Source organism: Bacillus sp. M6-12 (assembly GCF_002860285.1).
GTDB lineage: Bacteria > Bacillota > Bacilli > Bacillales > DSM-1321 > Peribacillus.
The window spans coordinates 1-80926 of sequence record NZ_PGVF01000025.1 but is presented as its reverse complement, the minus strand read 5'-3'; the positions used below and the strand labels follow the sequence as shown (position 1 = coordinate 80926).

67 protein-coding genes and 6 pseudogenes are annotated in these 80926 nt (G+C 41.5%); 52 read left to right on the top strand and 21 right to left on the bottom strand.

The features are described 5' to 3' along the window. Nucleotides 1–386: 386 nt before the first annotated feature. From CVD28_RS22590 to CVD28_RS22575, 4 genes and pseudogenes are all read left to right on the top strand, one after another. The gene (locus CVD28_RS22590) at nucleotides 387–1322 is read left to right on the top strand and encodes a manganese-dependent inorganic pyrophosphatase (protein WP_101596942.1); all 936 of its coding nucleotides are present in this window, start codon (nucleotides 387–389) and stop codon (nucleotides 1320–1322) included. Between the two features lie 414 nt (nucleotides 1323–1736). After that, nucleotides 1737–2650, top strand: a pseudogene (locus CVD28_RS22585) (fumarylacetoacetate hydrolase family protein). A gap of 71 nt (nucleotides 2651–2721) precedes the next feature. Next, on the top strand, nucleotides 2722–3072 hold the full coding sequence (locus CVD28_RS22580; RefSeq protein ID WP_101596939.1) for a YisL family protein: 351 nt from the start codon (nucleotides 2722–2724) through the stop codon (nucleotides 3070–3072). A gap of 178 nt (nucleotides 3073–3250) precedes the next feature. Beyond that, entirely contained in the window at nucleotides 3251–6169 is a 2919-nt protein-coding gene (locus CVD28_RS22575) for a bifunctional diguanylate cyclase/phosphodiesterase (protein WP_101596934.1), read from the top strand. A gap of 520 nt (nucleotides 6170–6689) precedes the next feature. Here the strand turns inward: CVD28_RS22575 and CVD28_RS22570 are convergent. Then, entirely contained in the window at nucleotides 6690–7259 is a 570-nt protein-coding gene (locus tag CVD28_RS22570; protein ID WP_101596932.1) for a DUF2777 domain-containing protein, read from the bottom strand. A gap of 447 nt (nucleotides 7260–7706) precedes the next feature. On the opposite strand from CVD28_RS22570, the gene asnB reads away from it, so the two are divergent. The 4 genes from asnB to CVD28_RS22550 all read left to right on the top strand — a co-directional run bounded on the left by asnB (nucleotide 7707) and on the right by CVD28_RS22550 (nucleotide 15391). Further along, nucleotides 7707–9554: an asparagine synthase (glutamine-hydrolyzing) gene (asnB, locus tag CVD28_RS22565; protein WP_101596929.1), complete on the top strand. Its 1848-nt coding sequence runs from the start codon at nucleotides 7707–7709 to the stop codon at nucleotides 9552–9554. A 331-nt stretch (nucleotides 9555–9885) separates the two neighbouring features. Continuing rightward, nucleotides 9886–11526, top strand: coding sequence for a sensor domain-containing diguanylate cyclase (locus tag CVD28_RS22560; RefSeq protein WP_101596927.1), 1641 nt, complete (start codon nucleotides 9886–9888; stop codon nucleotides 11524–11526). 611 nt (nucleotides 11527–12137) lie between these two features. Next, entirely contained in the window at nucleotides 12138–13700 is a 1563-nt protein-coding gene (locus CVD28_RS22555; protein WP_101596925.1) for an alpha-amylase family glycosyl hydrolase, read from the top strand. Between the two features lie 26 nt (nucleotides 13701–13726). Beyond that, nucleotides 13727–15391: a glycoside hydrolase family 13 protein gene (locus tag CVD28_RS22550; RefSeq protein ID WP_101596922.1), complete on the top strand. Its 1665-nt coding sequence runs from the start codon at nucleotides 13727–13729 to the stop codon at nucleotides 15389–15391. A gap of 214 nt (nucleotides 15392–15605) precedes the next feature. On the opposite strand, the gene CVD28_RS22545 is transcribed toward CVD28_RS22550, so the two are convergent. The 3 genes and pseudogenes from CVD28_RS22545 to CVD28_RS22535 all read right to left on the bottom strand — a co-directional run bounded on the left by CVD28_RS22545 (nucleotide 15606) and on the right by CVD28_RS22535 (nucleotide 18265). Next, nucleotides 15606–16475 (bottom strand): SDR family oxidoreductase, encoded by an 870-nt coding sequence (locus tag CVD28_RS22545; protein WP_101596919.1) that lies wholly within the window; start codon nucleotides 16473–16475, stop codon nucleotides 15606–15608. Nucleotides 16476–16810: 335 nt separating this feature from the next. After that, nucleotides 16811–17302 carry a YajQ family cyclic di-GMP-binding protein gene (locus CVD28_RS22540; RefSeq protein WP_101596916.1) on the bottom strand — a complete coding sequence of 164 codons (492 nt, stop codon included), beginning with the start codon at nucleotides 17300–17302 and terminating at the stop codon, nucleotides 16811–16813. Between the two features lie 149 nt (nucleotides 17303–17451). Then, a pseudogene (locus tag CVD28_RS22535) lies at nucleotides 17452–18265 on the bottom strand (DegV family protein). Nucleotides 18266–18419: 154 nt separating this feature from the next. Between CVD28_RS22535 and CVD28_RS22530 the strand changes: the two are divergent. Beyond that, nucleotides 18420–19265: a YitT family protein gene (locus tag CVD28_RS22530; RefSeq protein ID WP_101596914.1), complete on the top strand. Its 846-nt coding sequence runs from the start codon at nucleotides 18420–18422 to the stop codon at nucleotides 19263–19265. 149 nt (nucleotides 19266–19414) lie between these two features. Continuing rightward, nucleotides 19415–19651 (top strand): annotated as a pseudogene (locus CVD28_RS22525) (KGG domain-containing protein); the annotation flags it as partial. A 267-nt stretch (nucleotides 19652–19918) separates the two neighbouring features. Here CVD28_RS22525 and CVD28_RS28310 read toward each other — a convergent pair. Both CVD28_RS28310 and CVD28_RS22520 read right to left on the bottom strand, forming a co-directional pair. After that, entirely contained in the window at nucleotides 19919–20071 is a 153-nt protein-coding gene (locus CVD28_RS28310) for a hypothetical protein (protein WP_180954278.1), read from the bottom strand. A 106-nt stretch (nucleotides 20072–20177) separates the two neighbouring features. After that, the gene (locus tag CVD28_RS22520; protein WP_101596909.1) at nucleotides 20178–20996 is read right to left on the bottom strand and encodes a Cof-type HAD-IIB family hydrolase; all 819 of its coding nucleotides are present in this window, start codon (nucleotides 20994–20996) and stop codon (nucleotides 20178–20180) included. 158 nt (nucleotides 20997–21154) lie between these two features. Here CVD28_RS22520 and CVD28_RS22515 point away from each other — a divergent pair, with 158 nt between their 5' ends. From CVD28_RS22515 to CVD28_RS29395, 3 genes and pseudogenes are all read left to right on the top strand, one after another. Next, a complete protein-coding gene (locus CVD28_RS22515) occupies nucleotides 21155–21943 on the top strand; it encodes a prolyl oligopeptidase family serine peptidase (protein WP_101596907.1) in 789 nt (262 codons plus the stop codon). A 48-nt stretch (nucleotides 21944–21991) separates the two neighbouring features. Then, nucleotides 21992–22300, top strand: a complete 309-nt coding sequence (locus CVD28_RS22510) for a metal-sulfur cluster assembly factor (RefSeq protein WP_101596906.1) — start codon at nucleotides 21992–21994, stop codon at nucleotides 22298–22300. 427 nt (nucleotides 22301–22727) lie between these two features. Next, a pseudogene (locus CVD28_RS29395) lies at nucleotides 22728–22996 on the top strand (radical SAM/SPASM domain-containing protein); the annotation flags it as partial. A gap of 162 nt (nucleotides 22997–23158) precedes the next feature. Here CVD28_RS29395 and CVD28_RS22500 read toward each other — a convergent pair. Further along, nucleotides 23159–23851, bottom strand: a pseudogene (locus CVD28_RS22500) (Crp/Fnr family transcriptional regulator). A 450-nt stretch (nucleotides 23852–24301) separates the two neighbouring features. Here CVD28_RS22500 and moaA point away from each other — a divergent pair. Further along, nucleotides 24302–25318, top strand: coding sequence for a GTP 3',8-cyclase MoaA (gene moaA, locus CVD28_RS22495; protein ID WP_101596903.1), 1017 nt, complete (start codon nucleotides 24302–24304; stop codon nucleotides 25316–25318). 158 nt (nucleotides 25319–25476) lie between these two features. Then, nucleotides 25477–25710, top strand: coding sequence for a hypothetical protein (locus CVD28_RS22490; RefSeq protein WP_101596901.1), 234 nt, complete (start codon nucleotides 25477–25479; stop codon nucleotides 25708–25710). Between the two features lie 68 nt (nucleotides 25711–25778). Here the strand turns inward: CVD28_RS22490 and CVD28_RS22485 are convergent, their stop codons facing one another. After that, nucleotides 25779–26474 carry a Crp/Fnr family transcriptional regulator gene (locus CVD28_RS22485; RefSeq protein WP_101596898.1) on the bottom strand — a complete coding sequence of 232 codons (696 nt, stop codon included), beginning with the start codon at nucleotides 26472–26474 and terminating at the stop codon, nucleotides 25779–25781. Nucleotides 26475–26804: 330 nt separating this feature from the next. Here CVD28_RS22485 and argC point away from each other — a divergent pair, with 330 nt between their 5' ends. From argC to clpB, 9 genes are all read left to right on the top strand, one after another. After that, a complete protein-coding gene (argC, locus tag CVD28_RS22480) occupies nucleotides 26805–27839 on the top strand; it encodes an N-acetyl-gamma-glutamyl-phosphate reductase (RefSeq protein WP_101596895.1) in 1035 nt (344 codons plus the stop codon). A gap of 16 nt (nucleotides 27840–27855) precedes the next feature. Beyond that, nucleotides 27856–29088 (top strand): bifunctional ornithine acetyltransferase/N-acetylglutamate synthase, encoded by a 1233-nt coding sequence (argJ, locus tag CVD28_RS22475; RefSeq protein WP_101596893.1) that lies wholly within the window; start codon nucleotides 27856–27858, stop codon nucleotides 29086–29088. A gap of 10 nt (nucleotides 29089–29098) precedes the next feature. Then, entirely contained in the window at nucleotides 29099–29875 is a 777-nt protein-coding gene (gene argB / locus CVD28_RS22470) for an acetylglutamate kinase (protein ID WP_101596891.1), read from the top strand. Further along, nucleotides 29872–31029, top strand: a complete 1158-nt coding sequence (locus CVD28_RS22465; RefSeq protein ID WP_101596889.1) for an acetylornithine transaminase — start codon at nucleotides 29872–29874, stop codon at nucleotides 31027–31029. Before argB ends, CVD28_RS22465 begins: the two co-directional genes overlap by 4 nt. A gap of 73 nt (nucleotides 31030–31102) precedes the next feature. After that, nucleotides 31103–32188: a carbamoyl phosphate synthase small subunit gene (locus CVD28_RS22460; protein WP_101596887.1), complete on the top strand. Its 1086-nt coding sequence runs from the start codon at nucleotides 31103–31105 to the stop codon at nucleotides 32186–32188. Continuing rightward, nucleotides 32181–35309 carry a carbamoyl phosphate synthase large subunit gene (locus CVD28_RS22455; protein WP_101596885.1) on the top strand — a complete coding sequence of 1043 codons (3129 nt, stop codon included), beginning with the start codon at nucleotides 32181–32183 and terminating at the stop codon, nucleotides 35307–35309. Before CVD28_RS22460 ends, CVD28_RS22455 begins: the two co-directional genes overlap by 8 nt. Then, complete coding sequence (argF, locus tag CVD28_RS22450) at nucleotides 35306–36262, top strand: ornithine carbamoyltransferase (protein ID WP_101596883.1); 957 nt, start codon at nucleotides 35306–35308, stop codon at nucleotides 36260–36262. Before CVD28_RS22455 ends, argF begins: the two co-directional genes overlap by 4 nt. Nucleotides 36263–36396: 134 nt before the next feature. Beyond that, the gene (locus CVD28_RS22445) at nucleotides 36397–36588 is read left to right on the top strand and encodes a YjzC family protein (protein WP_101596881.1); all 192 of its coding nucleotides are present in this window, start codon (nucleotides 36397–36399) and stop codon (nucleotides 36586–36588) included. Between the two features lie 228 nt (nucleotides 36589–36816). After that, nucleotides 36817–39423, top strand: a complete 2607-nt coding sequence (gene clpB / locus CVD28_RS22440) for an ATP-dependent chaperone ClpB (RefSeq protein ID WP_101596879.1) — start codon at nucleotides 36817–36819, stop codon at nucleotides 39421–39423. A gap of 59 nt (nucleotides 39424–39482) precedes the next feature. Here the strand turns inward: clpB and CVD28_RS22435 are convergent, their stop codons facing one another. Next, the gene (locus CVD28_RS22435; RefSeq protein WP_101596877.1) at nucleotides 39483–39671 is read right to left on the bottom strand and encodes a YjzD family protein; all 189 of its coding nucleotides are present in this window, start codon (nucleotides 39669–39671) and stop codon (nucleotides 39483–39485) included. A gap of 230 nt (nucleotides 39672–39901) precedes the next feature. Between CVD28_RS22435 and CVD28_RS22430 the strand changes: the two genes are divergently transcribed. The 4 genes from CVD28_RS22430 to CVD28_RS22415 all read left to right on the top strand — a co-directional run bounded on the left by CVD28_RS22430 (nucleotide 39902) and on the right by CVD28_RS22415 (nucleotide 42845). Then, complete coding sequence (locus tag CVD28_RS22430) at nucleotides 39902–40630, top strand: hydrolase (RefSeq protein WP_101596875.1); 729 nt, start codon at nucleotides 39902–39904, stop codon at nucleotides 40628–40630. A 106-nt stretch (nucleotides 40631–40736) separates the two neighbouring features. After that, nucleotides 40737–41546 (top strand): hypothetical protein, encoded by an 810-nt coding sequence (locus tag CVD28_RS22425; RefSeq protein WP_101596872.1) that lies wholly within the window; start codon nucleotides 40737–40739, stop codon nucleotides 41544–41546. Between the two features lie 143 nt (nucleotides 41547–41689). After that, nucleotides 41690–42643, top strand: a complete 954-nt coding sequence (locus CVD28_RS22420) for a BMP family ABC transporter substrate-binding protein (RefSeq protein WP_101596870.1) — start codon at nucleotides 41690–41692, stop codon at nucleotides 42641–42643. A 13-nt stretch (nucleotides 42644–42656) separates the two neighbouring features. Then, on the top strand, nucleotides 42657–42845 hold the full coding sequence (locus tag CVD28_RS22415) for a ComZ family protein (RefSeq protein ID WP_101596868.1): 189 nt from the start codon (nucleotides 42657–42659) through the stop codon (nucleotides 42843–42845). A 77-nt stretch (nucleotides 42846–42922) separates the two neighbouring features. Here the strand turns inward: CVD28_RS22415 and CVD28_RS22410 are convergent, their stop codons facing one another. Next, a complete protein-coding gene (locus CVD28_RS22410) occupies nucleotides 42923–43153 on the bottom strand; it encodes a hypothetical protein (RefSeq protein ID WP_101596865.1) in 231 nt (76 codons plus the stop codon). Nucleotides 43154–43346: 193 nt separating this feature from the next. Between CVD28_RS22410 and CVD28_RS22405 the strand changes: the two genes are divergently transcribed. The 4 genes from CVD28_RS22405 (at nucleotide 43347) to CVD28_RS22390 (ending at nucleotide 47650) form a co-directional block, all read left to right on the top strand. Further along, nucleotides 43347–44279 carry a beta-ketoacyl-ACP synthase III gene (locus CVD28_RS22405; protein WP_101596863.1) on the top strand — a complete coding sequence of 311 codons (933 nt, stop codon included), beginning with the start codon at nucleotides 43347–43349 and terminating at the stop codon, nucleotides 44277–44279. A 42-nt stretch (nucleotides 44280–44321) separates the two neighbouring features. Continuing rightward, nucleotides 44322–45560, top strand: coding sequence for a beta-ketoacyl-ACP synthase II (gene fabF, locus CVD28_RS22400; protein WP_101596860.1), 1239 nt, complete (start codon nucleotides 44322–44324; stop codon nucleotides 45558–45560). A 286-nt stretch (nucleotides 45561–45846) separates the two neighbouring features. Continuing rightward, nucleotides 45847–46635: a DUF2268 domain-containing protein gene (locus CVD28_RS22395; protein ID WP_101596858.1), complete on the top strand. Its 789-nt coding sequence runs from the start codon at nucleotides 45847–45849 to the stop codon at nucleotides 46633–46635. Between the two features lie 259 nt (nucleotides 46636–46894). Continuing rightward, on the top strand, nucleotides 46895–47650 hold the full coding sequence (locus CVD28_RS22390; RefSeq protein ID WP_101596856.1) for a YjbA family protein: 756 nt from the start codon (nucleotides 46895–46897) through the stop codon (nucleotides 47648–47650). Nucleotides 47651–48008: 358 nt separating this feature from the next. Here the strand turns inward: CVD28_RS22390 and trpS are convergent, their stop codons facing one another. Continuing rightward, the gene (gene trpS, locus CVD28_RS22385) at nucleotides 48009–48995 is read right to left on the bottom strand and encodes a tryptophan--tRNA ligase (RefSeq protein ID WP_101596853.1); all 987 of its coding nucleotides are present in this window, start codon (nucleotides 48993–48995) and stop codon (nucleotides 48009–48011) included. A 128-nt stretch (nucleotides 48996–49123) separates the two neighbouring features. Continuing rightward, nucleotides 49124–49474 (bottom strand): DUF3899 domain-containing protein, encoded by a 351-nt coding sequence (locus CVD28_RS22380; protein ID WP_101596851.1) that lies wholly within the window; start codon nucleotides 49472–49474, stop codon nucleotides 49124–49126. A gap of 389 nt (nucleotides 49475–49863) precedes the next feature. Here CVD28_RS22380 and CVD28_RS22375 point away from each other — a divergent pair, with 389 nt between their 5' ends. The 6 genes from CVD28_RS22375 (at nucleotide 49864) to CVD28_RS22350 (ending at nucleotide 57323) form a co-directional block, all read left to right on the top strand. Continuing rightward, nucleotides 49864–51606, top strand: a complete 1743-nt coding sequence (locus tag CVD28_RS22375; RefSeq protein ID WP_101596848.1) for a peptide ABC transporter substrate-binding protein — start codon at nucleotides 49864–49866, stop codon at nucleotides 51604–51606. A 133-nt stretch (nucleotides 51607–51739) separates the two neighbouring features. Further along, nucleotides 51740–52669 carry an oligopeptide ABC transporter permease gene (gene opp3b / locus CVD28_RS22370; RefSeq protein WP_101596845.1) on the top strand — a complete coding sequence of 310 codons (930 nt, stop codon included), beginning with the start codon at nucleotides 51740–51742 and terminating at the stop codon, nucleotides 52667–52669. Beyond that, nucleotides 52669–53697, top strand: coding sequence for an oligopeptide ABC transporter permease (gene opp3C / locus CVD28_RS22365; protein WP_101596843.1), 1029 nt, complete (start codon nucleotides 52669–52671; stop codon nucleotides 53695–53697). The genes opp3b and opp3C overlap by 1 nt, the downstream gene beginning before the upstream one ends. Before the next feature lie 17 nt (nucleotides 53698–53714). Continuing rightward, nucleotides 53715–54758, top strand: a complete 1044-nt coding sequence (locus CVD28_RS22360) for an ABC transporter ATP-binding protein (RefSeq protein WP_101596841.1) — start codon at nucleotides 53715–53717, stop codon at nucleotides 54756–54758. 1 nt (nucleotide 54759) lies between these two features. Further along, on the top strand, nucleotides 54760–55701 hold the full coding sequence (locus tag CVD28_RS22355) for an ABC transporter ATP-binding protein (protein WP_101596838.1): 942 nt from the start codon (nucleotides 54760–54762) through the stop codon (nucleotides 55699–55701). Nucleotides 55702–56117: 416 nt separating this feature from the next. Further along, nucleotides 56118–57323 carry a putative glycoside hydrolase gene (locus tag CVD28_RS22350; RefSeq protein WP_101596836.1) on the top strand — a complete coding sequence of 402 codons (1206 nt, stop codon included), beginning with the start codon at nucleotides 56118–56120 and terminating at the stop codon, nucleotides 57321–57323. Between the two features lie 67 nt (nucleotides 57324–57390). On the opposite strand, the gene CVD28_RS22345 is transcribed toward CVD28_RS22350, so the two are convergent. Beyond that, nucleotides 57391–57579, bottom strand: a complete 189-nt coding sequence (locus CVD28_RS22345; RefSeq protein ID WP_374702562.1) for a hypothetical protein — start codon at nucleotides 57577–57579, stop codon at nucleotides 57391–57393. A gap of 509 nt (nucleotides 57580–58088) precedes the next feature. Between CVD28_RS22345 and spxA the strand changes: the two genes are divergently transcribed. The 5 genes from spxA to pepF (CVD28_RS22320) all read left to right on the top strand — a co-directional run bounded on the left by spxA (nucleotide 58089) and on the right by pepF (CVD28_RS22320) (nucleotide 64630). Next, on the top strand, nucleotides 58089–58484 hold the full coding sequence (spxA, locus tag CVD28_RS22340) for a transcriptional regulator SpxA (RefSeq protein WP_101596831.1): 396 nt from the start codon (nucleotides 58089–58091) through the stop codon (nucleotides 58482–58484). Between the two features lie 330 nt (nucleotides 58485–58814). Next, nucleotides 58815–59486, top strand: a complete 672-nt coding sequence (gene mecA / locus CVD28_RS22335; protein ID WP_101596828.1) for an adaptor protein MecA — start codon at nucleotides 58815–58817, stop codon at nucleotides 59484–59486. Between the two features lie 237 nt (nucleotides 59487–59723). Beyond that, nucleotides 59724–61235, top strand: a complete 1512-nt coding sequence (gene cls, locus CVD28_RS22330) for a cardiolipin synthase (protein ID WP_101596826.1) — start codon at nucleotides 59724–59726, stop codon at nucleotides 61233–61235. Between the two features lie 309 nt (nucleotides 61236–61544). Then, complete coding sequence (locus CVD28_RS22325; RefSeq protein WP_180954277.1) at nucleotides 61545–62762, top strand: competence protein CoiA; 1218 nt, start codon at nucleotides 61545–61547, stop codon at nucleotides 62760–62762. Between the two features lie 50 nt (nucleotides 62763–62812). Continuing rightward, nucleotides 62813–64630, top strand: coding sequence for an oligoendopeptidase F (gene pepF / locus CVD28_RS22320; protein ID WP_101596822.1), 1818 nt, complete (start codon nucleotides 62813–62815; stop codon nucleotides 64628–64630). Nucleotides 64631–64763: 133 nt separating this feature from the next. Here the strand turns inward: pepF (CVD28_RS22320) and CVD28_RS28305 are convergent, their stop codons facing one another. The 5 genes from CVD28_RS28305 to CVD28_RS22300 form a co-directional block, all read right to left on the bottom strand. Then, on the bottom strand, nucleotides 64764–64937 hold the full coding sequence (locus CVD28_RS28305; protein WP_180954276.1) for a hypothetical protein: 174 nt from the start codon (nucleotides 64935–64937) through the stop codon (nucleotides 64764–64766). A 319-nt stretch (nucleotides 64938–65256) separates the two neighbouring features. Next, nucleotides 65257–66144, bottom strand: a complete 888-nt coding sequence (locus CVD28_RS22315; RefSeq protein ID WP_101596819.1) for a ClpXP adapter SpxH family protein — start codon at nucleotides 66142–66144, stop codon at nucleotides 65257–65259. Continuing rightward, nucleotides 66141–66545, bottom strand: a complete 405-nt coding sequence (locus CVD28_RS22310) for a globin domain-containing protein (protein ID WP_101596814.1) — start codon at nucleotides 66543–66545, stop codon at nucleotides 66141–66143. Before CVD28_RS22310 ends, CVD28_RS22315 begins: the two co-directional genes overlap by 4 nt. Nucleotides 66546–66779: 234 nt before the next feature. Further along, nucleotides 66780–67436 carry a lytic transglycosylase domain-containing protein gene (locus tag CVD28_RS22305; RefSeq protein WP_257985954.1) on the bottom strand — a complete coding sequence of 219 codons (657 nt, stop codon included), beginning with the start codon at nucleotides 67434–67436 and terminating at the stop codon, nucleotides 66780–66782. 93 nt (nucleotides 67437–67529) lie between these two features. After that, nucleotides 67530–68111 (bottom strand): CYTH domain-containing protein, encoded by a 582-nt coding sequence (locus tag CVD28_RS22300; protein ID WP_101596811.1) that lies wholly within the window; start codon nucleotides 68109–68111, stop codon nucleotides 67530–67532. Nucleotides 68112–68216: 105 nt separating this feature from the next. Here CVD28_RS22300 and CVD28_RS22295 point away from each other — a divergent pair, with 105 nt between their 5' ends. The 4 genes from CVD28_RS22295 (at nucleotide 68217) to CVD28_RS22280 (ending at nucleotide 71213) form a co-directional block, all read left to right on the top strand. Then, entirely contained in the window at nucleotides 68217–68600 is a 384-nt protein-coding gene (locus CVD28_RS22295) for a hypothetical protein (protein WP_101596809.1), read from the top strand. 236 nt (nucleotides 68601–68836) lie between these two features. Then, nucleotides 68837–69466 (top strand): GTP pyrophosphokinase, encoded by a 630-nt coding sequence (locus tag CVD28_RS22290; protein ID WP_101596807.1) that lies wholly within the window; start codon nucleotides 68837–68839, stop codon nucleotides 69464–69466. Nucleotides 69467–69490: 24 nt separating this feature from the next. After that, nucleotides 69491–70288, top strand: a complete 798-nt coding sequence (locus CVD28_RS22285) for an NAD kinase (RefSeq protein ID WP_101596804.1) — start codon at nucleotides 69491–69493, stop codon at nucleotides 70286–70288. Between the two features lie 16 nt (nucleotides 70289–70304). After that, nucleotides 70305–71213, top strand: a complete 909-nt coding sequence (locus tag CVD28_RS22280; RefSeq protein WP_101596947.1) for an RluA family pseudouridine synthase — start codon at nucleotides 70305–70307, stop codon at nucleotides 71211–71213. 303 nt (nucleotides 71214–71516) lie between these two features. Here CVD28_RS22280 and prpE read toward each other — a convergent pair whose 3' ends face one another. Continuing rightward, nucleotides 71517–72263: a bis(5'-nucleosyl)-tetraphosphatase PrpE gene (gene prpE / locus CVD28_RS22275; protein WP_101596801.1), complete on the bottom strand. Its 747-nt coding sequence runs from the start codon at nucleotides 72261–72263 to the stop codon at nucleotides 71517–71519. 281 nt (nucleotides 72264–72544) lie between these two features. Here prpE and mgtE point away from each other — a divergent pair, with 281 nt between their 5' ends. Further along, on the top strand, nucleotides 72545–73918 hold the full coding sequence (gene mgtE / locus CVD28_RS22270) for a magnesium transporter (RefSeq protein ID WP_101596799.1): 1374 nt from the start codon (nucleotides 72545–72547) through the stop codon (nucleotides 73916–73918). A gap of 386 nt (nucleotides 73919–74304) precedes the next feature. Here the strand turns inward: mgtE and CVD28_RS22260 are convergent, their stop codons facing one another. Further along, on the bottom strand, nucleotides 74305–74847 hold the full coding sequence (locus CVD28_RS22260; RefSeq protein ID WP_101596795.1) for a GNAT family N-acetyltransferase: 543 nt from the start codon (nucleotides 74845–74847) through the stop codon (nucleotides 74305–74307). Between the two features lie 339 nt (nucleotides 74848–75186). Here CVD28_RS22260 and fabI point away from each other — a divergent pair, with 339 nt between their 5' ends. Then, nucleotides 75187–75960, top strand: a complete 774-nt coding sequence (fabI, locus tag CVD28_RS22255; protein WP_101596792.1) for an enoyl-ACP reductase FabI — start codon at nucleotides 75187–75189, stop codon at nucleotides 75958–75960. A 134-nt stretch (nucleotides 75961–76094) separates the two neighbouring features. Continuing rightward, complete coding sequence (locus CVD28_RS28300; protein WP_180954275.1) at nucleotides 76095–76247, top strand: hypothetical protein; 153 nt, start codon at nucleotides 76095–76097, stop codon at nucleotides 76245–76247. 158 nt (nucleotides 76248–76405) lie between these two features. On the opposite strand, the gene CVD28_RS22250 is transcribed toward CVD28_RS28300, so the two are convergent. Beyond that, complete coding sequence (locus tag CVD28_RS22250) at nucleotides 76406–77176, bottom strand: MBL fold metallo-hydrolase (RefSeq protein ID WP_101596790.1); 771 nt, start codon at nucleotides 77174–77176, stop codon at nucleotides 76406–76408. 321 nt (nucleotides 77177–77497) lie between these two features. Between CVD28_RS22250 and pepF (CVD28_RS22240) the strand changes: the two genes are divergently transcribed. Continuing rightward, nucleotides 77498–79288 carry an oligoendopeptidase F gene (gene pepF, locus CVD28_RS22240; RefSeq protein WP_101596786.1) on the top strand — a complete coding sequence of 597 codons (1791 nt, stop codon included), beginning with the start codon at nucleotides 77498–77500 and terminating at the stop codon, nucleotides 79286–79288. A 206-nt stretch (nucleotides 79289–79494) separates the two neighbouring features. Beyond that, a pseudogene (locus tag CVD28_RS27590) lies at nucleotides 79495–80926 on the top strand (hypothetical protein); the annotation flags it as partial.

The following is an 80926-nucleotide window of genomic DNA, read 5'->3' as shown; positions in this document are numbered from 1 at the left end:
ATCGTACATCCACTCCTTTGGATAGATTGTTAAGGCTGCTATCAGGAATCACTTTCCAAATGTAATTTAAAAAGAATCTAGCTTAAATCACCTGGACTGTATACCGCAGCATCATTCTCTTTATTCCATTGGCTGTTGTTCATAAACATCTGAACCATCTCCTTTGGTTGAGAATGGGTGTTACATTACTCATTTTACCCACCACAAGAATCACGAAACATAATAATTGGGATTTTTTCAAATATTCTTCAAAATGTCCATCTTGTGAATTTGATTGAGTGAAAAAAGATAGAATGTGTTAAAATGTTTTTTGTATAGGTACACTTTACTTCTCTAGGCAAGTGAAGGATGCTATAAGAATCTATAAATATCAAGGAGTTCTGAAAATGGAAAAAGTATTGGTATTCGGACATAAAAACCCAGACACAGATACGATTTGTTCTGCAATCGCTTATGCGGATCTGAAAAACAAACTTGGCTGGAAAGCTGAGCCAGTAAGGCTTGGCCAGGTTAATGGAGAAACTCAATTTGCGCTGGATTATTTTAAGGCAGAGGCTCCGCGTCTGGTTGAAGAGGTAGCAGCGGAAGTGAAAAGTGTTATCCTGGTCGATCATAATGAGCGCCAGCAAAGTGCATCTGACATTGAAAAGGTGCAAATCCTTGAGGTTATTGACCACCACCGTATCGCTAACTTTGAAACAAGCGATCCGTTATATTACCGGGCTGAACCAGTTGGATGTACGGCTACAATCCTTAACAAAATTTATAAGGAAAATGGCATTGATATCCCAAAAGAAATTGCTGGATTAATGCTGTCTGCGATTATTTCCGATTCACTTTTGTTTAAATCGCCAACATGCACAGAGCAGGATGTTGCTGCTGCACGTGAATTAGCGGAAATTGCTGGTGTGGATGCTGATAGCTACGGATTGGAGATGCTGAAGGCCGGTGCAGACTTAAGTGATAAAACAGTTGAAGAACTGATTTCACTAGACGCAAAGGAATTTCAGATGGGTAACAGCAAGGTGGAGATAGCACAGGTAAATGCTGTTGACACAGCAGAAGTAATGAAGCGCCAAAAGGAACTGGAAGCAGCTTTGGCCGTTATTATTACCGAAAAAGACTTGGATTTGTTTTTGTTCGTTGTGACTGATATCTTAACGAATGATTCTGTCGGGCTGGCATTGGGACGGAAAGCAGAGGCTGTTGAGCAGGCATATAATGTGAAGCTTGACAATAACTCGGCAGTGCTTAAGGGTGTAGTTTCCCGCAAAAAGCAAATTGTTCCAGTATTAACTGATATTTTTAACGCAATGTCTTAGCTAGTTGTTTTAAAAAGATAAAACACCGTTCATATTGTATGAGCGGTGTTCCTTTTATCCATTTTCTTCGGAAAAAGGGCGGAACGGCATAAGAAAAACTAATTAAATTTAAACTTAAGATCAATCAGGAAGTTGTTTAGCTTCGTCACACCGCCTTCATTGTGTTAGCAGGTGCTAACTGATTATTCTTATTTCTTGAATGGATCGGGAGTATAAACTCGTGATTATTTTCTGTTGGTAATACGGCCATTTCTGTACCAGGTTTAGTGCAGATTGTTTTAAAGGCCGCGCTTTGGATTAACCTATAAAAATTCAAATTGGACAGCCCGGACACTTACATACTGATTTGAAAAAATGACGGGAGTATTCTTTGCATAGAGTATTTTCCTGTTTCCTTGGAAGAGAATGGGAGGAATAAAGTTTATGAAATTAGCAACAGTAACTTACAAAGGGGAAAGAAACATAGCCTTGGCAGATACAGAGAATAATAAAGTACTATTGCTTAAGGCAGCTGCTGATGCAGCCGGACACAAAGGCAATGTCCCGGCTACAGTTATAGATGCCATCGAAATGGGCCCTGACTTTCTTGACTTGGCACGGGAAATGCAGGAGTGGGCCGGAAGTCAGGAAAATAATGGAGCATTTTATATCAATCTTAATGAAGTGACATTTGAATCACCTATACCCAGACCTCGCAAAAATATTTTCTGTGTTGGCAAAAATTATGCAGATCATGCCATTGAAATGGGGAGTGCTGCCGATATTCCGGAGCATATCATGCTTTTTACAAAAGCTCCGACAACCGTCATTGGCAATTCCGCCGCTATTCCGAGTCATGCCGGGGTTACTACTGAGCTGGACTATGAAGGGGAGCTGGCAGTGGTTATCGGTAAAATCGGCCGGGATATCCAAAAAGAAAAGGCACTCGATTATGTTTTTGGCTATACAATCCTAAATGATGTGACGGCTAGGGACTTGCAGGCCAGGCACAAGCAGTTTTTCCTTGGAAAAAGCCTTGACGGGACCTGCCCGATAGGCCCTTTTATTGTTGAAAAATCTTTGATAGCTAATCCGAATGCTCTGGACATCAAAACAACGGTTAATGGGGAAGTCAGACAGGTTTCGAATACAGAGAACTTTATTTTTCCTATGAAGAGATCATCTCAACGATTTCAAAAGGAATGACCCTGGAACCGGGCGATATTATTGCTACTGGGACCCCTGCGGGTGTAGGAAAAGGTTTTAAGCCTCCGAAATTTTTAAAATCCGGGGATGTAATTGAAATTGCTATAGAGGGCCTCGGTACACTGGTGAACGAAGTACAATAACGTATTTTTGGTTTTACGTTATTGCGTATGTTATGATAGAAAGGAAAATTTGTTAGGAGGATACTTTCTATATGACTCATGCACATATTACTACCTGGCTGATTGCTCTGATCCTCTTTTTTGTCGCGTTTTCCATGCAAAAAAGCGGCAAACAAAAAGCAGCCAAAATAAACCACATGATTTTGCGAGTTTTCTATCTGCTTATTATTGCTACAGGCGGAATGATGATCAAATCGATGTATGGACCTTATATTGTTAAAGCCCTGATCGGGATAATTGTTATTGGATTGATGGAAATGGTGTTGGTCCGTTCTGCAAAAGGCAAGGACACGAAAGTTCTTTGGATTGTCTTTGCGGTAGCCTTTATTGTTGTCGTTTACATGGGCTTGTCATTGCCTCTAGGATTTAAACCATTTGCATAATAGGAATCAAGCACTGCCTTTTGGCGGTGTTTTTTTGTGTTTTGTCATTAGACCATCCAAAGGGGAGTATGCGTGTGAGTGTTAAAAAATTATACATATTCATTACAATCTATTTATGGTATTTTAGAAGTACAAGAAAAGACAAAATTTCCATTTATGGTTAAGTGTGGTGAAATAATTGTCGCGGACATTCAGCTGTACATATGAAAATGGGGAACAATTAGAGACTTATATATTAGAAAATGAACTTATGGATTATCCTGATATTCTAATTCAGTTGTTTTCTGGACGACAGGAAGTGAATGCAGCAGCTGAGGTGAAGAAAGAGCTGTTGGATCTTCTGCCAAATGCTGTTCTGATTGGCTGTACAACAGATGGAGAGATTATCAATGGTACTTCTTCAACAGGAACTATAGCCATTCATTTTACAGTATTTGAGAAAACGAGAGTAAAGAGCATTCTTCTTGAAACAAGTGATTTCCCAAGCGGAAGGTCGCTTGGGAAAAAGCTGGTCAAAGAATTATGCAAAGCAGATACGAAAGTGATTCTATTGTTTTCGACTGCTTTTGGCCTCGATGCTCTCGCTTTATTGGCAGCTATACATGAAGAGAATAAAGACGTTACGGTCATTGGTGCCTTAGCAGGAGATGGCGGTTTATTTAAGGATACTTACGTCTGGAGCAGCCAGGGTCTCACTTCAAGCGGCATTGCAGCAGTTTCATTAAATAACGAACATTTACAGATTCACAGTTTCATAAATAATAATTGGCGGGAAATTGGCCAGCCCCTTAAAATAACCAAAGCAAGCGGAAACGTTGTATACTCAATAGACAACAAGAAGCCAATGCAGGTTTTCAGGCATTATCTCGGTGATCAATTCATTAAGGATCTTCCGAGATCAGGAGTTGAATTTCCCTTTCTTTTACAAAAAGGCGGGGAAAAAAGGACTCTGTTTGTGAACAAGATACATAAAAATGGTGCTATTGAACTCAGCGGGAATGTGGAGCATGGAGAGCTGCTGATATTTTTATATATTAACTTTCCGGATATGGTGGATTCATCGCTTCAAAATATGAAGAAAATGGCTAAAAAACCTGTAGAGTCTATTTTTATGTACAACTGTACAGTCCGAAAAAGTTCTCTCTTTCACTTTGCTGCTGAGGAGGCAAAGATGCTGGCCGAAATTGCTCCGGTAAATGGGTTCTACTCCTACGGCCAATTTTGCAGCCAGGCGGACAACTCCCTTCAGCTTTACGGATGTTCTGCAGTCATGATCGGGATTAGTGAATCAAAGGAAGTTCACACTCCTGAAGGAATCAGATTTTTCTATGAGATGCCGCAGGACATGAAATCGATTTTGACCCTGACAAACTTAATCGAGGCATCTTCGAAGGACATCCAAGAACTGAACGAATATGTAACAACGTCAAAGCAGTACTATAAGTCCCTCTTCGACAATAATAATGATATTGTTTATTCGACAGATCTGCAGGGCCGTTTTTCAAGTGTAAACCAAGCATGTATTGAAACTCTTGGCTATCCAGAGGAAGAGATTTTGGGGACTTCGGCTTTGAAGTTTCTTAAGGACGAAGATGTAGCCCGAGTACGAATGTATTTTTACCGCGCTTTAAAAGGAAAGGTTCAATCATATGATGTAGATATCACTACCCGGACTAAGGACAGACTTTCTTTTCAGATTAAAAATATCCCGATAAATGTAAATGGGGAAACGGTCGGAATCTACTGCATCGGGAAAAATATCACTGACCAAAAAGAGATTGAAGAAAAAATGGTGCAGCTGGCCTATTACGATAGCAATACAGGGCTGCCAAACCGGGTAAAATTTACTGAACAGCTGAAGGAGCTTATTAACCGGGCCACAAAAAAGAAACGGAAGCTTGCAGTTATGTTCATTGATATGGACCGGTTCAAAATTATCAATGACAGCCTAGGCCATTATCCCGGGGACCAGGTCCTGAAGGAAATGGCAGAAAGAATCAGGAAGGCATGTCCTGCAGGGACGTATCTTGGCCGATTTGCAGGTGATAAGTTCACACTTATTTTAACGAAAAATGTTGAAGCTGAAGAAGTGATAAAAATTGCAAACGCTATCATGGTTACGATAACCCGGCCGATTATTTATAATAGACAGGAGTTCTTCATTACTGCCAGCATTGGAATATGTATGCACCCAGAAGACGGAATAGATGCGCATGAACTTCTGAAAAACGCTGACACAGCGATGAACCGCTCAAAAAATCAAGGTGGAAACCGGATAACTCTATATAGTAATGAAATGAACGAGCAGGCAATAAAACGCCTGGAAATGGAAAGTTTGTTAAGAAAAGCTGTAAGAAATAAGGAATTTTTCCTGTGTTATCAGCCGTTAATTGATTTGGAAACCGGCAAAATTTACGGCAGTGAAGCTTTGATTCGCTGGAATCATCCGCATCTGGGACTGGTTTCTCCTGCAAACTTTATCCCGATTGCTGAAGAGACCGGTTTAATCGATGAAATAGGTACATGGGTTTTATATACGGCCTGCCGACAAAATAAGCAGTGGCAGGAAATGGGACTGGGAGAGCTGACAATTTCCGTTAATGTTTCTGCATACCAATTTCAGCAGCAAAGGTTTTTGGAGCATGTCAAGCAGGCCTTAAGGGAGTCCGGTTTGCATCCATCCCATTTACATCTTGAGCTGACCGAATCTCTTATGCTCAGAAATATTACCTACAGCGTGTCTGTAATGGAAGAATTGCAGCGGCTGGGAATTAAGGTTTCAATAGATGACTTCGGAACTGGCTATTCATCGCTTAGTTACTTAAAAAGCCTTCCAATCGACACATTAAAGATTGACAGATCGTTTATCAGCAATTTGCGGGATACCACTGATATTGCCATAGTCAAGGCAATTATCACCATGGGGCAGGGCCTTGATGTAAAGATCGTTGCCGAAGGGGTCGAAACAAAGGAACAAATCGAACTGCTTCGAGAACTGAAATGTCACTATGCCCAAGGCTTTTATATCCACCATCCTCTTACGGCATCTGAATTCGAATCAGGATTAGCACAAAAAAGGCCTGTGCCTATTTTATAGAGCGCGGTTGTTTTGGCAAATAGAACCCCTGTCATGGCGACAGGGGTTTTACGCTAGCGCTTTTCTATGATATCTAGCTCCAGCGCCCAGCCCCGACGCACAGGACAAGGAAAGCTTCGACAGCATCCCATCGCACGAAACAAAGCGGCAGCTTTGTGAGGAGGTGCTAGTGTCGCCGTTGCCACAGGACGTGGCGGTCCTAGGCGGCCTCGAGTGTTGTAACCAACTGCCGTTACAACCTTGGTCATATGCCAATCGCTTCGGAAGGCAAAAAGTGCCTTCTGTCAGCGCTTGTCTTATGTTTAGGCCCACAAGATGCGGGTCAGAACGGCGTTGCCCCAAGACGGGGCGAACTTAGCCGTTCTTCCTTTTCACAGGGCGCTTCCGCTTTTCTTTTATGTCTAGCTCCAGCGCCCAGCCCCTCGAGGTCATAAGCCAATCGCTTCTGAAGGCAAAAAGCGCCTTCTGTCAGCGCTTGTCTTATGCTTGTCGGGGCTGATCAGGGTGCTTCCGCTTTTCTTTAAGGATGGGAATTAAGCTTTTCGATAACAATCCTCTTGCCGGTATTAATGGTAAATTCAAATCTATTTTGTTCATTTTTAGAATAGCAAAAATGGTGCTGGACGCTGCAAATCTGGGTTCCATTATCAAAGGTCAGAAAATTTACTCCGGATTGGGCTGTTAAGTCCCGTAAAAACGTAAGCTGATTATAGCAATAAATACTATCATAAACTGAAAAATCTAATGAATTCAGTGTTGTTACAAATTGAAAGAAAGAATCGTCATTTAGCTCCTCTAGCAGCCTTTCAAAAGAATAAAGCAGCTGCTTTCTGATCCGGATTTGCTCCTTCTCCATTAAGTATGCGTGTGTCTTTCCTAAAGTCACAAGGCCATTTTCCCCTAAAATACCCTTTCTCCATCTGTTTCCCCGAAAAATTTCGATATCATGCTTCAAATAATCCTCCAGAGAATAAGCTTCATCAGTTTCTTCATCAAAAAAGATCCATTGCTCGTTAATATATTCAACGATACCTTCCGTATAAGCCCGGGATTGATGATTCAATAGTGTTGTACGCTGCTGCTTGTTCATAATAACCCTCCAAAAACGGAATGTGTCACTTACTTTTTTTAGGCGGATAGGAAAGTATAATTCGTTTATAAAAGAGTCCTTCTTCCATCCGCATAAAGCAGAACACTGACTAAGTACGCCACGTTCTGTGGCAATGTCTGTGGACCCACAACATGTGGGCTCAACTACGCCTCTGTCTTCGCCTTTACAAGGCTCACCAATCGGCGAGTTTTCTAAACAAATCCTGTGAAAAATATAACCGTATATTTTTTTAAAGGCTGGACAAATAACCAACCTGAATTTTCTGCATAGGCTATGTTAAATCGTTCTAATGGGCAGTGAGTTATTATTTTTCCCATTTATTCAGAACTGACTGTTTTCAAGCATATGAGGAGTATGAGTTCCTCGTCTCAAATCAGCCGGCGGCAGTCCTTCTCGATTAGTATCCGGTAAGAAAGGAAGATGTCTATGTGTGGAATAACGGGTTGGGTACATTTTCAACAAGACCTGAAAAGTAAAAGAGGAACAGTCGAAAAGATGACAGAAACGCTGTCGAAGAGAGGGCCGGATGATACGAATATATGGACTGATACGCATGCCAGCTTTGGCCATAAGCGCCTTACTGTAGTAGATCCTGAAGGCGGCAAGCAGCCGATGACTAGGGAGCACCTGGGAAACCGGTATACTCTTTGCTATAACGGTGAGCTCTATAACACAGAAGACATACGGAAAGAACTACTATTAAAAGGATATTCATTCAGAGGCCATTCTGATACAGAAGTTTTGCTCATTTCTTATATTGAATGGAAAGAAAAATGCGTGGAATTTTTCAATGGAATATATGCTTTTGCCGTTTGGGATGCCAAAGAAGAAAAGCTGTTTTTAGGCAGAGACCGGCTAGGTGTAAAACCGCTATTTTATACAGAAAAAGGCGGGGGACTGATATTTGGTTCAGAGTTAAAGGCAATTCTGGTCCATGAAAATATGGATGCAGAAATAAACCGGGAGGGCTTGGCAGAGGTGCTTGGTTTAGGCCCATCACGCTCGCCGGGATCCGGTGTATTTAATGGCATTCAGGAACTTAGGCCTGGCCATGCAATGACAATGTCCCGGCATGGAAAGCGGCTTTGGCGATATTGGAATGTTGTAAGCAAGGCGCATCAGGATTCCATTGAGGAAACTGCTGAAAAGGTAAGATATCTGGTTGAAGATGCAATTACCCGCCAGCTGGTCTCAGATGTACCATTAAGTGTATTTTTGTCGGGCGGCCTGGATTCGAGCGCAATAACGGCAATAGCAGCCCGGGCATTTGAGAAAGAAGGAAAAGGGCCGCTCCATACTTATTCAATTGATTACGAAGATAATGATTTATTTTTTCAGGCAAATGAATTTCAGCCAAATTCGGATGGCTATTGGATTAACCGCATGACAGAGGCTTTTGGCACCATTCATCATCGAAGAATAATATCCCAGAAGCGATTAGCAGAACATCTTACAGAAGCGGTTCATGTTAGGGATTTGCCCGGTATGGCTGACATTGATTCCTCCCTGCTTTGGTTCTGCAGAGAAATTAAACAGGATTTTACTGTCAGCTTGTCAGGAGAATGTGCGGATGAAATATTTGGGGGATATCCGTGGTTCCATCGAAGCGATGATTTGAACCGTCCTGGTTTTCCTTGGATGAGATCTGTGCAGGAACGATCTGGCTTAATTAGTGATCAATGGCGGAGGAGACTAAAACTAGAAGAGTATGTTCAGGAACAATACAGGCGTACGGTTGCCGAGACACCTCTGCTGGCTGGAGAAAATCCTGAAGAAGTTAAACGCAGAGAGCTGTTTTACTTGAATATGGTGTGGTTTATGACGACCCTGCTGGACAGAAAGGACCGGATGAGCATGGGAGCGAGCCTGGAAGTGCGTGTACCGTTTGCCGACCACCGGCTGGTTGAATACGCATGGAATATTCCGTGGCAAATTAAAATGGCCGGAAACCGGGAGAAAGGCATCCTCCGAAAATCTCTTGAAGGACTGCTTCCGGATGAAGTGTTATACCGCAAAAAGAGTCCATATCCGAAAACCCATAATCCAGAATATACGAGGCTTGTTCAAGCTTGGCTGAGGGAATTACTAAGTAAGGATTCGATTCTGTATGAATTATTTGACAAGAAGAAACTGACTGATATTGTGGAATCCAATGGTTCAGCATTCAAGGTTCCATGGTTTGGTCAATTAATGTCTGGCCCTCAGCTCCTTGCATACTTGGCCCAGCTGCATGTTTGGTTTGAGGACTATAATATTAAGCTGATAGAATCATAGAATCATTGCCTTAATAGAGGTCAATTATTACTGTTACTGGCGATCCATTACCGATAATTTTTGTGGTTCGGATCGTCTTTTTTATGCCAGCATTATAGAATGTTAGATTAAGATTGATAATCCCAAATTTATAGACAGCAAAGGTTGACTTCTCCTAGCTTTTTTACTGGAACCAAAGGGATTCTAAAATTTTTTTATTATACCAGGAGAAATAATACAAATTTCTGACAGGAATATAGGTAAAAAGAACTATCAAAAATGATCTTTATCCTTTACAATATAAATATTCCCTCAATGGAGGGAAGAACATATAGAGGAGAATAAATGACCGGTGTCAATAAAATTAAGAACATTTTTTGCTATTTTTTTTGCTTTTGGCATTATAGTACTAACAGCTTTTCTAAGCACTATAATCGGTAATAAAACATTACAGCAGGTAGAACTAGAGTCAGGACAAGCATTGTCGGGAATCACCTGGCAAATGGCTGATAAATTGGATTACTTTATGTGGTCGCGCTATGGGGAAATAGAAGTATTAAGTGAGCTGGAAGCACTTAGAAGCATGCAGAACAAAGAAGAGGTAAGAAAAATTCTCGATCAATTGAGCGAAAGTATTCCATCTTTTTCCTGGGCAGGAGTGATCGACAGGGAAGGGAAGGTTTTTGCTTCCACAGGGGGACTCCTTGAAGAAGCTGATATTTCAGAGCGTCCAGTATTCCAGAAGGCAAAGAGTGATACATATATTGGCGATGTGCATGACGCCGTACTTCTTTCCAAATTGTTGCCCAATCCAAGCGGTGCTCCCCTGCAGTTCGTTGACATAAGTACGCCGATTTACGGGAAAACAGGTGAAGCAAAGGGAGTACTGGCTGCCCACTTCAGCTGGGAATGGTCCAAGGAGATGTCCGAAAAGGTGCTTCATTCCTATGATGATCACATAAAGAATATGGACATCCTGGTCGTCAGTTCGCGGAATAACACGGTCTTATTGGGACCGAAGGAATTAGTAGGCAAACCTCTTAATATTAAGAGTGTAAAAGAGGCGCAGAAGCAAAAGAGCGGATGGCTGCTTGAAAAATGGCCGGATGGAAAGAAATATGTTACTGGATATGCTTACGGAAAAGGCTATTTAAATTACCCGGGGCTTGGCTGGTCGGTCCTTGCAAGACAGCATGAAACAGAAGCTTTTTCCTCTGCTAAAGAGCTGCAAAGCTATATCTTCTACATTGGAACAATCTCAGCTGTCATATGCGCGGCTCTTGGCTGGATTATTGCGGGCGTTATTTCTAGTCCTTTAAGCAATATTTCCCAGGCGGCAAAACGGCTTCAGCAAGGCGAAAAAACCGAAATACCATCCTTTCGCGGAATAAAAGATATCGAGATCCTGACTTCTTCGCTAAAGCAATTAATTGCCACTCTTATTAACACGGAATCAAAGCTTGGAAAAATGGAAGATCTTGCTTACCTGGATGGGTTAACAGGACTCGCAAACAGAATGTCGCTATATTTATTTTTAAATAACAAAATAAAGAATATGGACCCTAAAGAAAAATTAATTTTTCTGTTTATGGACCTTGATGGCTTTAAAGGAGTAAATGATCAATGGGGTCATCGGATTGGCGATTTGCTGCTGGTGGAAACAGGCAGGCGGCTGGGTGCGATCCAGAATAGAAACGCATTCATTTCCCGGCTGGGCGGTGATGAATTTATCATTATACTGTCAGTTCATTCGGATTCTCCGGACCGGGAGGCTAGAAAAACCGGAGAACTGATTATTGATGACATTAATATGCCGTACGAGATAGAAGGCATCTCGCTTCAGATTGGCTGCAGTATCGGAGCGGCTATTCGGGATTCGCATGGAGAAGATGTGGATACGATGCTTCGCCTTGCGGACGAGGCCCTTTATGTGTCAAAACGCGATGGCAAGAACCGTATTACCATTTACGAAAATTCCAAGAATGCCGGATAACTTTCCTGCAGTATAAAAAAGCAAAAACCTTGTCTGTCCATTTAAAGACAAGGTTTTTCATATGCATTTTAAAGCGTTTTTGAACAGGTTTTAAAGCACGAGCCTGAATTTTTTTCTATTCTGAAGCTGCAAGCGGCTTTATGAACCCTTTTGATGCTTTGGACCTCCAGCGCCAAAGCATCAAAAGGCCGCGAAGTCATTCCTCTGCGGCAAAGCAATCCAGTTTCCCAGCATGAGTTTTAACTTTCAGCCTATGCATGAAATAAGCATAAATAGTTAGCACACGCTAACAAATTAAAGGCGTGTGAGCGAAGCATACCATACGACTTCAAAAGAGAATTTTATATTTAAATCAATAATTAATCTCTTTACCAGAACAATGGGCACAGCTCATCCCCTTTTCCGCTGAGAAAAAGGTTGTCAATCCTCAAAAACAATATATAATTATTTTTAAAGTTGTGCAACCGTTTTCACAGCCTGAATATCCCATTTATAAAGTGTATACCTATTGGCAAAGATGGTTTTTCCCCCAAATTGTATATTTCGGTTTGACGCCAACATTGCAAAAGGCTACGCTTATAACCGTAATAAAAATGTAAGGGGGAGCGAATGTGCGCAAAAAATTGAGTGCACTTATTTTAGTTCCGTTTCTTCTTTTGTATGCTTTTCCCGCTGGAGCTGCTGAAAAAGAAGAACGAAAATGGCAGGATGAAGTTATTTATTCAATTATGGTGGATCGTTTCCTTAATGGTGATACCAATAATGACTTTAAAGTTAACGTGGATGACCCAATGGCCTATAATGGCGGAGATTTTATAGGGATTCAAGATAAACTGGAGTATTTGCAGAACATGGGATTTACTGCCATTATGCTGTCTCCTGTTTTTGATAATGAAGCAAACGGATATCACGGCTATTGGATTAACGATTTCTATAAAACCGAAGAACACTTTGGAACTTTGAAGGAATTTAAGGCATTAGTAAACGAAGCACATAAACGAAAAATGAAGGTAATCCTTGATTTTCCAGTAAACCATGTCGGGCCGAAACATCCTTGGCTTGCTGATCCTAAAAAGAAGGATTGGTTTCATGAAAGAAAAGCCATCACAGGCAAGCTTGCTGGTTCATCAAATGTTAAAAAAGATGAAATGGAAAAAGCCTGGATTGATGATCTGCCGGATTTAGCCCAGGAAAATCCTGAAACCGGCAATTATTTGATTGAGGCAGGCAAGTGGTGGATTAATGAAACGGACGTTGATGGCTACAGGCTGGATGCTGTAAACCATGTCCCAATGGATTTTTGGACTGATTTTGCAAAGGCAGTAAAATCGGAGAAAGAAGATTTTTATTTGCTGGGCGAAACATCGGGGCTTGATGCACCGGATATAGCAGCATATCAGAACACGGGAATTGACGGATTTTTGGATTTTCAATTAAATGAGGAGCTTCGATCTTTCTTTGGAAAGCCGTCACAACAAGAGCTGGAAGGGCTGGTTGTCTCAGGTGAAACCAATCGAAAAACATATCAGCATCCTGAATTAATGGGCACCTTCCTTGATGATCAGGATATGCCCAGATTTACAAGGGAAGCAGCTTTAAACAATCAGCATCCAGGGACACGCTGGAAATTGGCGTTATCTTATCTGTACACTACTCCGGGAATTCCAATTGTTTATTATGGTACAGAGATTGCAATGAACGGGAACGAGGTACCTGAGAACCGTGCGCTGATGGCATTTAAAACAGAAAAAGAACTAATTGATTATATAACCAAGCTGGGCGAACTAAGGCAGCAGCTGCCCGCGCTCACACGCGGTGACATCGAATGGCTGCACGATCAAGAAGGGATGGCTGTTTACAAGCGATCATATAAGGATGAAACCATCATTGTTGTTATTAATAACAGCACAAAGACACAGTCAGTTAGCTTAGGCAAAAACATAGTCAGCAGCAACCAAGAGCTAAGAGGATTGTTAGCCGGTGACCTGGTTCGTGCGAATGACGATAAGTTTTCAATCATAACCGACAGGGACGAAGTGGAAATTTACGCCGTTGCTGAAAAATCAGGACTCAATATTCCATATTTGATTGTAATGGGACTGGTCTATACTCTATTTGTCATTTACATCGTCTTTCTCTGGAAAAGATCAAAGCGCAGAAAACAGAAGAATTGAACAATTAGATTGCGAGGGAAATGGCTATGAAGAGAGTTTGGTGGAAAGAAGCTGTTTGTTATCAAATTTACCCCCGAAGCTTCATGGACAGTAATGGGGACGGAATTGGTGATCTTCAGGGTGTCATCTCAAAGCTGGATTATCTGAAAGAGCTGGGCATCGAAGTCATTTGGATTTGTCCGTTTTTTGAATCTCCTAATGCTGACAATGGCTACGATATTAGTGATTACCAGGGGATTATGAAAGAATTCGGGACAATGGATGATTTTAATCAGCTTCTTGAGGAGATCCATTCACGCGGCATGAAGCTGATCCTTGATTTGGTAATCAACCATACAAGCGATGAACATCCATGGTTTATCGAATCACGCTCTTCAAGAGTTAATGAAAAGCGGGATTGGTATATCTGGCAGGATGGGAAAGACGGCAAGGAGCCAAATAACTGGGAAAGTATTTTTTCCGGCAGCGCGTGGGAATTTGACGAAGTGACCGAACAGTATTACCTGCATCTCTTTGCCGTAAAGCAGCCCGACCTTAACTGGGAGAACCCTGTTGTCCGCAGCGCGCTATACAGCATGGTAAACTGGTGGCTGGATAAAGGTATCGATGGCTTCCGTGTTGACGCAATCAGCCATATAAAAAAGCGTGAGGGATTCCCGGACATGCCAAACCCTGAAGGTCTTGATTATGTCCCATCGTTCGAAATGCATATGAATCAGGAAGGGATCGAAACCTTCCTTAAGGAGTTGAAGGGTGAGACCTTCAGCAAATATGATATCATGACTGTCGGCGAAGCAAATGGTGTGAAGCTGGAGCAGGCTGATGAATGGGTTGGCGAAGAGAATGGAAAATTCAATATGATTTTCCAGTTCGAGCATCTTGGTTTATGGGATAAGGGAGAAGATCACGGAGTAGATTTAGCTGCATTAAAAAAGACGCTGACAAAATGGCAAAAAGGTCTTCATAATAAAGGGTGGAACGCTTTATTCCTCGAAAACCATGATCAGCCCCGAAGCGTATCAACCTGGGGAAATGATCGTGAGTACTGGAAAGAAAGTTCAAAAATGCTGGCTGCCTTTTATTTTTTAATGCAGGGAACTCCGTTCATCTACCAGGGCCAGGAAATTGGAATGACCAATGTCCAGTTCCAATCGATTGAGGATTATGATGATGTGGCGATGGTGAACTTCTACCAAATTGAAACCGAGAAGGGAAGGCCGCATCAGGAAATCATGGATATTATTTGGAAAAGCGGACGAGATAACTCCCGGACACCTATGCAATGGAACCGCAGGAAAAATGGCGGATTCTCGGAAGCAACTCCATGGCTGCAAGCCAATCCTAATTTCGGAGAAAAGGTTAATGTGGAAGACCAAATAAATGATCCTAACTCTATATACCATTTCTACAAGAATATGATTCAAGTCCGGAAGAGCAATGATGTGTTTATTTACGGGGAATATGATTTATTGCTGAAAAACCATCCTGCTGTCTATGCTTATACACGCACCCTCAAGGATAAATCCGCATTAATCGTTTGTAATTTTGGAGACCAGGAAGCTTCAGTTGCGTTTCCTGCCATCGACCGTAAAACAACGAAACTTGTTCTGGCAAATTATCAGGAGACGGAAGAAAAGCTGCCTAAACAGCTGGCCTTGCGTGCGTATGAAACAAGGGTATACGTATATTAGCAGTGAAAAAACCAGCGGAGCCCCAATGGCCCGCTGGTTTTTTTACAACGCAAAGCTGGTGCGCTTAAATCTGCATCTCTTTTGCTCGATTGTCTTGGAGTGTTGCTTAATTCATTACGTTTTCCGCTTAATGGAATGTACTTCGCTTAATTCACAGAATTTTCTCTTAAAACGAAAAAGAGTACATTTGCTGCAGTAAATCAGCTGGCTCAGCTTATCCGTTTACAACCTTGCCGCCGTTAATATGAATCATCTGGCCGCTGATATAGGAAGAGTCATCGCTGGCAAGAAATACATAGGCAGGTGCCAGCTCTTCTGGCTGTCCCGCTCTGCCCATCGGCGTATCCGTACCGAACTTCGCCACTTTATCCTCAGGGAATGTCGACGGGATTAATGGAGTCCAGATTGGTCCAGGCGCAACGCCATTTACCCGGATACCGTCTTTGGATATTGAGTTGGAAAGGGCTCTCGTAAACGAAACGATAGCTCCTTTCGTTGATGAATAATCAATTAGCTGCGGATTGCCTTCATATGCGGTAATGGATGCTGTATTGATAATACTGCTGCCTTTTTTCAAGTGGGGAAGTACAGCACGAGTTAAATAGAATATAGAAAATATATTTGTTCTAAATGTTCGTTCCATTTGCTCGCCAGTAATATCCAGGAAATTTTCCTGCGGATGCTGCTCGGCAGCGTTATTAACTAGAATATCAATGGAGCCAAATTCATTTATCGTTTTTTCAACTATTTCCCGGCTAAAGGCTTCCTGGCCAATATCACCGGCAATAAGGAGGCATTTTTGCCCTTCCTGCTCAATGAGGCTTTTTGTTTTGCCTGCATCATCGTGTTCATCCAAATACACAATAACAACATTGGCACCTTCTTTTGCAAAATAGATGGCGACTGATTTACCGATACCGCTGTCACCACCTGTTATAATTGCTGTTTTTCCTTTTAGTTTTCCGCTGCCTTTATAATCAGGCTTTACTGATTCCGGTTTTGGATTCATTTCTGATTCCAACCCAGGCTGCCGGTTCTGATGCTGTGCCGGGAACCCTTGGTTATTTTTATCTTGACTGCTCATCTAATCCCTCCCTAATTATAATCTCTCCCTTCTTATTCCATTGATTCAAAGCTGAAAAACATGGAAAAATAATGTAATCAATAGAAAGCGATCTTAAATGAGCCTTACCTTAAGTATAAAAGGTGAAGTTTTTTGCCGAAAGAGCGGATACACCCTGGCAAAAGGAACGTCGACTGGGGTGTGGCAGGGTTGTAAGCAAATGTGCCATTACACTTTCCAGCCTGTCCCCAACAGACGCCCCAAAAAAGAGGAACTCCTTGAATGAGTTCCTCTTTCAAACCAATTACGGAATTCCCCGCCTGATTTTATGGTTATGGTGTTTCTAACGGATCATGTTATCGGTAATTCATATACTGAACATCAATGGAAAGATCTGCATCTCTAATGGCAGCTATGACTGCCTGCAGGTCATCCCGGCTTTTTCCAGTTACCCGGATTTGGTCGTCCTGCACCTGGGTCTTTACTTTCAGTCCGCTATTCTTAATGATCGTGTTAATCTTTTTGGCGTTTTCTTTGTCAATTCCCTGAATCAGCTTGGCCCTTTGCCTAACTGTACCGCCTGAAGCACCCTCAATTTTTGCATAATCGAGGTTTTTTACCGGCACTCCGCGCTTAATGAGCTTGCTGATCAGCACATCCTTTAGCTGATCAAGCTTGAATTCATCATCAGAAAGCAGAACAAGTTCTTCTTTATCAAGCGTAATATCACTTTTGCTGCCTTTAAAGTCATAACGGGTCTTAATCTCTTTAAGAGCCTGTGATACCGCATTAGTTACTTCTGCAAAATCTACCTTAGATACAATGTCAAATGAACTTTCCTTAGCCATTCGTTACCTCCAAATTCCGTGTATTTTCTTCCATTATAGTCAAAACAAATGTTGATAACAACCGGGCAGCCTATACCGTAAATTCGTGCTGAATGCAGGTTTTCATAGGAAAAGAAGCCATCCTGAGGACAGCTCCTAAAAGCTTGTTTCTATTCTTGAGGAGGAATTTTGTTAAGGAAGAAAAGGGCAAGAGTTCCCGGCCCCACATGTGCACCGATAGCCGAACCAATTTCATTGATAAAAATTTCCTTTACGCCGAATTCCTCCTGAATGGCCTGTTTCCATTCCAATGCGGTTGCTTCATCAGCGGCATGACTAATGGCAAGCTGCTGCAGCTCCAGCATTACTCCCCGTTCATGCATTATTTCCAGCACTCTTTTAAGAAGCTTCTTTTTGCCACGGATTTTTTCGAGAGGAATGAGCTTACCTTCTTCTACATGCAGCAGCGGCTTAATGTTGAGTAATCCGCCGATAAAGGCAGATGCTTTGGAAATTCTGCCGCCTCTGGCGAGATATTCAAGTTCATCGACCGTGAACAGATGCTCCATCAGCAGCCATTCTTGCAGCATTCATGACGACCAGACCATATCCTAGCGAAGCACATTTTGAGTCAACCACATCAAGGTCAAGCTTAGGGTATTCCTCTTTAACCTGGTTACGAATCATTACGGCAGTCTGATAAGTCCCTGAAAGCTCTGAGGAAAACGCGATATAAATGCCGCTTTTTCCGGATTGGGCAACCTCAGTGAACACTTGCTGCATCGTTTCAGGTGAGACCTGCGACGTCTTTGGCACCTTTCCGGCTCGCATCGAATGATAAACTTCATTTGGGTTAATGGTACGCAAATCTTCGTACTGCTTGTCGTCCAGAAGCACCTGCAATGGCAGAAAGGCCACATTATTCTGTTCATAAAAAGATAATGGCAAATCACTGGCACTGTCGGCAATTATATGTACATTCATATATCCACCCGCTTTAAGATTTTATAAGATATAAATTGCTTACTCCATAGTGTAGCATGTTGAGAGGAAAATTACATATAAATCATGTCTAGTATAGAAGTTATAGGGTATTTAAATACTAAAACAGAGTTTTAAGGAAAGAGGGGGAAATAAAATGTATTTGGCTGAAGCCAAAAAAGTTACAATTGTGATACTAGGAGCATTCTTGAATGCTATTTCTATTAATCTGTTCTTAATCCCTGCAAACGTATATGCAAGCGGATTTACCGGAACTGCCCAGCTAATTTCAAGGATTATGGAATCTTATGCTCCTTTTTCGATATCAACTGGTATTTTATTGCTAATTTTAAATGTGCCGGTCACGATAATCGCCTGGCTGAAGGTAGGGAAATCATTTACGTTTTATAGTTTTTTAAGCGTACTGCTGTCATCGGTATTTCTTGAAATAATACCAGTCACCCGTGTGTCTCCTGATATCCTGTTAAACAGTGTTTTTGGCGGCGTTATTGGAGCAATCGGAGTGGGCATGACATTAAAATATGGAGCGTCAACAGGCGGGATGGACATAATTGCCATGTTATTGTCCCGAATGAAAGACCGTCCGATAGGAACGTATTTCTTTTTGCTTAACTCTGTAATCATTCTGACGGCTGGCTTTGTTTTTGGATGGGAAAAAGCTCTTTACACTCTGGTTACTTTATATGTTTCAACCCGGGTTGTAGATGCCATCCATACACGTCACGAAAAGCTTACGGCGATGATTATTACCAGTAAAGGCGAAGAAATGAAAAAAGCCATCCATTCAAGGCTGGTTAGAGGAATAACTAGGATTACGGCAAAAGGCGGTTATTCCAATGAAACAAGGGATATGATGATGATTGTCATTACAAGATACGAATTATATGACCTAGAAAGGATCATAAAGGATGTAGACCCGAAGGCGTTTACAAATGTGATTGAAACAACTGCCGTTTTCGGGTTTTTTAGAAGAGATAATTGAAAGCAAGAATTAATATATACCTTAAACAAAAACCTGTAAAAGGCCATCGGGAAATTTTTATCTCCAAAATTTCCACATTTTTGTTTAACTACTAGCTAAATTGGTAATTTAAAAGGCTGTATACCTTAAACTGACTGAAGGAGGATAATATGGCTGAACAAAATAAAATGTCTAGGCAAGAAGCTGGAAGAAGAGGAGGTAAGGCTACATCGAAAAAACACGATCGAGAATTCTACCAGGAAATAGGGCGAAAGGGCGGCAAAGCTACCGCTAAGAATCACGATAAGGATTTTTACCAGGAAATTGGCAAAAAGGGTGGCGAGGCTACCTCTGAGAACCATGACCGGGAGTTTTATCAGGAAATTGGGAAAAAGGGCGGAAAATCAAGGACATATAGCAATTAAGAAAAGCGCAGCGCACTGACAAATTGTAGAATGGATAACATCGCTAGTATTGTGACTTAACCGTGTTACAACCTTCTTCTGTGGCCGCCTAAAGAAAAACCAAGAGGCTGACCGTTTTTTGTGGTCGGCCTCTTGGTTTTTCCTGAAAAGTAAGCAAACTCGCCAATGATTTAAGTTAGCCAATGGCGAGTTCCGGGAAAAAGGGGAACTGCATATTCCCCATTTCCACAAGGTGTTGATTAAGAACTGTTAAAATCCGCCTAAACTCGAGTTTTCTGCAGATTGCATTTTTTTGGCCTCTGCCTCAGCGTACGTTGTATGGAATGGGAATCGTTCATCATGCTTTGCTACAGTGTCTTTGCCCTGCTGTACAAAACGCTTTGATTTATTGCTTTTTCCCATGGTTAATCCCCCGCATTCTGAGAAAATTAAGAGACTGAGGTGCATCCCTCTATACTATTTTGGCTTCGTTTTTCCTTTTCATAAAGGTAAAAATTCACAAAAGTCTTTAAGCGATCTTAATATTGAATTTTTCCTCAAGGAATATGGCAATGCCATCCTCTTCATTGGACAATGTCGTTGTATTAGCAACACTTTTTAGCTGTTCAATCGCATTGCCCATTGCGACACCTGTGCCGGCATAATCAAGCATTTCCAGATCATTATCCTCGTCCCCGAATGCAATGATCCTGCTCTGCGGGATGCCAAAATGCTTTGCGGCCCTGTCGATGCCCACGGCTTTATTTAATCCGGCTTTTACAATTTCGATTACGTGCCATGGATCGGCCCATCGGCGGTGATCTATTAACTCAGCATGCACATCGGAAAGATGCTTCCGAATTTCAGAAACATGCTCTTCATCCGTGTGAATCAGCATAGCGGTAGGGCTGACTTCAAGAAAATTACGCAAATCACCTGTAGTGACAAGCGGATTTCCCATCTTGAATATTTCAATCAGCTTTTCATCATGATAGTGGAAATACACATCATCCTGAACTTCCGCGATAATATTATGATATTGGAAATTATCACATGCCTCTACGATATCTTTAGCAACTCTGATATCAAGCGGGGAGTGGTGAATGCCCCACCCGTTGTCAAGAGGATGGTGAACGAAAGCGCCATTAAAGTTTACAATCGGGGATGTCAGCCCAAGCTCACGGTAATAAATGCTGCTTGACCTGTATGGCCGGCCTGTGGCGATCATCACTTCATGGCCGTCGTTTCGCAGGGTATTCAGAACTTTTTTTGAGCGTTCAGAAATTTTTTTAGTATCGGTTAAAAGTGTACCGTCCAGATCCAAAACGATTAGATGCTTATCTCTCATTAAAAGTCTCCTCTGTTTACACATTATTTTTTTATATAATTTTAACCTTAAACTGTAAAAATAATTTTAAGCTAAAGTTAAATCTTTTTCATTAATTCTATATTAAGGTATAGTAAAAATAACGAAAATACGATTTGTGAATAAGGCAGGGGATAAATGTGATTTGTGTTAACAAAGAGTTTATAGATACTATTCCCGCTTTGCATATAGCAAAACAAGATATTTGGAATGAACAATTGCCGCTCATCATCTTTTTCCATGGCTTTACCAGTGCCAAGGAACATAATCTTCATTATGCATATCTACTGGCGGAAAAAGGCTTTCGCGTCATCCTTCCTGATGCTTATTTGCATGGTGAAAGAGATCAGGGTATTAATGAGTCCAAGCTAGCGATGTCATTTTGGGAAGTAGTAATCAGAACCATTCAGGAACTTGGCTGGATTAAACAGGTATTCGAAGATCGAGGTATGATTGAAAAAGGCAAAATAGGGGTGGCAGGAACCTCGATGGGCGGTATCGTGACGCTTGGGGCATTAGCTGTGTATGACTGGGTTACAGCGGCAGTCAGCTTAATGGGAAACCCGGCTTATGTAAAGCTAGCCAAATTGCAGATTGAAGAATTCGCAAAGATGCGGTACGGATTTACGTTAACGGAAGAAGAAATCCAGAGGCAGCTGAGCCAATTAGGAGAGTACGATCTCAGCCTGCAGCCGGAAAAAATTGCAGGCAGGCCAATCATGTTCTGGCATGGTGAAAACGACAATGTTGTACCGATTCAGCATGCTTTTGAATTATATGAATCATTGCTGCCTGTTTATGAGCAATCTAAAGATAAACTTTCATTTATAAGTGATAAAAGGGCTGGACACAAAGTGAGCAGGGAAGGTGTTCTTCAGACTGCAGAATGGTTTGGCAAGCATATGTCTCCGAATGTGCAAAACACTTAACCAGTTTACATTTGTCTGTTACTATAAGAAATAAAAGGAGTGAGGTTGATGGATCAGGATTTAAAGGACAATATAATGGGTGCTCTAGAGCAAGTAATCGACCCTGAACTTGGGATTGATATCGTGAATCTTGGTCTTGTCTATGATGTTGATATGGACGAACAGGGTCTTACCACTGTTAAAATGACCTTGACCGCGATGGGCTGCCCGCTTGCAGGCACGATTGTGGATCAAGTGAAAACAGTTCTTGAGGATATACCTGAAGTAAAGGAAACAGAGGTTGATATCGTCTGGAATCCGCCATGGACAAAGGATAAGATGTCACGGTACGCTAAAATTGCTTTAGGAATCAGATAGAAAATCCGGGGGAAGCATAAAGTATTAACGATAAAATGAGGTCAAGAGGGTGTCCCAAAGCGCGGGCACCCTCTTTTTTAGGGTATTAAAATTTTTGAAGCTGATGTTAAATAAATGCTGTCTCTGGCATCCTTCCACAATTCAGACAATAATTTACAATATGTGTGATGTAATTCACATTTCCTTCTTTTTGGCCTGTTTATAATAGGAGGTGGATAAGCGGGATAAACTGAATGGAGTGGTTTCATGTTTGAACGTGATTTTAATCGAGATCCATTTATTGTGATATGGGATAACAAGAGCCTGCCAGCTAAAGTGCCTTCATTGCCTTGCAGAGGCGCAAACCAGGCACAGCCCGTTTGAACTGACATTTGAAGAAGGAAAGAAACTAATAAATGATATACAGGATATGAATAGCCCAATGCTTGTTTTTACAGGCGGCCTGCTCCCTATAAAGGAAGGAAATTTAAAGGAAACATCACTCCAGAAAATTTATAGGGATTCCCCAATTTTTAAAAACTTAAGGAACCCTGATAAATACAAGGAAAATGCGGACAATGTGAATATCGGTTTGTCTGCGGCGGCTCAAGATCCAGGGCATACGCTGTAACAGGCGATTATCTTGAAAGTGAGCCATTTTGTGTGTACATTCCCAAAACATTAAGGAAAAAGGCATCTGAACAAAAAACGATGTAACTAAAGCCGATCAGTGTTATGTAGGGCAAAGCATATACTTCGTGCAATAGTTATCAGCAAAAAAACCTGTCATCAGGCGATGATAACAAGGTTTATCATATATGGAGCAGTAAAATAATATATTAATCATACGAATAAAGTTATGCTGCAATTGCTATTCTTTTATTCAATACTGCAATATACTAATGAGCAATTCTCGCAGCCGATTTCATCTTTTAATGCCTGCAAATTATGGATAGTGATTTTTCCTCTTTTAAATGAGAGAGTTTTATCACTTTTCAGATTGTTAAGCATCCTGTTAATGCTTTCCCTAGATGTGGCACAAAAGTTGGCGAGTTCCTGATTGGTTAGAGGAATATCAATTAAGACACCCTCCGGAATTTGGATGCCGTAGCTGTTAGTCATTCGAATTAAAGATGAGTAAAGTGCCCCTTTTTTGCCATTTAATACTAGATCACGGAACTTTGTTTGTGTTTTGCGAAAACGGTCGCTCATCCACTTCATGAATTCAAAAGCAAGTGAGGGATTTGTAAATAGTTCCTTCTCTAATACATCCCGGCTGACGATAGCCACTTCTCCTTCTTCAATAACCTTCCCGCTCAATTGATATCTTGGGTTTTCGGTAAATAAGGTTAACTCGCCGCAAATATCATTTTCGCCGCATATTCTAAGTGAAAGCTCTTGTCCTTCAACTGTTATTTTACTGATTTGAACATTTTCCTAGAGGACTACATATAGCTCATTGGCATCTGTTCCTTCGCGGAATAAAAAAGATCCCTTATCTGTATTGATACTACGATCAGAGAACTTCAAAAGCTCTTTTATCTGAATAGAATGAGTTGGTTTTAAAAGCATAAATGATACCTTCTTTACTGAGAAAGATTTTCTTCAGAAACGCCAAGATACTGGATGATAAAAAACGTAGCCTTTTTAGAATATAGCTAAAGGCCTCTAATAAGCTGATGTGATTATTATAAGGAATTTCAAATGGTGATTGTGTGCTTATTAGAAGGTAATTATGTATTCTTTATGAACATAGTGAAAACCGAGAAAAAATTTCACACGGTAAACAGGCTCTTTCTGATAAGATAGATATATACGATAGACAGAAATAGTCATCCTTTGACAGTTTTTAGTTGTTCATGTATTGAACTATGCATATATCGGGTAATGATCTATTATTGATCATCAGACATTTGGGGGTAATGCCCTGAGTCCTTACTTTTGGAGTTAAGTTCATAATGTCAATAATGGAACGTTACTATACAAAACAAACCACTCACAACATCTTGGGAGGGACTAGATATGGAAATAATTAAAGTCACCGATGCCCTGGATCGGCCGCTTAGGGATTTACGGATTTCTGTTATTGACCGCTGTAATTTCAGATGCCAGTATTGCATGCCGGCGGAGATTTTTAACGAAAGTTTTAAATTCCTCCCGAGAGAAGAGCTCTTATCATATGAAGAAATCGAAAGACTGGCCAAAATCTTCGCGAGCCTTGGTGTGAAAAAAATCAGACTTACCGGCGGTGAACCGCTATTGCGCAAGAACCTGCCTTATCTTGTTTCGCAAATATCAAAGATTGACGGAATCGAAGATATTGGTTTGACGACCAATGGCATCTTTTTAAAAAAGTATTCAGAAGAACTTAAAGATGCTGGATTGGATCGGGTCAATGTGAGCCTGGACAGCATGGATGATGAATTATTTAAAGAAATCAATGGACGAAATGTTGGAACAAAGCCAGTACTTGAAGGAATCTTTGCTGCAAGAGAGGCCGGGCTTGGAGTCAAAGTCAATATGGTGGCCAAAAAGGGGCTTAATGAATCCCAAATCCTGCCGATGGCTAAGTTCTGTAAAGAAGAGGGCCTTCAACTGCGTTATATTGAATTCATGGATGTCGGCAGCACAAATGGCTGGAAGCTGGATAACGTTATAACCAAAAAAGATATTCTTCAGCTCCTGCAGCAGGAATTCAAGCTTGAACCAATGGAACAGCACTATTTTGGTGAGGTTGCCCAGCGATACCGCTATGCTGGCACAAATACTGAGGTCGGGTTTATTACATCTGTATCGGAATCGTTCTGTGGAAGCTGCACCCGTGCCCGCCTTTCCGCGAAGGGTGATCTGTATACCTGCTTGTTCAACGGAACTGGGCACGACATAAAATCGCTTGTCCGTTCAGACCTCAGTGATGAGGCAGTCAGAAACCATATAATAGAAATCTGGAACCATCGCCGTGACCGTTATTCGGATGAAAGGACGGAAGGCAAAATTAAGCATGACGGAAAAATTGAAATGTCTTATATTGGCGGATAAAAAGAAATGGCCTCTGCAAGCTTATGCAGAGGCCTTTCCCATGCACTGGCAGCTTCCTTGAGCCAGCACACCTTTAGAATAAGAGAGAAAATTAAAGTCAAACGGCATTATTAGTCGCTGCCATTCCTTTTCTATTTTTCTTTGGAAGCATTCTATATGTGAAAACAATGATTCGGGAAAAAAAGAATCTCTCTTTTAAATATATATCTTGGGGTTATCATTCCGGAATTATCGGACTTTGGACGCTCACAGGCCACTGGATTGTCATGCTAGCCTTTTTGCCAAGCCTGATAAGGGCTGTCTGCCTATACGGGAAGAAAATCTCGGTTATGAAGGTAGGCATTTATGTGTTATTTTTTGTGATAATGGCTGTCTCCATCATGGTGCAGTGAACAAGCAAAAAAATACTCCGGCCAAGTGGCCGGAGTGCTTTTTTATCAGCTAGTAAATCAAAATTAACTTATTCAATATTACATAATTCAATCGGACAGTTTTCACAATCAATCTCAGTTTTGAGAAAGTCCAGATCGAAAATGGTGATCAATCCTTTATCAATCGAGAGAATATTGTTTTTTCTTAAATCACTCAGGAGCCTGTTCACGACTTCTCTTGAGGTCCCGCAGAAGTTTGCAAGTTCCTGATTGGTCAGAGGGAGGTCGATCATGATTCCTGAGGGGGTGCTGACACCATAGCTGTTGGATAAGCGGATCAGTGTTGAATACAGGGCTCCCTTTTTTCCATGGAGCACCAAATCCCGGAATTTTGTCTGGGACTTTCTGTATTGGACTGACATCCACTTCATAAACTCGAGAGCCAGACCGTTGTTTACCGTTAATTTCTCTTCCAGGACATTTTTAAAGATAACCCCGACTTCTGCCTCCTCGACCACTTTTGCATTCATTAAATATTTTGGAGCTTCCGTAAACAGGATGAGCTCACCTACAAGGTCCCCTTCTTTGCATATCCGCAGTGTCAGTTCTCTGCCGTCAGGAATAATTTTACTCACCTGAACCTTGCCGCTGAGCAAAAAATAGAGCTCATTTGTGACAGAGCCTTCCTGGAATAGATAGGCACCTTTTTCTGCTTTTCTAATATGCTGAAGAGAATGAAGCAGGTCTTGAAGTGGTGCTGATAAAGAATTTTCTGATTGCAGCATATAATAACCACCTTTAAAAGGTACATTGGCATCGAATGGAAGTTAAATAGTTCAATAAGCCTGGATATCGTCTTGGACTAGTGACTAAAAAATGACTACTTTATAGATTAAAAATCAAAATCCATTTTCAGTCAACAGGCATGATAATATTTTACCATATTTATAGTGTAAATACTTATCGGGACGAACTTAAATTCTGAATGATAAAAAATTTATAAAAATACATTTGCATTTATTTTTATTCAATTTTATAATGGTTAACAATAGATCTACTAGAAGCAGCATTAAAAAAATTTTTCGATTAATTAGACAAAAAGGAGTGGGTTCCGTTTGCGAGTGTCAATTATTGGTGCGTCAGGTTATGGAGGGCTGGAATTAATACGGCTGTTAACACATCACCCGCATTTTCATTTAGAATCGCTCCATACATCCTCCAAGGCAGGGGTCCCAATATGGGCAGAAGGCAATCATTTGGCCCACCTTCCATACATACTAGAAGAAATTAATCCTGAAAAAATCGCAAAAACATCAGATATCGTCTTTCTTGCAACTCCAACGGGAATATCAAAGACACTGGCGCCAAGCTTCCGTGAACTCGGAGTTAAGCTCATAGACCTATCAGGCGATCTGAGGTTAAAGAAATCAGGCGAATACGAAAAATGGTATAAAGGCACATCTGCACCAGCGGAAATCATAAATGAGGCGGTTTATGGATTGTCGGAGTGGAATCAGAAGGCGATTGAGAAAGCCAGTGTTATTGCGAACCCAGGCTGTTATCCCACCGCAACTCTGCTGGGCTTAGCGCCATTATTCACCGAAGGGCTTGCTGAAACAAACGATATCATCGTAGACGCGAAATCTGGTGTTTCAGGAGCGGGGAAATCACCTAGCGCCGTTACCCATTTCAGTGAAATGAATGACAATTTCAGAATTTATAAAGTACACCAGCACCAGCATATTCCGGAAATCGAACAGCAGCTTCATGAGTGGGCAGGAGAAATTGAGCCAGTTTCATTTAATACCCACCTTGTGCCGATGACTCGGGGAATCATGGCGACGATGTATGTAAAATTAAAGCGGAAAACTACTACAAGTGAACTGCTAGAGTTATATAAAACTGCCTATGAAAGCCACCCATTTGTCAGAATTCAGCCAGAAGCCCATTTTCCTTGTACCAAACAGGTATATGGTTCCAACTTTTGTGATATCGGCGTAGCCTTTGATGGGCGGACTAATAAGGCAACAATCGTATCGGTTATTGACAATTTAATGAAGGGAGCAGCCGGCCAGGCTGTTCAAAATGCAAATATTCTTATCGGTGCAGATCCATCTGCAGGGCTGATGCAAGCACCGCTATATCCATAATTTCGGGAGGAAGAAGATGAAAACATTAAATCCGGTTGAAAGTATCCAACATATACAGGCAGGAAATATCTTATCTCCGGAGGGATATAGTGCAGCCGGAGTGCATGCAGGCTTACGATATTCCAAAAAGGATATGGGAGCAGTTTTATCTGAAGTGCCGGCATCCTGTGCAGCTGTTTATACACTGAACACGTTCCAGGCGGCTCCGCTCGCTGTCACGCGGGAAAGTATATCTCAAGAAGGGAAAATTCAGGCTGTAATCGTAAATAGCGCCTGTGCTAACGCATGTACCGGTGAGCAGGGCTTGGCAGATGCCTATGAAATGAGAGAGGCGGCAGCCCAAAAGTTTACCATCCCCAACCACTATGTTGCGGTGGCTTCGACCGGAGTAATTGGTGAATATATGCAAATGGATAAAATAAAACAGGGAATCCAGGCGATGGTTCCAAATAATGATGTTTCAAGCGCCAATGATTTTGAGGTAGCCATCCTGACAACAGATACGGTTACTAAAAATTGCGGATATGAAGCAGAGATCGATAATAAAAAAATAAAAATGGGCGGTGCAGCAAAGGGTTCGGGTATGATCCATCCAAATATGGCTACAATGCTTGGATTTATCACAACAGATGCTTCCATTGAGACGGCTGATTTGCAGGCAGCGTTATCATCAGTTACGGATGAAACCTTTAATCAAATTACGGTGGATGGAGATACTTCCACAAATGATATGGTGCTTGTAATGGCAAATGGAAAAGCTGGAAATAAGCCGCTGAATGCAGAACACCCGGATTGGGCAGTCTTTCTGACATTGCTTAGAACTACATGCGAGGACTTGGCAAAGCAAATAGCCAAAGACGGTGAAGGGGCGACAAAGCTGATCGAAGTGAAAGTCCAGGGCATGGGAACACAAAAGGAAGCACGCCAAATCGCGAAGACGATTATTGGTTCCAACCTTGTAAAAACAGCTGTTTACGGATCAGATGCTAACTGGGGAAGAATCATTGGGGCAATGGGCAGAAGCGAAGTCGCATTTAATCCTGACAAAGTAAGCATTTCATTCGGTAATATTTGCCTTCTGGATCATGGTCGCCCGATTGCGTTCTCTGAAAAGGATGCCAAGGCTTATCTGGACCAGGACAATATCGTCATCAATGTGTTCCTTGAAGAGGGAAAAGAGGAAGGCATAGCATGGGGCTGCGACCTGACTTACGATTATGTTAAAATCAATGCCAGCTATCGGACTTAGGAGAGAGCAAATGAATAAAATTCTGACGGTAAAATGCGGAGGAAGCATCATTCATGAACTATCTGACACTTTTTTTGAGAGTTTAAAAGAATTGAAGGATTTGGGCTATTGTCTTGTTTTTGTGCATGGCGGCGGTCCGGATATTAATGAGATGCTTTCAAAGGAAGGCATTGAGCCGGTGTTTATAAATGGTCTTAGGAAAACGACAAAAGAGGTTTTAGGTATTGCGGAACTTATCTTGTCGGGTAAGACAAACCGGTGCCTGGTGGAAAAGCTCGAAAGCCATGGAATACCTGCTATAGGATTGAACGGGTCGGACTGCGGAATATTTCAGGCCAAATTGATTGACGAAACCGCGCTCGGGGCAGTTGGTCAGATCACAAACGTCCATACAGAAGTCCTTGGTGCTTTGCTTGAAAAAGGAGTAACACCTGTACTGACACCTATTTCCTCAACAGGATTAGGAAAGAAGGCAAATGTAAATGCCGACATGGCCGCAGGAGCAGCAGCAAAGGCATTGAACTCTGAAATGTGCCTGTTTGTTACGGACGTTAAAGGGGTGCTGATTGAGAGAGAAATTCAGAAACGTTTAACAAAAACCGAAACAGATTCGTATATTAACGACGGAAAAATATATGGCGGCATGATTCCAAAGGTAAATACCGCACTTGCTGTCCTGGATCAGGGTGTAAGGGATGTCATGATTGTGAGCGGCAAGGAACGATTTTTCCAAAATGGTGAATTTATCGGAACGAAATTTGTAAAAGAAGAGAGGGTAATGAATTGAGCGCACTTTTTCCAACCTACCAAAGATGGACTATAGAGCCGGAATCAGCCGAAGGATGCTGGCTGACCAGCACCGAAGGAAAAAAGTATCTGGACTTTACATCCGGTATAGGGGTTCTGAATTTAGGGCACCGGCACCCGGCAGTACAGCAGGCGGTTCAAAAGCAGCTCGATCAGTACTGGCATACATCGAATCTTTTTAAAAATTCACTGCAGGAGGATACCGCATCCCTTTTGGCAGAACTGTCAGGTCTGGATCAAGTGTTCTTCTGCAATAGCGGTGCAGAAGCAAATGAAGCTGCTATGAAGCTGGCAAGGAAGGCAACGGGCCGTTCGAAAATTGTTACCTGCCAGCAATCTTTTCATGGAAGAACGTTTGCGACCATGGCGGCCACCGGCCAGGAAAAAGTAAGAAATGGTTATGGAACCATGCTGGAAAGCTTTGAATACATTCAGTTTAACAATCCGGAAGCAGTGAAAAATGCTGTTGATAAAGATACTGCTGCAATCATGCTGGAAATTATCCAGGGTGAAGGCGGAATTCATATAGCTTCAAGTGAATTTCTCCAAGCGATTCAAACTATTTGTAAACAGACAGGTGCCTTGATCATCATTGACGAGATACAAACAGGCATAGGCAGAACTGGTAAAGCATTTGCCTTCCAGCACTATGAAATCGAGCCTGATATCATCACAGCAGCAAAGGGGCTTGGAAATGGGCTGCCTGTTGGTGCAATGATCGGCAAGCAAGAACTGCAGGAGTTTTTCGGACCTGGCAGCCATGGTTCCACTTTTGGCGGCAACCCTGTCAGCATGTCGGCTGCAAAAGCTACATTAAATGAATTAAAAAAAGCCGGTTTTATTGAAAAAATTAATGAAAATTGCGAATATCTAATCCGGCAATTAGAAGACAAATTGCAAGAGTTCCCATTTATATCTGAAATTAGAAGCAAAGGGCTAATGATTGGAATTCAGTTAACATTAGAAGTTGCGCCTTTCTTGGTTTCCCTTCAGGAAGAAGGAATGCTGGCATTGCCGGCCGGACAGAATGTTCTTCGGTTATTGCCGCCGCTGACTGTGGAAAAGCATGAAATTGACGCTGCAGTTAATATGATTGCCCTTGCTGCTATGAAACAAGTATCTATCAGCCATTAAGGCTGAAATTTATGAGTTAAAATGAATAAAAATCATTTTTTATAAATAATTATACATTGTTAGAGGTGGAAAAATGAAAGGCTATATACACTTGGCAAATGGTGCTTCCTTTGAAGGAGAATATATTACCAAACCCAAAGAAAAGGATATCTGTGGAGAAGTCGTCTTTTTTACCGGGATGACGGGTTACCAGGAAGTATTGACAGACCCATCCTACAAAGGGCAAATAGTTGTCTTTACTTACCCCCTTATCGGAAACTACGGAATTAATCGCGAAGACTTTGAAAGCAAAAAACCGCATGTTGCTGGTGTTATAGTCTACCAGGGAAATATGCATTATTCACACTTCCAGGCACAATCCTCCTTAAAGGAGTACTTGGACTCATGGGGAATCCCATTGCTTGGCGGTATAGATACAAGGGCCTTGGTGAAGCAGATCAGAAAAGAAGGCTCGATGACGTCCGTCCTTTCATTTTCTGAAACACCAAATGCATATCTTCTAAACACCAAGGGTTTAAACGAAACAGTGCCAAAGGTGTCCTCAAAAGAGATTGTTTCATATGGCAAAGGAAAATACCATATTGTTTTAATGGATTTTGGATATAAAAAATCGATTTTGGATTCACTTCTTTTGAAAGGCTGCAAAGTTACAGTTGTTCCTTACGATATCTCATTTGAAAAGGTCAAATCGTTATCCCCGGATGGTGTACTGCTATCTAACGGCCCTGGGGACCCGAAACAGCTGACCCATTTGATCGGGAATATCAGGGCTATTCTAAGCACCTTCCCGTCCATGGCTATTTGCCTTGGCCACCAGCTGACTGCCTTAGCCTTTGGGGGCGATACAAAAAAAATGCTATTTGGGCATAGGGGTGCGAATCAGCCTGTTGTTGATATCCAAACGAAGCGCGTATTTATGAGCTCACAGAACCATAGCTATGAAATTGAAGAAGAAAGTCTTAAAGGTACACCGCTGGCTGTCCGTTTCCGCAATGTTAATGACGGTTCGGTTGAAGGTCTGTCCCATAAAAGCCTTCCTATATTAACTGCTCAGTATCATCCTGAGGCTAACCCGGGCCCGGCAGAGAGCCTGAATTTATTCGAAGAATTTCTGCAAACAGTAAAAGACACAAGCTGGAGAGATAAAGTCTATGCCTAAAGATCAATCAATCAAAACAATCCTTGTCATCGGATCTGGCCCAATTGTCATCGGGCAGGCCGCAGAATTTGATTATGCAGGTACACAGGCGTGTGTGGCCTTAAAAGAAGAAGGTTATAAGGTTGTTCTGGTTAACAATAACCCTGCAACTATCATGACTGACGATCTAAACGCGGATGTCGTGTATTTCGAACCGCTTACCCACGATGTCCTGGCAAAAATTATTGAAAAGGAAAGGCCTGACGGCTTATTAGCAACATTGGGAGGGCAGACCGGGTTAAATCTGGCCTATCAGCTCCATGAGGCAGGTACTCTCGATAAATTTGGAGTGAAACTGCTGGGCACACCGATTGATTCTATTAAAAAAGGGGAGGACAGGGAGCTGTTCCGGAAACTGATGATGGAAATAAATGAACCAATCCCGGAAAGCATGATTGTCCATACACTTTCAGATGCTGTACAATTCGCTGGAAAAATCGGTTTTCCAATCATTGTTCGCCCCGCTTATACACTTGGCGGAACTGGCGGCGGCATTGCACAGACAATGGATTCTTTTAAGGAACTTGTCAGGGGAGGACTCCAGGAAAGTCCAATAACACAATGTCTAATCGAACGAAGCATTGCCGGTTATAAGGAGATTGAGTATGAAGTAATGCGCGACAGCAATGGTACCTGTATCACTATTTGCAATATGGAAAACATTGATCCGGTAGGGATTCATACAGGGGACTCGATTGTTGTGGCACCTTCCCAGACGCTGACTGACGATGAATATCATATGCTGCGTTCAGCATCGATCAAAATCATTTCCGAACTTGGGATCATTGGAGGCTGCAATATTCAATTTGCTCTTGATCCGCACAGCAAGCAATATTACTTAATTGAAGTGAACCCGCGTGTCAGCCGTTCTTCAGCGCTCGCTTCAAAGGCAACAGGGTATCCAATTGCTCGTATTGCTGCAAAGCTTGCAGTAGGTTATCACTTGTCTGAATTGAAAAATCCGGTAACCCAGAGTACGTATTCAAGCTTTGAGCCAGCCCTTGATTATGTAGCGGTTAAATTTCCGCGCTGGCCGTTTGATAAGTTCACTGGAGCGAATAGAAGACTTGGCACGCAAATGAAGGCAACAGGTGAAGTAATGGCCCTCCACCGCAATCTGGAAGGAGCCCTTCAAAAAGCTGTCGATTCATTGGAATTAAAAACAGCGGGGCTGCAGCTTCCTTCCCTATTCAAAAAAACAGTCCAAGAGCTTTGGAAGCTTGTGACAGAAAGTACCGATGAAAGATTTTTTGCGGTAATGGAGCTTCTTAGAAGAGGCGTTACACCGGAGAAAATCCATGATGCAACTACAATTGACTATTTTTACCTTCATTGCTTCGCAGGGCTTGTGTCACTGGAAAAAGAGATAGCCGCAACAAGCTTAAATAAGGTTACCAAAGCGGAAATGCAGCTTTATAAAGAAAAGGGATTTTCGGATCGTTATTTAGGAACCGTTTGGGATGTGACGGAAGAGCTTGTCCGCCATAGCAGGATTAACCTCGGAGTAAGGGCAGTATATAAAACAGTTGATACGTGTGCAGCAGAATTCAATTCATTTACCAATTATTTTTATTCGACCTATTTTGGAGAAAATGAGCAAATTGCCTCGGATAAACAAAAGGTTCTGATCATAGGAAGCGGTCCAATACGGATTGGTCAGGGCATAGAATTTGATTATTGCTCTGTTCATAGTGTCTATACACTAAAACAGGAAGGCATTGAAACCATACTGATCAATAACAATCCTGAAACAGTAAGTACTGATTATGCAACGGCAGACCGCCTGTACTTTGAGCCTCTTACCCTGGAGTATGTCATGAATGTGATAGAAGCTGAGGGGATTACAGATGTTATCGTGCAGTTTGGCGGACAGACGGCGCTTAATCTTGCTGACAGTTTGGAAGCGCTGGGCGTGAATTTGATTGGTACCTCCTGTGATATTGTTGATCAGCTTGAAGATCGCAAACGTTTTTATCAGCTTCTGGAGGGGCTTGATATCCCGCATATTCCTGGCACGATGGCAGACAGCGAGAGTCAGCTGCTAGAGAAGGCTAAAGCAATCGGATATCCTGTCCTGCTGCGCCCTTCTTATGTAATTGGCGGACAGGGAATGGAAGTATTTATTGATGAAACCAGTCTGGAGACCAGATTGAAAACCGGAAATGAGCTGGCATTTCCCGTATTGATTGATTCTTATCTTCCTGCTAAAGAGGCTGAAATTGATTTAGTGGCAGATGGAGAATGTGTTTATATTCCACTGATAGCCGAACACGTTGAGCGTGCTGGTGTACACTCCGGCGACAGCATGGCAATTCTCCCGGCCCAATCACTATCAGCAGAGGTAAAAGAAAAAATGGTTCACTATTCAGAAAAAATCGTCCGTGAAATAGATTATAAAGGATTAATGAACATTCAGTTCGTTATTGATGGGGATACAGTCAATGTTCTTGAAGTAAATCCAAGAGCCAGCAGAACGGTTCCGATAATCAGCAAAGTAACCGGTGTACCGCTTGTCCAAATTGCGACAAAAATATTGCTTGGGAAATATACTGTGTCGAATATCTTCTCCCATACAGGGCTTATGGAGGAAATTCCATATACAGTCGTTAAGTATCCAGTGTTTTCAACCTTTGCCCTAAGCGGGATGGATTCAAAAATCGGTCCGGAAATGAAATCAACAGGTGAAGGAATCGCCATTGGCGTAGGCAGAAAAGAGACAATGGCTAAGGTATTCCATAATCATCGCAGGCAGTGGCATGGTAAAAACGGTATTTATATTTCAGCCTCCTCGGTTAAAAAATCCCGTTCAATGCATGATGAAATAAATAATGCAGGCCTTAACATAAATAATCAGGACTTTGAAGGCTGGCTGAAGGAAGGCAACGGTTCTATCGTCCTTGCCTTCGGGAATACAGAGGAAGATAAGCAGCTCCGCCTTATTTCTGCAAAGTACCGCTTGCTTGCTTTTTCGGAGCCAGAAACCTTTGAAGCTTATCTGGAGACTGCTCAAACAGGGGAACTTAACGTCTTCCCTCTTCAAGAGTGGCAGCGAAAACAACCAAAGGGAGTGATGTACCTATGACAATTGCATCAATTCCAGCAGCCAAAATACTTCAGCAGAAAGATTTTCTTTCTATAGCCGATATCTCAGGTGAAAAAATAACCCAGCTGTTAAAGCTGGCAAAACTAATTAAAGCTAAACATACACTAGGTGAGAAATATTTGCCGCTTCAAGGCAAAACACTCGGCATGATCTTTGAAAAGTCGTCTACCCGTACAAGAGTATCCTTTGAAGTTGGAATGTTGCAGCTCGGAGGCCATGCACTTTTCTTGAGCAGCAATGATATCCAGCTTGGCAGGGGGGAAACAGTTTCTGATACGGCTAAAGTCCTTTCCCAATATGTGGATGGGATTATGATCCGTACATTTGAGCATGAAAAGGTAACAGAGCTGGCAGCGGAAGCGAGCATCCCAGTCATTAACGGATTAACAGATCTTTCTCATCCATGTCAGGCGATGGCAGATTTACTGACTATCCAGGAAATTAAGGGAACACTTAAAGGATTGAAGATGGCCTATGTTGGGGATGGGAATAATATGGCCCATTCATTAATGATGGCCTGTGGGAAAACAGGTATAGATTTTGCAATTGGCTGTCCAGAAGGTTATGAACCAAATAGCCAAATTGTTGAACTTGCAAAGGAGGCGGCGGCAAAATCAGGCTGTAAATCTGAAATATGCCGTGACCCTAAGGATGCCGTAAAGGATGCTGATATCATCTATTCCGATGTCTGGACCTCAATGGGCCAGGAGGATGAAAATGAAATTCGCCTTAAGGCATTTAAGGAGTACCAAATTAACAGTGAACTTGTAAAACACGCAAAGGAAGATTATATTTTCCTTCACTGCCTTCCTGCCCACAGGGAGGAAGAGGTAACTGGAGATATTATTGATGGACCAAATTCAGCTGTATTCCACCAGGCAGGCAACAGGCTTCATGCCCAAAAAGCAATCTTAGCTGATTTGCTCGGATAATATTATAGAGAAACCGATCCGTATGGCTCCATGCCATACGGATTTTGTATTATTCGGCTCCATTTTGCTTTTCTTACATGAACATTCATTCTTCAGGAAAAAATAATTGTGCAGCAAACCAAGGGGGTGTTGACATGGGACAAAATCATCAATTTAAAGCCGGCCAGAAGGCTCCGAATAATGGTGTATATATTGAAATTGGCGAAACGGGGAGCAGTGTATCAAGCCCGAAAATGGTGAAATTAAGCGCCGGTGACAGATTTCCGGAGAATACGAATCACAATCGGATCTGGACTTATCATCATCAGCAGCGAAATTTAGATTAAAACAAAAGTAGTTCACTTTTTTCAAAATTCTTTTAAAAAACCTTCTGTTATGTTCTGATAAAAAATCAGAATGTACAGCCAGGTTTTTTTGTATTTGGGTAAAATTTTAAGAGCAAGGAGACTTTATTATTTTATTTGCTAATTAAAATTTGTATAATAAAGCTAAAGTCAAAAAAGGTCAAATTAATATATAAATTCATAACTCTCAATTTAATGGAGGCTATGAAAATGAATATGGAAAACATGACGGAGAGAGTACAGGAAGCATTTATCCTGGCTCAGAAGAATGCTCTTGATCGTCGACATCAACTGTTAACAGAAGCACATTTGATACTGGCGCTCGCTTCGCAAAATGAAGGATTATTAAAAAGGCTGCTGTCAGAAGTTAATATGCCCGCAGAAGAGCTTCAGAATTTCTTAAAGAAAGAATTAAACAAGCTGCCTCAAGTAACTATCTCTAATGAAAGCGAGCCAAATCTATATATATCACAATCTTTGCAGAGGCTGCTCGAAGTAGCAGAGGAAGAAAAGAGCGGTTTGGATGATGAATACTTATCGGTAGAGCATATTTTACTTGCAGTATTAAAGGAAGCACATCCTATATCCGCAAAACTTACGGAAAGAAAGCTGACGTACCAGGCTGCCATCAATATTCTTAAAGAAATAAGGGGGAATCAAAGAGTGACTAGCCAAAATCCTGAAGGTACCTATGAAGCATTAAAGAAGTATGGGAGAGACCTGGTTGAGGAAGTAAAAGCAGGGAAGCTGGATCCCGTTATTGGCCGCGATGCCGAAATAAGAAATGTTATCAGGATATTATCCAGAAAAACTAAAAACAATCCAGTTCTGATAGGGGAGCCAGGAGTTGGGAAAACGGCAATTGTCGAAGGCTTGGCAATCCGGATAGTGAGAAGGGATGTACCAGAAGGGCTAAAGGATAAAACTATTTTTTCACTCGATATGAGTGCCCTGGTGGCTGGTGCGAAATTTCGAGGAGAATTTGAAGAGCGCCTTAAGGCAGTTTTAACTGAAGTCCGAAAAAGTGAAGGAAAAATAATTCTTTTTATTGACGAGCTTCATACGATAGTAGGAGCCGGCAGGACGGATGGCGCGCTGGATGCCGGCAATATGCTGAAGCCAATGCTCGCCAGGGGAGAGCTTCATTGCATCGGAGCTACTACCCTTGATGAATTCCGCCAGTATATTGAAAAAGACGCTGCTCTTGAACGGCGTTTTCAGCAGGTGCTTGTGCAGGAACCGGATATTGAGGATACAGTGTCAATTCTCAGAGGGTTAAAGGAGCGGTTTGAGATCCACCATGGAGTACGTATCCATGACCGGGCGCTTGTAGCCGCATCTGTTTTATCAAACCGTTATATTACAGAACGGTTTCTGCCGGATAAAGCAATTGATCTTGTCGACGAAGCCTGCGCGATGATTCGGACCGAAATAGATTCGATGCCAACAGAACTGGATGAAATCACTAGGAAGGTCATGCAGCTTGAGATAGAGGAAGCAGCACTGAAGAAAGAATCTGATGAACGAAGCATGGAACGGCTGGACACATTACAGAAGGAGCTTGCAGAAATGCGTGATAGCGCAAACAGTATGAAGGCGCAATGGCAAATGGAAAAAGCTGCGCTTCAAACTGTCCAGGATAAACGTGAAAATCTGGAACGTCTGCGCCGGGAACTGGAGAAGGCGGAGAATGAATACGATTTGAACCGTGCCGCCGAGCTTCGCCATGGTAAAATACCATCGTTGGAACGGGAACTCCAGGAAATGGAAGAAGAGATAGAAAAAACGAGATCAGAATCTGTTCTGCTCCGGGAGGAAGTAACAGAGGACGAGATCGCTTCCATTGTTGCAAGATGGACGGGGATCCCCGTAGTAAAGCTTGTGGAAGGCGAGCGGGAAAAGCTTCTTCGGCTGGCAGGTACGCTCCGAAAGCGAGTCGTCGGACAGGATGAAGCTGTGGAGCTTGTAGCTGATGCCGTTTTGCGGGCCCGTGCTGGAATTAAAGATCCCAATAAGCCGATTGGCTCGTTCATCTTTCTAGGCCCGACCGGAGTCGGTAAGACAGAATTAGTTAAGGCGCTGGCCGAGTCCCTTTTTGACAGTGAAGAACATATTATTCGGATTGATATGTCGGAATATATGGAGAAGCATTCGGTTTCCCGCCTGATTGGAGCTCCTCCTGGATATGTTGGATACGAAGAGGGAGGCCAGCTTACGGAAGCAGTCAGAAGACAGCCGTACTCAGTCATTTTATTGGATGAGATTGAAAAGGCACATCCCGAGGTGTTCAACCTACTGCTGCAAATGCTGGACGAGGGAAGGATTACCGACTCTCATGGGAGGACTGTGAATTGTAAAAACACTGTCATTATCATGACTTCCAATATCGGTTCCCAGCACCTGCTTGAGGGAAGGAATTCCGAAGGGGAAATCAGTGAGGAAGCTGCGGATCGGGTGTTTTCTGAGCTAAGGCATCATTTCCGTCCTGAATTTTTAAACCGGATTGATGATATTGTGCTTTTTAAGCCTTTATCACAAACGGAAATTAGCCGTATTGTCGATAAAATGGTCCTTGAATTGCAAAAAAGGCTAGAAGAAAAAAGTATAACGCTTGTTATGAATGAAAATGCCCGTGATTTTATTGTAAGGGAAGGGTATGATCCTGTGTATGGAGCCCGGCCGCTAAAACGATTCCTCCAAAAGCATGTCGAGACTAAGTTGGCCAGGGAGCTTATTTCTGGGAACATCAAGGATAACGGAACAGTAGAAATCGGGTTGAAAAATGGAGAAATAATGATTAGCCAGAATCCTGAATAATGCCTAAAAAAACAGCAAAAAACCTTGTCTTTTTGGACAAGGTTTTTACTTACCATTAATTAATGGCTTCCTTTATGAACAGGGTCATTTGGAATAATAGCAGGAATGATGAAAATTAAAATAGTTGTAACAACAGATAAAATTGTGCCGGTTTTAAAATTGAAGTCTACTCCAATCATCGAGCCTACAACATATGTAAGCATTTGCACTAATAAAAAGGTCCAGAAAGCGGTCCAAAAATACTTCACCGATAATCACCTCGTTCCCTTACAATCAATATTATATTACCACATATAAAAATAGTAGAAAATAATATTTCCATGTATTTTTTGCAGATCAGATAATTCTTCCCTTCAATGTAATTTTCAAAAGTCCTTCTCAGGTACGAAAATAATAGAAAATGGGCAATATCCCTCTCTCATATAAAGAACATACATACATTAATATGAGTATTTCCCAAAAAGGAGTTCAACTACTGATGGAACGCATATTTGAAATGGATGGACAATGGAATATCATCTATTACCCAAGCAAGCCAAGCGGATTTTCTGTGCTTGTTATTGGCGATCGAACCCATTATGTCAACAGCAGCGGAGCGTTTTGGTCCACACATCCTGGAAGGCTGCAAATTGTTCACCATTTAAAGACGCAAGGATATACACTGTATTCGTCCAACCTGTATGGAGCTAATTGGGGAAGTCCCAAGGCTTCCTATTTGGCTCTGCGCTTATATCACATAATAATGAAAAACGAAATTTTAAACGAAAAGATTCATATCCTGGCAGAGGGGATGGGAGCATTAACAGCTTTAAAACTAATTGAACTTTTGGAGGAGCGCGTACGATCAGCCGTTTTTTTAAATCCTCTTCTTTCCTTAAGAGATTGCCTGAGGAAAGAACAGCAAAACAAGGTTTTTTATAAAAAATGGATACAAGAAGCGGCTTTTGCATACGGGATGAAAGCCAAGGAAATGGAAGAGATGATACTTGATACGAATAGTATCGAATGGCGGGGAACCGTCCCATTAAGAATTATTCATATTATAGGAGGAGGGGAAACTGCATCCTCCCTGATCTATAAAATGATGGAACAGACTTCTTTAAAAAATGGCGTGAATTTTGAAATCCAATATTTAATGCCTGAAAAACGGTATAAGATAGCTTCGGAAGCATGCGGGTTTTTCAGAAAATACGAAAACACTCTATAAATTACGGATAAAAGCATTACTTGACGCATACCATACTGCAAAGCATAAGACAGGAAGGTAAGATTCATTAAAAATATACAGGGGGAACGGCGAGGAGGTTTTTACAATGGCCGATGCGATTGTAATTGGTGCTTATGAGTTTCTCGGCTTTCATGTCAGTAAACATCTGCTGGAGGATGGACTGGAAGTAATCGGTACAACCCTGGATGGAAGCATGGGAGAAGAGTATGAAGGAAAAATGCTGGAAATAGGCCGCAATGCAAATTTTTGTTATCAGAAGCAAGCGGAGATGCTTGATTCAATATCTGAGAATACTGTCATTTACTTTTTTGTGTATGATTATCTAAAGAAAGGCAATAATCCAACTGATGTTTATGCGGAAATACAAAAACTTGCACAGAAATGGAAGGCTTTACAGGTAAAGCAGCCTCGGATTCTATTTTTCTGGCCTCTAAATAAGGATGAATCAGGAGAACAGGGTTCCTCCATGCTGGAGATATACAGTAACTTTGAGATAATGCTGGATAAATGGATATTTTTGCCAACTATATATGGACCTTGGCAGCCTGAGAGTATGTCATTTGAAGCAGGAATAAGAGGGAAGTCTGAACATGAAGTGGCTCAAGCATTAAATAAAGAATATACTGAGGATGCCGTCTATATAACTGATTTCCTTAACGAATTAAAGGAAATCTTAGATTCCCCGGAAAAGAGAATAATAGTGAAAAGTCTTAAAAAGGACCAATGGATTAACTGCGCCAAACAGCTGTTCAATGAAAAGCAGCTTTCCAGTGTAAGCACAACCTGTAAGAATCAGATAAAAAGGGAGGATATAAGCTATATACTTAGAAATAAAACCTCGCCAAAAGAAGGAATATGGATCCAGAGGGAACACCGTAGGCTTCAGGATACCTAACGCAGAAAGCAAGTTTCAATAAAATACCTTTTTAATCTGCGAAGGAGTTTAGGGGGGGTCTTTTTGCCTATTTTTTGAAAGGTAAACGATTTCCTGTTATCCTATTTCAAGGACGGGTTCATTTATTGAAGGAGTTGCGAAAAATGTTTAAGAATACGGTCTCGGTTCTCATTGTGTTTATTATGATGCTTACCGGCTGTGCAAAACCGCTAAACAGCGGGAAACTTGAAAAAGTGGGACTTCTAGTGCCTGAAACGATCCATGATCAAGTATGGGGAACAAAAGGCTATAAAGGCTTGCTGAAAATTCAAGAAGAATTTGGAATTGATGTTTTTTATAAGGAAGGAATGGTTTCTAATATAATCGTAGAACAGGCTGTGAAAGACTTTGATGAAAAAGGCGTCAACTTGATTATTGGGCATGGGAATGATTATACAGAAATTTTTAATGAGCTGGCAAGTGAATATAAGAATATCCATTTTGTCACCTTTAACGGAGATGCAAGGGAACGGAATACCACTAGCCTTAGCTTTGAATCGAACGCGATGGGCTTTTTCGGCGGAATGGTCGCAGCGAAAATGTCTAAATCAAAGAAAGTCGGTGTAATTGCAGCATTTGAGTGGCAGCCGGAGGTTGAAGGCTTTTACGAAGGGGCAAAGTTCCAGGATGATGATGTTGAAGTTGATATCCAATATGTGAACAACTGGGACCATTCTGAAAAGGCGCTCCTGCTTCTCGAGAAGATGCTGGAAAACGGGGCGGATGTAGTTTATCCGGCCGGCGATGGTTTTAACGTGCCTGTCATTGAAAAAATAAAGGAAAAAGGCTTGTATGCAATCGGCTTTGTTTCAGATCAGAAGGATCTTGGAGAAACAACTGTTTTAACAAGTACTGTGCAGCATGTGGACATTCTTTACGAATTGGCCGCCCAAAAGTTTAATGACGGAGAATTAAAATCAGGAAATTTGTATTTTGATTTTCAGGATGGTGTAATATCTATGGGGGATTATAGCCCTGTTGTAGATAAAGCCTTTCAAAAGCAAATGGACAACCATATCAAAAGGTATATAAAAACGGGCAAACTGCCAAATGAATGAAGGAGCGATACTAATGAACCAGGATAAAACGATGGAGTTTATGACGATTGCAATGAAATACTTTCCTGAGGCAAAAGCAAAAATGGACGAAGCTGGCATTGAATTTTCTATGGAAATGATGCAGCCATTCCTCGAGCTGTTCCAAAAGGTAATGACTGAAGCTTATGAGCTTGGTAAACAGGATGCATTAAAAGAAGAATAGTTATCTTATAAAAAACCTTGCCAGCTGGAACGGGCAAGGTTTTTTGATTGATTTACAAAGCCTGGATGAAGTTCTACTTACTTTTTTAGAAAACGGTTAATCATCGGGTTGAACTTTTTAATTACAGGTTTAAATTCCGAATAAGTATTCATAATTGTATCTACATGCTCCATTAGCTCCATATAATTAATATTTGAAATCAAGCTTTGGATATCCGATTCTTTCTTACCTGCCCTTCTGCTGCCGAACATCATTTGGCTGAGCCGGTCTTGGTGTCTATTGTCATTCTTGCCGCTAAAAAAAACCACTCTGCAACACTCCCAAATCTATTTTTTACTAGAATATGACAGCATGGATGAAGTTGAGCAGGCACTTGTCCTTCTTCGATAGTTGAGATTAAAGTATTGCATGAAAGTGTAAATTTAGGTAAAATTAGTACCAAGTCATAATAATTGATAATAATTCGGTTTGTTTATTTTAATTATAAAGGGGTTGCCTAAAATGAATGCTGGAGTTTGGGGCATGGGCCGGTATTTGCCTGAGAAAGTTGTAACCAACGCAGATCTTGAAAAAGTAATGGATACTTCCGACGAATGGATAAGAACAAGGACTGGAATTGAAGAACGCCGAATTGCCGGCGACGAAATGGATACTTCTGATTTGGCATACCAAGCTGCGTTAAAGGCGATTGAGAATGCAAAAATAGACGCGGAAGATATCGATATGATTCTCGTCGCTACTGTAACACCAGATCAGCCATTTCCATCAATGGCCTGCGTTCTCCAGGAAAAACTGGGTGCGAAAAAAGCAGCCGCCATGGACATCAGCGCCGCATGCGCCGGTTTTATGTATGGTATGGTAACCGGAGGACAATTTATCCAGTCTGGTGCGTATAAAACCGTCCTGGTTATTGGTGTAGAAAAGCTATCTAAAATCACTGATTGGAATGACCGCAACACAGCCGTTCTGTTTGGTGACGGTGCCGGTGCAGCCATAATGGGGCCAGTTTCGGATGGAAAAGGAATCCTGTCTTTTGAGCTGGGTTCAGATGGTTCAGGCGGAAACCATTTATACCACAAGGATCACTTGAAGATGAATGGCAGAGAAGTTTATAAATTTGCTGTCCGTCAAATGGGTGAATCCTGCATAAATGTCCTGAAAAAGGCAGACTTAAAGAAAGAAGACGTAGATCTCCTTGTTCCCCATCAGGCCAATATTAGGATCATGGAAGCATCTCGGGAACGTCTGGAGCTGCCTGCTGAAAAAATGTCAAAGACTATCCACAAATATGGAAACACATCTGCAGCCTCTATTCCGATTGCCTTAGTAGAGGAATTGGAAGCGGGCAAGATTAAAGATAATGATTTAATCGTTATGGTCGGCTTCGGGGCAGGCCTGACTTGGGGTGCAATTGCACTAAGATGGGGTAAATAATTATTTCGTACATTAAAAGCGAACGAAAGGAAGAAGGGAATAATGAATAACCGTCGAGTAGTAGTTACAGGAATTGGATCAGTTACTCCTTTAGGAAATGATGCGGAAACAACCTGGGCCGCCATTATTGAAGGAAAATCGGGTGTCGGGCCGCTTACAAGGCTAAATAAGGATGAATATCCTGCAAAAGTGGCAGCAGAGCTAAAAGACTTTGATATAGAAAAGTATATTGACCGTAAGGATGCCCGTAAGATGGATCGGTTCACGCATTATGCGGTAGCCGCTTCCATGATGGCTGTTAAGGATGCAAATCTGGAGATTAGCGATGAGAATTCTGATCGGGTTGGAGTATGGATCGGTTCAGGGATTGGCGGCATGGAAACATTTGAAAATCAATATGAGATCTTCCTCAATCGCGGCTACAAGCGTGTAAGCCCCTTCTTTGTTCCGATGATCATACCTGATATGGCAACGGGACAGGTATCGATCATGCTTGGTGCTCGCGGAGTCAACTCTTGTACGGTTACGGCATGTGCCACTGGAACAAATTCAATTGGTGATGCATTTAAGGTTATTCAGCGCGGAGATGCAGATGTAATGGTTAGCGGCGGTGCTGAAGCCCCTATCACAAAAATGTCTGTAGCAGGTTTCTGTGCAAATACGGCCCTTTCAACCAATCCGGATCCAGAAACAGCAAGCCGCCCATTTGACAAGAACCGCGATGGTTTTGTTATCGGGGAAGGTGCGGGTATTGTTGTGCTTGAGGAATTGGAGCATGCATTAAACCGCGGTGCAAAAATTTATGCTGAAATCGTGGGCTACGGTGCTACCGGGGACGCGTATCACATCACCGCCCCAGCCCCTGAAGGCGAAGGCGGAGCAAGAGCAATGCAGATGGCTTTAAATGATGCAGGGATGAAGCCAGAAGATATTCAATATGTCAATGCTCACGGAACCAGCACGCCTTACAACGATAAATTTGAAACACTTGCAGTCAAGAAAGTGTTCGGCGATCATGCTTACAATATGGGCATGAGCTCAACCAAGTCAATGACAGGACACCTGCTTGGGGCTGCTGGCGGTGTGGAAGCTATTTTTACTCTTCAGGCAATGCGGGACGGTATTATGCCCCCAACTATTAACCTAGTGGAAGCAGATCCTGATTGCGACCTGGATTATGTTCCTAATGAAGCCCGCAAAGGCAAGATTACTGGAGCCATGAGTAATTCCCTTGGTTTTGGAGGACACAATGCCACGATAGTATTTAAAAAGTTTGAATAAACAATTCCACAAAAAGCCTTTTCACTTCCAAGCTGGGAGCGATAAGGCTTTTTTTCTGTGGTAAAGGGGTGACATCTGCACCGATTGTTCGGAATAAGAAAACCTAATTAAATAAAATGTAAAATCACCTAAAACTCCGCTCACCCTGACTCTAGTATGTAAGCAGTGCTAACTGCTTACATGCATGGGTTGGCAGTGTAGCCTTTATAACAATCATTGCTCATTTCAGGAGCTCTTTTTTCCAAATGTGCATATAATAGACCACTTATAAAAATGGGGTGTGTAAATGGCTGTAATTAACACTTTTGAGTGGCTGGAAAGAAAAGAAGTAAGCCAAAAGGATATCTGCAGCTATTTTCAGGAGCTGCTTAATGAGGAAAATCCAAGAAGGCTATATTCCCATTTAAGAAATCATGGGATGTATATTGAACAACAGGGCATGAAAAGACAGCTGGAAGGGTTGATGAAACGGAATGTTTGGGAGTTGGCAGCCAAATTTCTTCATTCATACCAGTCAACATGGAAGGGACCTGATATTCCGGTTCTAATTTTTCCTTTACAGCCAAAAGGAATTTTTAGCAGAAGAATGGAAAATAAATCAGGATTAGCCTTTCGCGATAAACTATTCCTCTTTCTAAATCCGTCCATTTCAGATAAAGAGCTGGAAGCTCTGTTCGTCCATGAATATCACCATGTTTGCCGGTTAAACACATTCAAAAAGAATGAAGAAGATTATACTTTACTTGATGCAATGGTGATGGAAGGGCTGGCAGAGCAAGCTGTGAAAGAACATGTGGGTCCGGAATATCTGGCAAAATGGACTTCCTTATACAATGAAAAAACAATCCGGAAACTTTATGAACCTTATTTGAAAAATAATCTTCATGTTAAAAATAATGATCCATTACATGACGAACTGCTTTATGGTACAAACGGCAAACCTATCATGCTGGGATACTGCACAGGCTATACGATTGTAAATTGCAACAAGGAGATCAAGAATCTAGATTCTTTCCGTTCGATGTCAAAGGTTTATCTAAATGAATTTTTAAAGCATGCTCAGCCTGATAAATGACTGGGAATAAGGTCGGCCATTTAGAAGCGTAAAACTGCCAAGTCACATAATTAAGGTTCTCTTTCATATAGTATATGTGAGCAGAAAGCATACTTTGGAAAGCAATATTGAAGTTTTTGGCCATTTAGCTGTTTTTTACTGATTCAATTGAAGAAATCGCATTATTAAATGTGCCATGGTTAGTAAATATAGGAATAAAATTAGCCTGTCCTGCCTATACTGATGGACAAACAGTTATATGTTAGTGAGGGGTTAAATGATGCTATATCTCCATGATGTCTGGGTTAATTGGTTTGAAGGAGAAGAAAATGGTTATAATGTATGCCACTTTCATGAATGGAGAAAGGAAGACGGCATTGAACTGCTTGACCAGGTTCCGCTTGTATACGTTTCGTCTCCTTTATTTAACTACATTGAAAATGATTTGCTTGAATTGCCGGAAAAGCTACTGAATGATGTTTACCAAAAGGCATATTCCAGAAAAAATCATGAACGGACACAGTTAGATTATTGCTTTGTTGTAACAGATGGCGTCGGTATATTAGCAGTGGATACTATTGGCTATCATATCCCTATCCGTAAAAGCAGGCTTATTCCGCGTCAGGAACAGCTGGTTTATGAAATGGTCGAAAACCATCCGCTGGCGGACTACGAATTCTCTGAAGACTCGACAGCTGGAAAAGAATATCACATTTTATCGCCATCACCTGAATTTATGAACGGCCTTACACGTAAGGAACGACAGCTGAAGCAGCTCCTGTTTATGGCGCTCGATGGGTTGTTGACTTCAAAAAATGCAGCAGAAATCCGCTATTGGTATACGGAATGGTCACCTGAAAAATATGCTTATATTCAGGATCTTGATTTCGAACAGGCTTGGAAAGAACTTTACGATAAGGCTAAAGAGGGCTGGTCAGGGAAACATATCCAGCTTTGTGAAAACCTTGTAAAAGGGCAGCCATTTTTTGAAAAGCTGTGGGAAATGGAAGTCGGAGACAGTACTTCTACGTTATAACTGACATGAACGGTGCTTGATTGGATAAAAATTAAAGGCAGAGTATAAATAGAGAGGTGCCCCGCAATCGGGCATCTCTTTTCCTTTGCGGCTAAATAAAAAAACGGCGGAATGAACTGGATTTCGTCGGATAAAATTAAGATTTGGAAAGATATTGAGGATTTCGGATAAAAAACATGATGGAACGGTGAACACCATATTGGGGAAGCACAGTAATTTAGTGAGGTATATTTTTGGATAGATTATCGGCCCTTACGGCAAGATTAACTTGAGGGCACATCTGACTTTATTGCTCAGGCAAATTATACGCAAGAAAAAAAGGAATGGGTGTAAGCCTCATTCCTTTTCATCGGGCATATTATCTTTTTCTTCCTAAACCGACCGCATTCATCATTTTTCGGACCATTTTATTAGCCTCTGCGTTCGCTCTGTCAGCACCGCGGTCAAGGATTTCGTCAAGCTCAGCTGAATCAAGAAACCTGTAATACCGTTCCTGGATTGGAGTAATTTCGTCCAGTACCACCTGGGCTAACCCAGCCTTAAAATCACCATATCCTTTTCCTTCGTATTCCGTTTCAAGCTCTTCTATTGTCTTGCCGCTAAAAATTGAATAAATCGAGAGCAGGTTGGATACACCAGGCTTATTTTCTTTATCATACTTTACAATGCCCTCTGAATCGGTTACCGCACTTTTTATTTTCTTTTCGATCTGCTTTGGATCATCCAAAAGTGTAATGAAGGATTTTAGGTTTGGATCGCTTTTGCTCATTTTTTTTGTCGGTTCCTGCAGCGACATAACCCTTGCACCATATTTAGGCAGGCGAATATCGGGAATTGTAAAGATATCGTTGTATTTTTTATTGAATCTTTCTGCCAGGTCCCTTGTGAGCTCCATATGCTGCTTTTGGTCTTCGCCGACAGGGACAACATCAGTCTGATATAGAAGAATGTCCGCTGCCATTAAAGGAGGATAGGTCAGCAAACCGGAGGATACTCCATCCTTGCCCGCTGATTTATCTTTAAACTGAGTCATTCGTTCGAGTTCGCCGATATAGGAATTGCATTGCATTATCCAGCCTGCCTGAGCATGGGCTGGCACCTCTGATTGAATAAAGATCGTTGCTTTTTCAGGATCAATTCCAATTGCAAGATACAAAGCTGCAAGGCTGCGGATATTTCTCCTAAGCTCTAGCCTGTCTTGTGGAACAGTGATGGCATGCTGGTCTACGATGCAGAAAAAGCAATCATATTCATGCTGAAGGTCAATAAATTGTTTCATAGCTCCTATGTAATTACCTAAAGTTACAGAGCCTGTAGGCTGAATGCCTGAAAAAGTCCGTTTCAACTGTAAGTCACTCTCCAATGCGTTCATATGAATTTGATTATTGCCTGCCATATCATTTTAAAACATTAATGAAGGAAGGCTCCACTGCTAATAATTTTTCACTTTTTTCCATTATGCTTGGCGCCTGATCATAAATAATAGATAAACAGGGCGACCAGCATGATGGCCAGAAGTGACAAACCAACTAAAAATGTCCCTGCGTACTCGAATCCTATAAGGCTGGAAAGAAGAGGGATGTCTTCTTCATCAAGATCACCGCCAATTTTTTGCGGGCCAAAAACCTTCCTGAAGCTATAGAACATTGCATCAAAGAATCCTTTTCGGACAACTAAGGTCAACAGAGAGAATAACAGTAAGGCCCCTGAAATGTAAAAAAGAATATCGATGAAGTAAAGCAATGAAATACTTTTGTACAGAAGTAATGAAGCAGCTAATGCTAAGGCAATCATAATCCCTGTCCACTTGGCGATTTTTATCAATATGGATAACCTCTCTTATTGATAATTTTTGACATCTTTTGCTATTATGAAAAGTAGTATACAGAAAAAAAGAGAGAAAATACAGTCCCTGTCTCTATTTGCTATATAAGAATAGGATTTTATGGAATTTAGTGGTATGTGGATTAGTGAAAACATGAACATTCAATATTTCGGAATGGTAAATATTTGATTGGGACTGTAACGCCCTAAAGCGTGAAATTACTGAGTAAAAAGGGTTTTTGTAAAAAAAACAGACAGCTTTTTTGCAGAAATTACAGGAATTCGTTACAATTTCGTAAACTTTTTTAAAAAAGTTTATGTACAAATTTCTGAAAACTTGTATAATAGTCCTTGTAGTTATTTTTTTAAAAAAGAAGGGGTGTCTGAATTTGAAAAAGTCAAAATTTTCTTTGCTTTTGATTCTCACACTTGTTTTCAGCTTATTCCTTGCTGCATGTAGCGGAGATAAGACTAGTAAAACGAATGAGAGTAAAGGCGAAGGCGGAAATGCTGGCGAAACTGCTAGTGATGTACCTCAGGAAATTAAAGTATTTGATTCTTCTGAAATTCCAACAATGGATACTTCACTTGCTGAAGGATCTACAAGTTTCACTTACATAAACAACGTAGGTGAGGGTCTGTACCGTCTAGACCAGGATAACAAGCCGGTTCCTGCTCTTTCTGATGGAGAACCTACTATCAGCGAAGACCAAACTGTATTTACTTTTAAATTAAGAGATTCTAAGTGGTCTAATGGTGAGCCAGTTACTGCTCATGATTTCGTTTATGCATGGCAGCGTGCGATCGATCCGAAAACTGCTTCTCCTTATGGCCCATATATGATGGGTGGAAAAATTAAAGGTGCGCAGGCAATCACTGATGCAGCTTCTGCTGAGCCGCCAAAGCCTTACGATGTTAAATCTTTAGCTGTAGTAGCAAAAGACGATAAAACACTTGAAGTAACTTTTGAACAGCCAATCCCATACTGGGCCGACTTGTTCGCATTCCCTACTTTCTATCCGATCAACGAAAAGTTCGTGAAAGAAAAAGGCGATGCATACGCGACTAATAAAGACAACCTTCTTTACAACGGACCATTTGTTATGACTGACTGGGATGGCCCATCAGATACTGAGTGGGTTCTTGAGAAGAACGAAAACTATTGGGATAAAGACACAGTTAAACTAGCTAAGATGACTTTTAACTCAGTAAAAGATCCTGCTTCTGCTGTAAACGCATTTGAAGCTGGTGAAGTTGATATTACAGGTAAGCTTTCTTCTGACCTTGTACAGCAATACCAAGGCGACGACCGTTTGGTTAACGAATTGGAAAAAACAGTTTTCTGGTTGAAAATGAACCAAACTGGCGGTAAAAAATCTGGAGACAGCGAAGGAAATAAAGCATTCAAAAACGTTAATATCCGTAAAGCAATCGCACAAGGCTTTGACAAAGAAGCATTTGTTGCAAGCGTATTGAACAATGGTTCCCTGCCTGCTAACTACCAAATGCCAAAAGAATTCGTTACTGATCCTGCAAGCGGAAAAGACTGGCGCGAAGTGAACGGCGAATTCCTTAAGTATGATGTGGAAGCTGCTAAAGCTTCATGGGAAAAAGGTTTGAAAGAGCTTGGGCTTAAAGAACTTACAGTTCGTTTCCTTGGAGATGACACAGAAAACGCTAAGAAAACAGCTGAATACTTCAAGAACCAATTGGAAAAGAACCTTCCTGGTTTGACACTAAAGGTTGAAAGTGTTCCTTTCGCAGTACGCCTAGAGCGTGACAATGCACAAGATTATGATATTCAAGTTGCTGGATGGGGTCCTGACTTCCGCGATCCAATGACATTCTCTGACTTGTTTATTACTGGCGGCGGAAGCAACAGAATGGGCTACTCTAACCCAGAATATGATAAGCTAATCAAAACTGCACTTACTCAACTTGGCGGAAAGCCTGAAGAGTACTACAAATCATTAATGCAAGCTGAAAAGATCCTTCTTGAGCAAGATGCAGCAATCGCACCAATTTACCAGCGTAATAGCGCTATCCTTCAAGCTCCAAAAGTTAAGGATGTAGCTTCTTACGACTACGGTCCAGACTATTGCTACAAGTGGACTACAGTTGCTGGTGAGTAATAAAAAGACAGTTTTCTTTTCTAAATAGTTAATAGTTTAGAAGATGAAAAGAGAGTATATATCTTGATATACTCTCTTTTTCCCTGTAAAAGAAACTGTCAAACTTTTTAAAAATTTTTAGGAGGTGGGCAGTATGATAAGATATTTGCTAAAACGGCTTCTCTATATGATCGTTACCTTATTTGTCATTGCTTCTTTAACGTTCTTCCTCATGAAGCTAATCCCCGGAACGCCGTTTGCCAGTGCAAATAAACTTAGCCCTGCGCAGCTGGCAATTATGAAAGCAAAGTACGGCCTGGATGAACCTGTTGCCGTTCAATATGTAAAATATTTGGGGAACCTTGTCCAGGGTGACCTAGGTATTGCCTTTCAATTTGGAAATACACCTGTAAGTGATTTGCTTGCCAATCGTATAGGACCATCAATCCATCTGGGCCTTCAGGCGATGATCATTGGTTCGATTATCGGTATGGTCCTTGGGGTTCTTGCCGCTTTAAAGCAGAATACATGGGTGGATTACGGTTCGACATTCCTTGCTGTAATCGGGAAGGCCATCCCTAACTTTGTATTTGCTGGTTTGCTGCAATTCTTCGTGGCCGTTAAATTAGGATGGTTCCCTGTTCTCTTTTGGAAGGGACCAGAGTACACTGTTCTGCCAACGATTGCATTAATGATGTTCCCAATAGCGATTGCGGCCCGTTTTATGAGGACTGAGATGATTGAAATCTTAGGTTCCGACTATATCACGCTGGCCAGAGCAAAGGGTGCGAGCTATTTTGATATTGCATTTAAACATGCATTGAGAAATGCTCTTATCCCTCTCGTAACAGTACTGGGCCCATTAACGGCTTCCATGATGACCGGTTCACTCGTTGTTGAGAGAATTTTTGCCATACCCGGAATCGGGGAACAATTCGTTAAATCCATTGCGGTTAACGATTATAATGTCATTATGGGGACAAACCTGTTTTTTGCTGCATTATTTGTCATTATCATTTTGATCGTCGATATTTTATATGGAGTCATTGATCCGCGTATCAGGCTTGCAGGAGGTAAAAAGTAATGGCAACGAATCTGGAAAAACTACCAAAAGAAAAATTCGCACCCGCCATTATTGACTCTTCCAAAAGCGAAGAGATCAACAAGCCCAGCCTGAACTTCTGGCAGGATGCCTGGATGCGCGTGCGCAAAAATAAAGCAGCCGTAGTCAGCCTTGTGGTTATGGTCCTGTTAATCATTATGGCCTTTGTCGGTCCGCTTATCAGCGGCAAGGAATATGACACGCAGAATGTAACCCATGCCAACCTTCCGCCAAAGATTCCGGGACTGGAAAATGTTAGCTGGCTGCCATTTGACGGAGAAAAGACGATGCCAAACGGCAATGTTGTCCATCCATATGAAGATAGAAAAGTAAAAGAATATTATTGGTTTGGTACAGATCCTCTGGGCCGCGACCTATTTACCCGTCTTTGGAAGGGTACTCAGGTTTCCTTATATATTGCTTTTTTGGCAGCAACCATCGATATGATCATCGGTGTAGCCTATGGTGCGATTTCCGGGTATTTCGGAGGCCGTCTGGATAATGTGATGCAGCGGATTACCGAAGTTCTGATCGGGATTCCGACACTGGTAGTCGTAATACTTATGATCCTTGTACTCGAACCGGGGATTATTTCTATAACAATTGCTATGTCAATTACCGGCTGGGTGGGGATGTCCCGTGTTGTTCGTGCCCAGACACTTAAACTGAGAGAACAAGAATTTGTTCTCGCTTCCAAGACGCTAGGGAACTCAGACTCGAGAATTATCTTTAAGCATCTTTTGCCCAACCTAGCAGGTGTAATCATCATCAATACGATGTTTACGATTCCAAACGCCATTTTCTTCGAGGCCTTTTTGAGCTTTATCGGTTTAGGACTTCAGCCTCCTAATGCATCACTCGGAACACTCATTGAGGAAGGATACAAAGTATTGCGTTTGCATCCGCATGAAATGATCATTCCAGCCATTGTTATCAGTATTATCATGGTAGCATTCAATATGCTTGCGGACGGATTACGGGATGCTCTGGATCCGAAAATGCGAGATTAAGAGGGTAGGTGGATTTTGTGGAAAAGATTTTAGAAGTGAAAGATTTAAATATCTCCTTTCATACATTTGCAGGAGAAGTACAAGCTATCCGAGGTGTGGACTTTGATTTATTCAAAGGGGAAACACTTGCGATTGTAGGAGAATCCGGTTCAGGAAAATCCGTTACAACTAAGTCCATCATGAGGCTTTTGCCACCGGGGAACTCAGAGATAAAAAAAGGTCAAATGATGTTTGACGGAAAAGATTTAGCCAAGTTAAGCGATAAGCAGATGCAAAAAATCCGAGGGAAAGATATTTCCATGATTTTTCAGGATCCAATGACATCTCTTAACCCTACTATTAAAATCGGTAAACAAATAATGGAACCAATTGTAAGGCATCAAAACATGAGTAAATCAGGTGCTAAAGAAAGAGCAATTGAATTGCTTCGACTCGTTGGGATTCCCCAGCCAGAAAAGCGCTTTGAGCAGTACCCGCATCAATTTTCCGGCGGTATGAGACAAAGGGTTGTTATTGCCATTGCTCTTGCCTGTAATCCAAAAATATTGATTGCAGATGAACCGACAACGGCACTTGATGTTACCATTCAAGCCCAAATTCTTGAATTGATGAAGGATTTGCAGAAGAAAATTGATACATCCATTATTTTTATTACACATGATCTAGGGGTAGTAGCGAATGTGGCAGACAGGGTTGCGGTAATGTATGGCGGTAAAATCGTTGAAATCGGAACTGTTGATGAAATCTTCTATAACCCGCAGCATCCATATACTTGGGGATTGATCAGCTCAATGCCAAGTCTTGATGCGAAAGACGAGGAGCTGTATGCGATTCCGGGTACACCGCCAAATCTGCTGCATCCACCAAAAGGCGATGCGTTTGCACCGAGAAATCAATATGCAATGCAAATCGACCTTGAAGAACAGCCGCCAATGTTTAAAGTGTCGGATACACACTATGCTGCAACATGGCTGCTGCATCCGGATGCTCCAAAGGTAGAGCCGCCTGAAGCTGTCAGAAGAAGACAGAGACAGTTCCCTGTGGGCAAGGAGGTTAAATAATATGGTACAAAAAGAAAAGCTGCTGGAAATCAAAAATCTGAAGCAATATTTTAATGTAGGAAAGCCTTCTATGGTTAAGGCTGTTGATGATATATCATTTGATATTTATAAAGGGGAAACCCTTGGTCTGGTTGGAGAATCTGGCTGCGGTAAATCAACGACTGGCCGCACGATTATCCGTCTTTACAACGCAACAGACGGAGAAGTTAATTTTAATGGTGAAAATGTACATGGCAAGAAATCAAAAAGCCAGCTAAAAGAATTTAACCGAAAAATGCAAATGATTTTCCAGGATCCATATGCATCATTGAACCCTCGGATGAAAGTATCCGATGTCATTGCAGAAGGGATTGATATACACGGCCTTGCCAAATCCCCTCAAGACCGAATGGAACGCGTATACAACCTGCTGGAAACAGTAGGATTAAATAGAGAACATGCGAACCGCTATCCACATGAATTCTCTGGAGGACAGCGCCAGCGTATCGGTATTGCACGTGCCCTTGCGGTACAGCCTGAATTTATCATTGCCGATGAACCCATTTCTGCCTTGGACGTTTCCATTCAGGCACAGGTAGTTAACCTGATGAAGCAGCTTCAAAAGGAAAAAGGGCTGACTTATTTATTTATCGCCCATGACCTTTCCATGGTTAAGTACATTAGTGACCGAATTGGCGTTATGTATTTCGGTAAATTGGTTGAATTGACAACAAGTGATGAATTATATGAGAGACCTATGCATCCATATACTCAATCACTCCTTTCAGCAATTCCTCTTCCGGATCCGGAAAGTGAACGGACAAGAAAAAGAGTTTCCTATAATCCTAGCGTACACAACTATACTGAAAGTGATAACGTGGAAATGCGCGAAATTACGCCAGGGCACTTTGTGCTTTGTTCAGAAAAAGAAGCCCAGCAGCTTAAGAAGCAATACGCGAAATAATAAAAAACGACCTCTGATATAGGAGGTCGTTTTTCTTTGAAAAGTGACGGAGCTGCGCCGATAGTTCGGCATCGAAAAATCTGATTAAAAATGTAAACTCACTTTGGAAGCTTATCGTTTGACTACCTCCCAGACAGCCCTTATTGAGGGCTAACTGCCTTATTATTACCCTATTTGAGTTGGAGTATTAAACACAGGATTGCAACCTGAAAGTAAAAAAATTTTTAATTCATTAAAATTTTTAGCTGTTTTTTTAAAAGTATTTCTATAGTCCGATCTTTAAATATATTGTTTGCGGCGGGTATATTCATTTATCATTAAGGGTAGATACATAGCAGTGTATTGGCTGGTTGTCAGGCGGCAGGACAAGCCAGTAGTATAGAAGAATATGAGAAACATAATGGGAGGACACCGGAATGCACTGTGTAAAAAAGTGGGCTGCTTTTGGACTGGCAGCATCCAGTTTGCTGTTGGGGACTGCATTGCCTGTTCAGGCAGAGGAAATGCTTAAGAATTCAAAACACGGGCAAAAACAAATGGCTTTAGCAGCGAAAACTTTACCCGAAATCATCCCGCGGTTTAAATATGATTCAGGCTTTACCTTTAAGTACCCTGATGCGGTAAGAGGGATTTATGTTACGGGGCATTCTGCGGGAGGCAGCAAATTTGCCAAGCTTGTCGATTATATAGGGAAGAACGATTTGAATGCAATGGTTATAGACGTTAAAGATGATTGGGGAAATATTACATATAAGCCGGAGGATCCAAAGTCTCCTTATGCTGGAATTGGCAAGAATTATATTAAAAAGCCGAGTGAGATGCTTAAAACGCTTGAGCAAAAGCAAATATACCCTATAGCAAGGGTAGTTGTGTTTAAAGACACTTACCTTGCGAATGCCAAGCCGGAATGGTCTTATAAAGAGGGGAGCAAGGTATGGGTTAATGGCAGGGGAGAATCCTTTGTTAACCCATTTCTGAAAGAGGTTTGGGATTACAATGTAGGGATAGCAATAGAGGCAGCTAAAATGGGCTTCCAGGAGATACAATTTGACTATGTCCGTTTCCCAGAGGGGTTTGAAAAACGGGATAAAACTTTGGGATACAGCATGGGTAATTATGCCAGCATAAAAATGGATAACACCCAAAAACGCGTAAAAGCTGTAACTGATTTCGTAGGATATGCCCGTGAAAAACTAAAGCCATATGGAGTAAAATTGTCTGTAGACATATTTGGCTATACAGCCACATTGCCAGAAGCGCCAGGGATCGGACAAAATTTCTCAAAGATTTCTGAAAATGTTGATATTATTTCTTCGATGATCTATCCAAGCCACTGGACATCCTACTTTGGTATTGCCAAGCCTGATTTAGAGCCGTATAAACTCGTACAGGCTTATGCTAAGCTGGAAAAGCAAAAGCTTTCTAAGCTAAAGACACCCCCAATTTCCCGCCCATGGCTTCAGGATTTTACTGCAAGCTATCTGGGCAGCGGCAATTATAAGAAGTATGGAAAAGCGGAAGTGGAGGCGCAAATTAAGGCCTTGAATGAAAACGGTATAAAGGAATATCTTCTGTGGAATGCTTCAAATAAGTACACCGAAAATGTTGATTACACTCCATAATCTTTATAAGAAAAGAAACCCTCGATGAAGGGTTTCTTTTCCTGTAGGTTCTATTATGTATATACGGCTATTTTTTCTTTCCTCCAACGTTTTTCCATCCAGTTTGGACACGCTCGGACGGCTCAGTAAATTCCGTGTATTTTTTGCCGCCAAACAGCTTTTCGCCAATTCCGTTCGTTACAACTCCCATAACAGCAGTTATACCGATAATAAGCAGGGCTACCATTGTTACATCCGCAATATATCCAGTCACCATTAATCCCCCTTTAGTGCAAACGCACCATAGACTAATAAAAATTCCCATATATATTCATTTTATTAAAAATAAATCTGGAAGGAAAGTGAAACTTTTTCATCAGAATAGAGGAATTTTAAAATGAAAAGAGAATTGATATTAAAGATTAAGTTTACGGGTTTACACAGTATGGATTTGGGTATATAAAGAAAGTCAGGAATAGCAGATCAGAATAGGAATGTATTGTACATGTAAATGAGAAAGTTAGGCAGTAATTTTCAATTGAAATTCTTTATGAAAAATGTGTTATATAAATTTCCCTTTAGTTGTTATTGTCGGCTTAATGCTTGATTTTACTGGTGTTTTTACATTTTTTAAAAAGGGTATTCATTATTGGAAATTTGGTGTATAATAATAATAGAAATTCCTTATTTAAATTAATTTCAAAGTAAGATGGATACTTAATAGACAACCAATACGTTTTCCCATCATAGATCGCTGATTCTATATTAAGGGAGTGTGAGTGATTCATGGTAACATTGTATACTTCACCAAGCTGTACATCATGCAGAAAAGCAAAAGCATGGCTTGAAGAACATGAGATTGGCTATTCAGAAAGAAATATTTTTTCTGAACCGCTCTCAATTGATGAAATTAAAGAAATTCTCCGAATGACTGAGGACGGTACAGATGAAATTATTTCAACCCGTTCAAAGACATTCCAAAAGCTTCATGTGAATCTGGAATCTCTTCCTTTACAGGAGCTTTATAAAATTATTAAGGATAACCCCGGCTTGCTAAGAAGGCCGATAATTCTTGATGAAAAAAGACTTCAGGTGGGCTACAATGAAGATGAAATCAGAAGATTTCTGCCTCGTAAAGTCCGTACGTTCCAGCTTAGAGAAGCACAGCGCATGGTAAATTAAATTGTAATCCTTGCCAGGTTCCTGGCAAGGATTTTTATATATTGAGCTTTCCCAGCTTAATTTACCCCAAGGGGCAAAACATTTGCAATAAGCTTTATTTTTCAGTAATATTAATGGAATATTAGGCAAACAATTGTTTTTTTAAACTTCATCACTTTTATTTCCCTATTTCAGAATTTTGTCATAAAATATAAGTGTAACTTACTATACAATTATTTACACACAGATTGTGATTATGATATAGCTCTCAGGGGTAAACATATAGAAAGAGCAATCCGTTGCTCAGGGGTAATTATCCCTTCAAAACGAAGCAGAAGGGAGAGAGACAGCATGGAAATCGAACGTATCAACGATGATACTGTTAAGTTTTATATTTCTTATATCGATATAGAAGAAAGAGGCTTTGACCGCGAAGAAATCTGGTATAACCGCGAAAGAAGCGAAGAACTATTCTGGGAAATGATGGATGAAGTCCATCAGGAAGAAGAATTCATGGTAGAAGGTCCGCTATGGATCCAGGTTCAGGCGCTCGACAAAGGTCTTGAAGTACTGGTTACCAAGGCCCAGCTCTCGAGGGATGGCCAAAAGCTTGAGCTTCCGTTGACAGATGAGAAGCTTAAAGACCTTCCAGTCGATGAGAAAATCGAGTCTCTTCTTGACCAGCATTTTCAAACGAAGCATAGCGAGTCTAATGGCATTCAATTTGAGGACGGAACACTTGAGTTCATCACAGTTTTTAATGATTTTGAAGATTTGATTGCCCTAAGCAACCGAAACGGGTTAGAGGAACTCAATACCAAATTGTTTGCATTTGAAAATAAATATTATCTGTACGTTGAGTTTAATGAAGATGAGATAGAGGAAGATGAAATTGACGATGTCTTAAGCGTCCTGCTGGAATATAGCCAGGAATCACATCTTACGGTGCACCGTCTTCAGGAATATGGAAAAACTGTTATGGAGTCAGATGTTTTTGAAACAACAAGAAAATACTTTTCTTAATATAATCGGACGTTCTGAAAAAGCGGAATACTCTATGGAATACGTCCCATGAGAACCTTGTCATCTTCAACTGCGGCAAGGTTTTTCTAGTGCTTCATGAGTTATGTAATATCCCGGACGTAAAACAAAAGCAAAAAAACAGGCAGCTTTATTTAATGTTGTTTCAGCTGATATGGTAGCCCTTTAAAATTTATGGGTATATGAAGTGTACAAAGATGGTATGCCTTGAGGTGGATTATGAAAAATACTGTACGAATACTGTTATTTCTTACCCTGTTAGTTGGAGTTTGGTACATTTTTAAAGATAATATCCAAGGAGGGGTAGTTGGTTATTTCAGTGTCATTCTTACCTTTTCTTTAGTAATTATCGGGTTTGTTATCTTCCTTGAAAACAGGCATCCAACGCAGACGCTGACATGGCTGATTGTTTTTGGTGCTTTTCCGCTCCTTGGGTTCATTTTTTATTTCCTGTTCGGGAAAAATTTCCGCAAAGAAAAAATGTTTCGAAAGAAGTACTTTTTGGACAAGCAGGCGTTTCTCAGCATTGAGGGTGAGCGTGATGTAAGCGAAGAAAAAATCAGCGGAATGGGCGAGCATCAGAAAAATCTATTTAGGCTGGCGCAGCGTCTCGGACAAAGCCCGATTTCCTTTGCAACAGAAACGAAAGTTTTAACGAACGGAGATGAAACGTTTTCCCACATCCTTGAAGAGTTAAAGAAAGCGAAGCATCACATTCATCTTGAGTACTATATTGTGCGTGATGACCAGATTGGACGTGACATAAAAGAAGTATTGATTGAGAGGGCACGCAGCGGTGTTAAAGTCAGATTCTTATATGATGCGGTCGGTGCATGGACACTTACAAAGCAGTACATCAATGATTTACGCAATGCAGGTGTCGAAATTGTAGCTTTCGGACCGGTTCGGCTTCCGTTTTTAAATAACAAATTCAACTTCCGAAATCACCGTAAGATCATTGTCATTGACTGTGCTGTTGGATTTGTCGGCGGTTTAAATGTGGGGGATGAGTACCTGGGAAGAAACAAGCAATACGGATTTTGGCGAGATACACATCTTATGGCAAAAGGAGAAGCAGTCAGGACGCTGCAGCTCATCTTCCTCCAAGACTGGTATTACAGCACTGACCATAGTTTTCTAACGGATGAGTATCTGTCGCCAAGTGTACCGATAGAACATAACCATGGCGGTGTCCAAATGATTGCCGGGGGCCCTGACAATGAGTGGAGTGTCATCAAAAGCATCTTTTTTTCCATGATTACATCTGCAAGAGAGTCTGTTTGGATTGCTTCCCCATATTTCATCCCAGATGAAGATATTTTTCAGGCGTTAAAGGTAACAGCTCTTAGTGGTGTTGATGTTAGGCTTTTAGTGCCGCATAACCCGGATAAGCGAATTGTATTTCATGCCTCCCGATCCTATTTTCCAGAGCTGCTTGAAGCGGGCGTCAGGATTTTTGAATACAAGGAAGGCTTTATGCATAGCAAAATTATCATTGTTGATAATGAGCTTGCATCTATAGGGACTTCTAATATGGATATGAGAAGCTTCCACTTGAATTTTGAAGTAAATGCCTTCCTATATAAAACAGGCAGCACGCAGAAATTGGTAAATGACTACTTAAATGATCTGCTTGTATCGAGAGAACTTCATATTGAAACATTCAAAAAGCGAAACTTAGGTTTAAAGGTCATGGAATCGACCTGCAGACTGCTCTCACCGCTTTTATAAGCCGTTTTGCTGACTGGGCAGCAAGCGGCTTTTTTTGCAGAAAAAGGGCGACGCTGCAGCGAATGTTTGGCATAAGAAAACTAAAAGAAATTAATAAATATTTACTGAAATTTCTTGCTTAGCTTCGCTCATCCCGCCTTTTTTTGTAAGCAGGTGCTTATGCTTATTCTCATTTCAATGCACGTTAGAAGTTAAAGCAAAGCTCTCCATGAAAAAAATAATTTTCCCGGATATATTCAAACATCCTCTTTATTAAATAAAGGATTTTCCAAAAAGCCGTTGAATGTTTATATAAAAGGAGGTGATATTTTGTTAACTGCAAAGGATGCATTAGGCTGCACTTTTACCCTGCCGGTTACCGCCCCATCCGATATGCTTCAAATAATAAGGAAAGGAAATTTTTTTTGCCCCTGCTGTAATGGCGGTCTTATCCTCAAGGCTGGCTCCATCAAAATTCCCCACTTTGCGCATAAGAGTAATCATGGCTGCAATGCTTCTTCTGAACCTGAGTCCCTATACCATTTACTTGGGAAAAGAAAGCTCTTTAACTGGCTCCTGTCAAGAGGCATTTACGCTGAGCTTGAATGCTACCTTCCTGAGATCCGACAGAGAGCTGATATATTAGCGATAATAGGAGACATAAAATATGCAATTGAATTTCAGTGTTCGTCCATCAGCCAGGCTGAATTTGAGAAACGGACAAATTCCTATCGAAGTGCCGGAATTTTCCCTGTTTGGCTGTTATCAGAAAAATGGCTGGAACATCATTCAGGGTTCAGTATTAACATTACATCCTTTACCTCTTTATTTATGAAAGGCACAGCTGAAGCTCCTTATCTTCTCTCGTATAGTCCTCTCGAAAACCGTTTGTTTATTCGCAGGAATTTATCATCCATTTCATCAAGAAAGTGGCTTGGTGAATTTGCTGCTTTTTATCTTGACGGTTTACCTCCTAAGATGACTCTTCCTTTACAAACTCCTAGTTGGTTCAATGAATGGTGGAAAAGCCGGGAACGATGGCTTATGGCGATAACCACCCATGGTTCCATCCATAAAAATTTTCTTTTTCAATTGTACACTAGCGGTCTTTCTCCGGCTTCCCTGCCTGCTGAAATAGGGATCCCTGTTTCCGGATCTCATTTGATTGAAACAGCAGCAATACAGTGGCAAGCCCTTATCTATATAGGCACGTTTAAGAAGGTTCCGGTAAATGGAATCGTTTCAGCCGGTGTAGTCAAAAAATGCTTTTCAAGGCATATTAATAAAGGAGATATTCGTCTAAGGAGTTTTCCTCTAATGGAAGCTGTTCATCCTTGGATACCTGTAATAAAGTATTTTGAGCTTCTGGAAACGGCCGGCTATATGGAGAAAATCAGTGGTTCCGCCTGGAGAAAAAGAAAGGATTTTACTATACTGGAAACAAAGGATGAGCAAAAAGAGTTTTCCCTTAAATGGAATGTAATCCTAAAAAACCATTGGCAAACCAAGGTCCACGATTTTTCTGATTACTTTCCATTGCTGCAGTGATTCTTTCCGGGCAAAAAGTGTTTGAATAATGATAAATGGAGGGATTTATAATGTCACAAAATGCTGCTGTAAAGGCTTTGCCTGCACGTAATGAAGTACCAGTCGAGGAAACATGGAGGCTGGAGGATATATTTGCAACAGACGATGATTGGGAAAAAGAATTTAATGAAATAAAAACGGAAATTAAAAAGGCTGAATCTTTTAAAGGAACGCTGGAGGAAAGTGCAGAAAAGATGTTTGCTGCGCTTCAATTTCAGGATCAGATCATGGAGCGGCTTGGTAAGCTTTATACATATTCCCATATGCGTTATGACCAGGATACAGCGAATTCATACTATCAGGGTCTTGATGATCGTGCAAAAAATCTTTATTCGCAGGCAGCAAGCGGGTTTTCCTATATTGTTCCGGAGCTGCTTTCTTTAGAAGAGGCGACGATTGAACAATTTTTGAAGGAAAAGCCTGAACTTGCTCTTTATAAGCATGCCTTGGAGGAAATTGCACTGCAGCGGCCGCATATATTATCGGCTGAACAGGAAGCTCTACTCGCCCAGGCATCTGAGGCATTGAATTCAGCAAGTAATACTTTTGGGATGCTGAACAATGCTGACCTTGAGTTTCCATCCATCAAGGATGAGAATGGAAACGAGGTCGAGGTTACTCATGGCCGTTATATCCGTTTCCTTGAAAGTGAAGACCGCCGTGTCCGTGAAGATGCATTTAAAGCAGTTTACCAGACTTATGGTAAGTATCGTAATACTTTTGCAAGCACTTTAGCTGGGACTGTAAAAAAGGATAATTTTTATGCAGGTGTGCGCAAATACACTTCAGCCCGCCATGCTGCCCTTAGTGATAACAATATTCCGGAGAGCGTTTATGATAACCTTATCAACACTGTAAATGAGCATCTTCACTTGCTGCATCGGTATGTAGCGCTGCGTAAGCGTGTCCTTGGGGTGGATGAACTCCATATGTACGATTTATTTACTCCATTGGTTAAGGAAGTAAAGATGGAAGTGCCTTACGATGAGGCAAAGGAACTTATTTTGAAGGGTTTGGCTCCGCTAGGAGAGGATTATAATAAAGTGCTGCAATCAGGCTTTGAAAACCGCTGGGTGGATGTGCATGAAAATAAAGGCAAACGCAGTGGTGCCTATTCTTCAGGGGCGTATGGCACAAATCCGTATATTTTAATGAACTGGCAGGACAACGTCAATAACCTTTTTACGCTGGCACATGAATTCGGCCATTCTGTCCACAGCTTTTATACGAGAGCAACACAGCCATATCCATACGGAAATTATTCAATTTTTGTAGCGGAAGTTGCATCTACCTGCAATGAAAACCTGTTGAATGATTACCTTTTAAATACCATAGAGGATGAGAAGAAGCGCCTCTACTTATTGAATCATTATCTGGAAGGCTTCAGAGGAACTGTATTCCGTCAGACAATGTTTGCTGAATTCGAGCATATGATCCACCAAAAAGCACAAAATGGAGAAGCTCTAACTCCTGATTTATTGACAAAGGAATATTATGACCTTAACAAGAAATATTTTGGCAATGATTTGGTTATTGATGAAGAAATCGGTCTTGAGTGGTCACGAATTCCGCATTTCTATTATAATTACTATGTTTATCAGTATGCGACAGGATTCAGCGCTGCCACCGCTTTAAGCAAGCAAATCCTTGAGGAAGGCAAACCGGCTGTAGACCGGTACCTGGAATTCCTCAAAGCTGGAAGCTCCGATTATCCGATTGAAGTGCTGAAAAAAGCGGGAGTCGACATGACAAAAGCTGATCCAATTAGAGAAGCACTTAAAGTATTCGAAGAAAAACTAACAGAAATGGAACAGCTTCTTGAAGTATAGATAAAACCGGAAAAAGCCATTAAATATGATAGCATTAATTTTCCCCTTGGATTCCCGGCCCTGAGAGCGGGTATTCATGGGAAAAATAAAGGGCCAGTCCAGGGTACTTGATATACCTGGAACTGACCCTTTTTTAAAAACCTTTAAAACGATTCCGGCCATTAAATAAAACCACAATGACAAACAGGGTGGCAAATAGGATGGGAGAGCTTATATACAGCGGTATTAATTCCATTAAACCGAGAAGCTGAATAAATAGTGCACCAAATAACATTGCAATAATCAAAGCCATGTTGACCTTTTTCATGAGTACCTCCGAACCCGTTTTATACAAAGTATGTATAGGGCCCGACTTTATTCACTGAATTTAACAATATTGTGAAAGAACACACAAACTTATTGATGAGTGCCTTTGTATTTGATATATTATGGATGTGAAGTTAATCACAAACCAAACATATACCCCTTTGTTTGATATCGTGAAAGATTTCTCCCATCCCCTTTGTTCGTATTTATAATATGAAACCCCCTTGCATCAATGTTGGCAAGGGGGTTTCACTTATTATGTCACATTCCAATTCCCAAATAAAAAAGCTCACTTTAAAGTTGTAAAGTGAGCAGAATTTCTAATTTGTTATATACTTCCAGAAAGTCCCGAACTTTGCAGGTATTCTCTCTACAATTTGTTTCAATACAAGCTTTTTCATTTCACGCTCGACTTCTTCTTTGTTCATGTTATAAACAACTGAAATTTCCTTTGTTGCAACAAGCTTGAAATTAGACATAAACGTTTCCAGAGAGGGGGGCGCAGCCGGTTCGGGAGTTTCGTTTAACATCTCCCTTAGAATTTGGACATAAACCTCATATGGATACATACCAGACACTTTGATTCCTTCTTCTTCAATAAACTGGCTAAAAAATACTAGTGTCGGAATTTCATTTACTTCCATTTCTGATGTGATTTTAAGATCACATTGAAACCCTTTTGCAGCGCTGGCTGAATTAATGTCAATCAGAAATTCATCGACATCGAGCCCCGCAATTTTTGCACATTCCTTCAATACGTCCATATCAGAAATATCTTCTTTTTCAAGAAATAAAAGTTCCTGAAGCTTCCTCAAAAATCTGATAGCCAATTTTCTTCCTTGCAGTTCCGCTGCCTTTATGGCGATGGAAGCACTGTAAGGGGCAGAAATCGGTTTCTCCAGCCATAGATTTCCGTCACATGACATCCCTGAACGGCTGGCCGTTTTTTCCCAAACCTGCGCAATACTTTCATAACTCTTAGAGTTCCGCAGATTTAAAGAAGCCAGTTTCCCGCTAAGGACATGTTTTATGCTGAAGAAGCGGCCATATTCGATTTGAAGTTTTTTTAATATCGGCTCCATTGCCCAGCATTCGGGGCATAAAGGATCAATAAAGATATATATTTCTATTGGCTTTGTTCCTATCCCGTAGCAATGTTGTGATTGAATCCAATCGGAAACATTGAAAACCGGTTTTTGATAGCTCAAAACTCTGCTCCTTTCCCGCTGGCGTCCGGAGAGTTGATCATATGCTGGGCCGTTAAAACTAGGCGATGGTAAAAGAATTCACGAATTTCTCCCTCCAGGCCAATCTCATCCATTGCCTCCCTCATGCAGGAAAGCCATGCCTCAGCCCGGGTCGGTGTAATTTCAAAAGGAACATGCCTGGCACGCAGCATCGGATGCCCGTGTTCGTTTGTGTATAGTGATGGACCGCCTAAATATTGGGTCATAAATTGTTTTTGTTTCCTGGCAGTTTCAGTTAAATCATCCGGAAAAATTTCAATCAGGTCAGGATGTTTGCTAACTTTGGAGTAGAATAGGTCGATTAAAATATATAATCTTTCTTTTCCGATTGCTTCATAAGGTGTAGGGTTACCTATTGTCATGCTGATTACTCCTTTAAGTTAGATTGTAATATTATTTTATCAATGGGCGGGCAATATCTCAAACATCTAGCCTTTTTCGGGTGATTAATAAAATATGATTCCCTCGCAGCAGCAAAAAAATGAGAAGGGGCAGGGGGATAGAAAAATAAAAAGCAGGGTGTTCCTTATTAGCTTCAGTTTTAACAGAAGAAACTAAAGCTTATAGGAAATCCTGCTTGGACTGTTTATGCAATATCAGTTATGAAAGTAATTCATTACTTTTTGTACGTATTTTTGTGTTTCTTTAAATGGAGGGATGCCTCCATATTTATCTACATTTCCGGGACCAGCATTATAAGCTGCAAGAGCAAGCTCCATATTCCCCTCATACTTGTCCAGCATTTGGCGAAGATATTTGCTTCCGCCCATAATGTTCTCGAGCGGGTCAAAGATGTTTTTTACGCCAAGCCCCCTTGCGGTTGAAGGCATAAGCTGCATCAGTCCTGATGCGCCGGCACTGCTGGATGCGTTCGGATTGAAATTGGATTCCTGTTTAATTACCGATTTAATTAATTTTGCAGGAAGCTTATAAATCTCTGCCGCTTGCTCAATCAAGGATTCGAGACCTTCCCCGCCTTTTGTAAAAGATAGGGAAGCTGGCGGCATGGAAGGAATCATGCTTAGAGGGGCAAGTTTCTTTGGCTCTTCGCTGGCAAGGAGATTCATGTCTGTAAGTCCATCCATAACGCTCCCGAGTGTTGAGGCCAGCTGTTCCACTTTCTCATCGTTCATTACCTCATTCAGCATAGACTGAAAGGAATTTTGTTCGCTTGCTGCCCCGGAAGGTTTCGAACCGGTAAGCCCCTGCATTGCCTGAAGCTCGAACAGCAATTTAAAATCCTGTATTTTCAACTTTTATCCACCTCAAGGTTTTTAGTAAGCCATGTATAATAAACAGCAGTCAATTTTTTGTAAATATAAAGGCATGTAACATTAATTCAGGAATCAGTTCCCGGAATACTTTTGCTGGTAGAAACGCCTAACCTTATTTTCGGTTTTTCGTTGGGGAATTTCAAGTGATTTCAACAAATCTTCAAAAATTGCTTTGCCTTTCTGAACGCTGTCCGCTTCGTATTCCAATTCAAAATCCTCTTTCCCTAGATATGTACTGTGATCCATAACGAGCAAACCGCCTTGATATCGGAGTTCCGCTCTGTTCGTAGCAAGCATTCCAAAGTATTCTAGTCTTTCAGGAAGCAGATCCATTTGAATTATGAGTTCCTTTATATAACCATCTGGAATTGGTGCACCTTCAAGCAAACTTAATGCTATTTCTGCCGTGAGGGGCTGATTAGTTTCAAGCAGTCCTTCCTGTGCGGGCTGTTTTAAGGTAAGCACGTATTGCCCATTTTTGCTGCGGATCCGCAAGGCGGATTCTTTATCCTTCAACTCAAAGCTTCTGGTGTCAAAATAATGATTTTCCTGTAAGGCAAAGCTTTCTTTGTTGATCTTAAAAAAAGCCAAAACATGCTCGAATTCTTCTTTAGTAAGCATATTTTTAAATTCTATTTCTATTTCCTGATACATTCCTGCTCATCCTTTCAGCGAAAAGTATTTTCCAGGCCTCTCCAAACTTATGCATGAGGCCGGAGTTATGTTAAAATAAAATCGTTAAAACAGGAGGTTGTTTGAATGAAGCAAAAAGTTACGATTGCCAAAGCAGAATGGAGAGGCAGTGAGCTTGCTCTAATAACAGGCTTTGTAACCGATCTATCGGTATTGCAAGCGAAGAGTCAGGTATTGGTAGATTCCGACCATTTGTCATTTATTTATATCACAGAAGCTGATGAAGATTATACATATATTTCATTGCCGGAAGCAATCTGGCCTGAACTTAAGAAAGCTTTGAAAGAAAACAGGAGGGTTGTGGCAGTTTCCGGCGGTACGGAGCTCGAACTTACGGACTTACACAGAGAAATGTCAGAACTTATAGAGAATATAAAAGGAAACGGGAACTATGGTGAAGAATTAGTAAACAGGGTAGAAGAGATTTTTTTGGCGGAGAGTCAAGTTTAAAATTCCGATAATAAGAACGTAATCCATTTCCATAAATCAGAATTACAAATAGAGGTTGCCAATGTCTTTTTGCAGCCTCTGTACAGCTCGCAAAATAGACAGGGAAGAAAGCATTTTGATAGAAAAATATTTTAATACTACACAAAGTTTATAAGTTGTTCGGGAAGAGGCCAGCTTATTGCTAGTGTGCCTCTTGTTGTCAGTTAAGCTTTGTTTGGGCAGGTGACAGGTTACTAATGGTACATTGGGATGATTTTTTAGCTCCTTATAAGCAAGCGGTTGAAGAGTTGAAGGTGAAGCTGAAAGGGATGAGAACACAATTCGAGCGTGATCACATCCATTCTCCGATAGAATTTGTGACTGGCAGGGTGAAACCGGTGGTCAGCATTCTTGATAAGGCGGCGCAAAAAAATATACCGCTTGATAAATTGGATTCAGAGATGCAGGATATTGCGGGATTGCGTATGATGTGCCAATTTGTTGATGATATTCGCAGGGTAGTAGAACTCCTTCGCAATAGAAACGATCTAGAGATAGTGGAGGAGCGGAATTATATTTCTCACAAAAAGGCGAGCGGTTATCGTTCCTACCATGTTGTCATCCGCTATCCGGTCCAGACGATACATGGGGAAAAAAAGATTTTGGCGGAAATCCAAATTCGCACGCTTGCGATGAATTTTTGGGCGACGGTTGAACACTCTTTAAATTATAAGTATAAAGGCCAGTTCCCTGAAGACATCCGGCTTCGCCTAATGCGTGCAGCTGAAGCAGCCTTTCACCTTGATGAGGAAATGTCCCTAATACGCCATGAAATCCAAGAAGCACAGCGGATTTTTACAACTAAAAAGGACACTATGGATATGTGAAGTACAGATAGAAGGAGGGACGAAATGAAATTTGCAATCACTTCAAAGGGAGATTCAAAATCAAATTCCCTGATGCATAAGATGCGAACGTACTTATTGGATTTTAACCTTGAATATGATGAGGATCAGCCTGATATTGTTGTCTCTGTTGGAGGTGACGGGACACTGCTCTATGCCTTCCACCGCTATAAAAACCGTCTGGACAAGACGGCATTTGTAGGCGTTCATACTGGCCATTTGGGCTTTTATGCAGACTGGACACCCGATGAAATTGAAAAATTAGTCATCGCCCTGGCTAAAACCCCTTTTCAAATTGTCGAATATCCCCTTCTTGAAAGTATCGTCCGCTATCAGCACGGAGGCCGGGAAACACGTTATTTGGGTTTGAATGAATCGACCGTTAAAAGCGTTGAAGGAACTCTTGTAATGGACGTGGAAATCCGCGGCCAGCATTTTGAAACATTTCGCGGTGATGGCCTTTGCATGTCAACGCCATCAGGAAGCACTGCCTATAATAAGGCTCTGGGCGGAGCAATCATTCACCCTGCTATTGATGCTCTTCAGCTGGCTGAGATGGCTTCTATCAATAATCGGGTTTTTAGGACTGTCGGATCTCCACTCATACTGCCGGCTCATCATACGTGTATGCTTAAACCGGTCAATAACGTTGATTTCCAGATAACCGTTGACCATCTGACTCTCCTTCACAAGGATGTCAAATCGATTCAATACAGGGTAGCCGATGAAAAAATCCGCTTTGCCCGCTTCAGACCGTTCCCTTTTTGGAAACGTGTCCATGATTCATTTATATCCAGTAATTAAAGGGACTGAAAACTACATGGGGAACAATCGCCAGCACACATTTCAGCTTGAATGGACAGCCGGGACAAAGGATGAAGGAAAATTGCTGCGCGGTTTTCTTCAGGAAAATAGCATTTCGAGGAGTGCCTTGACAGACATCAAATTCAAGGGCGGCCGGATTGAAGTAAATGAGGCAGAGGTGACCGTGCGGTATCCAGTTCATGCAGGTGACAGAATTAAGTTAACATTCCCGCCTGAACAAACGAGTGAAGGACTTCTGCCGCAATCCATTCCGCTTACTATTAAATATGAAGATGATTACGTAATTGCAGCGGTTAAACCGCCCTTTATGAACACGATCCCCTCACGGGAGCATCCATACGGAAGCCTTGCCAACGCACTGGCCGGATATTATCTGGAAAAAGGGATCTCTGCCACCGTGCATATAGTCACACGGCTCGACCGGGACACATCAGGACTGCTGCTGATAGCCAAGCATAGGCATGTTCACCATCTTCTTAGTGAGCAGCAGAAAAAAGGAAAGGTACAGCGCCGGTATGAAGCGATTGTACACGGCATAGTGGAAGCAGATAGTGGTGTTATTGAGGCGCCAATTGGAAGAAAACAAACCAGTATAATCGAACGCGAAGTCCGGGAAGATGGCCAATTTGCCAGCACGGAATTCTTTGTAATTTCGCGCCTGGAATCCCGGACACATATCAGGCTTCAGCTGCGGACCGGGAGAACCCATCAGATTCGGGTTCATATGGCATATGCCGGCCATCCGCTTTGCGGCGATGATTTATATGGCGGCAGTAACGAACAAATAATAAGGCAGGCTTTACATTGCAGCCAGCTTTCCTTTACACACCCCATAACCGGAGAGGTCATTACTTTAACTGAACCGATCCCGCAAGACATGTGCAATCTGTTATTCAAAGCTTAAAAAACAAAAAAGGCTGAACTGCCCGTTGAGAATATTCAACAGCAGTTTAGCCTTTTTATTCGCAGAAAACAATCATGAGTTTATACTCCTGCCATTCATGGAAATAAGAACAAGCAGATAACTCACATGTTAACAGGATAAGGAGGTGAAAATGAAGCTGAACGATACAACTTCCAAATGTTTTAAAATTATTATTGGTTTCTATTGCCGCAGCTCGCCCCTTTTCCACTATTTTTTTCAGGAGGAGGGGGCGATTGTTTTAACGAATGGAAAGTAGCGGAATATCCTGGTATAAACATATTGTTATTTTTCATCGAAGGAACGGAATTTCTCTGGCACGAATGGCATTGATGAGGGAACATCCACGGTTTCAATCTCTGGGTAGCGCAGTGCTGTAAGCTTGCCTCCAAAAACACAGCCTGTATCGATATTATAGGTGTTATTTATTTTGCGGGGCTCCTTAACAGGTGTATGTCCATAAACGACCAAGGTATTCCCTTTATATGCAAGGGCCCAATCCCTCCGTACCGGGGTTCCATCAGGGTTGGTTGCTCCTGTAATATCACCGTAGAGCACGAAGGTTTTTACTTTTGATGTTGTTTTTCCGATTAAGTCTGCTCGAATCCCCGCATGGGCAATAACGAGTTTGCCCTCATCAAGAGCATGATAAAGGGGGGCTGATTCATATAGTTCCCTGAACTTTTTATTCACTTTTTTCTGTTCACGGGCTGACAGGCTTTCATATTCGGCAACAGTTGTTTCAAGGCCGTGTGTTTTTTGCACATTTCTGCCCAGAAAAAAGCGGTATAGTTTGTCGCAATGGTTTCCAGGCACATAGAACGCTTTATTATGCTCCACAGCCAGTTGATAAACAATGTCTGCTACTTTGAGTGATTCAGGCCCCCGATCGGTTAAATCACCGACAAAGGCAAGCCGCCTTCCTTCCGGATGGAGGGGTATACCTGATTCCCATGAATAATCCAGTCTAATAGTCAAATCAAAGAATTCCTGATAACAGCCGTGGATATCACCGATAATATCCAATTTCATCTTGGCTTCCTCCCTTGCAGCTTTCCATCCTATTATGAACAGTTGGTTAACATTTTACCACTACCAAACTGGTGAAAAAGAAACAGCATCGAACCCCTTAACGCAACTTTGGCATATGTACTTAATTTTACGGGTACGAATGATAGTATCTCTTTTTTTATTCTTTGAATTATAATAATTGGAAAACTTGCCTGTCTTGTCATATGTGCCTGTTTAAAGCATAATGATGGGTGGGATTATTAAAAAGGCAACCAGCATTGAGCTGAAGGGAGGGTCATCTGATGACAGAACAAAAAGAAAATGAGAAAGAAAATTTCAATTCAGAGCTATTAATCAAATCGCTTGAAAATGAAGATATTGAGCTGTTCCGAAAAGAATTTTTAGATATGCATCCATATGACCAGGCACAGTTTTTTACAATGTTGGACAAGGATATAAGAGCTAATTTATACAATTTTCTGTCTCCGGAAGAGATGGCCGCCCTTTTTGAAAATATTGAAAACGAAGAAGAAGAATATGAAGATATTTTGTCTGAAATGGCACCAGCATATGCTGCTGATATGCTGTCTGAAATGTATACGGATGATGCGGTTGACGTATTAAATGAACTTGATAAAGATCAGGCTGTAAGCTATTTGACGATTATGGATAATGAAGCTGCCCAGGAAATTAAAGAGCTGCTCCATTATGAAGAATATACTGCCGGAAGTATCATGACCACTGAGTTTATCGCCATTGAAGCCAATCAGACAGTCAGATCGGCTATGTATATCTTGAAAAAGGAAGCTCCCGAGGCCGAAACGATTTACTACCTTTATGTAGTAGATGAGGAGAAAAGGCTTGTCGGGGTAATATCCTTGAGAGATCTAATTGTCTCAGATGATGATACAATGATCCTGGATATTATGTTCGACCGTGTTGTTTCAGTTTCTGTCAGCGAAGATCAGGAGGAAGTGGCCCGGGTAATGAGGGATTACAATTTCCTCGCCGTTCCGGTTGTGAATTTCCAAAACCATCTTCTCGGAATTATTACAGTCGATGATATCATTGATGTAATGGAAGAAGAAGCTTCGGACGACTACTCAAAACTGGCCGGTGTTTCCGATATGGACAGAGTAGATAAAGGACCATTCGCTGCCGCAAAAAAGCGTTTGCCATGGCTTGTTATCCTCCTTTTTCTTGGCATGATGACAGCCAGCTTAATCGGCCGGTTTGAAGAAACCCTTAACCAAAAGGCGATTTTGGCCATTTTTATCCCGCTTATTGCCGGGATGGCTGGAAATACTGGCACTCAGGCGCTTGCCGTGGCTGTACGCGGAATCGCTACGGGTGACCTTGAGGATGAAAGCAAGTGGAAGCTGATTATCCGGGAAGCGGGAACCGGACTAATCACCGGAGCAACCTGCGGCGTACTGATCACCTTGATCGTCTACTTCTGGCAGGGAGATTTATTCCTTGGTTTCCTTGTCGGATTATCAATCCTTGCAACCTTGATCGTTGCAACACTCGCAGGCTCCTTAGTACCGCTAATCATGCATAAAATGAATATCGATCCTGCTGTTGCATCCGGACCATTTATTACCACTATTAATGACATTATCAGCATCTTGATTTATTTTGGCATGGCAACTATGTTTATGAGTTACCTTCATTAAGGTAAAACAGAAAGGCTGGCTCACTTTTTTGAGCCAGCCTTTCCTGTGGAAAAATACAGCTGCTGTAAGTCTTAATAAAACTGGCCTAGTAGGGATCCTGGAAAAGTATTCCGTGAATTATGCGTTTTCATGGAATAAAACTTATTTTCATGGAAATTATGGTACGGTTGCGCGTGTAAGTAATTTTACTCAAGAATTTGACCGGTTTCCGCGGAAGGTATCCTTCAAGCCAGATATTTTGTTCGAAAAATGATTACACGGACAAAGAGATGCTTTTTTCACGGAATTAATCTATCGCTTCAAGGAAAAAACTTTGTCTATATTATTGATCTTCGATTTAAATCACATAATTATCGTCGCACTTTAAGTTTTGATGTTTTGTTAAACTACTCTTTAAATTCGCCCATCAAAAGTGAATATACGTTAACGTCATGAGAACGGCCACCCTGGAAGATATAATCTCTTAAAAGCCCTTCCTGCTGAAATCCGATTTTCTTAAGGAGATTGGAGGATGAAATATTTTCCGGATAGACGACAGCGCCAATCCGCTTAAGCCCAATATCATGAAAAGCATAGTTTAGAACCTTTATGACTGCTTCTGTGGTATACCCGCTCCTCCAATAATCTGGATGCAGTTCATAACCGACCTCTGCCCGTTTGTTTGGTGAGCTCCAATTATTTAAGCCGACTGTTCCGATAAACTCGCCGGACTCCTTGTGTACGATTCCCCAGCGTATTCCTCGTTTGGCAAGGAAATTATTTTTAAATGAATCTATAATTTGCCATGAATCATCAATAGTTTTAAAATTATCCAATCCATAGAATTTTGTTACTTCATTAAGGGAGAAAATATTATAGAGCGCCCTTGCATGGTTATCTGTTATTTCAGTCAGATGGAGCCGTTTTGTTTCTAGTTTAGGAAAAACCATCCTGATTCCCCGCTTTACGTTTTTGGAATAGTATACCATTATATATTCGGATTGATAGGATTTTTATTAAGGCTATAGTAAACATAGCTGATTTTGCCACTATGCTGATTAGTGAACGCAAGAAGCGGAAATCAATAGTCATTTAACAGAGTCTTGTCTTTATATAAAATGCTTGTTTATAGAATGAAATTTCCTTTTACTCGCTGCTGAATTTTAACGAAATCCAAGAGCAAAATAACATGAATTTGAAAATTATCTTTTTTAATACCTGCTTTTTGTTTATAATGGATTTAGTACTAGGTACTAATAACTTGTGTTAATCAGGAGGGCATCAAACTAATGACTCTTTCTTTAGAAGGAAAAACATATGTTGTAATGGGTGTGGCCAATAAACGCAGTATTGCTTGGGGAATTGCTCGTTCCCTCCACAATGCGGGTGCAAATTTAATTTTTACATATGCCGGAGAACGTCTGGAAAAAAGTGTACGTGAACTCGCGGAATCATTGGAAGGCGCATCATCACCTGTATTGCCGTGTGATGTAACGAATGATGAAGATATCGAAAAGTGCTTTGCGGCGATAAAGGAGACTGCAGGTGTAATACATGGGATCGCCCATTGCATCGCTTTCGCCAATAAAGATGAGCTGGAAGGCGACTATATGAATACTACACGGGATGGCTTTTTGCTGGCCCATAATATCAGTTCGTACTCTTTGACTGCTGTAGCAAAAGCTGCTAAAGAAATCCTGGCTGAAGGGAGCAGCATAGTTACGCTAACCTACCTTGGAGGAGAGCGTGTGCTTCCTAACTATAATGTCATGGGTGTGGCCAAGGCTTCACTTGATGCCAGCGTAAAATACTTGGCGAGCGATCTTGGCAAACTTGGAATCCGGGTAAATTCCATTTCCGCTGGACCAATCCGAACGCTGTCAGCAAAAGGAGTAAGCGACTTTAACTCCATCTTGAAGCAGATTGAAGAAAGAGCTCCTCTCCGCAGGACGACAACGCCTGAAGAAGTCGGTGATGCAGCTCTATTCTTGTTCAGCGACCTTGCACGCGGAATAACAGGAGAGAATATCCATGTTGATTCTGGATATCATGTAATGGGATAGAATAATCAGAAACGCCTGGGAATTCAGTTTCCCGGCGTTTTTATTTTTATAATTACGGGCGCTAGTCACAAATATTCTGTAATGGCAAATTAGTAAATGAAGAAAGAGGGGGAGCTTGCCTCTGGGGGATTTCTTTGCTGGTGTGGTACTCTTTTCCCGTTTTTATTGGCAGCGTTTATATTGCGCTGGATTCGAAGAATAAAAGTAAATTCCGATATTCAGTAGAACAAAATAAACGGATAATCAGCATTCTGGAAGAGCTGAAAAATAAAAATAGCGCCAGTTAACAATGTATTTTTGTGATATATAGCATGCCATTTGCATATTTAACTGATGTAGTTACAAAAAAATGATAATAAAAAATACCCTGGAGGCAGGGTATTTTTAAATCCGGGTAAAAGGCATCACTGCTGGATAATTTAAGAATGTCATGGTTTACGCGCAGCTATATTACGTCTGCAGCCGAAAGTTCGTCAGCAAGTTCGGCAATCCGTTTGGATGCCTCTCCGGAGTAAAGCCCGCCGTGATAGCAGATGATGTGTTCAATATCATATTGAGCGAGTTTGTACAGCGATTTTATAGCTGTATCCATATCAAGCGTTTGTTTCCGATCTGGTCCCTGTAATTGTCCGGAAACGATAGTCAATGCATCAGCCGCAATGAGGGTTTTGCTTTGTTTATGATAAAGGCTGATATGCCCTGGGGTATGACCGGGAGTGCTGATTACATTAAGCCTGCCGCAAAAAGGAAGTTCTTCCCCATCTTCGATGATGCGGTGCACCTTTGATGACGGCGGGTTTTCAAGTACTGCTTTGAATGCTCTTTTCCATTCCTCCGGAACATTAGCAGGGAGTATAGACTCAATTTGGGCAATAGCCTCTGGTGTTAATTTCAGAAGTCTCTCTTCACCTTCTATATAGGGCTTTTCAAAGGTGCTTGCTAAGACTTCAATTGATCCGGCCGCTTTTTCAGAAAGCGCTGGCAGGCTTCCAATATGGTCAAGGTCCTGATGGGTAATAATAATTTTATTGAGCCTATCTGCCGGAACGCCGGCCAATTCAATTGCAGCGTAAATCCGGTCAGCAAGCCCTGGATATCCGGTGTCTATAAGTATCACCGTTTCTTCATCAAATATCAGCACCGGGTGAATTACATCTACTCCTCCCAGCACATTCGCTTCTATTTGCAGCATATTAATTCCGTTAGCTATTTTCATTATTTACCCCCACTTAGCTTGATAATGGGAAAACATCAGTTCATTCAAAAAAATCCGGTACCGGTTTGCCGAACTGCTTTTGTGTTTGGAATGAGTTTCCCGGTTGCAGGGTCTTTGTGATGAAATTCTACATTTAGGATAATTAAAATTTCAGTTAATGTCAAATAAAACTTAATTATAACATTTTTTATTAATAAAGTCAATAATTGTTTTTTATTTACAGGCTTTTTATAAAAAAATAGTAACATAAGAGCTTTCGAAAGATGTTAGGTATAATAGGAAAAGATGCATAAAATCTCAGAGCAAAGGAGTTTTTCATAAATGTCTCAATCAAAGACAAGGGAAGACATTAAAGCTTCAGAGAAGTGGAATTTGGAAGATATTTATCCCAATTTGGAAGCTTGGGAACAGGATTATAAAGAAGTATCGGAGAAAGTGGAAGAAGTCAGGAAATTTGAGGGGAACATCATTGATGCAAAATCACTGTTAAGTTATTTAACGCTTACAGAAGAGATCAGCCAAAAATATAGCCATCTGCAGATTTATGCGATGCTGCTTAATGATGAGGATACCCGGGTCTCCAGTTCCCAGGCATTGCTCCAAAGATCACAGCAATTAGGCACGAAACTGGGAACAGCCATGTCCTTTTTTATGCCTTTTTTGTTAGCAATGGATGAAGAGAAATTGAAGGGATATATCACTGAAGAAGATGGGTTGAAATATTTTGAAGAAGACCTTTTTGAATCTTATAGGTATAAGAAGCATGTTCTGTCAAAAGAACAGGAGGAAATCCTCTCTCATTTAGGTGAGGCATTATCCGCGCCGAGAAATACATTCGGTATGATAAATAATGCTGATATCGAATTTGGTGAAGTAACCGATGATGATGGAAACAAAGTCCAGCTGACAAGGGGTATGTATTCGAAGCTGATTGAGGATGAAAACCGGGAAAAGCGTAAAGAAGCCTATAAAGCTTATAATAAGCCGTATTTGCAGCTGAAAAATACGATTGCCTCAACACTTTCTGCCTCGATCAAAAATAATGTAACCACTTCGAGGCTTAGAGGATATCCCTCTGCCCTGGAAAGGGGATTGTTTGGAGACAACGTCCCTGTATCTGTTTATGAGAACTTACTTTCTTCTGCTAAGGAGCACCTTGATGGCCTGGACAGTTACCTGAAAATCAGAAAACAGCGCCTGGGAATAGAAGAGCTTCGTCCTTATGATATGAGTGTGCCGCTTATACCAGGCCAAAAGAAAGAGATTTCCTATGACGATGCCTACGATACAATGCTATCCGCCTTGCAGCCGCTTGGTGATGAATACATCTCTCTCTTAAAGGAATTCAAAAATAGCGGGGTAATTGATGTCCGTGAAACAAAAGGAAAAAGATCCGGAGCTTACAATATAGGGGTTTATGGTGTTCATCCCTATGTTCTGCTAAATCATCAGGATGATCTGGACAGTCTGTTTACGCTTGTTCACGAGCTGGGCCACGCAGCACATAGCTATTACAGCAATAAGAATCAGCCTTATATTTCGGCGCGTTATTCTATTTTTGTTGCAGAGGTCGCATCCACTGTAAATGAAGTTTTACTGATCCGTTATTTGCTGAATCATACCGAAGACCCCAAAATGAAGGCATATCTGCTTAATCATTTTATCGACCAATTCCGTGGAACTTTTTTTACCCAGGTAATGTTTGCTGAGTTTGAAAAAATAACCCATGAAAAGGCGGAAGCGGGGCAGCCTCTAAATGCAGAGGAATTCAATAAAATATATGAATCCCTGTTCAGGCAATATAATGGTGAATCTTTAGTATTTGAAGATGAGGTTAAGTATGGCTGGTCTCGAATTCCGCACTTCTATCGGCCTTTTTACGTATACAAATATGCTACAGGCTTTGCGTCAGCCATTGATATAGCCGATCGACTGCTGAACGGTGATCATCAAACACTTGAAAATTATTTGGATTTCCTGAAGAGCGGCGGATCAGATTACCCGCTCGAGCTATTGCGAAAAACAGGGGTCAATCTGGAAACAGGAGAGCCAATCAATAACGCGCTAAAAGTGTTTGAAGGGCTAGTGGTGGAATTAAACAAGTTAATGTAGCAACGGAACGAGAGGCAAATGCGCCTCTCGTTTTTTTTAGGAATGTATAACTGCTTAACCTTAACGCTACAGCGCCCAGCGCAGTTTTCTTTTTATTTAAAGGGCCGTGCATTTTGTGGAAGTCATATTCGCGCCGCTGCTTTCATATGGATAGTGAATAGAACCATTGAAATTATATTCTGAGAATACACCAGGAGGGATTTGGTATGAGCACCGAGAAGGGATCTCAGGATCAAAAACCGTTTATGTATATTATCCAGCCTAAATTGACTAACCCTGAGCGGCCAATGCAGAACGAATACAGAACAGAAAGAAAAAATAATAAAAAAGCTGGAGTAAATGCGGAGGCAGAAGCACAGGCCAAGGCTGAGGAAGAACAACTGGCGAAGGCAGAAGCGCTGGCGAAGGCAGAAGAAGAGGACCGGGTGAAGGCCGAGGAAGAAACACGGGCGAAGGCAGAAGAAGAAGCGCGGACCAAGGCAGAAGAGGAAGCACGGTCGAAGGCAGAAGCGCTGGCGAAGGCTGTTAAGGAGGCACGAGACAAGGCAGAAGAGGAAGCGCGTGCGAGGACAGCGAGGGAAATTCGGGCAAAGGCAGCAAAGGAAGCGCGAGTCAAAGCAGAAGAAGAAGCGCGTGCCAAGGCAGAACAGAAAGCTCGTGCCAGGGCAGAAGAGGAGGCTCGCATAAAAGCGGAAAGAGAAGCCCAGGGAAAGGCAGAAGATGGTGAACAGAAAAAAAAAGCGGAAGCCCAAGCCCGGGCCTTGGAAGAGGTGCAATTAAAGGAGAAAGGAGAAGCAAGGGCGAGGGCGGAAGAAGAAGCACGAGCCAAGGCAGCAGAAGAAGCCCGAATCAGGGCGGAAGAAGAAGCACGAGCCAAGGCAGAAGAAGCCAAAATTAAAGCGGAAGAAGAAGCACGAGCCAAGGCAGAAGAAGCCAAAATTAAAGCGGAAGCAGAAGCACGAGCCAAGGCAGAAGAAGCCAAAATTAAAGCGGAAGCAGAAGCGCGAGCCAAGGCAGAAGAAGAAGCGCGAATAAGAGAGGAAGCAGCACGAGCGAGGGCAGAAGAAGCGCGAAAAAGAGAGGAAGCAGCACGAGCCAGGGCAGAAGAAGCGCGAAAAAGAGCCGAAGAAGAAGCGCGCCTAAGAGCGGAAGCAGAAGTATGGGCGAGGACGGAAAAGGAAGCACGAATAAGAGTGGAAGAAGAAGCAAGAGCGAGGGCAGAAGAAGCGCAAAAAAGAGCCGAAGAAGAAGCACGCCTAAGAGCGGAAGCAGAAGTATGGGCGAGGACGGAAAAGGAAGCGCGAATAAGAGTAGAAGAAGAAGCAAGAGCGCGGGCAGAAGAGGAAGCACTTATTAAAGCGGAAGTAGAAGCGTGGGCTGCGGAAGAAGCGCGGTTAAGAGTGGAAGCAGAGGAAAGGGCAGAAAAAGAAGCTCGGCTAAGAGCGGAAGCAGAAGCAAGGGCGAAAGCCGAAGAAGAAGCTCGCTTAAGAGCGGAAGCAGAAGCAAGGGCGAGAGCGGAAGAAGAAACGCTGCTTAGAGAGGTGGCTGAAACACGGGCGAGGGCGGAAGAAGAAGCGTGGCTAAGAGAGGTGGCAGAAGCGGAGGAAAGGGCGGAAAAAGAAGCGCGGCTAAGAGTGG

Excerpts from the sequence above, each read along its gene's own strand:
- CVD28_RS22510 (WP_101596906.1), top strand. The coding sequence starts at position 21,992 with ATGGATCAGGATTTAAAGGACAATATAATGGGTGCTCTAGAGCAAGTA.
- CVD28_RS22430 (WP_101596875.1), top strand. The coding sequence starts at position 39,902 with ATGGAACGCATATTTGAAATGGATGGACAATGGAATATCATCTATTAC.
- CVD28_RS22550 (WP_101596922.1), top strand. The coding sequence starts at position 13,727 with ATGAAGAGAGTTTGGTGGAAAGAAGCTGTTTGTTATCAAATTTACCCC.
- CVD28_RS22250 (WP_101596790.1), bottom strand. The coding sequence starts at position 77,176 with ATGAAAATAGCTAACGGAATTAATATGCTGCAAATAGAAGCGAATGTG.
- CVD28_RS22285 (WP_101596804.1), top strand. The coding sequence starts at position 69,491 with ATGAAATTTGCAATCACTTCAAAGGGAGATTCAAAATCAAATTCCCTG.
- CVD28_RS22460 (WP_101596887.1), top strand. The coding sequence starts at position 31,103 with ATGAAAGGCTATATACACTTGGCAAATGGTGCTTCCTTTGAAGGAGAA.
- clpB (WP_101596879.1), top strand. The coding sequence starts at position 36,817 with ATGAATATGGAAAACATGACGGAGAGAGTACAGGAAGCATTTATCCTG.
- CVD28_RS22310 (WP_101596814.1), bottom strand. The coding sequence starts at position 66,545 with ATGACAATAGGTAACCCTACACCTTATGAAGCAATCGGAAAAGAAAGA.
- prpE (WP_101596801.1), bottom strand. The coding sequence starts at position 72,263 with ATGAAATTGGATATTATCGGTGATATCCACGGCTGTTATCAGGAATTC.
- asnB (WP_101596929.1), top strand. The coding sequence starts at position 7,707 with ATGTGTGGAATAACGGGTTGGGTACATTTTCAACAAGACCTGAAAAGT.
- fabI (WP_101596792.1), top strand. The coding sequence starts at position 75,187 with ATGACTCTTTCTTTAGAAGGAAAAACATATGTTGTAATGGGTGTGGCC.
- CVD28_RS22455 (WP_101596885.1), top strand. The coding sequence starts at position 32,181 with ATGCCTAAAGATCAATCAATCAAAACAATCCTTGTCATCGGATCTGGC.
- opp3b (WP_101596845.1), top strand. The coding sequence starts at position 51,740 with ATGATAAGATATTTGCTAAAACGGCTTCTCTATATGATCGTTACCTTA.
- CVD28_RS28305 (WP_180954276.1), bottom strand. The coding sequence starts at position 64,937 with ATGAAAAAGGTCAACATGGCTTTGATTATTGCAATGTTATTTGGTGCA.
- CVD28_RS22570 (WP_101596932.1), bottom strand. The coding sequence starts at position 7,259 with ATGAACAAGCAGCAGCGTACAACACTATTGAATCATCAATCCCGGGCT.
- CVD28_RS22350 (WP_101596836.1), top strand. The coding sequence starts at position 56,118 with ATGCACTGTGTAAAAAAGTGGGCTGCTTTTGGACTGGCAGCATCCAGT.
- CVD28_RS22485 (WP_101596898.1), bottom strand. The coding sequence starts at position 26,474 with ATGCTGCAATCAGAAAATTCTTTATCAGCACCACTTCAAGACCTGCTT.
- CVD28_RS22300 (WP_101596811.1), bottom strand. The coding sequence starts at position 68,111 with ATGTATCAGGAAATAGAAATAGAATTTAAAAATATGCTTACTAAAGAA.
- CVD28_RS22295 (WP_101596809.1), top strand. The coding sequence starts at position 68,217 with ATGAAGCAAAAAGTTACGATTGCCAAAGCAGAATGGAGAGGCAGTGAG.
- CVD28_RS22280 (WP_101596947.1), top strand. The coding sequence starts at position 70,305 with ATGGGGAACAATCGCCAGCACACATTTCAGCTTGAATGGACAGCCGGG.
- mgtE (WP_101596799.1), top strand. The coding sequence starts at position 72,545 with ATGACAGAACAAAAAGAAAATGAGAAAGAAAATTTCAATTCAGAGCTA.
- pepF (WP_101596786.1), top strand. The coding sequence starts at position 77,498 with ATGTCTCAATCAAAGACAAGGGAAGACATTAAAGCTTCAGAGAAGTGG.
- mecA (WP_101596828.1), top strand. The coding sequence starts at position 58,815 with ATGGAAATCGAACGTATCAACGATGATACTGTTAAGTTTTATATTTCT.
- CVD28_RS22445 (WP_101596881.1), top strand. The coding sequence starts at position 36,397 with ATGGGACAAAATCATCAATTTAAAGCCGGCCAGAAGGCTCCGAATAAT.
- CVD28_RS22345 (WP_374702562.1), bottom strand. The coding sequence starts at position 57,579 with ATGGTGACTGGATATATTGCGGATGTAACAATGGTAGCCCTGCTTATT.
- fabF (WP_101596860.1), top strand. The coding sequence starts at position 44,322 with ATGAATAACCGTCGAGTAGTAGTTACAGGAATTGGATCAGTTACTCCT.
- CVD28_RS22415 (WP_101596868.1), top strand. The coding sequence starts at position 42,657 with ATGAACCAGGATAAAACGATGGAGTTTATGACGATTGCAATGAAATAC.
- CVD28_RS22545 (WP_101596919.1), bottom strand. The coding sequence starts at position 16,475 with ATGAGCAGTCAAGATAAAAATAACCAAGGGTTCCCGGCACAGCATCAG.
- argB (WP_101596891.1), top strand. The coding sequence starts at position 29,099 with ATGAATAAAATTCTGACGGTAAAATGCGGAGGAAGCATCATTCATGAA.
- CVD28_RS22260 (WP_101596795.1), bottom strand. The coding sequence starts at position 74,847 with ATGGTTTTTCCTAAACTAGAAACAAAACGGCTCCATCTGACTGAAATA.
- CVD28_RS22390 (WP_101596856.1), top strand. The coding sequence starts at position 46,895 with ATGCTATATCTCCATGATGTCTGGGTTAATTGGTTTGAAGGAGAAGAA.
- CVD28_RS22420 (WP_101596870.1), top strand. The coding sequence starts at position 41,690 with ATGTTTAAGAATACGGTCTCGGTTCTCATTGTGTTTATTATGATGCTT.
- CVD28_RS22395 (WP_101596858.1), top strand. The coding sequence starts at position 45,847 with ATGGCTGTAATTAACACTTTTGAGTGGCTGGAAAGAAAAGAAGTAAGC.
- CVD28_RS22425 (WP_101596872.1), top strand. The coding sequence starts at position 40,737 with ATGGCCGATGCGATTGTAATTGGTGCTTATGAGTTTCTCGGCTTTCAT.
- moaA (WP_101596903.1), top strand. The coding sequence starts at position 24,302 with ATGGAAATAATTAAAGTCACCGATGCCCTGGATCGGCCGCTTAGGGAT.
- CVD28_RS28310 (WP_180954278.1), bottom strand. The coding sequence starts at position 20,071 with ATGGGAAAAAGCAATAAATCAAAGCGTTTTGTACAGCAGGGCAAAGAC.
- argF (WP_101596883.1), top strand. The coding sequence starts at position 35,306 with ATGACAATTGCATCAATTCCAGCAGCCAAAATACTTCAGCAGAAAGAT.
- CVD28_RS22580 (WP_101596939.1), top strand. The coding sequence starts at position 2,722 with ATGACTCATGCACATATTACTACCTGGCTGATTGCTCTGATCCTCTTT.
- pepF (WP_101596822.1), top strand. The coding sequence starts at position 62,813 with ATGTCACAAAATGCTGCTGTAAAGGCTTTGCCTGCACGTAATGAAGTA.
- CVD28_RS22405 (WP_101596863.1), top strand. The coding sequence starts at position 43,347 with ATGAATGCTGGAGTTTGGGGCATGGGCCGGTATTTGCCTGAGAAAGTT.
- CVD28_RS22520 (WP_101596909.1), bottom strand. The coding sequence starts at position 20,996 with ATGAGAGATAAGCATCTAATCGTTTTGGATCTGGACGGTACACTTTTA.
- CVD28_RS22355 (WP_101596838.1), top strand. The coding sequence starts at position 54,760 with ATGGTACAAAAAGAAAAGCTGCTGGAAATCAAAAATCTGAAGCAATAT.
- opp3C (WP_101596843.1), top strand. The coding sequence starts at position 52,669 with ATGGCAACGAATCTGGAAAAACTACCAAAAGAAAAATTCGCACCCGCC.
- CVD28_RS22590 (WP_101596942.1), top strand. The coding sequence starts at position 387 with ATGGAAAAAGTATTGGTATTCGGACATAAAAACCCAGACACAGATACG.
- argJ (WP_101596893.1), top strand. The coding sequence starts at position 27,856 with ATGAAAACATTAAATCCGGTTGAAAGTATCCAACATATACAGGCAGGA.
- CVD28_RS22540 (WP_101596916.1), bottom strand. The coding sequence starts at position 17,302 with ATGGCTAAGGAAAGTTCATTTGACATTGTATCTAAGGTAGATTTTGCA.
- spxA (WP_101596831.1), top strand. The coding sequence starts at position 58,089 with ATGGTAACATTGTATACTTCACCAAGCTGTACATCATGCAGAAAAGCA.
- cls (WP_101596826.1), top strand. The coding sequence starts at position 59,724 with ATGAAAAATACTGTACGAATACTGTTATTTCTTACCCTGTTAGTTGGA.
- CVD28_RS22530 (WP_101596914.1), top strand. The coding sequence starts at position 18,420 with ATGTATTTGGCTGAAGCCAAAAAAGTTACAATTGTGATACTAGGAGCA.
- CVD28_RS22290 (WP_101596807.1), top strand. The coding sequence starts at position 68,837 with ATGGTACATTGGGATGATTTTTTAGCTCCTTATAAGCAAGCGGTTGAA.